Source organism: Vibrio sp. Vb1026, from assembly GCF_033338745.1.
GTDB classification, from domain to species: domain Bacteria; phylum Pseudomonadota; class Gammaproteobacteria; order Enterobacterales; family Vibrionaceae; genus Vibrio; species Vibrio alginolyticus.
Map to the genome: position 1 here is coordinate 1 of NZ_JAWOTH010000009.1, position 115,343 is coordinate 115,343.

Consider the following 115,343-nt stretch of genomic DNA (forward strand, 5'->3'; position numbering starts at 1 on the left):
ATTGGCGCTGGACTAAACAAAGGCCCCCTTTTAGGGGGCTCACACAAAGCCACCTTCTTTAGAAGGTGGTAATTTACATTACTAGCTTTGCTTAGAGTCCTGTTCTATTTGCTTCATAAGCTCGTTGGCTTTCTTCATAGCGCGTCTTGCGCTTGAAGTCCTTCGCTTATTAAGCAATATATCGGAGAAGCGTAAGTATTTATCAGCAGTTTTGAATCTTAAATCGTTAACATCCTGAAAACCAATAGGAAAGTTTTTCGAGAACAGATCCACATCCTTCACCAAGTTATCGAGATGAGTTGTCGTCCTTGCCTTTTCTAGGCGAGAATAAAAGTTTTCAAACTCTTCTTGGAACAGGATTCTAGCGGCATCTTCTGGAAACGGTAGAGGGCTGTTGGAATCTAGCGCTGTCTCATATAATTTCATTTCAAGCACTGCATCTTTCATCGCATTACTTATCTGTAAGTTCTCTTGATGATCTTCTACGTTTGAAAAGAAGGTGTTCCCAACCTTAATAAGAGCAACAAGTGCAGCTGCGTCTTTCTTTTTGAGTGCTTCAGTGAGGTGCTGACCGAAAACATCACTAGATAACGAACTTGGCGTGAAAGGATAACCTTGATGAATCTGATTTAACTCATCCTTGAGCTCATAGATGGATTTACTGCCGTCTTCTTTACTGTACCGAGACTTTTCAAGTTGACTGTTGATTTGCCTTGCTATCGAAAGTAACGTGGAGTGCTTGCTTGACTGAATATCTAAGGCAAGAACTTCTATTTTATGTGAGTCAGGGTAGTAGGTTTTTGCTTTATCAAGTATGGACTCAATTTCATCATAATTCGGGTAGTTGTTGGAATCAGAATTCAAAACCTGATCAATTTCAGATTCAAACTCGCTGAGAATATAGGTCTTGTGTAAGCGTAATAAGCCAGCCTTAACGACTGGATGTAAGCTTTTTTCACTATCAATCAGTGCCAAACTTTTTTCTGCTGGCGTATCAAGCTGCCACTCTTGTCCGGCAATTTGATCATTTTGCTTGCTAATAACGGTTTCCAAAGTGGCGATGGTTTCTTGTTGCTGCTGATAGCCAAATACAATGCCGCTAACTAATAATATACTCGCTGCGGCGCCGCTAGCGATAGGCCAATAGCGCATATTCAATTTGCGTTTCAACTGCTCAGGGGTCAGCTCGTTCGGAATGATGCCAGTTGAAAATACGCTTGAAAATATTGGCCACTTAGATGCAGGCATGTTAGTTGGTTTAGAGACCTTGCTCTTCTTTTTGAGAGCTTCATTAACTGGAGTTCTTGCGTAAGGGTGTTTGCAACTCAATAACTCGTAAGCAATACAAAATAGAGCAAACATATCGTCGCTTAAGTTCGGTTCCTTACCGGATAACAGGTTGAGTGATGCATAGTTGGGAGTATAGCCAAGCGTTTCAACATTTTCGGATTTACGTTTAGCCGCATATTGATCCTGCTTTAATTGATGAGTTTTAGATACACCAAAATCAAGCAGCTTAACGTTACCCTCAGACGTTAAAATCACATTAGCGGGCTTTAGGTCGGCGTGCACTACACCAAGAGAGTGAGCATATGAGAGTGCATCGAGTACCTGATTTAGGATTGATAAAGTTGCATTAAACTTCAGCCCATGGGGCCTAGAACGCTGTATTAAACTCTCTAATGTTTCTCCGTTAATATACTCCATAACTAAAAAGTATATTTCGCCATCAACACCAAAATCAAAAACCCTAATGATATTAGGATGGCTTAACCTTTGAGTTTGTTGAGCTTCACGTATTAACATGCGTGCAGTCTCTGGTTGAGAAGCAAACTCTTTCTGTAATATTTTTAACGCAACGTAGGGTGTTTCTGAACCTGAAGATTCAAGAATCTTATCTTTAGCTAAGTAAACATCGCAAAGCCCACCATGCCCAATAACCGACTCAATTTCATACCGATTTTTAACGGTCGTTCCTATTAAGCTTTCGTTAATAACATCTTTGTTATTATTTAATGAGTCATCTTTATTGTTTTTTTTCTTATTAACTAACGGAGTGTTTTCTTTTTGAGACAGTTTTGTATTTGTTTCATTTTTATTTTTAACGGAGGTTTCATTATTAGTGAGTTTGGTTGATTTAATTGCATTGTCTCGTTTTTGAGTCTTTACAATTTTAGTTTTATCTCCGCTTTCTTCGTTATTTATAGAATTGTTTTTATTACTGTCTTCCATCACAAGAACTCCGTATAAATGATGGGGGAATATATACCTTTCTGCTCAATGAAAAGTCATTATGTTAGAATTTCTCGGCCAAACTAACATTCGTTTTTTTATTGATGAAAGTCTAAGTGTCAAAAATTTGAACTTGGTTGGATAATTAAAATTGTTGAACAATACGTGATTGCTTTGATAAAAAAATGATTCATTATTCCGTGCATGATTTTCAATGGCAGTATTAAGATTTTTATTAATCTTACTGTTAATAAGAAATCAGTTAATAATAAAATTAAAAATAATATCTAGCAGGTCTTTGGCGAGGTTTACATGAAGTTGGTTTTAACCATAACAAGTTTTCACAAATTTACTCCAGAGATTGAGAGTGAGTTCGTGTTTGAATCAAGTGATGAACATGCCAAGGTTACATTTGGTCGGTCTGAACAATGTGATTGGACACTACCAGATCCTGAAAGAGTGGTATCCGGAACCCACGGAGAACTGATTAAGTTTGGTGACAAATACTTGATAAAAGACCTCTCAACTAATGGTACTTTTGTAAATAATGCTGTAACTCCTGTGGGTCAAGGAAATGAAATAGCACTAAGCGATGACGATATGGTTAGCTTAGGGGATTATCAAATTTCAGTTTCTATTCAAACAGGTACAGATGTATTCAGTCTTGAGACAAGTAAAAGTCTTTCTAGCGCACCCCCTGAAGTAGTCTCAAGTCCATCGGAAGCAGAATTTGTTGACCTAGGCCTTAGTGCTAGTGAACTCTTAAACGAAAGTGTTCCTTCTGACTTTCAGCTAGATATTGGTTTAGTCGATGATTTTATTGATATCCCAGAGCCCGAAAAACAGAGCACCGTATCTGAAACTTTACCGAAAGTTAACCGACAATCAGAACACCTATCGACTCCTAACTTTGATACCAATGGGGGTGAACTTGCGGCTTTTGTTAGAGGGGTGGGTATAGATCCAATGATGATTCCCAGCGATAACCGAGAGGAATGGTTTGAGCAACTGGGGGAGTCATTTTCTTTAATGCTAGTTGGTTTAATGGAAACGCTGCATAACAGAGCAGTGTTTAAACAAACAAATCGACTTAGTCATACCGCATTTCGTAAGTCAGAAAATAACCCTTTAAAGTTTTCTGCAAACTTAGAAGATGCGATTCATAACTTATATAACCGTCAAACCGCTAGCTTCTTAAAGCCAAATGCAGCCATTAAAGAAGCATTTAATGACATCGAAAGTCATGAGCAAGCCTTAATGAAAGGTGTTGAAGGTACGGTTTCGAGTGTTATGTCACTTGTTGAACCTACTTCTATATACTCAGATGCTTTAGCGAAAGACACGGTTATTAATAAGGTTATTCCAGCTAGAAAATATGCTCAAAGTTGGAAGAGGTTTGAGGATATTCATGAAAAGTTATCCGATGATATTATCAATAAAGAGTCTCCGTTCTATTTAGAAGACTTCGCTAAGCACTATGAATTAGCATTAAAAAACAAAGGCTAGGAATTAGGGTGATGAAAAAGTTTTACCAATATATTTTGTTATTAATTTCAATGGCTTTATTTGGGTGCTCAGCAGCGAACCTAGTTGTTGATCCATACTCAGATTTAGAAATAGCAGCAAGTCATAACATTAATCCTGATTCAAACGGCAGGCCTTCTCCTGTAGTGGTGTATGTATTTGAATTAACGTCAAATACCATTTTCGAAAGCCAGGACTTTTTTTCTATTTATGAAGAAAGTGAAAAATTCTTAGGACCTGATTTAGTGAATAAATATGAAGTTTCATTAACTCCAGGTCAGAAAGAAACATATCAAGCAAGTATGTCTCCAAAGACAGAATATTTAGGCATTGTCGTAGCTTTTCGAGATATTGAAAACTCAAATTGGCGACAAGTCATTAAAGTGGATAAGACCGGTTACAACACATATCAAGTATTGTTAGAAGATCTGTCTTTGGTCGTTAAATAACGTTTAGTTGGCTAATTATAAATGACGCAATACTCCAAGACGGCTTGGTGCGAAGGAATGTTTTTACGTCCCCAGCACTTCCAACAACAAGAACGCGCAACCTCTCAAGAATTCAAAGGCTTACATCAGTTAGGTGGGGTTTACAATTGGGGAGTTTGCAAATGTCGAGTAAAAAAACACGCGCTAAAAGATGGTCTTATTGAACTTGAGCATCTTGAAGCTGTTTTGCCGGATATGACGTTGGTTAATACGCTAATATCCAACGATTCAGTTTCGCCTCTACTTATTGATAAAAACACTGAAAATACGTTAGTAAAAATAACTCTCCCTCTTTCAAGTGTTACAGGTAAAAACGTTTCGGATGTAAGCGAATCGATCGTCTCTCGTTATGTACTTCAAGATATCGACGTGATAGATAACCTTACAGGACAAGATGAAGAAACCATCCAAGTTGCAGCCCTCAACCTTGAGTTGAAAGCGAGTAATGACAAATTAGCGGGTTATGTGGAGTTACCTATCTTAAGGATCAAAGAGGTAACTCCTGAAGGGGAAGTTATACTAGACGATGAGTACGTTCCTCCGCTTATCAATCTCCTGAGCGATAAAGTTATGTCAGCTTATCTACGTAACGTTATCGCGATGACAAAGATGCGTGCTGACGTTATTGCGCAGCGCTTGATTAAGGGCAAATCTGCATCGGCATCTGCTGTTGATTTCATCATGCTCCAAATGTTGAACCGATATGAGGCGAAGTTAAAGCATTTCAGTGAGTTAGATAGGTTACATCCACTGGAATTAGCGACGACACTTAAAGGTTACATTGGTGAGTTAGCCACTTTTTCTAGTAAAACTAAAAGACTCCCAAGTTTGCTTGCGTATGATCACTTAGATGTATCAAGTGTTTATAGCGAGTTGAATCAGATACTCAGTCAGTACCTCAGTGTTGTTCTTGACCAAACTGCGACCAAACTTCCGTTGGAGCCTCGCCAATACGGTATTCAAGTGACGCCGCTTCCAGATAAACGCTTGCTTGAGTCATGCCAATTTGTGCTAGCAATTAAAGCAGATACCACAACAGATGAAATAAGACGCCTGGTCCCAGCGCAGCTCAAGTTTGGCCCGGCAGAACAGATTCGCGATCTAATTAATAATCAGATCAACGGTATAAACGTAGTGCCGTTGAGTGTCGTCCCGAGACAGATTCCTTACCAAACGGGTTATGTCTATTTCGAAGTTGTCAAGAAAGGGCCATTTTGGATGAGGCTAAAAGATAGTGGCGGTATTGCGCTTCACCTATCAGGGCATTTTCCGAATGCTGAACTTGAGCTTTGGAGTATTAATAAATAGGCGCGCTCTGTATGGAACAAACGATAGTAAAACCAACACCGGGTGGAAGAGCTCCCGCATCGAAACCACAATCAGAAAAGTCTGTGGATAATACCGTAGTTATCTCAAAAAGCCCTGAATTGGTGAACAATGATTCAGTGGTCGCTTATGGGAATAACTCTCTACTAGCAGAGGCGAATGGCCTGTTATCTATTATCGGTCAAATTCGGTCGACAGCGACTCATTCCGATCCGTTGTTTCTAAAAGAGACATTGGCACAAAAGCTTAGAGATTATGAGAACCGATTACGTCAGCATGACGTTGATTTGGATACCATTGATACAGCTCGTTATTGTTTATGCTGTTCACTAGATGAAGTTGTCCTTAACACCAATTGGGGTGGGCATTCATTCTGGAGTCACGATTCATTACTTAGCTCCTTCTATGCTAGCAGTCAAGGTGGGGAAGCGTTTTTTAAGCATCTTGATAAGTGCATGGCGAAACCAGATGCGAACTTAGATTTGCTTGAACTAATGTATGTGTGCTTATCTCTCGGGTTTCTGGGTCAATACCGTTTAGAAAAAAATGGACTGGAATCGCACCGGAAATTGAGAAGACAGGTTATTGCTACTCTTAAGTCTTATGGGAGAGGAGTCCCTCAGGAGCTAAGTAATAGTATCGACCAACACATTTTGAATGGCTCAAAGGCTTCTGATAGAGCCCCTCTTTGGGTTGTATGTTCTGTAACGGCGGCATTATTGGTCTGCATATATATGTATTTTAGCTATGAGCTAAATAAGGCATCCAATCGCACCTTTTCTCAATTAGTCAATTTGATTCAACCGCAACAACTTAACCAAGATGCAACGTCAGAATCAAAATCAGCGCCAATTGCAGAAAAGATTTCAATGTATCTAGCAACTGAGATCGGTAAGGGGCTAATCAATGTTGAGCCGCTGCAAGACAGGGTAAGAATTTCGTTAAAGTCTCAAGATCTATTTGAATCAGGTAGTGCTGATGTTGTCGCTTACATCCAACCCGTTATTTCTAAGCTTGCGAGAACATTGGAGTCGACCCAAGGCAAGATCATTGTTACTGGTCACACCGACGATAGGCCTATTTTCACGAGTAAATATCCCTCGAACTGGCACCTATCATTAGCTCGAGCCACTGCTATGTCTGAACAACTGATCTCGAATAGTGCATTAGAAGGGCGAGTGATACCCGAGGGATTGGGGGATGCAAGACCATTAGTTGAAAACAGTAGTGATGAAAACCGAGCTATTAACCGCCGGATTGAAATCGACCTTCTTGTCGCGAATTAATAATAGGTAGATAGAGATGCGTATTAAAGAAATTGGCAGAATATTTACTCAAAGATGGTTTCTCGGTCTTATAGGTGTCGCTGCTTGTTCTATTTTCATTTGGGTTGTTGGTCCACTTATTGCGATAGCGGGATATGAGCCCCTAAAGAGTGACTTTCAACGGCTAGTCACTATTCTAGTGTTGGTGTTGCTTTGGGCGATATTTAACGTTACCAAGCAGCATAAGCAAAAGGTGAAAGAAGACGAAAGTATTCAAACGTTGCTTGAGGTTGATAGCCTATCAGATAAAGAAGCGGCAAGTGAAATTGACTTAATGCGCGAGCGTATTGAGCAAGCTGTCAAAGTAGTGACGAAAACACACAAAGGCAAGAGAAGCTTGTATGACTTACCGTGGTATGTGTTGATTGGCCCTCCTGGAACGGGGAAAACAACCGTATTAAAGCAGTCGGGGTTAGAGTTTCCATTAGGAGACAGCCTTGGCTCTGACTCTATTGCCGGTGTAGGTGGCACTCGCCACTGTGATTGGTGGTTTGCAAATAAAGCAGTTCTTATAGATACGGCTGGCCGGTATACGACACAAGACAGTCAAGAAAAGGTCGACTCTAAAGCGTGGCATGGTTTCTTAGGATTGTTGAAAAAGTATAGAACGCAAAGACCAATTAATGGTGCGATTGTTACGATAAGTTTAGCCAGCGTGATGTCTCAGACTCGAACCGAGCGAAGTCTTCATGCTCGAGCAATTAAGTCGAGACTTCAAGAACTGAAAAACCAGTTAGGCATGCAGTTTCCGATTTACGTATTGCTCACCAAAATGGATTTAGTTGCCGGTTTCAATGAGTTTTTTGCCGATTTAAGTAAGGAAGAGCGAGAGGAATTATTTGGTTTCATGTTCCCTCGTGAAGTGGATGATGAAAGAGGCGTTATTTCTCTATTCAACAAAGAATTTCATGGCATGTTGGAGCGCCTTGATGCCCGTATGCTTAGAATACTTGAAACAGAGGACGATTTAGATAAACGCGCGCTTATCTTTGAATTTCCAAAGCAATTAAGAGTGCTACAAGCTAATCTTGACGAGTTTTTAGCTGAAATTTTTGCACAAAACAGTTTTGAAGAGCCTGCCTTGATTCGTGGTGTGTTTATGTTGAGTTCGGTTCAAGAAGGCTTACCAGTCGATAAGCTGATGAATGAATCAACCAATGGACTTGGGTTAAATCGTTTAGCTCTAGCAAAGAGTCAGACTGGTTCTCATAGTTATTTCGTAAAGAATCTTTTTGACAAGGTTATTTTCAAAGAGCAACTGTTAGGAACAGTTAATCGTCACTATCAAAAGCAGTCAGGTTGGATGCGTCGAGGTGTTTACATTGGATGTACAACGCTACTGCTAGGAGCTTCTGCGCTTTGGTTTATGAGTTATAAGTGGAACTCACAGTTAATTGTCGATACCAATGAACAAGCGAGCCATATTGATGCAATGATTGGCGCTCAAAGTTTAGATTTTGAAGCGGATATTGTTTCAGCTGTAGAAACATTAGATAGGTTGATGACGCTTCCTCTCGGAAAGCAAAGCGACTACGGTGATGCCGACTCTGTAAAGAGGTTTGGTCTCTATCAAGGAGACAAAGTGTCTCAGGCGGCAAACAATGCATATTCTGATGCTTTGACCCAATATTACGCCCCTCTGCTTCTTGATAGCTTGGTGTCAGAAATGGAGAGCAATCAACAGCATCGTGAGTATTTGTACGAAACGTTAAAAACGTATTTGATGTTATTCAATCCAGACAAATATCAACAAGATGAAGTGTTGGCTTGGTTTAACTTTTATTTCGAACGTCAATATCCGGGTGAGCTAAACGCAGACTTAAGAAGACGTTTGCTACAGCACACTCAATATTTATTAGGCAACGATGGACAAGGCTTTACTTACAACACTGCTGCCGTGACGAGTGCTCGAGAAGTGTTGACTCAAATGTCTCTACCTGAACGTGCTTATCAGCGAATGAAAATACAATTTTCTAAGAGTCATGTACCTTCATTTCGCTTGACTGATGTATTGGGACCTAAAGGGCTTGAGCAGTTCGAGCGAGCTAGTGGAAAACCGCTATCACAAGGCATTTCGGGTTTCTACACGTACAATGGTTTTCATAGCATTTTTCAGATTCAGATCAACCGTACAGTAAAAAGCCTAATGGAAGAGAACTGGGTTTATGGTGACGATCTTAAGGCTCATGAAATTGATCAAGATAGTGCCATCCAAGGCGTTCAGTCTCGATACTATCAAGATTATGTTAATGAATGGAAAACGTTGATCGAAGATATTCAATTGAAGCAGGCTCCGAGCCTAGAACTTGCGACAGAGCAAGCGAGGGTTTTATCTGGAGTTGAAAGACCAATCGAATCTTTGTTGAGAGCAATCCAAAAAGAGGTTGCTCTATCAAAAGTATCATTGTCAGAAAATCAAAAAGCCGCTTCTGAAGTTGCTGGTAAAGTTGCCAAAGTTAAGTTTTCAAATACGGCAGATAGACTAGACATGTATTTACCTGAAGAAAACGGCTTCAATGTTGCTCTGCCAGGTAAAGAAGTCGAATCGCATTTTTCAGAGATCTTACGCCTTGGTGAGCAAGACTTTGATGATATTCAACAAGCAATGGTTAACTTGCGTTCGTATTTAAGTGACTTATCAAGCTCTGGTAACAATCAGAAAATTGCCTACAAAAGTATTTTAGATGGAACCGTTACACAAGATGTCGCAGCTTCCTTCGCTCGTGCTAAAGAACTTTTGCCGAGACCATTTAATCAATGGCTAGGTGAGCTTTCTCAAGAGTCGGTTAAGTTTGCGGAGAGCGGTTCGAAGGATCATCTAAATCAACTTTGGGTAACACAGGTGGTCCGCCCTTATCAGCGGACTATTGCTGGCAGATATCCATTCGAGCCCAACGCGAGCAGAGAAGTTAGATTGAAAGACTTTAAGCGATTCTTTGGTTATGGAGGTACGCTTGACGCATTCTTCCAAGAATACCTCGAACCGTTTGTGGATACTTCGAAAAGTCGTTGGCGATTAGAAAAGGAAATTGGAGTTCGTCCAGAAACACTAATGGTCTTTCAAAGAGCGCAACGTATCAGGCAGTCTTTCTTTGAATCTGATAATTCATTACGCGTAGAGTTTGGGATGAAGCCTGTTTATCTAGACCAGCACATTACTCGATTTGTCTTAGAGTTGGGTGGACAAGATTTGGTTTATAAGCATGGACCAGCAAGAGCTAAATCGTTGAGTTGGCCTGCCGGTCAAGATCAGACTCGAATTGTGTTCACACCACCTGAATCTAAACGCGAAATTGCGCATACCTATGAAGGTGAGTGGGGCATATTCAAGCTTTTGGATCAATCACTTAAAGCAAGGCCAGAATCGCGTAAAGACAATATAGTTATGATTGATTTAAAGGGAAATAAGGTACAGCTAGAGCTTATTGCTTCTAGTGCCATTAATCCGTTTTGGTCAAATGAAATGGAGAGGTTCAGATGTCCACGAACCTTATAACATCAGGCTGGGGCTATATCGGTAAAATGCCTGCAAAAGGGGACTTTGTGAAAGATGGTTTATCACAAGATTTCTCGGAGCGTTGGCATGATTGGCAACAGGCGGTTATTGCAGTCAGCAGGGAACAACTGGGTGAAAGCTGGAATGAGCACTTTTTAACGGCTCCTGTGTGGCACTTTGCTTTGGATATTAGCTATTTAGAAGACTCAACCTACATTGGTAGCATGATTCCTAGTGTTGATGCATGCGGTAGATACTTTTTCTTTACTATAGCTCGTGCCGTAAAAGGTGAAGCTGCGCAATATTGGGGTGACAGAGCTTGGACCGAGGACAGTGCCGCTCTTGCTCTTTCAGTACTTGAGGACGACTTTGTCTTTGATGTTTGGCATAAGAGTACTCAAGAAAAAAATGACCTCGTTGCGAATGTAACAAGTGAAGTGAGGCCTCTAGAGTTTCTTTATCAAAGCCAAATATCTACAGTTTTTCATGATCACGGCAATACTGATCAAAATACGCTTTTGAATTACCTCATTAAAGAAAAATTGAGTAAACCATGTTTTTGGTGGACTGAAGGTTCAACGAAGGTTGAACCATGCATGTTCATTACTAGTGGATTTCCTTCAATTGGTCAGTTTTCAGCCATGCTTGATGGCGGCTGGAAAAAGTGGAATTGGTAGGATAGAAGAATGAATTGGAACTATTTTACCTTTGCTAAATCGCACGCAGGAAAAGTACGCCCTTATAACGAGGATGCTCTGTTGGATATGACAGAGCAGCATATTTGGGTGGTTGCCGATGGAATGGGTGGACACAGTGCTGGCGATATAGCAAGCCAGATGCTAGTGGATAGAGTCGCGCGCCACATGCAGGATGTCTCCAATACTAATATCGATGATATCCGAAGAGTGGTTCAAGAAGCGAACTTAGAAATTTACCAATACGCACAAAATCACTTAGACGGTAAAACGATGGGAACAACACTTGTTTTGTTGTTTATTCAGGATGGGTACTACCACTGCCTTTGGGTGGGGGATAGCCGAATTTACCAGCTTAGAAGTGGTAATTTTGTCCAAAAAACACGTGATCATAGTCAAGTCATGGACTTAGTGGATCAGGGCTTATTGGCATTTGAAGATGCCGAATCTCACCCTCTTGCAAATGTTATTACCAGAGCTGTTGGGGTCGACGAAAGTGTCACTATTGATCAAGTTTCAGGGCAGTTGGCTGACGGCGATCAGTTTCTACTCTGTAGCGATGGACTCTCTAAGGAACTTACGAGTGATGAAATTCATCGGACATTGTATGCAGACTCAGTCAACCAAGCTGGATTAGCGCTCATGCATTCGGCTTTGGTTCGGGGCGCAAGTGATAACGTAACTTGTGCTTTGATCAAAGTTCGCCAAGCGCAAACGGAGTGTGAAACAGTAACTAGAGAAGACGCGACGATACCTGTCTTTCTAAGAGGGAGAGCTTATGAGTAATGAAATGTTTGATTGGTATGAACAAGCGTTGGCTCCTATATCTCAAGAAAATCCTACAGGTGTTGATCCTAGAGAGGATGTATCACCACAGTCTGCTTACTATCGGTTGAAAGATCAGCGTATGGCCGCCCGCAACGCTGAACGTAATGCTCTTATAGAAGAAGAAAGTATCTATACCCACAGTAATTTATGGCGAGTATTTATTGAAGATGTCCCAGAAATACTCACGAATCAGTCTAAAGATTTGGAATTTGTTGCCTGGCTTATAGAAGCCCTAACTCGATTGTATGGTTTTCGTGGTATGGGCGTTGGCTACAAACTCGCAACCAGTTTAATTGAGAACTTTTGGGATGATCTGTACCCAATGCCTGATGAAGATGGTATTGAGACAAGAATATCGGCGATTATTGGCCTCAATGGTATCGATAGTGAAGGAACACTTATTTTTCCAATTGCTTGTATACCATTGACTGACTTAGGCGTGGAGCAAGCTTATGCCTATTGGGAATATCAGCAAGCTATAGAGCTTGAGCGCTTAGACGAAGATAAGCGCCGAAATCGAGTCGAGCTTGGGGCTGTTGAGCTATCTGAAATTACAACTACGGTTAAGTCGACTTCTGATACGTTTTATCGAGAATTAATCACGGATTTGGAGTTCGCTACGGAATCATTTAATGAATTCAGTCAGCGATTAGATGAAGCGGTCGGTGATGTGACTCCTAGCTCTTATATATCAAAAAGACTTGAATCAATACACTCGGCATTAAAGCACCTTCTTGGAGACCGTTTTAATCAACCACAAGCAGTGATTGAAGAGCTAGAGGATCTTGATGAATCTTCTTCTGAACAACCGTTAAGTGCACAAAGTTGTGATGCATTATTAGCGACAAACATGAAATCACGAGAGCAGGCAATTAGACAATTGCAGCAAGTAGCTGATTTCTTCCGAGAGAGTGAACCTCACTCACCAGTTTCTTACTCCATCGAACAGATTATTCGTTGGTGTGGGATGCCTCTGCCGGAGTTACTGGCGGAACTTATCTCCGACGGGGATGCAAAGAAAAGCTACTTCCGTTTGGTTGGCATAGCAGAACAAAATGAAAATTAATAAAGGGAGAATGGTATGACGAGTATCCACTCGAAACTATCACGAGTACGGAAGCCTCGTGTCCACATTACCTATGATGTTGAAACTGAAGGTACGACTCTTAAGAAAGAACTGCCTTTTGTTGTAGGTGTAATGGGTGACTTCGCTGGTCAAAACACAGAAGCGTTGAAGCCATTAAAAGACCGCCGTTTTATTCAGATCGATCGAGATAACTTTGACGATGTACTCAAAAAAATGAATCCATCGGTGAAGTTTAAAGTTGCGAATAAGCTTGCGAATGACGATTCACAGTTTGAGGTCGATTTAAACTTTAAATCAATGCAAGACTTTGAGCCTGCTGCGATCGTAAATCAAGTTGATCCACTACGCCAATTGATGGAAACGCGTAATAAACTGCGTGATTTGATGACAAAAGTTGACCGCTCAGAAGAGCTTGAAAATATCCTAGAGGATGTTTTGAACAATACAGACAACCTGGCAAGACTTGCAGGCGAGTTAGATCTTGGCAAGAAAGCGAAGTCAGACAGTACTGAAGGAGCGGAATAATGACGACTGAAGCTGAAAAACAGTTAGATCCAACTGTTAATGAACAGACAACTTCATTCTTAGATCAAGCTATTGGTGCGACTAAGCAGACCGAAGCTTCTCGTGCTGAGGAGCTGATAAAAACGCTCGCTGAAGAAGCAATGAAAGGGACAGTTACTTGGAACAAAAACCTAACAGTAACTTTTCGTGAAGCGATTAATTTGCTCGATAGGCAGATTTCTGATCAGTTGTCTGAAGTAATGCATCACCCAGAATTACAGAAACTCGAAGGTTCTTGGCGCGGCTTAAATTATCTAGTGATGAATTCAGAGACCAGCTCTACTCTGAAAGTTCGCATGATGAGCATGACCAAGAAAGAGCTACATAAAGACTTGAGCAAAGCTGTTGAGTTTGATCAAAGCCAGATCTTTAAAAAGGTTTACGAGGCTGAGTTTGGTAGTGCTGGTGGTGAACCGTATGGTGCATTGATTGGAGACTATGAGTTTACCAACCACCCAGAAGATATTGAGTCGTTACGCCTAATGTCAAATGTAGCGGCTTCTGGCTTCTCTCCATTCTTGTCCGCGGCTTCACCAGCACTATTCGGCTTTGATGAGTGGACTGAGCTGTCAAAACCACGCGACCTAGATAAGGTATTTGAATCACTAGAATACGCCCAATGGCGTTCGTTCCGCGAGAGTGCCGATTCGCGCTTCGTTAGTCTGACGATGCCAAAAGTCCTTGCTCGTTTGCCATACGGACAAGCTACCGCTCCAGTCGAAGAGTTTGGGTTTGAAGAGTTCGAAGTAGATCCTGTTTCAGGTATTGCTGTTAACGCTGAACATAACGACTACTGTTGGATGAACTCTTCGTATGTTCTTGGTGTTAAGTTAACTGACGCATTTTCAAAATATGGATTTTGTACTGCCATCCGTGGTGCAGAAGGCGGCGGTCGAGTGGATAACTTGCCAACGCATTTCTTCATGAGTGATGATGGCGACCCTGATATGAAGTGCCCAACAGAGATTGGTATTACCGACAGACGTGAGGCGGAGCTTGGTAAGCTTGGTTTCTTACCGCTTTGTCACTACAAAAACACCAACTATGCAGTGTTCTTTGGTGCGCAAACCTGTCAAAAACCAGCGAACCATGAATCCCTTGAAGCAACGGCCAATGCGGCCATTTCTGCCCGCCTACCTTATATGATGGCAACATCTCGTTTTGCGCATTATTTGAAAGTAATGGCTCGAGATAAAATTGGTAGCTTTATGGAAGCAGAAGACGTTGAGTCTTGGCTGAACCGCTGGATCCTAGGTTACGTCAATGCTTCTGAAGGCGGTGGTCAAGAGATCAGAGCGAAATACCCTCTAGCAGACGCTCGTGTTCAGGTTAAGGAAATTCCTGGCGCACCTGGTTCTTACAATGCCGTAGCATGGCTGAAACCTTGGTTGCAAATGGAAGAACTGACGACATCTTTGCGACTTGTGGCCAAGATCCCTCAGTCAGGTGGATAAGAAATGAATTGGCTGGTCGAAAGGCCAGCCATGACCAATCTTTATGTTCTAGATGGAATTAGCAGTGTCACTTAACTTTCGCGACCCTAGCAAGCTAAAACATGAGTTTAGTACCGGAGGCTATGCTGAACTTGATAGCCCGTGGTTGACTCGATTCAATGAATCTTCTGATCTTGTAGCGTCAGCGCGAATTTGGCTAGAAGGTACACGTTCAAGAGATTTGGACAGCTTTCGTCATAGTGTGATGAACACAATTAACCGCATTGATAAGCTATTAGAATCTCAACTAAATGAAATATTACATCATCCTGAGTTTCAACAGCTCGAAAGGGGGTGGGTTGGAGTTAGGTATTTATGTGAACAGGTTGATTCTCATTCATCGGATTCTGTAAAAGTTAAGGTTTTAACGGCGACATGGAATGAAATCAGTAAAGATGCTTTAAAAGCCATCGAGTTTGACCAATCAGCACTATTTAAGTTGCTCTATCAAAATGAATATGGCATGGCAGGGGGAGAACCCTTTGGTGTGGTGGTTGGAGATTATCAGCTTCGCTGTGATCCTAGTAAAAATTATTTTGATAGAGATCTGTCTGTGTTAAGTAAGATCTCTCAGTCTGCAGCTGCAGCATTCAGCCCATTTATCATGTCTGCATCGCCAGAGATGTTTGGTGTTGATAGTTTCGCTCAACTCTCTGCGATAAGAGATATAGCAGCCCAATTTGAACAGGAAGATTATGCAAAGTGGCGTAGTTTGAGAGATAACGATGACGCTAAATTTATTGGTTTGACTGCACCTAACGTCTTGTTCCGTCAGCCATACAAAAGTGATGGCTCGCGGAATGATAAATTCAATTTTCAAGAACACGTCTGCGACTCCAACCGAGATTTGCTATGGGGGAGTAGTGCGTACTGTTTTGCTGCTGTATCAATTAGAGCATTTCAGGAACATGGTTGGTTCACGCATATGCGAGGGATTAAACAAGGCGATTACAGTCAGGGTATTATCGTCGCTCCTACAAGGAGCAAGATGCGTGTTAATGGCAAGAATGATCGTGAAAGATGTCCGTTAAACTTGAAAATCTCTGAGAGAAAAGAACAAGAATTGTCTGAGTGCGGTTTTATTTCTATTTCTCCAATACCTGAGACCGATATGGTAGGGATGACCTCGAATGTATCTCTCTACAAGCCCAAACAATACGCAGAAAAGCATATTTCAACGAATGCAAAACTGACATCGATGTTGCAATACACATTGTGTGTATCGCGAGTCGCACATTATCTCAAGGTTATGGGGCGTGACAAAATTGGTGGGTATCAAGACGCGGAAAGCCTAGAGCGTGACTTTCAACGCTGGTTACATCAGTACACTACCGCATCAGATGAAGCGTCTGATGAGCTTCGGGCTAAATACCCCCTAAATGAAGCAAAAATTACAGTTCGAGAGAAAAGAGAAACTCCTGGACATTATTACTCAGTTATCCATTTGCGACCGCATTTTCAACTCGATCAAATGGTATCTAGCATTAAATTAATTACCGAATTATCACCAGAGCACATGGTGTAAGGAAATAACAATGACTCAATGGAAAAATGCTTTGTCCCAAGGCCTATTGCAACACGCTCTAGAGCAATTAATTGATGAAATTAAAACAACGCCTAAAGATGCGAGCTTGAGAAGTTCCTTCATTGAGCTTCTTTGCATTGATGGGGACTTCGAGCGTGCGGACGCTCAGCTCATGCAATCGATTAAATTGTTTCCTGAGTATCTGCCTGGTGCAAGTCAGCTACGACATTTAGTGAAAGCAGCTCAAGCTAGAAAGGATTTTATCAATGGTGCGGCTAGTGCCAAAGTATTAGGTGATGAGGAATTAACTAAAGAGCTTGTTCGATTTAATCTTGCTCTCGGAAATCAAGAGTACGAAGAAGCGTCACGTCTATCGCATCGCATTGAAGAGCATCGTACTATTAAAGGGTTTAACGTAAACGGCACAAACTACGAAGATGCTAGAGATATTGATGATCGTTTAGGTGGTTACATTGAACTGTTTTCTACAGCAGGTAACTATTTTCTTGTACCCATATCGAGCATCCATACGCTAGAAGTTAAAGCACCTACTTCTTTGTTAGAGAGTATTTGGCGACCTGTCGAGTTTGATATCGATGGACTTGGTGAAGGCGAAGGCCATATGCCGTTGACATATGTTGACTCAGAGACCGATGCGCAAAAGTTAGGTCGAGAAACGGATTGGAAGCAGATTGGTGAGCAAGAATCTTTTGTTGGCTTGGGTCAAAAATGTTGGTTAGTCGGTGACTCAGCGCTTCCAATCTGTGATTTGACTACATTATTAGAACAGAAACAAATAGCGTAGAAATATCATGTCGTTAACCGTTTCTCTGCTCGACAAATTGATAGATAGTGATCCTCTCACTCGAGATGAGAAAGACTTCCCTGCAAGCCAGCAACAGATGTTGAGCAGCTTACTTAGAGATCTAGAGTCGATGCTGAATAGTCGTATTGGATGGAAAAATATTCCTGATGATCTTCTAGAGGTTCGTTATTCAATATTGAACTATGGGCTGCCAGATTTTTCCTCAATGCCCTATAGCAGCCAAGAAGGGCAGAATCAGCTTTGCGACATCGTTCATGATGCAATTAAAGAGTTTGAGCCGAGGTTAAGGAACCCTCATGTCCAGATTTCGGACGAGAAAAACGCTATTGATAGGGTATTGAGGTTACAGATAAATGCCACTTGCTTAATTGATAACAGTATTCATGAAGTGCGATTCAATTCTGAAGTAGAGCCGGTAAATTTAGGTATGAAACTGAGTAGAGCAAAATGAGTGAAGAGTTTCTCAAGTACTATAATCGCGAGTTAGCTTATTTGCGTCACAAAGGGCAAGAATTTGGGGAGCAGTATCCTAAGATCGCTGCGAGACTTCGTATTAGTGAGGAACAGGTTGACGATCCACACGTAGAAAGATTGTTAGAAGGCTGCGCATTTCTAACAGCAAGGATTAGACAAAGCTTAGACAATAGTTACCCTCAGTTTACAGAGTCTTTGATGGGACAGTTATATCCGGATTTTCACGCCCCAATCCCGTCAATGTCAGTCATTAAAATGAGCTGTTCTAACTCCACTTCCTCTTATTTTGATGTAGAAGAAGGCGAGCGAGTTGTTGTCGGTGCTCCTGGATATCATGAGTGCGAGTTTAGAACTTGTTATCCGGTCAGAATGTATCCTGTTGATGTGACCTCTGGCGTTTTTAAAAATGCGCCTTTCAAGCCAGTTGGCTCACGATGGGAAAGCAATGCTCATTCAGTTTTGAAAGTACAGCTCACGGCTCAAGATGAAGAGACTCCTCTTGGTGAAATGGGGGTAGAACGGCTGCGCTTCTATTTAAACGGTCAATCTCAATTGACTTTTAAGCTCTACCAAATGCTGTTTCAAAACCTAATTGGTTTATCTGTTGTTGTGGATGGCAAAGAAGTTCGTCCTTTAACCAAAAGACATCTTTCTGAAGTGGGATTTTCAGAAGATGAGAAAGTTGTGCCATACAGTAAAAGAAGCTTTTCAGGAGCAAGATTACTTGTTGAGTATTTGCACTTTCCTGAGAAGTTTATGTTCTTTGATATCACCGAACTTGGATTATCAGAGCTAGATCTTAGAGAGCAAGTCGAACTGTATTTTTACTTTGATACCAACGATGACTGGCTTCCAAAGCAAGTGGACGAAGAAAGCTTAATGGTAGGCTGTGTGCCTGTGATCAACTTATTTAAAAGTATTATGGAGCCTAAGCGTATTCTACCAACTGAATACGATTACCACTTGTCTCCACAATACCAAGAATCTGAAAGTAATGAGGTTGTCTCAATTTCTGACGTAACGTTGAGAAACTGGAACAAAACGTACCACAATTTGCCATGTTATCACGCTGGTGAGCACACGCATTATACGAACACTAGTGAGATTTATTGGTTGATGAGACGTGAGGATAAGAACTGGGCTGGTGGGTATGATGAGCCCGGTAGAGAAACTTACATTTCTTTTGTTGATAAAAAACATCAATTGTTCAACCCGGATAGCCGGGAAAACTGGTTAATGTACGTGGAAGCTGAGTGCTGTAACCGCAACTTAGCGCAGAAACTTCCATTTGGAGGTGGGCTGCCGCAAGTATCTTTACCGGAGGTAAATGACAATTTCGAATCTGTTCGTTGTTTAGTTTCTTTATCAGAAACTATTCGGCCAGAAATGGATGAAAGCACACGATGGCAGTTAACTAAGCTTTTAACTTTAAACCATTTTACCGAGGAAGATGGTTTAGCAACTTTGAAGCAGACCCTTAATCTCTATGCATTTTCTGGGACAGCAGAAACGAAAGCGGTAATCGATGCTTTAACTAAGTTAGAGTTTGAGCCGACTACAGGAAGAATTAGTCAGAAAGGCAAAGTTGGATTTGCGCACGGTATAAAAATTATTTTGACGGTTTCTGATCAAATTTTACCTAAAGAGCAGATCTTTCTCTTAGGTAGTGTCTTATCTGTTTACTTCTCGCAATATGCTGAAATTAACATTTTTACGCAGTTAGAAATAAGACTTAAGTCCACGGGAAAGTCTTTCCACCTTTGGCCCGCATTAACTGGCGATAAGGTGTTGCTATGAGCGCGGAACAATTTTATCGAGAATTAAAGCAACACCCATTGTTTGAAGCGATTCATCTTATTGAACACGAAGTTCTGCAAGCAGAGGCGCAAATAGGAACAGATGCGTTACCGAAGCATGAAAAGCTAAACTTAAAGGTTAATCCATCATTAGGTTTTGAAAATGCTCAGCTTTGTGAACTGAAAAATATAGATGACAGCAAGTTAGAGATTGAGACCAATTTAATAGGCCTAACGGGTGAGCAAGGTGTGCTTCCCCAGCACTATAGTGAATTAGCTTTACATCGCCAAAAAGAAGGCGATACGGCTATGGTGGACTTCTACGATATTTTCAATCATCGCTTATTATCTCTTTATTATCGATGTTGGCAACTGAGTCAGCTGACTGTTCAGTCTCGTGCGCATGCGCAGGGCGCGCGTTCGCCGTTAGAAAGCTGTAAATCGGCATTAACTGGGAAAGGGAGTTCACTGTCCCAGCACTATGGTGGTGTGTTTGCTTCACCAGTGAGAAGTAAAGGTGGACTAAAAAGTATTCTTGAATGTTTATCTGGATGCCAAGTAAAAGTTCATGAATTTCAAGGACAATGGTTACACCTTACGAAAGAAGAGCAAACACGCCTTGCATCCCGAACTATGCCTGAAGGGCAGTTTGCTCAACTTGGTTTAGGAGCGTCTTTGGGTTCGAAAGCATGGAACATCAACGCGGGGACAACAATAGAATTTCTGCCAAAAGATAAACAGCTAGTTAGTAAATTGCTTCCTAACCAACCCAATATAGCAATCATTAAGAACGCTGCTTATGAGTTGATTGGAAAACATAAACAACTGAAGTGGCAGCTCACCACCAAACATAGTTTGCTACCACAAGCTTGTTTATCGAAACAGCAGGGGCAGTTAGGTATTGGTTCTGTGCTTAAAAAACACGAACGTACAAAAGATCGAACTATAACAATTACTATTTAAAGGAAATGTAATGGCTTCACTCTCACTTTCAGCGTTGGTCGAAAGATTGTCTCCTCAGGCTAAGGAAACACTTGAACAGGCAGCTGCGATGGCAAGCTCCCGAACTCATCACAGTATTGAAATGTCTCACTGGTTAATGATGATTATCCGCCATCCTGACGATATTTACTCTGAAGTTTTTGACGAATTTGATGTCGATAAAATCAAGGTTGAAACCGATATTCAAAAGGCATTAGAAAAATACAAAACAGGATGCCAGTCGGTGCCTGGGCTATCAGCTCATACGGTGACTGTTATGCAAAATGCCTTGTTATCTGCAACCATTGAATTCAATCAAGAACAGTTGGGGTGCATCCATCTTTTATTTGCCTACTTGTCTGATGATACGTTAGTCAACATGGCTGGTTCGATTAGTCCTGAACTAAACAAGATAGAACCATCTCGCTTATTGAACTTTAAAGAAAGTAATGCGCCTCAATCAAGATCGAATGACTTAGCGCAGTCAAACGCGAATTCCGCCTTGAATCAATTTACAACAGACCTTACTGAGCAAGCTAGGGAAGGTAAAATAGATCCGGTGATTGGTAGAGATAATGAAATTCGCCTAATGATCGATATTTTATTAAGACGCCGACAAAACAACCCGATTCTTACGGGAGAAGCTGGTGTTGGAAAAACAGCCGTTGTTGAAGGTTTGGCGCAAAAGATCATTGATGGCGATGTACCTCCCGCTCTGCAAAATGTGGCAATTAAGTCTCTGGATTTGGCGTTACTGCAAGCCGGCGCGGGCATGAAAGGTGAGTTTGAAAACAGGCTTAAGAACCTTGTTAAGGAAGTAAACGACGCTCCACAGCCTATTATATTGTTCATTGATGAAGCTCATGGCCTAATTGGCGGTGGTGGGCAAGCGGGCCAAGGTGATGCGGCGAATATTCTGAAGCCAGCATTAGCGAGAGGTGAACTCAGAACGATCGCAGCAACAACGTGGGCAGAGTATAAAAAGTATTTTGAAAAAGATGCAGCTTTAACTAGGCGTTTTCAAGTCGTAAAGGTTGATGAGCCTGCCCCTGAACTCGCGATCGAAATGTTACGAGGCTTACTTGATGTAATGGCACAACACCACGATGTTCATATCACTAACCAAGCTCTCAATGCAGCGGTCCAACTCTCAGCTCGATACATTAATGGTCGTCAACTGCCAGATAAAGCGGTTTCTGTTTTGGATACGGCCTGCTCTCGAGTTGCGTTAAGTCAGTCATCTACACCGGGAGGCCTAGATGCGAAAAGAAATAAACTTAAAGCAAAGCAAGCTGAGTATGAGCATCTTAGCCAAGAGAATCGGCTAGGAGCATCTCTTGATGTGCAGCTGCAAAGTGTCCGAAAAGAGATTGATGCGCTATCTAATGACATTATTGAATTAGAAGTACTTTGGGAAAAAGAAAAAGAATGGGTAAGTGAAGCTAAGTCACTTAGAACCCAAATAATGCAGGAGGGTTCTGAGACTGCGAGAGACAAGTTACAAGAGCTTGAAAATAACCTCTCCGCTAACTCACAGCCCTTAGTTTTTTCGCATGTAAATGAAGCGCTAATCGCAGAAGTTATTTCGGATTGGACCGGTATACCGCTGGGTAAACTTCAGGATGATGAAATCCAAGCAGTATTGGGTTTGAAAGAAAGTTTGTGCAAGCGAGTTGTCGGGCAGGATCACGCTTTAGAGCTCATGTCTGAAGTGATAAAAACCGCGAGTGCGCAGCTCACGGATGAGACACGACCAAATGGTGTATTTCTCCTAACCGGACCAAGCGGAGTGGGTAAAACCGAATCGGCTTTGGCGATTGCAGAGAAAGTGTATGGTAGTGAAGAAAATGTCACGACTATCAATATGTCGGAATTTAAGGAAGAGCATAAAGTCTCATTGCTATTAGGTTCTCCTCCTGGTTATGTCGGTTATGGAGAAGGAGGTGTACTGACTGAAGCTGTTAGACGTAAACCTTATAGTGTAATTCTCCTCGATGAAATGGAAAAAGCGCACCCTGGTGTTCAAGATATTTTTTATCAGGTATTTGATAAAGGCTCAATTAAAGACGGTGAAGGTCGAGATATAGACTTTAAAAACACTATTATTATTATGACCGCGAACACAGGGACCGAAACGACGATGTCTTTGTATTCTGATCCTGATTTAGCGCCTGAGCCGTCAGCACTAAAAGATGCTTTACGCGATGATTTGTTGGTTGACTTTAAACCAGCATTTTTAGGGCGTGTGAATGTATTACCTTATTTGCCTCTATCAAGAAAAGTATTGATAGAAATAACAAAATTAAAGTTGGATAAAATTACGACTCGTATTCGTAAGCACTATAACGCTGACCTGTTTTTTGATGAGGAACTAATTAATGATATTGTAGACAATAGCAATGAGTCTGGGAGTGGTGCGCGTGTGGTACAAACAACCATAGAAAATACATTGCTTCCGAAGATTTCTCATGAAATATTGCATGCAATTCTTAATGATAAGACGTTTGATGAAATTATTGTTAAAGGTACAACTAGTGGACTTGATGTCTCAATAGTTTAACATCCTTTACACTCTCAATAATAATTGGGAGTTGGTTCATATTAACTATTATTTTTTATAAAAAACGCTTAAATTAAATCTTATTTAAAGATATAACAGGGCGTATTTAAAATGAAGTTTTTGATACATTAATCACTAATTATCACCAAACGTCAGATAATTAAATTATTACGATATATGTCAATTAATAATGCTATAGGAGATTAGCATGCAGTCTAATACGTATCTTAAATACGCAGATATTAAGGGTGAGGCAACAGCCGAGCAATACAAAGATTTGATTACACTACTATCTGTAGATTGGAGTGTAGGTCGTGAGATCTCATCATACACTGGTACAGCGATGGACCGTGAAGCGAGCGCTACTCGTCTATATGATTTGACTATCACTAAACTTCAAGACCGTTCTTCTCCTGACTTATTTAAAGAAGCGACGATTGGTAAAGGTAAACCAGCGGTTTTCCATATTACTAAGCAGGGTGAGAAGGTTGAAGAGATCATGAAGATCGAACTGACTGATGCGATGATTTCTAACTACTCAGTTTCTATCCAAGACGATCGTCCAGTTGAAACTATCACAATTTCTTACACAGAAATGATGATGACAGTGACTCCTACTGACGATAAGAACAACACTTCTGCTCCATTGGTATACGGCTACAGCGGTGTTAAAGGTCAACAAATGTAATTTTCATGCGGGGGAGTATTCCTCCGCATTTTTTTGAAAGAAGTATTTAATGAAAAGAGCAACTCAAGATAACAATTTCATCCGAATTTCTTCGCCATTCGGTAAAGATGCCATCATACTAAACTCGTTTGAGTATAGAGAAGAGATCTCAGAACTTTTTTCATTGCGTGCTAAAGCTTACTTTAATGATCAACGAAGTGAGTTAAACGAAATTATTGGTAAGGAAGTTACCATTACCCTTGAAAATAATGAGGATGTTTCTTCAAATCCTCGTTATATGCATGGTTATGTTTCTGCTGCAAGATTAGAAGGGAAAAGGGTTTCTAATACACATAAAGGCGAAAATTATAAAAACATAGAATTATTAATAGAGCCTAAATTACGTTTCGCTGAATATCGAAAAAATTGCAGAATATTTCAGCATAAAGATATAAAGGAAATTATCTCTGAAGTACTATCGGAGCATAGTGTTGCCTTTAGTTTTGAGTTAACCAAGTCCTATCCTAAATACACATACAAAGTACAATATGAAGAATCAGATCTTGAATTTGTTCGACGTCTGTTATCGGAGGAGGGGCTATCATTTTGTTTTACACATACTAAGTCTGCCCATACGCTCAATATTTTTGATGACATCAGTTTTTATAAGCCGGGTACTGAGTTTTTAGTCGATTTTGATACAGGTACGGCGAAATCTAGCCACATTTCTTCTTGGCATGAAACGCAAATTCTGACTACTAAAGCGAGTCAAAAGTCAGGCTATAACATGCTCAAGCCTTCTTCGAATCCTAAAAATACTGCAAAGGGTGAAAGTGATTTTTTTACAGTACCTGGAAGCGAGTATTTTGAATACATGGGTGAAATGGAGAGCAATGATCAATACGCACTGAGAAACACGCATGCAATAGAAGCACTACAGCAAAATGCATATTTGTGTCGTGGCGAGGCTACGTGCAGAACATTCAGTGTAGGCAAGTGCTTCAAGTTTAAAAAGCATGAAGATAAATCTCGAGTCGGCAAAGAATATGTACTGTCTTCTGTTTTTTTGTCTGCTGCTGTTTATAACCAGACTGGTCAAGGTGGCACCGGTGCGCAAGGTGTCAAAGTCTCGTTTAGTTGTGTTGACTCAAAGACAATCCTTCGTCCTTCAGTTAACTACCCAAAACCTCAGATGAAAGGTTTGCAAACCGCAGTAGTTACGGGGAACAAAGATGGTGAAATTTACATAGACAAACATGGCCGTATCAAAGTTCAGTTTCACTGGGACCGTGTTGGTAAATACGATGTAAATAGTTCATGTTGGATTCGTGTTGCGCAAAATATCGCAGGTAACGGATGGGGGGCGGTGTTTCACCCTAGAGTCGGACAAGAGGTCATCGTCGAGTTTGTCAACGGAGACCCTGATCAACCAATCGTTACGGGGTCACTATATAACGGTAGTCAACTCCCTCCTTACGCTTTACCAGAGCAAAGTTCTCAGAGTGGTTATAAATCACGCTCTGTACAAAAAGGTACATCCAATTTTAATGAGTTGCGCTTCGATGATAAGCCTGGTGAAGAGCACATTTATCTTCATGCTGAAAAACTGTTCCAAATGCTAGTTGAAGACTGTGTTGATATCGCCGTTGAAAACAGTAAAACCGAAAAAGTGACCAATGATGTTAATCAAGAGGTTGGTCAGAACGCGAGCTTGAAAGTAGGTAAAAACTTTTCGAATGAAACGGGTGAAGTGCTGTCTTTTAATGCAGGAAAGAGCGTCGAGATCAAAGTAGGTGGTGCTTCTATTCAGATGTCTAGCTCTGGAGAAATCAATATCAAAGGTAATAAAATATCCATTAACGGCTCAGCTATTGCTCTTAAAGCTGGGCAAATTTCATTGAACTAAGGTGATTTAAAGTGGGTAAACCAGCCGCAATTTTGGGCAGCTTTCATCTTTGCCCTAAAAAAACAGGAAAGATACCGCATGTCGGTGGTCCCGTCGTTGTTGGTTCACCAAACGTAACGATTGGCGGGATACCTGCGGCAAGACAAGGCGACAAGCTTATTTGTATCGGTCCTCCGGATAGTATCTCAGCAGGTTCTTCTAGCGTAACAATCAACGGTAAACCAGCCGCGAGAGTCGGCGATTCAACGTCTCATGGTGGCAAAATTCTATCTGGTATGCCTACGGTTTTAATCGGAGGCTAGATGCCACTCGAATTTCAAACGCATCTTCTATCCTTTAATGGCCGTTCACACACCGTTCGCGAGATAGCTGATGATTCTTTTAGATTGTCCGAGGAAATCCGTCCCCCTGACTTTGCTCAATCAATAGATGAGCATATATTAAGCCTCGTGCGCTCTGAGCGCGAGAGTCTTGAGCAAGCTGATATCAAGGGGAATCTCTGTGTTCTTTTACCATCTTCGGTAGACAAAAGCTTGCTTAAAGCATTGATAAGCGAGCTTTCTATTTTCGTTGGCCAAACTGTCAATACTGAAATTTACTTTTATCCTTATGGCCAAGCTGCATTTTTGATGGCACTAAATCGGATAAATCGTGAAGTTAATGAAACGCAAGCGACTTGGATACTGGCTATAGAGGTTACGAGTGATGTAGAAGGGCATGTCAAACCTCAAAGCTCTATCATTTTAACCAAGTGTTTTTTTCGACATTCAGGTCTTGTGCCTGATGTTGTTCGAATTGATTTAGATGCCAAACAACAACGCATCGCCGTGGACAAGGTGTTTAAGCAATTAGGAGTAAGTTGTGAACATCCACTCAGTCAATTGTATTTATCCGTTAATAAGAAAGAGCCGCAATGGTTAAACTCAATGCAATTCTTGTCTCCGTGGGTGACCGATCAAACTCAGTATCAATTTGTTGATATCAAACTTGGCGGATTGGGTGCATGTGGCGGCGTTTTAAAAGCGTTAGTGATTGATGAGCTTCAAAGAAGCAGCCCCTGCCCAGACTTTCACGTGTTGCAAGCCGACATCGAGCCAGATGGCTATGCGGTAGGAGTAATATACAATTGGCGTAGTGAATAGGTCTGGCTATTGCTTTTCCTTCTAGTAGCTGAGGTTTTAGTGATGCAAATGTTATGGGGGATTGACTCGAAACTGGCCCTTTAATGATGTTTGGACAATGACTAGGCGCAGCTTGCTTGTCAAAATAGCTTTGCTCACCGCGTTTTTACAGTGTTATTCTCGCTTTCTGATTAAATAGCCAGCCATAGAACACAAACCACATGAAAAGCTGTTCGACTCAAGATATCCTTACCGATATAAAATAACTTGAGTTTTGGCTTGTTCGAGATCCCACCCGTGACGCATTCCTTTTTATAAACGGTACATGGACTCTGACAGAAGCAAGCCTACTCATAGAATCGGCGGAAAGTGAATTCGAATGAAGTTTATCCACACCTCAGATTGGCATCTTGGTCGACAATTCCACAACGTATCACTACTCGAAGATCAACAAGCAGTACTCGAACAACTGATTAACTATATTGAACGCAACCCCGTCGATGCAGTTGTAGTGGCGGGAGATATCTATGACCGTTCGGTGCCACCAACGGTTGCAATAGAACTGTTAAATCGAGTCGTGAAACGCATTTGTACCGAGTTAGAAACACCAATGATACTGATATCTGGCAACCATGATGGTGCAGAAAGGTTAGGTTTCGGCTCAGAGCAAATGAAAAATGCAGGTCTTCATATTGTTAGCAACTTTGAAGATATGCTCACTCCCATCATCATAAAAACGGATTCTGGGGATGAGGTCGCGTTTTATGGTATGCCTTATAACGACCCTGAACAGGTCAGGTTTGCCTACAAAGCCTCGGTATCCACTCATGATGAGGCTCATCAATTGCTTGTTGAGCAAATTAAAGAGCGCTTTATCTCTAAGCAAAAGCGCGTACTCGTGAGTCACTGTTTTGTTGATGGGGCCATCGAGTCAGACTCTGAACGACCATTATCTATTGGTGGTTCTGATCGCGTGAGTCATGAACACTTCTTAGATTTTGACTACGTCGCACTTGGTCATTTGCATCAGCCTCAAAAGAAAGGCGCAGAGCATATCCGTTACTCTGGCTCTCCCATGAAGTATAGCTTTGGTGAACAGAACCAGAGAAAAGGTTTCACGTTAGTTGAACTGAACAAGAAAGGATTCGTTTCTGCAAAGCATATTGATCTTACGGCTCCTCATGAAATGCGTATTGTAGAGGGCGAGCTGGATAAAGTTATTGAGCAAGGAAAAACAGACCCTAAGAATGAAGATTATTTGTTAGTTCGTTTGATGGATAAACATGCGATTTTAAACCCAATGGAAAAACTTCGTTCAGTGTATCCAAACGTTTTACACCTTGAGAAACCTGGCATGTTAATTGGGGTAGAGCAGGAAATGGCGCAAGCAAAGTTGGCGCGAAGCGAAATTGATATGTTCCGAGATTTTTTTATTGAGGCGCAAGATAGCCAGTTGTCTAAAGAGCAAGAGCAAGCTGTTACTGACATTATTAAGCAATTATCACAGCAATAGGGACCAAAGATGAAACCAATTAAACTAATCATGCAAGCCTTTGGTCCGTTTGCAAAAACTGAAATCATTGATTTTGAGAAGCTTGGCAGTAACCCTCTATTTTTGATTAATGGTCCTACAGGTTCCGGTAAAACGTCGATCTTAGATGCCATTTGCTTCGCCCTTTATGGTGAAACCACAGGTAATGAGCGACAAGGTATTCAGATGCGGTGTGACTTATCCGCGCAAGATTTACCAACCGAAGTAGTTCTCGAATTTTCGTTACACGGCAAACAATACCGAGTTGTTCGATCCCCTGAGCAGGAAGCGCCCAAGGCCCGTGGTGAAGGGATGACGATTAAAAAGCACACTGCTGCTCTTTATGAACTCGGTGAGACTGAAACGCTTATCACCAGCAAGACGACTCAGGTTAAAACTGAAGTTAGCAATATTATTGGCTTGAATGAAACTCAATTTCGTCAAGTTATGGTGTTGCCTCAAGGAAAATTCCGAGAACTGTTGCTTGCTAGCTCTAAAGAGCGTGAAGAAATTTTTGGCCAACTCTTTCAAACTGACATATATAAAAAAATTGAGTACGCGCTCAAAGATAAAGCGAGTGCAATTAGTAAAGCGAAAGGCGAATTTGATAATCAAATTCGAGGTGCTTTACAAGTTGCAGAAGCGAGTTCTGAACAAGAACTATTACAACAACTGGAACAAGTAACTAAGCAATTAGAGTCTGATAAACAGAATGAGCAAGCAGCGTTAGATAAGCTCAATACTGCTAAATCTGAATTGCAAAAAGCGGAAACCTTGAATGGAGAGTTTTCGAAACGAGAGCAAGCAGAAAGCGCACTCAAGCTGCATCTAGAACACTCAGATTCGATAAAAGCTCGTCAACAGCAATTAGAAAACGCTAAAAATGCCAATAAGATAGAGTTGCCCTACGTCTCATTACAAAATGCAAAAGCTCAAACGCAAGAGCTTAGGCAAAAAATCGTAGCTTTGAAAGAGAGTCTCGAAAAAGCTCATGTCGTTGCGAGAGAACAAGAAAACTTGCAGCAAAGTGCAAAAGAGGCCGCGGCAAAGGTCCCGCAGTTAACGCAACTGCAGTATCAGCTTGAAAGTATGAAAAACAAGTTGGTCGAGAAAGACAATTTGGAAAGTAAAATAACGGCGGGTTATCAACAAAAACAACAATTTGAAGCAACGTTAAAACAGTACATAGAACTAAAAGATAAGTTAACGTTACAGGCCCAGCAGGGACAGAAGGAGCTAGAGAAAGCACGAGTTGATGTTGCGCTTATTGGCAGCATCGATGCGGAAATAAAACAAAAACAACGGCTGCTACAGGATCTAAAAAAGCTGCATGATCTTACTTTAGAGCTCTCTAAACTCAATGCGCTAACTGTAGGTAAGCAGCAGTCACTAAACGAAGCCAGTCAGCGCTATATGCAGTGTCAACAAGACGCTGATACGATAGAGCTTAAGTGGCACAACGCTCAAGCAGCAGTATTAGCGCAGCGACTAAAAGCAGGTGAAGCATGCCCGGTGTGTGGTAGCGAAACGCATCCTAACCCCGCAACGTTTGTTGAAGAAGCCGTTACAAAAGAGCAAGTTCAGGCGGCTAGAGCGAAAGAGCGAGAAGCTCAAACCTTGTTGAACCAACTAAGCAATCAGCTAGAACAACATAACGTTGTCATTAGTCAGTATCAGAATCAGTGTAACCAGTTGAAAGAGGAGTTGGGTGAGTATGCTACATCTGAGATCTCGACGGTTCAAAATGATTTGCAAGCGCTTAATGCTCAACTCCTACGTCTACAAGCTATTGATATTGAAAAACTAGAAAGGAACGTTGAACAGCTTAATCAACGCTGCGTCGTGGGTGAAAATAAAATTTATGAGCTGCAGAATAAAATGGCGGCAAATGAATCAACCGTTAAAGCGAACCAAGAACAATTGGCTCAATTACAAGCTTCTATTGACCCAAAATACAGTTCCGCTGACTTGCTTGAACGTGAAATTTTGCTGACAAAAGAGCAAATTCTGAGTTTGAACACAGGCTTAGAAAAGGCGCAAACCGCTTTGCAGCAAGCGATATTGGAGAAATCAAATGCGGAAAGTCACTTAGCGACGAACAAGCAGTGGTTATCTGAGTCAGAGCAAAAACTTAGCCAAGCAGAATTAGCATGGAATGAGGCACTACAGGCGAGTAAATTTGAGGATGAAAGCCATTATCTAAGTAGTCGAGTGGGAGATGATGAACTTCAAGCCTGGCAGCAAGAAATAGACAGTTTCAAACAGGCACAAACCAAGCTTGAGCAAACACTACATGATTTAAATCATGCATTGAAAGATCTTGAAAGGCCTAATTTGGAGTCGTTTAACGACAGGTTAACCACTCTGCAGGCGCAATATATTGAAGTAAGGAATCAACTTGATACCACACGCTCAATATTTGAACGTCTTGAAAAGGTTCGTAAAGATATTGCCGTGTTGCATGAGAAAAATAGTAAGTTAGAAGAAGAATACAAAGTCTTTGGTACGTTGTACGACGTTGCTAGCGGTAAAACAGGCAGCAGGGTTAGCCTACATCGCTTTGTTCTTGGTGTACTGTTGGATGATGTGCTGATTCAGGCCTCTCAACGCTTAAGCCTTATGAGTAAAGGGCGCTATATTCTTGCTCGAAAAACAGAGGGCTTCAAAGGCGCAGCGGGTCGTGGCTTAGATTTAATGGTTGAAGATGGCTACACAGGAAAAACGCGTGATGTTGCGACACTTTCCGGCGGTGAATCATTTATGGCAGCGCTTGCTCTGGCACTTGGTTTGTCGGATGTTGTGCAATCCTATAGTGGCGGTATCCGTTTAGACACTTTATTTATTGATGAGGGCTTCGGTAGTTTAGACCCAGAGTCTTTAGATCTTGCTATTCAAACGCTAGTGGACTTGCAACAGACTGGGCGCATGATCGGTGTTATTTCTCACGTTTCTGAGCTGAAAGAGCAAATGGCGCAGAGGATTGATGTTGAACCATCAAGACTTGGTTCAACGGTGTCGATTAAATCTCAATGTCGCTTCGCTGTCTAATTCAGTGATTACTGTTAGATCAAAAAGCCCCTATTGTTAGGGGCTTTCTGACTAAGTCGCTACTGTTCGCAAAAGTGGCCTTCTTTTGGCGATTGGGTAATCGCATATTCGCCATCGAGGTTGCGATAAACAATCGTGTTCCAAACAGAGCCATCATCCAATTCAAACTCAATAGCATAGTTGACGCCGCTAACGATTTGCGCGTGAACATTCAGTATTTGTTTAAACGACGCTATTGTGTCCATTTTCTTTAAAACAAAGGCCATTGCCTTTTGTGCATCAGGGGTCGCGTTAAACTCATTCCACCCACCTGGCATGTTTCCTTGTGCATTACATACATCTGCCGAGGTCGTTAATTGTGTCGTTTCGCTCGGCTTTTCCTGCTGACAACCTGCAAGTAACACCAAAAGTGCACAAACTGACACTGTTTTTAATTTCATAACAATAACCTCTGTCTATAACGCAACGTATTATAGGAGGGTGATATGCCTACGAATGTCTATGTTGTGCAAAGTTTCTATATGCATAGGGTTAAATGCTGACAAAATGTACAAGCATGGTCAGCTTGTAAGTCAAAAATAGAGCAATCTTGTTATCGATTTGCTGAGATGACGAGGTTTCGGTGTTCAGCGCGCTATTGATGATGAAGAATTGTGATGTGTACCTATGAGGGCGATGGTGCGGCTTAGTGATCGATTTGTTATCTTCTAGAGTAAAATCAATCACTAATTAAAATTTAGGTGTTGTATGAAATCGATAAAAATATTTTTACTTTTGTCACTTGCAACTTTATTTGGTTGTACTTCGAAGCCGGATGGGGTGGAACCCGTCAATAATTTCGATTTAGAGCCATATCTAGGTAAGTGGTACGAAATTGCACGCCTAGACCATTCATTTGAGCGAGGCTTATCCAACGTTACCGCTGAGTATCAGGTTCGCGAGGATGGTGGGGTTAAGGTGATAAACCGTGGATATTCCGAAGAAGAGCGACAGTGGTCAGAAGCTGAAGGCAAAGCTTATTTTGTTGAAGATAAAACGGTTGGACACTTAAAGGTTTCCTTTTTTGGGCCAATATACTCTTCTTACATTGTTTTTGAGCTAGGTGAAAACTATGACTATGCGTTTGTTTCCGGTTACAACCACGACTATTTGTGGCTATTGTCTAGAACGCCTAACGTTGATGAGAAAGTAGTGGAGCGCTTTAAGTACGTAGCTAAAGAGAAAGGTTTCGCTATCGACGAGCTCATTTTTGTTGAACAAGAGAAACAAAGACAGCTTTAAGTTCATCAGCGTGGCTGAAAAAGCGGACAGAGGGGAAGCTTCCTAATTAAGAGCTCAGTTTGTCATTTCGCTTAACAGTAATTTGTTACGGCGTAACTTAATGTGGTCAAAATGGACATAGCCCCATCATTTGTGATTACTCGTGATGGGGCTTATATAAATTTGAGTGAGCGTCGAAAGGTTGCTCTATCAACAAACGGTTATGGTTTACTTAATCAAACGAACGATCAGGGAACCTGGTGCTCGAATAGATTCAACATTGTGGCTAAGTACTGTGCCGTTTGTTGGGGCGGTGTAGCGTTTAATCTCAGCGCCAAAGCTGTCGTATTGAATCGCAAGAAGTTGGCCTTGCTCGACAAAATTCATCAAACTGACATGAGGCAGTACAAAGCCGCCGTGTGTCGCTTTCACACTGACGATTTCGTTTCCTTCCAAGCATGACGTAATAGGGTCCATATCACCTTCAACAATGCTATGCTTTTTCAGCACATTAAAAATGCCTGTTACAGTTCGACTGATAAGTTCTTGCTCGGTGTATCGCCCCATACCTACTTCAACAGTAATACTTGGGACACCATGGTTATTCCAAACCGTTTCAAGGACGCCAGCATCTCCAGGATCATTTAAAATCGCATCAGGATTAATGAGACGAGCCATTTCTAATGATTGCTCGATTCGGAAATCTGCAAACACGTAAAGTGGATAGGCCGCACCACTGGTTTGAGTGTGAAGGTCAATGGCTAAATCAGCATTTGGCTTGAGCAAATCATTCCACAATGCATATAAGTAACGTTGGGCCTCATTGCCGTTTTGGTCACCAGGAAAAAAGCGGTTTAAGTTTGCAGGAGACGCATCAGGATCTGCGGAATAGAAATCGCGGCTGTGGTTTAGCATACCTGGCATGTTAATGGTTGGAACAATAGTGACAGTACCAGCGACTTCAGTGCCGATGAGCTCTCGAGCAGTTTTCTGCGCTGCTAACACACCATTGTACTCATCACCATGAACCCCTGCGGTAATCATGATCTTCTTGCCAGGTTTTTCACCTTTGAACACTAGCACAGGTAGGTGTTGCCACTGAGAGAGAGCATTCGTTGCGATGCGAAACCAAAACTTATGCTCGCCCGAATTTAGGTCTGCTACATTGAGAGATTGAATCACTTGATGACCTTGAATCACGTCATCGAGAAATTGTGTTGCCATTAAAGTTACCACTCCAAAACCATAAGCTAATCTAAAACCTTAGCGTCGTCATACCATGAATATTAATAAGGCGAGAACATGTCTCGCCTTAATTACCAATTGGCTTCGTTTTACGCAAAACCCATAATATGAGCTGCGATAACGACGATACTTGATAGGGTAAAGAGTAATAGAATAAATCGCCAGCAGAATTTTGCCCAGTCACCCCAGTCGATACGGCAGACACCAAGCGTTGCCATGAGAGATGCCGAAGTAGGGACGATAACGTTAGTAAAGCCATCGCCAAGTTGGAATGACAAAACTGCCACTTGGCGCGTAACTCCTGCAATGTCTGCCAGAGGGGCCAGTAGAGGCATCGTTAGTGCCGCTTGTCCGGATCCTGAAGTGACGAAGAAGTTGAAGATAGATTGGAATACATACATTAACCATGCCGCAGCCACGTCAGGAAGCCCGCTAATTACGCCGCCAGCACTGTTTAGAATTGAATTCAGTACACTCGCTTCATCAGTTGTACCACCACCAAGGATCAACAATACACCTTTTGCACAACCCACTAATAGGGCAGGTGCAAGCATAATAGCTGCACCTTCTTTAAATGCATCAGCTGCGCAGTTTAGCGTCATACCGTTCAGGCGAAAAATCGTACCGATGATCGCGACAACAAAGCCCATAGTGAAAAATTGAGACGCGATTTCTGGGATGTACCATGCGTTAGCGACTACGCCCCAAACGACCCACACCGTGGTCGCAATAACCGTAAGGATAACGAGTGTGTCACCTAGGTTCCAACGAGAATCTTGATTGCCAAGCTCTTGCTGACGGAAATGCTGGTCTGTGCGATGGCTGTAAGAAAGTTTAGGATTTGACTTCACACGAGCGGCGTAGATCATTGTGAAAGCGATACCGATTAACGTAAAGCCAGCCCATAACCCCATGCGTACTGTCATGCCGGATAAAACAGGTACACCCGCAATGCCTTGCGCAATAGCGACGGAGAAAGGGTTCATCCAAGAAGTAGCAAAGCCAATTTGAGTCGCAACATAGGTAACCATTACCGTAGTGATACCATCATAACCAAGGCGAACCATAAGCGGCGCGATAATAATCGCAAACGCTACGGCTTCTTCACCCATACCAAATACCGCACCGCCTAGCGAGAACAGCAAAAATAGCACTGGAATGAATAGCGCTTCGTTACCTTTGGTCTTATCGATAAGGCGCAGGATACCGTTATCGATTGTGCCTGTGCGCATTACAACGCCGAAAGCACCGCCGATAACCAACATGAACATAATCACGCCGATTGCGCTGCCCCATTTAGAGCCAGAAACTAGCCCTTCGAAAGGGAAGTTCATCAAACCAATGCCACCACCAGAAGCAAACAGGCCAACTTTGTTGTAAACCAATTCACCGTTTTCGTCGGTTGCATAAGAGAAAGAAGAAGGATCGATAACTGTGCGAGTTTTTTCTGCACCGTCGACCATGTAGGTCACCTGTTGGCTATCAAAATGACCAGCAGGAATTAAGTAGGTAAGAATCGCAGCAAGAATACCAACAATGAAGATCAAAATGAGGGTATCTGGCATCTGCCACGACTTAGGGGTAGCAACCGAGTCTGCTGGTTGCGCATGTGTGTGAGACATAACTTACTTCACGTCAAATTCAATAAAGCATGAAATATCGATAAAATAGAATAAAAAGTCAATATTAATGCTTATGTTGAACTATAAATTCATCAAATATTTGAAGTGAAGTTAATTTGATTGTTTTGTGGTCAAATGTTGGGTTAATGTTTCAATATGCGTTGAGTTTGGATGATTCACGAGCTTTCATAGTACATCTACAGGTGATCTAATCACTTGATTTCTGTCTGTTCTGCATAAAAAGCAGCGACATCACGAAGGTCTTCATCATTTAACATTTTTAACTGTGCTGCCATCATTTCTGCAAGTGGCCCTTTACGCTCACCGGCTTGATAAGATTTCATTGCATTGTAAAGGTACTGAGCATTTTGACCAGCAAGGCTTGGATAGGTGTTGTTCGTTGCGATGCCTGTAACACCGTGACAATAGACACAGCTAGGTGATTTGATTTTACCTTTATCAGCATCACCAAACGGTTCGGCATAGATAGCGGAAGAGAAAATAAACGAGATTAGAAGTACAAATCTGAGCATGGAGGTTATCTATTCGCTAAAAATCATGCCGATACAATAAAGCTTCCCCTTAGGGGAAGCTCAATGATCAAAATCAAATTAAAGTAGAGATTTTATACTTGATAAGAAAGTGTCGATGTCTTTCGCTGAAATATCTTTATGAGTTACAAAACGAATTGGATTTCCAGGGGTTATCGTGATGTTTTGTTCCTTTAGTTTCGCAGCGATACTTACTATGTCCACTTGAGGATCAAGCTTCGCGAACACGATGTTCGTTTGAACAAATTCAGGGTTGACTGAAAAACCAGGCAGTTCTGCTAAGCCTTCCGCTAAGGTTTTTGCGTTGATGTGATCTTGTTTTAGCTGTTCCACTTGTTCGGTAAGGGCAAGTTTGCCTGCTGCGGCAAGAACACCCGCTTGACGCATACCACCGCCGACCATCTTTCTTAAGCGACGTGCTTTTGCGATGTAGTCTTTGCTACCAAGTAGTAGCGAGCCAACAGGGGCAGCCAGACCTTTCGACAGACAGATCGTCATTGAATCAAAGTACTGACCGATCTCTTTTACCGGAACATCAAGTGCAACGGCTGCGTTAAAAACGCGAGCGCCATCTAGATGCATCTGCAAGTTATGTTTATTCACGAAGTCACGTGCTTCTGCTAAGTAAGACAGAGGTAGTACTTTACCATTAATTGTGTTTTCTAAGCTGAGAAGCTTAGTGCGAGCAAAGTGACAATCATCTGGTTTAATCGCCGCAGCCAGTTTATCAAATGGTAGCGTGCCATCTGGGTTATTTTCGACTGGTTGAGGTTGAATTGATCCCAAAACCGCCGCGCCACCAGCTTCGTATTTGTAGTTATGTGCTTGTTGCCCACATAGATATTCATCTCCCCGCTCGCAATGCGCCATTAAACCGAGCAGATTGGCTTGAGTGCCTGAAGTGGTAAACAAAGCTGCTTCGAAACCAGCAAGCTGCGCAGCAAATTTTTCAAGCTCATTGACCGTAGGGTCATCACCATAAACATCATCCCCAACGGGGGCCTTAAACATGGCTTCTCGCATGGCTTGGGTGGGCTGTGTAACGGTATCTGATCGAAAATCCATGAATGTCTCCTTGGTCAAAGTCCTAAATATATCCGCAAAGGCGCGCTTTGCTTAAGCAAGCGATCGTTTTGGCATCGGTGATCGTGCCATCGACTATCTTTTCTTCGAGTTGCTTGATTGACAAGGTGACGACCTCAATCACTTCGTCTTCATCGCACTCGTAACGGTTTGTTTTGTTGAGCTTTTCGGCAACAAATAGATACTGTATCTCATCACAAAATCCGGCAAGAGGGGTGACTTGGCCGAGAGACGTGAATTTCTCTGCACTAAACCCAGTTTCTTCCTCTAACTCTCTTTTGGCGCAGCAGAGTGGCTCTTCGTTGCCTTCTCTGGTACCAGCAGGAAGTTCCAATAGCCATTTATTAAGTGAAGGCCGAAATTGGTGGACAAGGACAATGTGACCCTCCGCTGTAATAGGGAGAATCACCGCAGCACCCGGATGATGGATTGTGGTGTGCGTAATTGCCTGTCCTGTAGGAAGCACAACGTCTTCTTCAATCAGAGAAATTTGCTTCCATTTATGAATTATCTTGCTCATGCAGTTATAAACCCTAGCTGTTACCGCATTTTTGACGTTTTTCGACATTAACCACAAATGGTGGGAAACAAAAGCAAAAAATACTGCAACACGACGAAAGCGTTTGCACTTTAAGTGAGCAATGTCTCATAAATGGAAACTTTGATTGCTTCGTCAAGAAGGGGAAAAGCATCTGCTATAAGGGGAATTCGACAAAATACATTTGTAACAAAGTTATAACAAGTGTATAAAAATGTTAACGCAATACCACTTCAGCAGCCGGAGAACGTATGACACAAACCTTATTTACCTCAAATGCCGAAAAAGCGCTTCTCTCAGAACGCATCAATAAATTGGCGAAAGCGTTAACGGATGGCGTTTATGAGCGTGAACATACGATCAAGCTCTGCCTTCTTGCTGCACTTGCTGGTGAAAGTGTTTTTCTTTTAGGTCCCCCTGGTATTGCAAAAAGCTTAATTGCCAAACGACTCATCCAAGCGTTCGATAACAGCAGTTACTTCGAATACCTGATGACGCGCTTCTCAACCCCTGAAGAGGTGTTTGGGCCACTGAGTATCCAAGAGCTAAAAGACAACGGCCGTTATGTTCGCTTAACTAAAGGGTATTTGCCAACTGCACAAGTCGTATTTTTGGATGAAATCTGGAAGGCGGGCCCTGCAATTCTTAATACATTGCTGACAGTGGTTAATGAGAAAACATTCAAAAATGGCAGCGATATCGAGCGTGTGCCAATGCGCTTGTTGGTATCGGCTTCCAATGAATTACCCGATGAAGATAGTGGATTGGATGCGCTCTACGACCGCATGTTGGTGCGTGTGTTTGTGAATCGAATTCAGAATAAACAAAACTTTAAGTCGATGTTGACTGTGGGCACATCGCAAGAGGCACAAGTACCAGAAGGCCTAGCGATAACTGATGAAGAATATCATCAATGGCAACAACAGCTCGACAAATTGACGTTAACCGACAATGCATTCGAAAAGCTTTTCCAGCTTAAAACGATGTTAGAAAGCAAAGTTGAAGCTCAGTTTGGTGATGTGGCCAATACCGATATGTATGTCTCTGACCGCCGCTGGAAGAAAGCCGTGAAGTTGTTAAAAGCGAGCGCGTTTTTTAATGGTCGCGATGAAATAAATCCGCTTGACCTTTTACTGCTGCAAGATTGTTTATGGAACAGTCCTGAATCGCGAGATGTGGTACGTGAAGTGGTTCAAGAGTTCGCCTTAAAACATGCATTTGATCAACAAGACGCGGAGCAGGAAATCGAGTACTGCCGTGAGTCTTTGGTTGATGTCCAACATGAACTAGAAGATGCCTACCGCATGACGTTAACGTCTGAAGCGGCCACGGGTATTTTGCGTAAAGAAACCATGCGCTTTGATACCTCTAAAGCCAAGATGTACAAAGTTGGCGCAGCCGTTAACTTAGTTAAATTGGTTGTCTTGCAAAGCAACATGTCGGTTTCAGAATCAGAAAAAGGTGATAGCCGCTGGGTTTATGTACCCAAAGATGAGTTAGATCGAGTCATTAAAGAGGGAAGCGGTGATGTGTATGGTTACGTCAATCAAAACACCAACATGTGCCGTTTACGATTTGATGTTGACGCGGCGAATAACCTAGTTATCCGTGATATCGCGAACCGAGGCATTTTGGTTAGCCTAGTGACTCAAGAGGGCTTGGATGTAGAGCTTTACCAAAAGTGGTTAACGCAGAGCGAAAAAGCCGTAAATCAGCTTAGTGAGGCAGAACACCATATGCGCAAGGTGAAAGCGAACTTTCATGATGCGCTTCCGCATAGCTTTGTTGATCCTGAACTACCCCGCCTTATGGAGTCGAGTCTGCAACAGGTCAGTCAGAGACTTGAATCAATCCAAGCAGAAAGTGAAAAAGTTATCCAACGCTTTAAAAACTTACATCAGTTTTTCTCATAAGGAGACGACATGCTAGGTGCAGACGGACTTAACCTCGCGCTGATGGTGGCCGACTCCGGCATCATCGATAGCGCAGTTAATGATTTGATGGCTCGTTCACAAGTCATGATGATGGCAGAAAACCGAGGTGTTAAATCTTCGGTCAAAGGTCACTTGTTAAAGTGGCGAGGCAGCGTCAAAAAACGGATCACCAAGGTATGTGAGACAGAGCGTTTCCAACAAGAGCTGTCTTTATATCAAGAGGTTATTCATTGGGATGAAGAGGCGTTTTTTGAAAACATCGAAGATGTGATTAAAAAGCTGGAATGGCACTCTGCGTTTTACATGCAAGCTCGCCGAATGATGGAAAAGAACAAAGGGATGAATAACCCTATGTTCCCACATTACTTTTGTGATCAATGGTACCAAAGCCTCACCGATGCAATAAAACAAGCGCAAGTAAGCGAGCTTGAAGCCAATAAAGAAAAGGTGCTGAAAGACCTGTATCAACGTATGGAAACCATGCGTAATATGGATAAAGTCACGGAGTCGGGTGATGCTGAAAGTGTAGGGCGCCTGTGGGATATGGCATCTGCCAAGTTGAGTAAAACAGACTTAACGGTGATGAAACGCCATGCTGAGTTTCTGAAGAAGCACCAAGGCTTGCAAGAAATTGCGGAGCAACTCGGTCGTATGGCGGGGCAAGTAAATGATCCTGAACTAAATCGTGCGCCCACTGAAGAACTTCAATTGGTCGAAGAGAAAAGTGATGAGGCGACGGATGATATTGTTGGTATTCACGAAAGCGATGATCTAAATAAGCTACTTCCCAACGAAACGATGTTTTTGGCGTATCCTGAACTTGAAGTTGTGTTCTATAAACACTTAGTCGATAAACGGCTCATGAACTATCGTACACAAGGCAAATCGCGCACGTTACGTAAAGTTAAAGCTCACCGACCTGACCATAAAGCGGTAGATATCGAAAAAGGCCCCTTCATTGTTTGTGTGGACGCGTCCGGTTCCATGAGTGGCTTTCCTGAGCAATGCGCCAAAGCCATGGCTTATGCTCTGATGCAAATCGCACTAGCGGAGCAACGTGATTGCTATGTCATTATTTTTTCTACGGAACACATTACCTACGAACTAACCAAACAAGATGGTCTGCGCGAGGCGGCGGACTTTCTAACTTATAGCTTCCATGGTGGTACAGACTTAGAGCCAACTTTGATTAAATCTATCGACTTGATGAGCGGTGATAAATATAAAAACGCAGACATGGTAGTCATTTCCGACTTTATCGCGCCAAAACAACAAGACGAGTTACTGGCCAAAGTGGATGCGCTCAAAGCGAAGAAAAACCGTTTTCACGCGATTAGCTTATCGAAATACGGAAATCCTGCATTAATGTCGATGTTTGATCACACTTGGTCTTATCACCCTAATGTTGTGGGAAGATTGCTAAAAAGGGTCAGCAACTATTAAACGCTTTAATGTTTCATGGGACAAAACGAACTGAAAGCGAGATTTATATTGCTTCGTTTTAAGCCAATAAGATCGAACTTTGGTCGAATTGACTTAAAAGAAATCAAACGAACAGAAAATGAAATGTTTTTGTTTGACTATCTTCTCTCAATCCGTAAAGTAGCCACCAACGCTACGGGGTAGAGCCCTGAAGCGTAATAAAAAGGCGCCTTGGCAGAGTGGCTATGCAGCGGATTGCAAATCCGTGGACCTCGGTTCGACTCCGGGAGGCGCCTCCATTATTCTTTTGAGAGCGAATGGCTTTCGAGAATAAATGCGACACTAGCTCAGTTGGTAGAGCGCAACCTTGCCAAGGTTGAGGTCACGAGTTCGAACCTCGTGTGTCGCTCCAAATTATTCAGATATGGCCATGGCGGTATCTCGATGCCAAGTGCATCAACTTAAAACCAGCGAAAGCTGGTTTTTTTGTATCTGAAGACTGATAAATTCACACCATCTCTTTTTCATTACCTGTGAGCTTAGCAACCCCATCTCTGTCACGAGTTTCTGATATTAAGTGTGACCCGATGTTTCGCACCTCAGCCAATTTCAGTTTACAATACGGGCTTCCAAAGGATTTGACGAAGACGCATGAGAAATACCGACGATTACATCATTTTTTATCACTTGATCGAGCAAGGTTCATTCAGTGCTGCCGCGAGACATATGTCACTGACCAAATCGGTCGTCAGTAAACGGATTGCCAAGCTTGAACAAGAGCTTGGTGTACAGCTTCTCTACCGAACAACGCGAACGCTAACGTTGACTGAAGCAGGACGAGCGTTTTTTACTCATGCAAAAGCGGTTTATCAAGCGGTGGCAACGGCGGAAGAATCCATTGTGGGTTTAGGTAAAAACTTATCTGGAAACATTAAAATTTCGGTGCCTACTATCTCTGGTGAATTAATTCTTCCTCAAGTGATTAATGAATTTAATCAGAAATACCCAGACATCAATATCGATATGGATCTAGATAATCGTTTCGTCGATATCGTGAATGAACGTTTTGATTTGGCAATTAGAACGGGTGTGTTGCCAGATTCTAGTCTGATTGCAAGAAAGCTGGTGGATGCAAATTGGATCATTTGCGCGTCACCCCAATACCTAGCTAAACATGGCATACCTAAACAACCTCAAGCCTTGGCTAAACACAATTGTTTAGTCTATTCCTACCAAGAAACCGGAGCGCATGAGTGGGCGTTTAAAGATGGAGACGAGGTATATCAAATCACCGTCGACGGTAACCTCTGTACTAACAATTCTTCTGTATTGAGAAATGTGGCGCTGTTAGGGCAGGGAATCATCTATGTGCCGCGTGTATTGGTTTATGAAGACTTAAAGCAAGGCAGTCTGATTCAGTTATTTAAAGACGAAACAGCCAAATGTTTGGGTATTTATGCGGTGTACCCTTACACTCGTCAGCAACCAGAAAAAATTAAGATCTTTATCGATCATCTATACACAAGCTTTCAAAGTCAAAACCATCGATTTTAAGCCAATAACTCAACACCGATCGTTATGTTGGTGTTGAGCTTATGTTTCCATCTTCATTTCTAAGAGTCCTCTTAAATTTAGGAGCTTACGCTTCTCCTCGTTTTCTTCACTAATATTGATAACAAGATACCCCGCACAACTGTTAACAAATGGTTTTGCTATTGTTTCTTTTAAGAAACGGTCTGTTTCTTACGTTAAATTTCTCAAATGTGAAAGATAAGTAACAGAAAAATAAAGAATTATTTTGTTTGTTGTTTATTGATTACGTATTGTTCGTCCGCCTGACATAGACGCAGAGAAATGGACTGCTTATAGTGGCTCAAACGCCATGCCTGCCGCTAAGCGGTGTTGTGAGCGAAGTACAATAACTAGAGATACGGATATGAAACAAAAGCAGCTGATTGAAGAATTTAAAACCATCGTGGGGGAAGAAAATGTTCTAACCGACGAGGTTAAAACGAAATATTACCGCTCGGGGTTTCGTTCGGGTAGTGGTAATGCGCTTGCTATCGTGTTTCCTAACACTCTTCTAGAACAATGGAAGATTATTAAACAGTGTGTTGAAGCAAACTGCATCATTATCATGCAGGCGGCTAAAACAGGTTTAACAGAGGGCTCAGCTCCGAGTGGTAATGATTATGATCGCGATGTGGTTGTGGTCAATATTACCAAAATCAAGAAGATTCACTTATTAGATGGTGGTAAGCAGGCGGTTTGCTTGCCTGGTGCGAGCTTACACTCTTTGGAGAAAGAGTTGAAGGCAGTGAACCGAGCACCGCATTCTATCATCGGCTCTTCATCCCTAGGTGCCACTGTGGTTGGTGGTATCGCTAATAACTCAGGCGGTGCGCTAGTTAAGCGTGGTCCTGCTTATACGGAACTGGCGATCTACGCGCAGGTCGATAAGCAAGGCCAGTTACATTTGGTGAACCACCTTGGTATTGAAGGATTAGGTGAAACGCCAGAAGAAATTCTAACAAACCTGCAAGAAGAGAACTTTGACCCAGCGAAGATCATTCATGATGAGCGAATGGCGTCAGACAAAGAATACGATGAACGTGTTCGAGACGTGACTTCTGACATTCCTTCTCGCTTTAATGCCGATGAACGCCGATTATTTGAAGCCAGTGGCTGCGCTGGTAAGTTGGGAGTTTTTGCCGTTCGGGTTGACAGCTACCCAGTACCAGAAAAAGAGCAGGTTTTTTACCTCGGCACCAATGACCCTGCGAAACTAACCAAGCTGCGAAAAGACTTCTTATCTACGTTTGATAACTTGCCTGAGATGGGAGAATACTTGCATCGAGATATCTTCAACATGGCAGAGAAGTACGGCAAGGATGTGTTCTTATCCATCGACTTGTTAGGCACAGATAAGCTGCCAAAAATGTTCGCACTTAAAGCTAAGGTAGAAAACTTCTTAGAGCGCATCCCGTTTGTCAGTAAATATCTGCCAGACACCATTCTGTACTACGCGAGCAAGTTGTTCCCACAACATTTACCAGAGCGAATGCTGGATTTCCGTGACAAGTATGAGCATCACCTGGTATTGAAAATGAGTGATGGTGGTATTGCTGAAGCACAAAAATACCTCAAAGAAGTTTGGGCTGTTGAAGACGACTGTGATTTCTTCGAGTGTACGCCGGAAGAAGGTAAAAAAGCTTATTTACATCGCTTTGCAGCCGCTGGTGCAGCAATTCGGTACGAGACGATTCATCGAAAAGACGTAGAAGACATCGTTGCACTTGATATCGCATTGCGACGCAATGATGAAGAGTGGCTAGAAACTTTGCCTGAAGAGGTGAGTAAGAACCTTGTTCAAGCGCTCTATTATGGTCACTTTATGTGTTACGTCTTCCATCAAGATTACATTTTCAAAAAAGGGACTGACACGAAGTTGATGAAAAAACTGATGCTAGAGCACCTCAATAGCCGTGGTGCCAAATACCCAGCAGAACATAATGTGGGTCACTTGTATGAAGCCGAAAACTCGTTGCAGAAGTTTTACCACGAATTAGACCCAACCAATACCTTTAACCCTGGTATTGGTAAAATGGACAAATATAAGCGCAATTGTAACTGCTGTGCGTAATGTGCTGTCTCACTATGATTAATAATCGTTGTTCATCGTTCAAATGATGAGCATAAGATAAGCCCTGATGACACTTGTGACATCAGGGCTTTGTGTTTTGGGTCTTTTATTGATGACTGGTATCGGCGTTGAAACAGCGACTAAAGAGCACGTACCGCGGCGGCGGCGATGATGCCTGCTGCAATTGCTGGTAGAGGCTTTTTCACGATGAACATGACAACAGCAGTAGAAAACAGTGCTGCTCTAGCACCATTATCACCCTCTACTGCTAGCGGAGCTAAAAGGGCAACCAGTACGGAGCCTGACATCGCAGTAATGAAACGTTGAACCCGTTCGCTAATTGGAATGAATGACATAACATACACTCCGCCCCAGCGGGTTATGAGCGTGACTAACGCCATAGCGATAATGATAAGCAGTGTGCCACCTAAGGTTGTTTCGATGTTCATGCTTTCCTCTCCTTCCAACAAGCACCCAAGACTCCGCCAGTAATGGCGCCAACCACTACGTGGCTATTCTCTGGCAAATACCAATACGCCAACATAGAAGAGGCTGCTGCTATGGCCCAAATTGCAAAGATTCTTAAGTCTTTCGGCCCAGCCACCACCATAGACAGCAGGAAGCATCCCATAACCATATCGAGCCCTAGGCCCACCGGATCTTTGATTGCGCTACCAAAATAAATGCCGATCCAGGTTCCCACAATCCAAAAAGACCACATCGCTAAGCCGCCACCAACAAGCAAGCCAAAGCCTGGTTCTTTTCTACCAAATGCATTGAGTGCCATTGCCCAGTTAGCGTCTGATGCTACCAGCATTACACCGTAACGTTTTGTTGGTGGGAGTTGTCGTAACCATGGATAAAGTGTGGCTCCCATCAAGAGGTGACGAGCATTAATAGCAAATACAGTAATAAGAACTGGAATGAGAGGGACTTCTGCTCCCCACATTTCTAACGTGGCAAATTGTGAAGCTCCGGCGAAGACCAGTGTGCTCATCAACATAGTGGGAAATACATCTAGTCCAGTCTGTACCGCAGCAACACCGAAAGCGAGGCCAAATATGACCACGAACATAGAGAGGGGTAAAAGTTGGGTGAATCCGTTCCAGACGTCAAGCCGATTAAATTCGTGCAACTCAGCGGAGGAGCGTTGAAGATGTTGAGTATTTTCTGTCATAGAGATACCTAGCTAGCAGGCAAAGGGGCAGTGCCATACGAGTGTGTTTGTTATTCTTTTGTAAACTTCATGTTTAACATCAATTAGAAGGGCTTTCAAACACTAAGTGCTATATAAAATTGAGCCATCCAAGCGGCTTTAAGAAACAGAGTGTAGAGAGTCGCACTTGGTAGTGCTAAAGGAGAGTAAAACAACAGAAATAGTAAGCTCTGTTTAATTGATAGAATCACGAGCTAGTACAAATTAGTAGATAAGAAAGAAAGCGAGCACCAGGCTCGCTTTTTCGCTCTGTTACGAATAACTGAATAGGTTTATTTTACGTAGACACGAGGGTTCGCGCTTCCCCAAACCGTGTATAGTTCAGGGAAGATGACTTCTGCGTGTTTTTCCATCTCAGCAGCTGAAATCGTTTTGCCTTGTTGGGAGCCAAACAAAACAACTTCAGAACCAGGCTCAACATCTTTGATACCTGTAACATCTACCATTGTAGTGTTCATTGAAGCAACGCCCGCAACTTTTGCACGTTGGCCATTGATCAGAACTTCTGCCGCATTCCCCATTTTTCGTGGGTAACCATCAGAGTAACCAACAGGAATGTTCGCCATTAAGCTTTCTTTGCTTGTTGTGTAGCTACTGTCGTAACCGACTGTGCTATTTTTTGGCAGGTGGTGAACGGATGCCACGCGTGTTTTGAAAGACACGATAGAAGGGTACTCAGGGTTAGTCGGTAGGTCTCCGTATAAAACGCCACCAGGGCGAACCATATCAAGCTGCGCCTCAGGAACATTAAGCGCGGTGTAAGAGTTAGCTACGTGCAGTAAAATGTTGTCGCGTTTTAGATTCGCTTCTTTAATCAGCCATGCAGAACTGTCTTTGAATGAAGCTAACTTTTGGCGCACGTCGTCTGCATTGTAGTTAGGGAAATGAGTCATGATACCAACAATACTAACGCCAGCTTGTTGAGCGATTTCTAGCGCTTCTTTCTTGCCCGCTTCTGTCGTCATATCAACACCATTACGCCCCATACCACCGTCGTTCAGAGCAAGGTGAACTTTGATTTCTTTACCAGATTTCTCGGCTAGTTTAGACAGTGCTTTAGCTTGCTCTGCTGTGCCTATCAACTCTTCGACATTTAGGTCGATTGCGGCTTCAATCTCGCCAATATCCGCTGAGCGTACACGCATAAGTTGGCCTTTAAAGCCACTGTCGCGAACAGTTTGTGCTTCGGCGTTACTTGCAACGGCAACGCAAGGAATTTGTTGCTCGATAATAGTCGGCATCAGGCCTGCGATACCATTGCCGTATGCGTCGGCTTTCATCACGGCGCAGATTTTCGTTTTGCCATCCATGTGCGATTTAAACTGCTCAATATTATCACGGAACTGACCTAAGTTTATTTCTAGCCAAGCGTTAGCACCTTGAACTTGCTCTGCTTTTGCTGCTGTATTGCTAATTTGAAGAGGAGCAGCAGTAGCTTGCATTACAGGAACCGCGATTGCAGCAGCGATAGTCAGTGATAGTAAGGTTTTATTTAAGCGCATAAAGTCTCCGTACGCGTTTTTTGTATTGGTTATGTTATTGAGTACTTGGGGAAAGTACCTGACGAAGTAAAACGCTCCAAGTGGTGCTTTGGAGCGTTTATTAAGATAGTGATTTAATATATACCTAAATATACCTCAGTGATGACATTCAATTTAAGCAAATCGGGATTGATTTGATATCTACTAAGGTACCCACTGAGTTTAACTCAGTTTAAAGCGGCCCATTATATCTTTAAGAGAAATGGATAGCTGGCTTAGTTCGCGGCACGCCTGTGCGGTTTGCTCCGAACCTTGCGAGACCTCTTGAGATGCCAAATGTATGTTTTCAATGCTGCGGTTAAGCTCTTCTGCAACAGAGTCTTGCTGGTTACAAGCCGTGGCGATTTGGGTACCCATGTCTGAGATGTCCGAAATCGAATGCTCAATGTCGCTCATCAGCTGTTTTGATTGAATGCCTTGTTCTGCACATTCTGAAATACTGGTTCTAGAAAGTTCAGTGGCTGATTTTGCGTCTTTTGCAAGTGATTGTAGCTGCTCAATGATCGAAGTGATTTCACTCGTTGAATCTTGCGTACGGCCGGCAAGAGTTCGAACTTCGTCTGCAACGACGGCAAAGCCACGACCAGACTCACCAGCACGCGCCGCTTCAATGGCTGCATTAAGTGCAAGTAGGTTGGTTTGATCGGCGATGTCGCGGATAACATCCACGATCACGTTAATTTTATTCGATTGCTGTTCAAGCTCTGCTACGGTATCGCCTGCAGCGCCAATTACGTTTGAAACTTCTTGAATCGCGTCAACCATACCTTGGGTTTCACGAACACCGTGTTGTGTGCGGCGGTTTGCTTCGTTAGCTTGGTTCGCTGAGTCTTCAGTGTTACGAGCAACATCGGCTACGGCCGCTTTCATTTCTGTCATTGCTGTTGCGATGTGCGTAATTTGCAGCTGTTGATCTTTCATACCAGACGCAGAAATATCGGAGATTTGGTTCATCTCTTCGACAGCGCTGCTTAACTGAGTAACTGCAGCAATCACATTATCGATAACTTGGCGTAAGTCGTCTTGCATCTTAGTGGTCGCGTCTGCCAGTTCACCAAGCTCGTCATTGCCGATTGCTTTACGGTCAATGTCACTTGATAGATCACCTGTCGCGATGGCATTTGCTTGCTCAACAACAAGTTTAAGTGGGCCACAAATTAGGCGAGTCAGCACGTATGTCATGCCTACCATGATCAGTAGAATAATCACGTTACTTGCAATTGAAGAATTACTCAATCCATTTACAGAGGACAGGATATGAGTTTTGTTGCTATCCATAGCTTCTTTAAGGAGACGGATTAGTTCGCCTAACTCTGAGTCAACCGCTTCGAAAGCAGACAAAGAGTTCGCCAAAATAGGGTGGGCCTTGCTTTTGTCGTTAGCTAGCATCGCTTCATTGTACTGGTCCATAGTAACCAAGTACTTTTTCCACTGACGCATAAGACGCTGGTAAGTTTGCTGCTCTTCGCCAGGCCAGATAGTTTCACCGTAAGCGTTGAGCTCTCTAGTGATCTTTTCGCGTTCTCTAATATTGTTAGAAATTTTAGTTTTGACTTGGTCTGCGTCTTCATAAGTGTACGCAGCAAATTGAGCTCGGCGCCAGCGAGACAAGTGATCTCGAATCGAATCGACCCTTTCCATTGCAGGAAGCGTATCGTCGGTATAGTTTAAAAGCTCAGATTTGATGCTTTTGAGCTCTGTAGATAAAAATACGCCAAATGCAATGTTGACGATGGCAATGAGTAAAAACGATAGCGATATCTTTTTCGCTATAGAAAGATTCTTGATAGACATTAGTGATATACCTTGTTTTTCTTATGTTGTGTCGCCAAAGTAAACCACATCCTTATATGTGATATATGTCCATTAAATTACTGCAACTCGTGTAACGTACCATTATTTATTGATATTTTCGATAATGAATTGAGCTTTGTTTGAAAATAAAAAAAGTCAATGATTTTATAAAGGTACGACCACATTCGATATAAAGTTATCGGTAACAAAATATGATGTTCTGTACGCAGTCGTGCCAAGAGTAGGGAATCAAATTGTTACAGATGTTACAGCGGTGAAAAGATCAGCGTTCATAGCTGATAGTCGCGTGTTTACCTCGAAGCAGTTTCGGGCACTAGTATGCGTATGACTTTATAGCTAATGAAAGGGAACGGGTGCTTATTGGTCTAATTGAATGCCAAATATACTAGGCAGATCGCTTTTTAAGCACTTAAATCAAAAAGATAAAATTTATTGTTGACCAGATAAATTAATCCGTTAAAGTACGCCTCGTTCTCACGGCAAAGGTCGCTGAGACAGATGGTGTCTAACCCATCGCATGATTGCGTTGCCCTGGTGGTGGAATTGGTAGACACAAGGGATTTAAAATCCCTCGGCGTTCGCGCTGTGCCGGTTCAAGTCCGGCCCGGGGCACCATCAAAATCTTTGGTGACAGAGATACAAAATCAGAAAGGCGCCTTGGCAGAGTGGCTATGCAGCGGATTGCAAATCCGTGGACCTCGGTTCGACTCCGGGAGGCGCCTCCACTATTTCGAAAGCCAGTCTTAAATGACTGGCTTTTTTCGTTTTTAGTCCGCCTTTTCGTAACCCTTCGCGCTTTCCTAAAGTCTCCCATGTTTTGATCACCATTCAATATTTTTAATGCGCTAATCATTGATTTTATAAATGTTAGACAACTCAATAATTGTATAGTGTGATTGGTGATAGTTTCTCTTCGATTGTAATCCGAACTTTTTGTATTACAGGCAGCAACCTAGCTAGCGTCATAGTTAGTATCGCTTGGTGCGTATATGCAGAAAGGAGGATTCTAGTCCTTAACGTGAGAGAAAAATAATGAAAACATTCAACCTTAAACCTACACTTTTACCCTTAACTTTGCTGCTCAGTTCGCCTGTAATGGCGGCACAAAATGGCACCATGATGCAGTATTTCCATTGGTATGTGCCAAATGACGGTGCACTCTGGACACAAGTTGAAAACAACGCGTCGGCATTATCTGATAACGGCTTTACTGCGTTATGGTTACCACCCGCCTATAAAGGTGCTGGTGGTAGCAACGACGTCGGTTATGGCGTTTATGATATGTACGATTTGGGAGAGTTTGATCAAAAAGGTTCGGTGCGCACCAAGTATGGCACCAAAGATCAGTACCTAAGCGCCATCAATGCTGCCCATAAAAACAATATCCAGATTTATGGCGATGTGGTGTTCAACCATCGCGGTGGTGCGGATGGAAAGTCTTGGGTTGATACCAAGCGAGTAGATTGGAACAACCGAAATATTGAACTTGGTGATAAATGGATTGAAGCGTGGGTAGAGTTTGATTTCCCTGGGCGCAACGACAAGTACTCAAACTTTCATTGGACGTGGTACCACTTTGATGGCGTGGATTGGGACGATGCTGGCGAAGAAAAAGCTATCTTCAAATTCAAAGGTGAGGGTAAGGCATGGGATTGGGAAGTTAGCTCGGAAAAAGGCAACTACGATTACCTTATGTACGCTGATCTAGACATGGATCACCCTGAAGTGAAGCAAGAGCTGAAAGACTGGGGCGAGTGGTATATCAACATGACGGGTGTGGATGGGTTTAGAATGGACGCGGTGAAGCACATCAAATATCAATACCTGCAAGAATGGATTGATCACCTACGTTGGAAAACAGGGAAAGAACTATTCACGGTCGGAGAGTACTGGAACTACGATGTTAATCAGTTGCATAACTTTATCACCAAAACTTCTGGCAGCATGTCTCTATTCGACGCACCGTTACATATGAACTTCTACAATGCGTCTAAATCGGGTGGTAGCTACGATATGCGTCAAATCATGGATGGTACGCTGATGAAGGACAATTCAGTCAAAGCGGTAACCTTAGTAGAAAACCATGACACTCAACCTTTGCAGGCTTTGGAGTCGACGGTTGATTGGTGGTTTAAGCCGCTCGCTTACGCGTTTATCTTATTGCGTGAAGAAGGCTATCCATCCGTGTTTTATGCAGATTACTACGGCGCGCAGTACAGTGATAAAGGGCATGACATCAATATGGTCAAAGTGCCTTACATTGAAGAGCTAGTAACACTGCGTAAAGATTATGCGTATGGCAAACAACATTCTTATCTCGACCACTGGGACGTAATTGGTTGGACTCGAGAAGGTGATGCAAAGCATCCACATTCAATGGCCGTGATCATGAGTGATGGATCTGGCGGCTCGAAGTGGATGTATACGGGTAAACCAAGTGCTCGCTACGTAGACAAGTTGGGTCTCCGAACTGAAGAAGTTTGGACTGATGCGAATGGTTGGGCTGAGTTCCCAGTAAACGGCGGATCTGTCTCGGTTTGGGTTGGCGTTGAATAATCCATTCCTGTGATTTTGATACAGAGTAGGCAATTCTTGATAAAACTCTTCAATGAATCAATGTGTTATTTGATATTCATTCGACAAATGAGTAACTTATAGTTGAGCATAATCTAGAGGAAGATAAAGAATGGAATCTATTGCTGATGTATTGGTTGTGGCTATTGTGTTCGGTGCCATATTTGGGGGCGGGATAATAAAGTTAATCTTGAACCATCGTAAAGAAGTAAGAGCGTTGGAGATATCTGAACGTAATACGATGAGCCGAGAAGAACAAGATAACCTTAACAAGCAAATTGGTGACTTGAAGCGACGTGTTGAAGTGTTAGAGCGAATTGTCACAGATAACAAATATCAACTTGAAAAAGAAATCGCCTCTCTGTAGATCACCACTTAATCGTAAAGCCGGCGAAGTCCGGCTTTTTGGTGTCTGTACGTCATACCTTTCGGATGTTTAACTCAGCGTTCATCAAAAAAGTCTTTGTCGCGAATGTATTTACTCATAAAGTGATAAGAGAACGGTCGCATTAACCAACTAAATAAGGAGCGCCCAAGCCGTATGAGCGTTGGGGTGTTCTCGTATATTCTCCCGTTATATAACCATAGCATTTTGCCTACATGCCAATACAAAAAAGGTACGGGCGGCATAAAGGTCACGATGTCGATGTCGCAACAAATCCTGTATGTTTTGTGCCCCAAACGGTAGCGTTTCTTAAACGTCCAATCTCCGACAGCGGGCTGTCCGAAAGTGACCACGCGTTTAATGCTTTTGGGGTATTTTTTCTCAATATAGTCAGCAAAAACACTGCCAATCGCGCCACCTGAAGAGTGGCCAGTAATAGTGATTCTTTTTCCCCTGAGAATAAGTGGTACAACGATACCTTCGAGGCGTTCGATCACGGTCAACCCTAACCGATCTTCATTCCGGCTCGGTAAACTTTCTTGGAACAACAGATGATAGAAACCCGCGTGAATGCGATAGTTTAGTCCCAACCTTCGACAGCTTCTCGTCCACATCGCGAAGTTCAACAACCAATCACTGATACTGTGTGAGCCTTTAATCACTACGACCACTTCACTCTGTTTTTTACTCCAGAGCACGCGAATCATAATCTTACCGTGTTCATTTCTAATGACTCGTTGCCCATTAGGATCGAATCCATATTGAGTTTGTCTGAAGACGCGAGGGTAGGCGAGATTACAAAGCACCGCATAGCGCTCGTATTGGTATCGTTTTAATGGTTTCACGTTATCTTTCTTAATGGAGCCCAACGATTGACTGTAATTAATGAATATTAAGAATACGTGAACCTTGATTTAGGGTCGGTAGAGATTTTGTGTATTGGAATCGCGAATGAAAGACTCAAACTGGCTTAAATGCGTCAAGATGGTTTGGCGAGAGAGTTCATGATGTTCGCTAAGCACGTTAATTAGCTTTTTCAAAGCCTTACGATCTTGTTTATTGAGATTTGCTGTTTCTTTGAGTTGTGCGAAAAATTCAATTTGACTTGAAGTGTCGTTAAAGTCACCGAGCTTGTCTTGCAATAGTTTTAGTTGTTTCACGTTGTTTTTGTGCTGTTGGGAAGGATAGAGCGTGGAAAATCCTTCTAACAAATAACGAAGCGCTTTGCACTTTATCCGCATCGAATGAATCACGCTGTCACGACTTTTGTCCGAGATTTTGCGTCGTGCTTTATCAACTTTTTTAAATTGAACGGAGATTTTTTGGCTTGCGAAAAGTAACGCAGGTACGTTGCTATCCACTGGTTCGTGTTGCGTACTTCGCAACATACTATTCCTGATCAAAGTGCAGTGCGTTGTGTATTCTTGTGTATCTAGCCAACGCGTAACTTTTGCTTGTTCGTAAGCACGTTCAGATTCTATAAAGCAAAAAAGTTGCTCAAGAGACGATTTGTGATTTGGGAGCATTTCAATGTATTGGTTTTTGTCCAAGATAAATACGTCCAAATCACGCAGCTTATTTGTTTTCTTCATCATTATTCTTAAATGAGGTTTCAAAATACGCTGTTCAAAAGGAGGGATCAGTTCGCGAAGTAGTGAGCATAGTGAGCGTATGCGCCTCAGTGTGACGCGATATTGGTGTGTATATTCAGGATCCAAGTCGTCGATGACTCCCTGCTCCAGAGAGCGTGCATAATCAAATTCAGTAAGGAAGAAGTGGGGCACTACGAAGTCGAGTTCGGAGTCGGCATGTAAGGGTAAGTGAAATGATGGTTTTCGAAACATGATGAGCGCTATTTTGTTCTCTGAAATACACGTTAAGTTTATACCCATACTGTTAACTTGCGCGATTTGTTGGCTCTTCATTGATATAAAATGAGAAGGTTAAAAGGCACGAAAGCAAAGCGTATTGATGATCAAATAAGCAAAATGATCGCCCTTTGTTCGTTAGAGTCGTCTTTTTAACCATTTGAATAAAAAAGACTAATTTTTTGTTGACCAGATAAATTAATCCGTTAAAGTACGCCTCGTTCTCACGGCAAAGGTCGCGAGATAGATGGTGTCTAACCCATCGCATGATTGCGTTGCCCTGGTGGTGGAATTGGTAGACACAAGGGATTTAAAATCCCTCGGCGTTCGCGCTGTGCCGGTTCAAGTCCGGCCCGGGGCACCATCAAAATCTTTGGTGACAGAGATACAAAATCAGAAAGGCGCCTTGGCAGAGTGGCTATGCAGCGGATTGCAAATCCGTGGACCTCGGTTCGACTCCGGGAGGCGCCTCCATTCTTTTACTTGTCCATGAGTTCCGATAGTAACCTGTAGGATCTCAACTTCTCAGATTGTTCAAACACCATCGTGTTTACCATAATTTCATCTGCCCCAGTGCGTTCCAAAAGTTTCTCAATTTTCTGTCTTACATATGTTTGATCACCATGGATAGATTCACGTAATTGAGTTTCAACGTGAAGCTTTTCCTGTGCTGACCATAGTGGTGCCATACTTTTCACTGGTGCGCGAAGTTTTTCGCGATTGCCGCGAATCATTTTTAAGAATTTTTGCTTCTCTGTTGTCGCGAGAAAATCTGCATGTGACTGAGTATCCGCTACGATAACGTTGGCACAAATCATCACATAGGGTTGAGCTAAATGCTCGGATGGGACAAACTCATCTCGATAAAAGTTTAGAGCACGAGACATTGCATCTGGAGCAAAGTGTGCAGCAAATGCGAAAGGTAAGCCTCTCTTAGCTGCTAAACGTGCGCTGTATGTACTCGACCCCAGAAGCCAAATCGGCAGAGATGTGTTGTTACCTGGATAAGCCGCGACTGGTTGATTTCGAGATACGGGACCAAGAAAGAAATTAAGTTCCTCCAACAGCTCTTCAAAGTCAGGATCCATATGCTCTGGTTCCCGCCTTAATGCATGCATTGTTTGGTAGTCGGTGCCTGGTGCGCGTCCTAATCCGAGGTCAATACGACCAGGGTATAATGCCTCTAACGTTCCGAATTGCTCTGCAATAACTAGTGGTGCATGGTTAGGTAACATGATTCCACCTGATCCTAAACGGATCGAGTTCGTGTGCGCTCCAATATGACTGAGTAATACACTGGTTGCGGCACTGGCGATGTCGGGCATGTTATGGTGTTCAGCCATCCAAAACCGATGATAGTCCCAGGACTCGATTGATTGAGCTAATTCAACGGAGCGTTCGAACGTTTCGGTGAAGTTTGTTCCGTCGGACACGGGTGCCAAATCCAGAACAGATAAACGAGGAAAAGACATAGGATAGTTATAACCTGTTAATGAATCTTAACTATCATATGGTGGTGAAAGTTGACGTTTAAAAGGGGAGGATTAACCATTCACAATGGATTATTTTTCTTCAATGCCTGGAGAGCGTTTAGCTTACGAGTTTAGCTTTTGCTATGTGATAAAAGCGGCTTTATTACTGTAAGTGGCCACAGTGGTCGATGTCGTTGAATATTCGCATGTAGAACGTTTCCACAGCTACTTTAGATTAAAACATAGGCCTCTTTAACAGCGAACTGCTGTTGTCGACAATAGTGAACGAGCTAGCTTTAGAACGTTTTGACTGATACATAGACTTGTCTGCCGCTGTTAATAATTCATGTACATTCGACCCATGCTCAGGATAGAGTGCAATACCAATGCTAGCTCCGACGCATAACTCTTTACCTTTAAAATGAATTACTTTTTCTATTTCTTGGATATAGCGTAGTGCACATGCAGACAGAGACGTACCTGTTGTGTGTGAACGATGAATAATAATAAATTCATCTCCACCAAAGCGGCCTACCATGTCTGATTCGTCGATAATACTTGATAATCTACTAGCTACAGATTTTAACACTGCATCACCTGCCTCATGGCCATGGCTATCGTTAATATCCTTAAATAAATTTAAATCTATAAAAAACAAACTAAAACTATTCTCACTGCCTCTGAAATTACGCGTAAGCTGGATCAAATGTTTTTCTATTGCTCGACGATTGTAGATATTAGTTAAGGAGTCGTGCTCAGACAAAAATACCAAACTTTCTTTTTGACGATTTAGAACTGAAGTTTGATTCTCTACTTCTTCTTTAAGTTTTGATTTTGATATTGTTGTGTGGTTTAACAATGCCGCCATTTTATTGAAGTAACAAGACAGATTTTCAAATTCCGTGAATTGATTTTCTGAAGGGATTTTATAGTCAAAATTTGACCTGCTTAATTGTTTTATTCCATTTATAAACCTTTGAAAGCTTCTCTTGAACTTTATTTTTATATAAAAGCATAATAGCATAACAACCAGAGAGATAAAAATAATACCTGCTTGAGTGTAATAATTTAAATTTTGTAGTTTTGTAGACTTATTATTAAGTATTTTTTTATAAATATATATTATTTCATTATTCATATCCTGGGATACAATGTTTATTCTGGATTGTATGACAGGATTTGATTTATTATAATTTACGACTGAATCATAATGGCGATCTTTGTCTAGTAAATGATTATTTTCGTATTGAACTAAAAAATACAGTTCGAGATTCATTTTTTTTAGGTCTTTAGTAAGGTATAAAACATCTTCATTTTGAGATAATAATTCGTTTAATTTGTTATGAGAAATCATGAATTGTGTGAAATTGTTTTTTCCCCTATTTTGAGTGTAAGCCCAAAGATAACTACTTAATGACTCTAATGATATTTGTATGTCCATTATTTGGTTTAATTGTTTCTTGGCTTTATAATCTTCTATTTTTATGAAGCTTATGTATACTATAACGCTGATACATAGTATTACGCTTAGACTGAATAGTGATGCTAAATAGTGGTTTAACGAACGATGCATTTTAATCTAGACCATCAAAATATGAATTGATATAGTTTTCTTTAAATATTTTTCTGTAATTTGGAATCTGTCCTTCTACATAGTTTTGTTTTAATGCCCAATTAGCTTCTGATTGTAATGTAAATAATAAAGAATTCGTTAAATTTAATCGAAAGTTATAATCATCCCAACTCCAAGATATTTCTTCAACTGTTGTGTTAAGTTTTTGTGATAGTATTTTCATTGTTAAATGAGGGTTTTTATCCATCCAGTTAATTGAGTGATGAAGTGACTTTATTATTTTCATTACTTCTTGATCTGATTTTTCAATGTGTATTTCTTTTGATACAAGCAAAAAGTAAAGTTTATACACGCCAATAATTCCTATGTTCTTTACTTCTTCATTTATTCTATTCTTGGCCATAAATCCGTATGGCTCCCAAGTAGATATTGCATCGACGTTTCCTTGCATTAACTGATTTATAATAACCTGCGTTGTTGATGATATTTTTTCTACTTTTTCTAAATCAATGTCATTTACCTGTAGCAACAAGTCTAAGTAATATTCGCTAGCGCTCTTTTTTATTACACCAACCTTTTTTCCTGGTAATTTATCTATACTTTCTATGCCAGACCGCTTTTTAGTTAGCAGCTTAATATCATTCGTAGAAGATGCAAAAGAAGTGATTAATGCTAAATCTTTGTATTCAAAGCTTTTAAACATCAGTACGCTTTCAGAAAAAGTGGCGTAATTAACATGGTTTTCTAGAAGTAGGTTTGAACATTCGACCCCTCCAAAGCACATGATAAGTTCGACGTTTAAATCGTTTTCTTCAAACGCACCTATGTGCTCTGCAATGATAAAAGGGGCTGACAGAGGCGTCTTAGATATACCGATTGTTGTAGGTTTGTGGATAGCATTTGATACCGTTGTTAACTTTAAATAAGCAACTACTAATGCAGAAAGAACTAAAATTATGATAACTGTAGAAATCTGTTTTGTATCCATCAAAAACAACTCCCTTCATAATAGTAGTAATTAATCTATCAGTTAAATGAGTGTAGTTGCTTATTGGGTTGATGCTAGGAGAGGAGGGGATTTATTTGTATCGTGCCAAATTTATGAGTACCTAGGGGTAATTTCGGTAACTGGCTTAGATATAAAGAATTTATCTTTAGTTAGTTCAAGTTGTAGCAAATGACTGATTTCATAACATGATGATTTATGGAGAGATATCAACTTTTTAAGTTGAAAAATTGTACTCCATTTTTGCCATTTTTCTTTATCTCATACATTGCGTGATCGGCTTTTTGATACACTTCATTAAACGGTTGCTTTCCTTTGTTAAAGAGACAAACACCGATACTCATTCCTATCGTTACTTTATGTAAGTCTTGATTTATCGCTGGAATGATTGAATCTAAGAGTTGATTGCAAAGTTGGGATATTTCCTCTCGACTTGAATGCCAGTTTAAGATAACAAATTCATCGCCTCCTATGCGTCCAACTTGAGACTTGCTTGACGCAAGCTCTGTTAAGCTATTGGCGATATTGATGAGGAGGGTGTCGCCAGTATGATGGCCTAGCTGGTCGTTAACTGCTTTAAAATTATCTATATCAACAAACACTAAAGCAGACTGCTGAGACGGTTCGGTTTGAGGTTGATGATTAAAGTTTTCCTCAATTGCTTTTCTATTTAACAATCCAGTCAATGGATCACTCGAAGCCAACTTGGCCAGTTGCTGCTCATAACGCTTTTCTTTTGTAATATCGATATGAGTACCCATCATCCGTAGTGGTTCGCCATCAGAACCATACTCGACGATGCGCCCTCGATCGTAGACCCAGCTATCACTGCCGTCTTTATGAATCATGCGATGCACTACCTCATAAAGGTCGGTCTTGCCTGCTAGGTGATCTTCAAATGCACCCACCGCAAGATCATAATCTTCAGGGTGGAGATTGTTTTTCCACGTTTCAACCGTCGCGGTTAACTCATGGGGCTGATAACCTAGCATTTTTCCCCACTGCATATTGAATATCGTCAAAGTACCTGAAGGAATATGCTGCTCCCACAAACACAGTCCATTACTGTCGAGTGCAGCATTCAACTTTTCTTGTAGTCGCGCATTCTTCCGCTTCAGCTCTTCATTTTCTTTTTCTAAGCAGGCAATTCGAGTTAGATATTCTTCCATTTTGCGCATAATTTACGTCGTTTTCGGAGCGACAATATACGAAAAATACTTTGCAATTTCTATGATTGAGCTTGGAGATATAAATATTGAATATGCGGTAAATAATAAAGAATCGGTGATGTTACTTAAGAGCAGTAAAGTAAATGCTTGGAAAACAAAGAAGGGAATAGGGGGTAAGCGAGGGGCTCTCCTGGTGCAAAGTCTTAAATGGAGGCCTTTGCACCGGGACTACTGAGGGTTAGCGGTTTAGTGCACCACAACGCTCAGGTTGGTATGTGATATCGACAATTTCAATTGTCTTCACTTGATTATTTGGCATTGGCCAGTCAAGTTTTTGGCCGACAGACAAACCGATCAGTGCGCTGCCTACGGGTGCAAAAATAGAGATATCATCACTGCTTTTCAGTTCAGAAGGGTAAACCAGTGTCTTTGTCATGGTTCTATCTTCACCTGAAAATTTAAACTCTACAGTCGAGTTCATCGTGACCACGTTATCTGGCATTTGTTCTGGCTCAAGAACTGTTGCTCGGTCGAGCTCTGCTTCTAATTCCACAAGCTCCGCTGCGATGTTTGGCATTTTATCCAACAAGGCCGTGATTCGGTTCATATCTAAGCTTGAGATGTAGATAGAATTGTTTTCTGACATTTTATGACTCCCAAATAAAAGGCCGCCTCACAAAAATGGGACGGCACTCTATATGTCAATTACGGTATCAATCATATGGACGCTATTCCATATGAACTAAACCTGATTTTAGTCTTTATAGTGCGACTTAGCTAGTAAAAAATTTTTGTTGTGAAGCTTGATTTTTCTAAATCTTTCAATCACTTCAGATATTGTTCTCTGATCACCTTGAAACGGTGAAGTCAAGTGAGTGCGTCGTTTAGAAGCAAAGCAGGATTTATCGTAGGTGTGCTCGGTTTCGATGGTCAGCCTAACTTCATAAAAGCAAAACGGTATAGTCCGTTGCTAGCATGGCTTCGGTTATCTCAGTTTGTTAAAACTACCAATATCCGTTAATAAATTACTTTTTATTTCGCAATAGTCAGATAAATACGTTCATCTACCCCTTTAGGGTAGTTTGAAATTGTAATTGATTTACATCATGTATTAATTTTCTTTCACAATTAACAATGAGCTCAGTGATAAGAACCTAACCCTTAGGAATTATAATGAGCAAGTTGAAGCTAGTAGTCATCGGTAACGGTATGGTAGGGCACCGTTATATTGAAGACTTAGTCGAGAAAGCTGATATGTCTAATATAGACATTACGGTTTTCTGTGAAGAACCTCGTGTCGCATACGACCGTGTGCACCTTTCCTCTTACTTTTCTCACCATACTGCAGATGAACTTTCTTTAGTAAAAGAAGGCTTCTACGAGAAACACGGTATTAACATGCTGATCGGCGAACGCGCGATTAACATCAACCGTGAAAACCGCATTGTTTACTCAAGCACTGGTCGCGAAGTTCAATACGACAAGCTGATTCTTGCTACTGGCTCATTCCCATTTGTTCCACCTATCAAAGGTCACGAAAGCAAAGACTGTTTTGTTTACCGTACTATCGAAGATCTTAAAGCGATCGAAGCGTGTGCGAAGAAGAGCAAATCAGGCGTTGTTGTCGGTGGTGGTCTGCTAGGTCTTGAAGCTGCGGGCGCATTGAAAGCTCTGGGTGTAGAAACGCACGTTGTTGAGTTCGCACCGAAGCTAATGGCTGAGCAACTTGACCTTGCTGGTGGTAACCAACTTCGTCAAAAAATCGAGCGTATGGGCGTGAACGTTCACACCAGCAAAAACACGCTTGAGATTGCGGCAGAAGGCACAAACGCACGCAACGTTATGCGTTTTGCTGACGGTTCAGAGCTAGAAACAGACTTCATCGTATTCTCTGCAGGTATTCGCCCACAAGACAAACTAGCACGCCAAATGGAGCTAGAAGTGGCACCTCGTGGCGGTGTTGCTATCAACGACCATTGTCAGACTTCTGATGAGAACATCTACGCTATCGGTGAGTGTGCGTCTTGGAACGAAATGTTCTACGGCCTTGTTGCTCCTGGCTACAAGATGGCGACCGTTGCTGTTGACCACCTACTAGGTAACACAGAAAGCAAATTCGAAGGCGCTGACATGTCTGCGAAGCTGAAACTTCTTGGCGTGAAAGTAGGCTCTATCGGTGACGCGAACGGTCGTACTGAAGGGTGTAAGAGTTACGTTTACCAGAACGAAGAGCAAGAAGTTTACAAACGTCTTGTCGTTTCTGAAGACAATAAGAAATTGCTTGGCGCGGTAATGGTTGGCGATACCTCTGACTACGGCGATCTGCTTCAACTTATGTTGAACGAAATCGACCTACCAGAACACCCAGATGCGTTGATCCTTCCTGCACACGCAGGCGCTGAGAAACCAGCACTAGGTGCAGATGCTCTACCAGAAAGCGCAGTGATCTGTTCTTGTTTCGACGTAACCAAAGGCAAGATCGCACAAGCGGTGGCTAATGGTCACCACACATTGGGCGACATCAAAGCAGTGACTGGCGCAGGTACAGGCTGTGGTGGTTGTATTCCTCTAGTGACGTCTGTTCTAAATGCTGAGCTTGCTAAATCTGGTATCGAAGTGAAGAACGACGTGTGTGAGCACTTTGCATACTCACGCCAAGAGCTGTTCCACCTAATCCGTATTGAAGAGATCAAAACGTTTGATGAGCTTCTAGAGAAATACGGTAAAGGTTACGGCTGTGAAGTTTGTAAACCACTGGCTGGTTCTATCTTGGCTTCTTGCTGGGGTGAGCACATTCTTAAGCCACAACTGGTTAAGCTGCACGACACGAACGATAACTTCCTAGGTAACATCCAAAAAGACGGTACTTACTCTGTTATCCCACGTATGGCGGGTGGTGAAGTAACACCTCAAGCACTGGGTGCGTTAGCGAACGTTGCAGCAGAATACAACCTATACACCAAAGTAACCGGTGCTCAACGTATTGGTCTGTTTGGTGCTCAAAAAGACGATCTTCCAGAGATTTGGCGCAAGCTTATCGACGCTGGGTTCGAAACAGGTCAAGCGTACGCAAAAGCACTTCGTATGGCGAAGACATGTGTTGGCTCAACGTGGTGCCGCTACGGCGTTCAAGATTCTGTTGGTCTAGGTTCTTACATCGAGAACCGTTACAAAGGCATTCGTACACCTCATAAGATGAAGTTCGGTGTTTCTGGTTGTACTCGTGAGTGTGCGGAAGCACAAGGTAAAGACCTTGGCATTATCGCGACTGATGCAGGTTGGAACATGTACGTATGTGGTAACGGTGGTATGAAGCCTCGTCACGCAGACCTACTTGCAAGTGACCTAGATAAAGAAACGCTGATTAAGTACATCGACCGCTTCATGATGTTCTACATCCGTACTGCTGCGCCACTACAACGCACATCAGTTTGGATGGAAAACATGGAAGGTGGCGTTGACTACCTACGCGAAGTGATTGTTAACGACAAGCTTGGTATCAACGCTCAACTAGAGGCAGACGTAGCGAAGCTTGTAGACGAGTACGAGTGTGAGTGGACTGCGACCATCAACGACGAATCACAACTGACTCGTTTCGCGCACTTCATCAACTCTGACAAGCGCGATGAAAACGTCGTGTTTGTACAAGAGCGTGAACAGCACCGCCCAGCAACCTTCACGGAAAAACACCCTGAAGCGAAAGGCGACATCCTACACGTAGCGATCACTGAAGCATAAGGGAAGGTTGATTATGTCATTTGAAAAGATTTGCCAAATCAGCGACATCGTACCGGGCACTGGCGTTTGTGCTTTGGTTAATGGTCAGCAAGTTGCGGTATTTCGCCCAACACAAGCAGAAGAAGTGCTGGCGATCAGCAACACAGACCCGTTCTTCCAATCAAACGTGCTTTCTCGCGGTTTGATCTGTGAGCACCAAGGCGAGCTTTGGGTGGCTAGCCCACTTAAGAAGCAGCGCTTTAACCTGACAACAGGTGCGTGCATGGAAGACGAACGTTTTAGCGTGAAAGCGTACAAAACGCGTGTAACCAACGGCGAAGTAGAAATCTCTGCGTAAGCTTGGTTTTCATTCCCTCCTCTTAGGGGGAGGGAATGAACTGAAACCTAGATTTAATAGACAAAGGCTTTCCACGCATCAACTCAGGGGAACAGGGAAGCGAGGTGTTGTAGACAGCGTTCAGGTGTCAACGGGAAGCCTTTCTCTATTCAATCTTTAACTTTTTAACTTTCAATTTTGGATAAGGACACATTCATGTCTACTGATTTTAAGCCTGCAGAATTCGTGCAAACCATGATCAATGTTGGTGAAGCGAAAACCAATACAAGCACGCGAGATCTTCTGCTTCGCGGTACGATGGCTGGCGTTATTCTTTCGCTTGCGGTGGTGGTTGCTATTACCGCGATTGTACAAACGGGTATTGGCATCGTTGGTGCGCTTGTCTTCCCAGTTGGTTTCGTGATTCTAAGTGTGATGGGGTATGACCTAGTAACCGGTGTTTTTGGTCTAGCGCCTCTGGCTAAGTTTGCAAACCGTCCTGGTATCACTTGGGGTCGTATCTTCCGTTGTTGGGGTCTTGTGGGCTTGGGTAACCTTATCGGTTCTCTAATCGTTGCTTACCTAGTGGCTATCTCACTAACAGGTAACTTCTCTCTAGAACTGAACGCAGTAGCGAAGAAATTTGTGGCTGTTTCTACCGCGCGTAGCCTTGGTTTTGAAAACATGGGTATGGACGGATGGATCACGTGTTTCGTACGTGGCATCTTCTGTAACCTAATGGTATGTCTAGGCGTTATCGGCAACATGACTGCACGTTCAGTGTCTGGTCGCGTAGCAATGATGTGGTTCCCAATCTTCATCTTCTTCGCACTAGTATTCGAGCACACAGTAGTAAACATGTTCCTATTCCCATTAGGTATGATTCTAGGTGCTGATTTTGGTATCGCGACTTGGTTGAACTTCAACCTTATCCCAACCATCCTAGGTAACATTGTTGGTGGTCTAGTAATGACTTGTATTCCACTGTACCTAACTCACGCTAAAACTGCGCCTTCTATCAATGCTGAAGAAGAAGTAAAAGCACAACCTGCAATGGCTAAATAACCATTAACGGGTAATTCGCTTAATATGGTCCCGCTTCTGGATGGGCGGGACTGTTCTCTAACTTGGATTTCAATTTTTAACTTTCACTTTCGAGACATATTTTATTGGTTTAGCTATAAAAAGTAATAACTCCTTAGAGTGGTTTTAGCCCTAAGTGCATAACGCGAGTGTTACTCTTTATATCTAAATTTTTCGATAGGCGTTGATATGACTACTGCTCACTCATCTTTAAACAGCGGCTTAGTTTCTCTTGTTGGTGCAGGTCCAGGTGATCCTGATTTGCTCACAGTAAAAGGCTTAAAAGCCATTCAAGCGGCTGAAGTTGTGGTGTACGACCGATTGGTGTCGAAAGATATTCTTGAATTGGCTCATGCATCAGCAGAGATGATTTACGTTGGCAAAAAATTGGACTTTCACTGCGTGCCTCAAGATCAAATCAATCAAATCTTGGTGCAGAAAGCGCAAGAAGGTAAGCGTGTTGTACGTCTGAAGGGCGGTGACTCATTTATATTTGGCCGTGGTGGTGAAGAACTAGAAGAACTAGCGGAATTTGGTATTAAATACGAAGTGGTTCCGGGTATCACAGCAGCAGCGGGTGCAACGGCTTATGCTGGTATTCCATTAACACACCGCGACCATGCGCAAAGCGTTCAATTTATCACTGGTCACGTACAAAAAGATGGTCGTGAGATTGAATGGCATTCACTGGCGCAATCCAACAACACGCTTGTGTTCTACATGGGTTTAAAGCAAAGCGGCCACATTATGGATAAGCTGATCACTCACGGCTTAGACCCTGAGATGTCATGCGCCATTATTGAAAACGGAACGCGCCCGGAGCAGCGCGTGTTCCAAGGAAAGTTGAACGAGCTATCCAGCATGGCAGAGGAAGCCGTGAGCCCAGCATTGATTGTGGTTGGTAGCGTTACTCAGCTGCACAACAAATTGGATTGGTTCGCAAAGTAATACTGCCCAGAAGTGACTATATTTTACAGGGGCTTTGTTGCCTCTGCATTTCTTGCTTACGCATAGGCATTTGATCAATGAGGTTGTTGATAAACGGCCAGTCTGTTTCTGCGCCCCAACGGTGCTTTTCTAGACCATCTTTACCAAGCAAAATAGCAGTATGAGAACCTTTTTCGACCTCATAAAGACGAGCTAGCATTTTTAGGTCGAACTCTTCTTTAAGCCAAGCAGGAAAAGTATAACCTTGTTCTGTAATGACCAGTGTGACGACATCTCTGTCTTCCAACTCACACTCATTCATAAGTGTTTCTAGCAAGAATTGTTTGACGTATTCATCATTTTCCGGCGCAAAGTAGAGCACACTTCTATGTGGCCAGTATTTGGAGTGCGCTGGATAACCAAATGCTGTCGATGACAAGATACAAGAAAGTAGTATCACTAGTAACTTTCCGCCCATGACAGTTCCCCTAGAAACCCAAATAACTTTTTATACGTTAAGTTTAGTGGAATTGGCTCATTGTGCTTTTTCCAAAACTGGCATAGGGTAGGCAGCAAATAAATTGAGCGTAGAAATAGATGAGTTCGGAAAGCAAACAAAAAATCGCCATTTTGGTTGATGTACAGAATGTGTATTACACCTGTCGCGAAGCGTATCGAAGCAATTTTGATTACAACCAGTTTTGGTATGTTGCCACACAAGGGAAAGAGGTGGTAAGTGCTCGTGCTTATGCCATTGCGAGTAACGACCCTAAGCAGCGTCAGTTCCACCATATTCTTCGTGGTGTTGGATTTGAGGTGATGCTTAAACCCTACATCCAGCGTCGTGATGGCAGCTCGAAAGGCGATTGGGATGTGGGTATTACTCTCGATGCAATTGAAATTGCACCCGAAGTTGAGGAAGTGATTCTAGTTTCGGGAGATGGAGACTTTAGTCTGCTAGTAGAGAGAATTCAGCAGCGCTTCAATAAAACGGTGACCGTTTATGGTGTACCTAAACTTACATCTCAAACTCTGATTGATTGTGCCGACAATTTTGTCGCGATTGATGACGATTTCTTGCTGTAGTTAATAGTGCAATAAAGAAAGGCGAGTCACTCAGGCTGTACGAAAACGTACAATGACTCGCCTCTAATTTATCGTTGATTTGGCTAGCTACGAAGGAATGATCATTTGCCCTAGCAAGTAACCCAAGCAACACGCACCAATCACGCCGATTAAGCCCACAGACATGAATGAGTGGTTGAAGTACCACTTACCAATCTTAGTTGTGCCCGAGGTATCGAAGTTCACAGTCGCGATATCTGAAGGGTAGTTTGGAATAAAGAAGTAGCCGTATACCGCTGGCATCAAGCCGATAAGCAGCGCAGGTTCCAAACCTAAGCCGAGACCAACAGGCAGCATCATGCGAGCCGTTGCAGCTTGAGAGTTCACCACAACCGACACAATGAATAACGCAAGCGCAAATGTCCAAGGGTAGTTGGTTACCATCTCAACGATGCCAGATTTAAATTGAGGCATAGCGTACTGGAAGTAGGTATCTGACATCCATGCAATACCGAAGATAGCAATCGCCGCCACCATACCAGATTTAAATACCACCCCATTTGGTACGTCACGCGGGTCAGTTTTGGTCGCAAGCAAAATGATACCGCCGAAGCAGAGCATCATCATTTGAATCACAACCGCCATGCTGATTGGCTTCGAGCCATCTACGATGGTACGAATGTCTGGCCACATCGCGATAACGACGATAACCAAGATAGAAGCAATGAACAGCAATACAGAGTTACGAGCACTTGTTGGTAGTACTTCATCAAGAGACGTTGCAGTTGTGTTGAGGATTTTTTCTCTCCACACAGGATCTTTCAAACGCTCTTGGTATTCTTCATCGTCGTCTAGTTCTTTACCACGCTTTAGGCTGTAAAGTGACATCAACAACGTACCGAATAAGGTTGCAGGTACAGAAACGAGCAGAATTGAGAGCAGAGTGATCTCGTGTTGAATATCAGAGAGTTGCGCCAAGTAGTAAACTACGGCCGCTGAAATTGGTGATGCCGTGATTGCGATTTGAGAGGCGACAGAAGCGGCAGCCATGGGACGCTCAGGACGAATGCCGTTTTTAAGTGCAACGTCGCCAATGATTGGCATGATAGAGTAAACCGCGTGACCTGTACCAAGTAGGAAGGTCATAAAGTAAGTCACGAACGGAGCAATAAGGGTGACGCGTTTTGGGTTCTTACGAAGCACACGCTCGGCAACTTGCAGCATGTATTTCAAACCGCCAGCGGCTTCAAGAATGGAAGCACATGTTACCACCGCTAAAATGATCAACATGACGGTGACAGGAGGAGAGGTTGGCGGCATCTTAAAGATGAATACTTCAATCACCAAGCCAATTCCGGATACGACCCCAAGGCCTATACCACCATAACGTGAGCCGATATACAGCATCACGAGCAAAAATAGAAACTCAAGATACAACATGTGGATTTCCTTATTCAAAACAGAGGGCTACATAGCCAAATTACCTCTTTGTATTGTCTCGATATTCAGAAAGAAAATACTTCATGTTGTTCACAATCCGCTGGATAAGAAACAGCAATATTCAATTATTGGCAATAACTCACGCTACACAGGGAAACTGTTAACACAGTTTTATCAGGGTGTTTTTATGCTGTGTATTTTTGCGATCATGTGAGCGTTAAATGCGAAGAGGTTTAAGAGTTTGTTGCTATTCATCGCATACGTAACCAGACCTTACAGCTTCACAGAACTCGGAAATACATTCATAACTAACCCTAAGAGTGCTTCTTTGTTATGAAAACGCAAAGGATAATAGTTTGCATTGCGATTGGTGCTTGGGTATAAAGGTGTCAGAATGACTACACCAACAATAAGCCATCATGTCTGAGCAATTTTTCCCGCAACTGTTTCAAACTTCGAGTGAGATTACACCTTACCTACACGGTGATATCGGCGAGATAGGGCAAGAAGCTATCCATATCGAAAATGATATCAACCCGATCATCCAAGGCCTTTACCAGCAAATCTCGGAGGCTCATCCGGAAGCGGGAAAAGCATATTGGTTGACAAGAACGTGGGATTTACTTTGTTGGCAGCCAGTTTATGTCGCATTCATCTCTATTTACGGTTACCACACGTTGCCAAACATTCGCGAGATAGCGCAGCACCTCAAACCTTGTTTTGTTTCTGGGTACCGATTCGCCGACGAAGCGCATATACATGGCGAGCCAGAGGCGTTGATAAAAGAGGCGGGGCGTCAAATCCGAGAACTGTTCGACTTCTATCAAAAGGAGATGAGTCAATGGACACGCATTCGTCCTGGCTTCACCCATCAATTGATGTCGGACGGAATCATGGCTTGTTTAATTCGTCTCCAACAGCGCTTTCCGCAAATGACTAACTCGACACTTCAGGAGCATGCGGTCTTGTGGCTAAGCGCAATGGGTTTGGATGTTGATAATAGCCGCTCACTTCATGAGACGGAATCTGATCAGCCGCTAAAGTTAGTAAGAAAAAGTTGTTGTTTAGTCTATAAGTGTGAAGGCAGAAAGCTTTGTGCAGATTGTCCTCGTTTAGAGGAAAATCGACAGCTTATGAGCAAGAAGGTTCTTAATTAACATTTATTTAACTTGTGTAACAGTGCTCGATTTGAGAGTGAGAATAAGTATCATTGCATGCTCTTGTTGACAACAAAAAGATAAATACAATGATGAAAAGGACGTTTTCTTTCAATCTCATCGTACTTGCGATGAGCAGTGGATACGCAGTTAGCTCAATAGCAGCAGAAGATCTTCAACAAACATCGACTCCGAGCGATGAGCAATTGGTTGTCGTAGGCAGTGTGATGCCGAAATCGATCTCCGATATTCCAGGAACGGTTTGGTTTGTTGGCCAAGAAGAGATTGCTCAGCAATATCGTGCGGGCAAGACACTGGGTGATATTCTTTCTGCAACCATCCCTTCTTTAGACGTCGGCACCGGTGGTCGAACTAATTATGGTCAGAACCTTCGCGGTAGAGCAATGTTGGTAATGATTGATGGTGTCTCGTTACAGTCTTCTCGCCCGATTAGTCGTCAGTTAGACGCAATAGACCCATTCAACATCGAGCGAATTGAAGTACTATCTGGTGCAACCTCCATTTATGGTGCAGGCGCTACTGGTGGTGTTATTAACATTATCACCAAGAAAGCGTACTCGGATGACTTGTCGTTTGAATCCTACGTGAGTGGCACTACAGGTTTTAATAGCAGCGATGACTTTGATTACAAACTCGCTCAGTCTATCTCGGGTGGTAATGAGCGAATTACCGCTAGAGGTTCGGTTGTGTACACCGAGACACAAGGTGCATTTGACGCAAATGGCGACATTGTCACCCCAGACATTTCACAGGGCTCTTTGCAGTATAATTCAACGCTCGATGTTATCGGATCGACCGAGATTCAAATCTCCGATGCCAGCAAGTTAAACCTTGTCGCACAATACTATGACAGCCAGCAAGATTCGCCATACGGTTTGTACATTGTTAACAATAAATTTGTTGATGTACGAGAGGGGTTCGATTCCGACCGTGAACATGGTACAGAGCGAGTTCTCTTAAGTGCGAACTACGCTCACGACAGCGTATTCGGTCATCAACTGATAGGCGAGTTATCTTACCGTAGTGAAGACCAAACCTTTACTCCTTATTACCAAAGTGCCTCTCAACAAAAAACAGAAGTTTTTGCTGGGCGCTTAGCGTTAGCTAAAAGCTGGGAGTCATTCAAACTTGTTTATGGTGTCAATGCGTACTTAGACCGTTTTGAAAGTAACCAGGCTCTGTTCGATCCAACCATTGCGAACAGCTCTGGGAACTTAATTAATCGAACCTATGCCGAAGTGGGGCGTTACCCAGATGTTGATGTGGCGTCTTACGCAATGTTTGTCCAAGGGGATTACCAAATCAATCAAGATTGGTCAGTACAAGCAGGCTACCGCTACCAATACATGGACAATAAGATTGATGATTTTGTTGCCTATAGTATACAAAAGAAGATCGCATCGGGTAATGGTGTATCAGCGGATGCGGTACCAGGTGGCAGCACTGACTACTCTGTGAGCTTATTTAATTTGGGCACCATTTATCAGCTCAACGATGAATCTCAGCTTTGGGCGAACTTCTCTCAAGGTTTCGAACTCGCTGATCCTGCAAAGTACTACGGCCAAGGTAGCTACGATGCCGCGGATGCAAATGGTCACTACGCGTTGAACAATAGCATTAATGTATCTGACTCAAAAATGTCGGGCATCAAAACGGACAGCTATGAAATTGGTTACCGATTAGATACGGATACTGTCGCACTGCAAGCGGCGGGTTACTACTCGGTGTCGGATAACTCAATCAAGTATGACAAGAAGACGCTCCTAATCACCAATGTTGATGACGAGCAACGTGTATACGGTGCCGAAGCAAACATTAACTACTGGGTAAACCGTGATATTTTGTTAGGTGCATCAGGTCACTATGTGGTTTCTGAGCTGAAAACCAACGGTAAGTGGGAAGATCTAAGTGCGGGTAAAGCAAGTACATCAAAAGCGAACGCGTGGGCGGCTTACTATCAGGATGGCTATTCAGTACGTTTACAAAGCCAGACGATGTTTGATTACGAAGATGACGCAAACAATAAACTAGATGGATACACTACGTTTGATCTTCTTGGTAACGTAACACTACCTATCGGGCAGTTAGGTTTTGGTATTCAAAACCTATTTGACGAAGACTACACAACCGCTTGGGGACAACGTGCGCAGATTCTTTATGCAGCACACTACGATGCAGCAGCGTACGACTACAAAGGAAGAGGTCGCACATTCACACTGAACTACAGTGTCGAATACTAAAGCTAACTATCTCCGAATATCAAAAAAGCCGCTTGAAGCGGCTTTTCTTTTAGGCTTGATCTGTCTTCGCTGTGTCTACAACGTTTTCCGTGTGTTCTGAAGCTTGGTTTTGTTCTTCAGCTTCCATTTTCGCGCGTTCAGCTTTGGAGATATAACGCGGCTTATTGCTCTTATGTAGCTTAGCGTTATGCTTCTTCTGCTTCGCTTTCAAGATCTGATTGATTTTCTTCTTGCGGTTCATGGTGGTGGTCCTTTAATTTAGCGAGGCAGGATAGTTACTTTTTTATCAAGTTACAACTAAATAAGCGCCGGTATCGGTCGCAAAATTCAAGTACGTTCCTATGTCCAATCATCTATCGCGTTTTAATGGAGCCCAAATGAAAACACTGTACACCGAACGTTTGATACTGCGTCTTGTGAGTGTAGATGATGCACCATTTATACTAGAACTTTATAACCACCCAGACTTCTACCGTTTTGTCGGAGACAAACAAATTCGTACCGAATATGAAGCGGCGCGTTACATAAAAGAAAACATGCTACGCATGCAACAAATTAAAGGCGTGAGTTTACTCGTTGTAGAGAAGAAAGAAGATGGGCAACCCATCGGGATTTGTGGGTTGGTTAAACGTGACACATTACAACACTATGATCTCGGATATGGATTTTTACCTTCCGCTTATGGCTACGGCTACGGAACGGAGTCTGCAACCGCAGTGCTGGAATACGCTAGAGAGGAAATGAAACTCGATAATTTGGTTGCCATCACCAACAATGACAATATTCGTAGTATAAGTTTGCTCAAAAAACTGGGCTTTGAGTTTGAACGAGTTGAGCAGCAATATGATAATGGCCGCACGTTAGAACTTTACACAATGATGTTGTGATTTTTGGATAGCGCATGAGCGATATTTTACTTGGCAAACTCGCCACTGAATTTAAGACAGTAAAAGCCATGGTAGAGGTTTACTGTCATGACCATCATGGAACAAAACGTGACTTATGCTCAGAATGTCGTGAGCTGCTTGAATACACAGAAGTGCGCCTCGACCGCTGTCCTTATGGAGAGAATAAACCGACGTGTAATAAATGTCCGATTCACTGCTACAAACCAGAGCCGAAAGAACAAATGCGTTTGGTCATGCGTTACTCTGGCCCCAGAATGTTACTGAAACATCCCATCTTGGCGGTTCGTCATTTGCTTCATGAAAAGCGCATGGTACCGGAAAAGCCTGCAGCGAACGCGTCAAACCGTCACAAGCGTTTATCTAAACAAAAATGCGAAGAATAAAAAAACGAGGGCAACATGCCCTCGTTTTCGTTGAGTTCGTTGAGTAGAAGCGGCGTGGTTAGAGGCCAGCGGCCATACGCTGCTTGGTTTTGCTCGCAGCAAGTAGCATGTATACGCCAGTCGCAACCAAAGCGGCAAACAAGTAGCCTAGCAAGCCGTGTTCTTGGCCCATGAATTTATCAGCGACAACAGGACCAGCAACAGAGCCGATGCTGTAGCTAAACAGCATGACTTGTGTCGCAGAGACAATAAAGCGTTCATCAAGTCCTTTGCAACCTAAGTTGATTGCTATCGGGTACAAGGCAAAAGTAGCTGCACCTAAAAAGAATAATGCAGCAGCCAATACCACGGCTGACGAGGAAATAAAGGTCATACCGATCGAAAAAATACCCAAAATACAGAAAAACGCCATTAGCACTGTGCGGCTCATGTATTTGTTTAACGCGGTCACCATTGGTTGAACTAGCATGCCACCTAGAATCACTAGCGCCATCAATGTACCAATGTCTTGATGGCTAATTTTACGGTTAGTTAACTCAACTGGCATTAATCCGTAGATCGCGCCTAAGGTCAAACCTGAAACAACACAACCAATAATTGCTGCATGGTTTAGTTTGGCAATTTGCTTAAATGATAAAGCGGTTGATTCATGGCTGTTTGGCTGCTCACACTCAATGAACATTAGCACCAGCATCGCCATTAGGATCAACGTCGTGATCGCAATAAACGGAACGCCGCCACTTACGCCAAGCACGCCAATACCAAACTGGCCTAATGCTGAACCACCATAAAGCGATAGCATGTACAAGCTTAAACGTTTCGCACGCGATGCTTCGTCTCCAGACATTAGCCAAGACTCAACAATGACAAAAACACCAGCAACCGCGATACCCGCAATAAAGCGAGCGGCAAGCCACATCAATCCGTTAGCAAACACGGGTAGTGTGACGATAGTTAGCGAAAATACGGCCAAGCAACCAATAAACGCGTTACGGTGACCAACTTGACGTACGATACGTTCAATAAAAATAGCACCGGTTAATAAGCCGCCATAAAACACACTCGCCAACCAACTCGCGTAATCTGCTGAGATGTTGTATTCACCGAGCATGAGAGGGATCAAGCTCATTAAATAGCCCGAAGCCACCGCATAAAGAGACAGTGCGACGACTGGAACTGTAACTCGTGGTGATGCTGCAGGAACGACTGTGTTTTCCACTGTTTTGCGCCTATAAGTTAAATGAAATCTAAGGGTTATTCGGCGCGAATATGAGGCTAATAGTTAGGCAAGTAAAATGATAAATTTAAGTCGTTTCGACAAATAATATTTATTAACTAGATAGGTTGATAAGTTGCATAAAAACGCCAACCTACAAACAAGGTTGGCGTGGAAGGTTATTTAGTAAGTGCTTGATTTAACCATTGATCAAATTGAGTTTTAGGTAACGCACCATTGATCATATCAACACGTTGACCATTTTTGAAAACCATAATGGTAGGAATGCTGCGAATACCAAATTGCGCCGCAAGTTGTTGTTGAGCTTCGGTATCAATCTTAACAAAACGAGCCGTTCCGGCTTGCTCATGAGCAACATCAGAGAAAACAGGAGCAAAACCAACGCACGGGTTGCACCATGGGGCCCAAAAATCTACTACAACAGGCATATCACTTTGTAATAGAGCAGAAAAGTTATCTTGTGTACCTTCGATAGGCGAGCCGTCTAAAAGTGCACTTTTACATTTACCGCAAGTTGCAGATTCGGCAACGCGCTCATTAGGGACACGATTTAGACCGCCGCACGAAGGGCAGCGAGTTTTAAACGATGACATGACTTCTTCCTTTATTACGTATTGATGAAAACATGACTTACCAGTCAGCCTCATTATTTGTATACTTATTTTTTAACCTGCCGAAATAACGCAGCGCAGGTTTGTATTTGAGCCTAAGGTTCTAAGAAATTTTATTAAAATACAACAATAAATAGGTCTGCGATGACAAATTACTACGCTGAAATTACAGGTTGGGGGAAATGTGTTCCGCCAGCCGTGCTCTCTAACGATGATCTTAGCACTTTTCTCGATACTTCCGATGAGTGGATTCGTACCCGCACTGGTATCGAAAACCGCCGTATTAGTCATGTAAACACGTCAGACATGGCGACCGTTGCTGCTAAACATGCATTAGCTCGAGCAGGCGTCGATGCAACAGACGTGGATTTAATCATTGTGGCGACTTGTTCACCAGATTCATTGATTCCAAATATCGCGTCTAAGGTACAGCAGAACCTAGGTATTCGTGCAGCCGCTGCCTTTGACTTAAATGCCGCATGTACGGGATTTGTCTATGGCCTAGAAACGGGCACACGTTTGATTCAATCAGGTAACTATCGTAACGCGATCATTATTGGTGCGGAAAGATTGTCTTTCTACATCGATTGGGCAATGCGAGATACCGCTGTTCTATTTGGTGATGGTGCGGGCGCCGTTGTGTTATCAAGAACGGAAAAAGAAACGGGTTTACTACAGTCTCAAATCGGTTGTGACGCAAAAGGCCGCGATATTCTGTCCGTACCAAAGTTTGGTACTTGTATGGATCGCTTTGCGGAAGACAACGGTTACTGGGATTTCAACTTTGTAGGACAAGAAATTTTCAAACGTGCAGTAAAAGGCATGGGGCTAGCTGCGAAAACCGTACTGAAAGCATCACAGTTAACGACGGAACAAATCGATGTTGTGATTCCGCATCAAGCGAATATTCGTATTATTCAAACCTTGTGTGACCTGTCTGGAATTCCACACGACAAAGCGTTTGTTAACATTCAAAACTATGGCAATACTTCAGCTGCGACGGTGCCAATTGCATTGTGTGAAGCGGTAGAGCAAGGTCGAGTTAACCCTGGTGATAACATGCTTCTTGCTGCGTTTGGTGCAGGTTTGACATGGGGGGCGGCAGTATTGAAATGGGGTGACCGTGTAACGCCAATTTCTGAGAGTGATGCTGCATTACCTGAATGTAAGCAATCGGCACTTGAGTTGTTAGAGCGCGCAATTAAGCTGTGCAACGAACGCCGTCGAGACGAGGTGTAACGGACACTCTGCAAACATAAGATGGGTAAGGGAGCGCGAGGCTCCCTTATTTAATGATGCGTTCTACAGCTAACCTGTAAAATATCTTACGACATAAAACCCAGGTTTGAATGAGTAAAATTACGGATGTTCGGGAACACGTATTCCAGTGCAGCGTTATCACTCACGCCCATCCACTGCGCTAGTGTTGAACCAACTTGATCAGCGGCAATTTTGGGTATGAGTCGGCCTTGAGAGTAATCATCGTTTCCGCCCAGTATTAGTTCCGGCCATGTACCGATAGGTTGTTTCCCATTTACCGCGCCTCCAATTAATAGTTGATGGCCACCCCAGCCATGATCGGTACCATTTCCGTTGCTCATCATCCGTCGACCGAAGTCAGACATAGTGAAGGAGGTGACTTGCTTGTTTAGCCCTAACCGTTCGACCGCACGATACATTGCTAAAAGGTTTGTCGCGAGATCCTCAAGTAACACTGGATGACGTGCCAGTTGCGAATCGTGTAGGTCATACCCAGAGTGTTTAACGAAAAAGACTTGTCGTTGCTGCTTCAGGACATCTTGGCTTGCTATCAATTTGTACACGGTTTGCATCTGCTTGCCGAGCGTCGACGACGTAAACAGCGGCTCGTCAGCAATGTGGTTGAGTTGCTCGCTCAGTACACTGCTCATTACCATCGACTCATCAACCATCAAATTAAAATGACCATTAAATGGATTGTCAGTTTGATGAGAGAGAAGGCGATCATAGATACCTTTGTATAAAGGGTTATCAATCGCGGTAAGCTGAACCGCGCGATCTTTTTTCAGGACGGTTTGGCGGTGTTCCATTGCCCGTAACCAAAGCGAGTTGCCATGCACACTGTATAGCGGTGTTATTTCTGATTCAGAGTTTAATACATCCAACATTCTGCCAGCCCAACCAAGATTTTTAGACTCGCTCATTCCACCAAGTAACCAAGCGTCTGTTTGAGAATTATGAGAAAACAGTTGCTCGGGAAGTGATGCTTCACCTTGCTCAATAGCTTGTTTGGTGACGGGATGGTTGAGAATGCCACTATTGAGCACGATGCTGGCATCGCCTTGTTCGAAAACGGAAGTTAACGCATTTAACTTGGGGTGTAAGCCGAGCTTCACTGGGTGATTTGAGCTATCGACAGCACTCAAATTGATAGGGAGTATGTCTTCTTTGGCGACAGAGAGTGGCCCTCTGACTTTGGAATATTGATGATAGTGCGTCTCCGATAATGGTAGTACGGTGTTGAATGCATCGTTTCCGCCAGCTAAATAAACACATATTAATGCTCGAAAGTCATTAGATGGCGCTGCGAGAGAATAACCTGGCAGACTAAGAGAGGCTAGTGCGCCCATCGATAGCGTGCTTTGTATAAAATGTCGTCGTGAAATATCCATAATTCACTCCTAATCCTGAATATAGAATTCGTCGCCAGAAATGGCGGTAAATATCACTAGAGCGAGTTTTGTTGTTGGCACATAGTCCCCACGATAATCATTCAGGGCGGTGAGCATGAGCTCTTTCAATTCAGCAGAAGCCGTTCCAGCAAAGAAACGCTCGTTAACCAATTCGACTAAGGCACGGTGATCGTCCAGAAGAAGATAAAACTCGTTAAGATCGAAGTGGTAGGAATCACCACCTCCTCTACGAGTGCTGGTTAACATATAGTTGACCAAATCGGTATAAACAGACCAATTGAGAAGTTCATACTCTGGCGAGTTAATACCAGACTCCGTAAACTCGTTAGACGGCTGATAGTCTGGAGAGTAAAAATTAAACACGGAAGGAGAACGAAGCGGCCCTTGATTAGCGATGTTCATCATCGTTGTTGCGTCTTCGTAACGTGATCCTTTAATCGTAAAACCTGATGCTCGATGAAAATTAGTCAGGACCAGTATCGGTTCTTTCACTTTTATAGGCGGGGTATCCGTCATCCCTAATGCTTCAGGGTCGAGCAATATGGCTCGAACAACGGCGGTTAGATCGCCTTTTTCTCCTTCCCCATTGTTGTTAAATATCGTAGCAACACGCGCGACGTACTCTGGGCTTGGATTTGAACTGACCAAACGTTGGATAAGTAACTTTGAAACAAATGGAGCAACATTTGGGTGAGACATCAACATATCAATCACTTTTGAAAGCTCTTCTTGTGCGGTTAGACCCGATGGGATCACGTTCCCTAGAAATCGCTTCTCGCCGGTGTCGTGTCGCTGACTGATAACTCGCATCGGTTTCACGAATGCGATGTCGGAATTTTTCCATCCAGTTAATGCTCGCGCGAGCTCTTGAATATCAGTTTGATTGTACGTGGGGATAGGTTTGCCTGTTTCGTGGTTTAGCTTTTTACTGCCATCTAAATTGAGTTCATACAAACCGATAGTGAATAACTGCATTAACTCTCGAGCAAAGTTCTCATCGGGAAGCGTTCCTGTCGCACTATTTTCTTTTGCACTACCGAGCATAGACAAATAGCTCCCCATGACTGGATGGATGGAAACGTCATACAACAGGTCTCGGTAGTTGCCAAACGCATGCTCAACCAACAGATCGTAGTAATTCACTAACCCTGTAGGTTTGCTGGAAAGAACGCCGCCATAACGAGAAACGACTACGATCTGACTCAATGCATAAGCCGTTCGCTGTCTGAGCTGATCTTCAGCAGTAACAACAATCTGATACCAAGCATTTTCTCGGTTTGACTGTAGGCCTTTAGAAAAAGGCGTTTGATAAAGTGGTTGATGGTAGGTTGCTGGCAGGTTGATTTGTTTCTGTATCCAGTCCTCTAACCCGTTTTCCCTAACCTCATTAATTAACGCAGGAGTTGGTCCAAAAGAGGTTTGATAGAGAAAACGCGCAACGGTTTGATCGGATGGGGATTGCTGTATTTGTGCTGATACATTAGGCACATGGCTCAGCAATAAGATAGCCAATCCTAGTACCCAAGCAGAGATTTTATTTAGCTTCTGACGTCTCATAGTTAACTCGCTTACCCGAAGTAACGATTTAAGTCCATTTAACGGGAGTTATTAAGCTCTTTTGAGCTGTTTAGTAAATTTATGAAAATCAAGCAGCTGCATAGGCGAGTATAGTAGCTATAAGTGGTGAACAAAAAACTCAAACGATGAATTTGGTACTATAGTGCTAGAAGTTTTTGATGCTATTTTTTCTAAGATACTGATATTAAATATGGCCAATGAAGAGTAACAAGCAGAGATATCGCAATGGATATAGAAGGGGGACAGCTAAAGTACTGTTAACAAGAGATTGGTATGTTTGTTAAGGCTTAAGTTAGTTTCAAGAAATTATTGAGCCAATAAATAAAGCCCATTGGTTTGCACAAGAGAAAACCACACGGATGTTCTCTTGTACAAAGCAACAAAGGTTATTTTCGGGCAAGCTTATGGTGAGCACGAGAAAAGTGATCGGCACAAAATGCGCCCACGATCGAGAGTTCGCCAGCCAGACAAAGCGCAGCTGCGACTTCGGCTAACGCTTTCGCATTGCCGTTGCCGTGCAAACCCAAAATATCCAAACATGCTTTTTGCGTTGGAAGGCCAGTACCACCACCAACCGTCCCCACCATGATGTTTGGCAAGGTCACGCACGCGTACAAGTTGCCTTGAGCGTCTACATCCATACGAGTGATTCCAATGGCAGACTCTGCAACACAAGCTGCATCTTGACCACAAGCAATGTACAGCGCGGCAAGGGCATTTGCGTAATGCGCGTTGACGCCAATTGTCCCGCTGAGTAAACCACCCACCGTGGTCATTTTGCCAAATTGAACCATAGACTCCGGCGTCGTATGCAGATATTTTTCCACCAACTCAGCAGGAATGGTCACTTCGGCGGATACTTTCTTACCGCGTACCGAGCGCAGTGTGTGCGCGTTTGGTTTTTTGTCGCCTGATAAGTTGCCATCCAAGAATGCTTGAGTTGGTTTGATTGGGCTGGTCGCCAAAATATGATGGAACACTTCGTTTGTTGCGATGGTCACCATGTTTTGTCCGGAAGCGTCACCAGTCACGTATTCAAAGACCAAATAAACATGGTTTCCTTCGATATTTACATTGATGTCTTTGAGTTTGCCATGTGAGGTGGTGGAGTCCGCAATTTGACGAAATACGTCAAACTGGGTCACAACCCAACTGACGAACTGGCCGGCGTCAGCAAGGTGATTAAAGGCGAATACTGGTGTTCGGCTCACCCCTTCACTTAGTAACAATGCGCTCGCGCCACCAGCGGCGGTGATAAGATTTGCGCCACGGTTGTAGGAAGCGACTAACGCGGCTTCTGTCGTTGCAAGCGGAACCAAAAAGTCATCGTTCGCATACAAGCCGTTGACGCGCAAAGGGCCTGCAATGCCGACCGGCACATTAACAGTACCAATGAAGTGCTCGATGTTGTTGGAGTAAGCATCGCAATGTGACTGCGTGAAAGGATCAAGGAGATGATCTTTATTGGTCACGTGTTCCAATACTTGCCAACGGCGCGCCAAATGCTTATCCGACAGGCCAGGGCTTAAGCAGAGACGTTTCTCTGGCTTGTGAAACTTCGGTTCTAATGCCGATTGAATCTTACTGCTGGTTTCGATATCGGAAAGGGCGGAGCTTTGAACAGGGTTATCTTGGTTTAACTTCGGCATACAAACGTTAACTGAAAAATCGAACCAGAGATTGTAGTGATTGAGGCTTTGATTACAACGTTGATTATACGTTTTGCAACAAATACCACTGTGCAAGCGCCTTTATTATCCAAGTGATTTGATATTGGAGCGACGAATTTATCGGACATAAATGGGTTTTGACAATGAATGTTGAGTAAATGGTAGATCCGGGAGGTTATGGTTTTTAGAGAAACTGGTCTGTAGGTGTTTGGATTCGACAAGGTGTAAGCATGAGTGCCTTAAGAGCGGAATGGTTCAATCTATGAAAGGAATAAATTGTCTAACCCAGTCCCTTGGGTCAGACGCTAGCTTGAATCTGTTATTCAGAAGTTAGTTAAATGCGCGAGCCACACGTCCCGCACTTTTAATACGGTAATGGCCAACGTAAGCAGGAACAAATACCGATTGTCCTTTCGCGGCGGTTAACGTCTCACCGTTATCACTGATGAGTGTCAGGTCGGCATCAATCGCCATCAAAATCTCTGCGCTGTTTGCCTCAACCACTTCATTGTTCGGTTGGTTAAGAATGCTGAAGCTAAAGTCTGCCACTGGAACGGGATAAAGGCTCTGGCAACCATTTGCATTGGGTTTTAGGACAAGGCTGTGAAACGGCTTAGGCACAAAGTCTGTGCATTTAACCAGTTCTTCAACATCCATATGTTTCGGCGTGAGTCCTGCACGCAAAACGTTATCTGAGTTCGCCATGATCTCTAATCCCGTACCTTTAATGTAAGCGTGTGGCGTTCTTGCGCTCAGGAACATCGCTTCGCCAGGTTGCAGCGTGATGACATTCAACAGTAATGGCGCAAACAAGCCGACATCGCCAGGGTATTGAGTGGATAGATCCAAGATGAGCTGGAAAACGTCGCTGTCAGTGCCTTGCTCCGATTGACGTGAAGCGTGGGCAAGAAGCTGTTTCAGTGCACGCTCTTTTGTTTCTCCTTCCATGGTCAGAATGTGCACAAAGAAATCGCGTAAACCTTGTGAGTTGATTTCGCGTTTGAATGCATCTAGCGGTGTGCGTAGCTCATCGATATCGCAAAGGCTAAATGCCTCAATAATCTCGGCATACGAGCGAAAACCGTTCATGGCTTGGTAACTTGTCAGCGCGTACACCAACTCAGGTTTGTGGTTTGGATCCTTGTAGTTACGATGGCTTGCGTTTAGTGGGATCCCGGCACTTTGTTCTTTTTCGAAGCCTATTTCGGCATCTTGTTTGCTTGGGTGAACTTGAATCGACAGTGCGTGTTCGGCCGCTAAGATTTTAAACAGAAAGGGCAGGTCGCCAAATTTTGCTGCGGTTTCTGCTGATAAATAAGCGGGTTGGTTTTGTTTGATCAGTTCAGACAAAGGCAGCGTGTTTTGCTCAACCTGAACTTCAGAGCAGCCGTTTGGGTGAGTACCCATCCATACTTCTGCTTGAGGCTCATTCGTTTCGTTAGAAAATCCAAACAAATCGTGAATAGAAGAGGTGCTTCCCCAAGCGTAGTTTTGGATTTTGTTGTTCATTTGAAAGAAGCTATGCGATGAAATAGTGTTCAAATTCATGTTTTTTTCCCATAGTTAACCCTCCGAACTGAATCGGAAGAAAAATTGAGCAGAGATACGTTAAATAAGGAGGGCGAGCGCGGTTAGGTCACTCGCCAATTTGCCCTAAGGGCGATAAGTCGATTTACAACCGAGGCTTTGGTTCGAGAGGTTTTCGTGATGGCTGCGCTTGCAAAAATGGCAGCAACAAAAGGCCAATGACGGCTGCACAAACTGAAATAGTGATGAAGAAACCCGTCCAATGATATTCTTCAAGAATTAACGCCAGTGGGTAACCTGACAATGCTGCGCCCATGTAGGCGAACAAGCCCACGAATCCTGTTGCCGCGCCGGCAGAATCTTTGTGAGAGCACTCAGCCGCTGCCATACCGAGCAGCATTTGTGGCCCAAAGACAAAGAAGCCGATGGAGAACAATCCCGCCGCTTGGAATGCAAAGTTGGTCAGAGGCATCAGCCAAAGCGCAGAGACAGATAAGAAAATCCCAATCGCGAACAGCAAGTTCATTGGCCCACGGTTACCGCCAAAGAGTTTGTCTGAGCCCCAACCCGCAACCAATGAACCAACAAAACCTCCGATTTCAAACATCGACAGAGCAGCGTTGGCGTTAATCAGGCTATAGTGATGCTGCTCGGTCAAGTACAGGTTTCCCCAGTCATTGATTGCGGTTCGGACGATGTAAACCAACACATAACTGAACGCGAGCAGCCAGATGTATTTGTTGTTAAATACGTACGATTTCAGAATTTCGCGGTAGGTGAGGCCACGTCCGTAATTTTCTTGCGCAAGTTCTAGTGCGTCGTTGCGCCATTGGCCGACACTTGGTAAACCCATTGTTGTGGGTTTGTCGCGCAATCGCCAACAAACGAATAGACCGAGCAACACCCCGATGATGCCGGGTAGAATAAAACCTTCACGCCAGCTGTAGTGCAACGTTAAATAGCCCACCAAAATAGGGATCAGCGCGCCACCAACGTTGTGTGCGGTGTTCCAAATCGCCCATAAGAAGCCACGCTCGGAACGTGAATACCAAGTGGTTAACAGCTTGGAGCATGAAGGCCAGCCCCAGCCTTGGAACCACGCGTTTAAGATCCACAGAGTAATGAAAGCCGCGAGTGAGCTAGAAAAGCCGAACGCGATGTTGACCAGACCTGTCGCAATCAATCCTAATCCCATGAAATAACGAGGGTTAGAGCGATCCGAAATCGTGCCAGAAATAAACTTCGAACAGCCGTAGGTGATGTAGAAAAGTGTACCGATAAGACCCAAATCGCCTTTATCTAAGCCAAGGTTGGTAATCATCGCTGGTGCGGCGTAGTTAAAGGTCTTACGGGTAAAGTAGAAACCTGCGTAGCCGATGTACATCCCCAACATAATGTGCAAACGCCAATGGCGGTAACGCTGGTCGATTTGCTCGTTGCTCAGACTCGGTTGAGTAAATTTAGGTGAACGTAAAAATCCAAACATCTTGAGTTACACCTTAGGTAGAGTAATGCTGATTTGTGTGCCAGTCACTTGATTGCTGGTGGAGTAGATAACCATTTTTCCACCTAACGCGTGCACACGCTCTTGCATGCCGCGAACGCCCATGCCTTTCATACCGTCCTGAACTTTGAAACCGACACCATCATCGTGAATCATCAGTGACAGTGCCGTTTCTCCAATTGTCAGCTCAATATTGATCAACTGCGCTCCTGCGTACTTGGCGGCGTTATTCAATGACTCTTGGCATAAACGGAATAGGGTGACTTTGAGTGTGTCACTCAGGCTGGTGTAATCGCCTTGCCAGTTCAATTGAACAGTTGTTCCGTGATTGGCGAATTCCATCTCTCGCGTCAGTTGCTCGACGGATTCTTTCAAGTCCAAATCATCCAGCATTTTGGGTCTTAGCTTGCTCAACAGTCGCTTAGTGGTGTCGTACACGTTGAGCGAAAGTCTTTCAATCATGTCTGCGCAACCTACGCGTGTTTCTGTGTTATTTACCCGCTTAATGATGTTGGCTTGTGTGCGGATTGCCGTGATGTTCTGGCCGATTTCGTCATGTAGCTCGCGCGCAATATCGCGTCTTACCGATTCTTCCGCTTTGATAAGCTGGCGAGACAAATTCTGATTGCGTGCAAGTTCGCCGCGCAGTTTGTGATTGAGGTCTTTTTGTTTCTGAACCCCTAAGCCGAGCATAATGCCGGTGATGGTTTGCGCCGAGAGAGATAATAACAAATCGGTGATTTCTAGATTTGATACGCCGCTGCGAGCCGCAATCAGCGCAATGCTGTTGAGCATGGTGGCGAGCAGGGCTCCTTGCCAGCCGTAACGAAGTGCCAACACGATGATTGGGATAGCCATACAAAATGGCGCAAATCGTTTTAGCTCTTCAGGCAAGCTGGTTTGCACCAAAATACTGCCGATCAAAAGCAGCGCATAAAGCACGATATGGCGCACCTGAAATACAACGGCATTACTAAGTAGGAGAGAGCTAAGCGGAGACCAACGACTTTGGAACAAATAGCTCCACAACAGGTAGCACATAGGCACCACGAGCAAGCCTCCAGAAATGCTAGCCAGCCATACCATGTAAACAGAAGGCACGTGAAATCCGACCGCCATTACGTTGATGAAGGCGGTAATGATGATCACAATGCCCATGACGGCTAAGTGGCGGTTTTGGTCACCGTAGTAGTATTTTTTCGCAATCAGTGTGACCGGGATACTGGCAATGCTCGCAATCAGCACGGTAAGCCACTGCGGTTGACCCAGTAACATCGCAAGTGCGATGGAAAGTCCCCACTCCGAAAGGTAAATCGTCGGCCAATAAGCGGTGCGAGTGTGTAGGGTGACACCTAATCGTAAAGCGAAAGGAAACAATAAGATCGCCAACTCGGGATCATTGACAAAGTAATAGGCAATCACCCACAAGCAAAACCAGGCGCAAGCCATAACAAATAGTCCGCAAATGGTGGTAACAGCGTAAGCTCGCATTAAAAGGACTCTTGAGAAAATAGTTTGGCGAGCTCAACGTTGTTTTTCACGCCGAGTTTGTCGATGGCATTCGCACGATGCACATGCACGGTCTTGTGGCTCAAGCCAAGCTCTGCCGCGACAGACTTTACATCCAACCCGGTCGCAAGTAGCTGACATACCTCGTTTTCACGTTTTGTCAGTTGGCATAGAGAGGTGGTGTTGTCGCTAGGCGTTGCAAGTTTAAGTGCAATATCTGATGTGAGGTAACAGCCGCCAGAAGCACTGGTTCTCACGGCTTGAATAAGTTCGTCTGGGCTACAGCGTTTACTAAGATAGCCTTTTGCACCTAGCTTTAGTGATTTTTCCACCATCGCAGGGGAGTCATGCACGCTAAGCATCACGCAGGCAATGCCAGTTGGTATTTCGCTGAGAAAGTTTAAGCCGCTTTCATCTGGCATGGAGATATCTAGTATGACGACATGAGGGTGTACCGCAGGCAAGCCTTTTCGCGCTTCGGCGACAGAGCCGAATTCACCAACAACGGTAATATCACTTTCTAAATTTAATAATTGTGCGAAACCTGAACGCACGATGACGTGATCATCAACTAGAGCAACATGAATCATTATTACAACCAAATAGAGCAGACGACTAACAACAATAAGCTCCAACAGGAGCCAATAGAAAAATCTTTAATGATACTGAATTGAGCCATGCTTTTTAATGATCTTGCGCGCTTTACCGAAGTAAAGCGCGCAGAGAAGCTAGGCTTGGTTTTGTGCAAGTTGAAGCTTCTTCGCGTGTCGAATCTTCTTCTCTTCCGCGATAGCGACGAAAGCAAGCAAAACAATACAAATCATGGCGGAGGTATCTAGGGCTGCGAAGGTACCTTTCCAACCTGTTAAGCCGAAGATAGGTGTACCGTCGGCAATCATACCGAGACCAAGTTTCGCGAAGCTGTCACCGATTAGGTAAGCGAATGTACCTTTTACTCCGTCAGCTACACTGATTGCTTTTTTAGGGACAAAACCAACCGCGGCAACACCGATAAGAAGTTGCGGACCAAACACCAAGAAGCCCAATACAAATAGAGAGGCTAAGTACATGAACTCGCTAGTGGCGTGTTGGTAGAACTCAAGCGATACGATGATCAAACCAAGAGACACACAAGCAACCAATGCGCGGCGACCGTTTGCTAAGTCAGATAAGTAACCCCACATCAAAGTACCGACAAGCGCACCGACTTCGAACAGAGTAAAGCCAGAGATTGCCGTTTCTTTTGACAGACCAAGCTCTTGGTACGCGTATACCGTTGACCATTGGTCGATACCAATACGCACGATGTAAAGGAAGATGTTGGCAAAGCAAAGTAGCCAGATAACTTTGTTTTTAAGAACGTATTCAACAAAGATTTCTTTTTTGGTCATCTGGTTTTCTTCAGCGGCGGTGTCTTCTTCACTCACTGCTTCATCGAAAAGTTCTTCTACTTTACCTAGACCGTAAGCTTCTGGTGAGTCGCTACCAAAGCGCATACCGATAAAGCCAACGATGATCGCGATGATAGAAGGGAACACGAACATGCCGATTACGTGGCCGTCGAATAGGTAGTTGGCACCGAAAAGAGCAACACCCGCTGCGCCCGCACCACCAACGTTGTGTGACATGTTCCACAAGCCTAGGTAAGAGCCGCGCTTGTTACGAGGTGTCCATTTTGTAATGGTTGAGTAACTAGAAGGGCCACCAGTACTTTGGAAGAAACCACTTAGAGCGTAGAAAGCCACCATCAAGAACAGGCTTGCACTACCGCCGCCCATGCTGAAGCTGAAACCAAGCATTGCAAGACCAGAAAGGATCAGCATAAAAGGGAGGAATTGCTTGGTGTTCTTACCGTCAGCGTAGTAAGACACAACGGTTTTACCGATGCCGTATGTGATGGAGAAGCCAAGACCAATAAGACCTAGGTCTGTCATGCTCAAACCGTAAGTTGAGATCATGTCGTTTTGCGCGACATTGAAGTTCTTACGAATCAAGTACATGGTTAGGTAGCCGATGAATACGACCAAGTAAGATTGGATGAACGGTTTAAACCACATCTTTCTTCTAACTTCGACAGGAAGATCGAGTGTCGGCTTCCGCACTTGTTCGAGGAATTTTAACATGATGAACTCTCTTGTAATTGTTTTAGAAACACAACGGAGACCGTTATGCGCTCTTGTTACCTTTGACTGAGCGGAATTCTAGAGAGTGGTTTTGTGAGGCACATGAGATGGTTGCCTAGATCGGCTAGGAAAAATTCCTAGAAATGCCTAGGAAGGTAGAAAAGCGTGAAAAGAGTCACACAAAATCCTTACTAATTTATGGGTTTTTTACTGGTTTCTTATCGGATTAGAAAGTGTTCAAATGCAAGCGGATTAATATGCTTAAGCGTAGTGCTGACAAGGGGTGAGTACGTTTGGTTGGAAGAGTAGTGTCTCGTTGCTAGCTATCAATCGCGAACGAGAAGCAAACAACAGAGACCCAGAGGTCTCTGTTAGAAATATTAGGAATTCGGCTAGGTTGACGTGTTAAGGGGCAGGGCTGTATAGACGCGGCGAGCCGTGTTTTGGTAAGTGAATTAGGTTCAAATGGTTTCTTCTTGCCCATTCGACAGTTAACGCTGTCGGCGCAGATAAGCAAACCAGAGTGGGGATACGCGCGCGAACGGCTTTGTGGATCAACTCTAAGCTGCAACGGCTTGTCATGATTGCGAAGCCACTTTTAGGTTCGATGTGATTGTTGGCCAATGCGCCAATCAACTTATCTAGCGCGTTGTGACGGCCGATGTCCTCTCGGCACAACTTGATGTTGCCTTGTAAATCTGAAAATAAAGCGGCGTGTAGCGCGCCAGATTCACGTGCGGCTTCTTGATGCAGTGCGACTTTGTCTCGCAGCCCTTCGAATACATCGGAGCGCGGAGGAAGAGACGGTGTTAGCGGTGCTAAATCAGGCAAAGCTTGTTCCAGAGCCTCGACACCACAAATGCCGCATCCAGTTGTGCCGGCAAGATTCCGGCGTTGTGTTTTTAACGCCCAGAAAGCGCGGTTGCTGATTTCCACTTCCGCATAGTGAGATTCGTGATCGCCACCAACTTCAATGTCTTTGATCTCTTTGAAGTCGTGGACGATGCCTGTGCTTAGGCTAAACCCTTTCACAAAGTCTTCCAGATGGCCTGGCGTCACCATCATGACCGCTTGGCTAATGCCGTTATAGCTGATAGCTAAAGCTGACTCACTCGCCAGCGACATTTGTTGCACTGGGCGGCCATCAATCAATTCTCGGTAATTGAACGCACTTGGTTGAGGTGGTGCTTGATTGAAATCGGACAGTTCAAAATAAGATTGAGTAGTACATCTCATGAAATCACCTCATAAGCCGTTATGTATGCCAAACATTGACGTGTGGGTTGTTGTTATCGATTGAATATGTTTTTTGCTTCTGCGAAGCACTGATCGGTTAGCGCGGAGAAGGGTTCTTGTTTTCGCTTTAACAAACCTAGCGGGGCGTGAACGGCGGCTTCTTCGATAGGGATAATGCGAAGCGTATCGTTCAACTCTTCTAATCCACAGTTCAGCGGCATAATGGCGCAACAAAGGCCACTGGTTACTGCTTGGATCAAGTGAAAGGTGGAGTTACTTTCAATGACGGTTTGCGGAACTAGCCCTTTACTCACAAAGCTAAGATCAATTGAGTGGCGATAGTGCATACCCTTCGAAAGCAGCCCTAGCGGAATGTTATTGAGTGACTCCCACAACACTTCAGATTCGGCAAAATCAAAATGACGCTCATCGAATAAAACGCCAAGTTTGGTCGAGTCGAGCTCGATAACATCGAAGTAAGCGGTGTTAACTTGATCGACATAACACATCCCCAAATCTAGTTGATTGCGATTGAGTTGGTCTATGATCTGTTCGGTCGTCATGGAGAGTATTTGAAAGCGTAACTCAGGGAACTGGTGAGCTAATGGTTTGAGCAATTGCATCGGGTTTTGGCTGGCGAGTGGCACCATTCCAAGCCGAAGAGAGCCGACCAACTGACCACGGCAGTTGGCGGCTTCAGCTTGCAATCCATCATGAGCTGCTAAGACGGTTTTTGCCCAAGCTAAAATGCGTTCTCCTGCTTCAGTAAACCCTTCAAATCGTTGACTTCTTTGGATTAATTCGAGATCGAGTTCTTCCTCTAAGCTTCGGATTCTCATGGACAAGGTAGGCTGCGTAATGTGGCACAATGCGGCGGCTTGACCAAAGTGTTTGGTCTGTTCAAGTGCGATGAGATATTTAAGTTGTTTGATATCCATAATGGCTTGTTAACCTTGCGTTGTGAGTCACATGTACGGGGGGAACTCCCTAAAAAGGGCACGGCACTACCGTACTTTTTAAGCGCTGGAGCGTTTTAACTGGGAAATGGAAAACCAAAACCAAGTCAAGAATAAAACCACACTCAAAATTGATCTGAATCAAGGCTATTTCTGATATTAATTAGGGTCAAATTTAAAGTATCTATAGTGTGATAGATATTATCTATTATCAAGAGTACCGATTTTATTGAGCTCGTTAAGCGAACTAGGTGGAATCGGATGGGAAAACGATTAACCTCATAAGTTGTATTGATTAAAAATGTTATGACCGTCAGTGGAAAAATTCGTCATAGATTTTGTTTATCACTCGGTCAGGATTATCAATTGGACGCATATTGAATAACGACTTAATCTTTGATTTAGATCAAGACGCAACAATGCGAATTGAATCTACCAGTCTTAGAAACAGTAGGCGGGTATCCGATATCAAGAATCTAGATATCTAGATAAGTAAACGCTCGGACAAGCGAGAGCATGTTGAGTGGTTACTTATTTGGATTAAAAAATACATGGATTAGAAACTAAGCCCTTCAATACTTCCGCATTATCTCAATAAATAACGCGCTTGTTTTCACGGGCACCCTGCTTGCTGGTATATCTGCGAGGAGTAAAGTCGTGAGCCAAAAAGAACAAATAAAAACATACAAAGGTCCAGCTGGTGGTTGGGGTGCACTGAAAGCCGTAACCAGAAGTTGGTGGGGCAGTGAAAATGCAGTTAAAAACATTCGCACTATGCTCAAAACCAACCAAAATGGCGGTTTCGACTGTCCGGGATGTGCATGGGGCGAGTCGCCAGATAGTGGTAAAGTCAATTTCTGTGAGAATGGCGCGAAAGCGGTAAACTGGGAGGCGACCAATCGTCTGGTTGATCCTGAGTTTTTTGCCAATCACAGCGTTTCTTCTCTCTCAACTCAAACCGATTACTGGTTGGAATACCAAGGCCGTATCACGCACCCAATGCGATACGATGCTGAATCCGACCACTATTTGCCTGTCTCTTGGGATGAGGCTTTTACACTTGTCGCGAAGCATCTCAATCAATTGGATTCACCGCACCAAGCGGAGTTTTATACCTCTGGTCGTGCAAGCAACGAAGCGGCGTTTTTATATCAGCTATTTGTGCGCGCATTCGGTACCAACAACTTCCCAGATTGTTCCAACATGTGTCACGAAGCCAGTGCAATCGGGATGAAAGACACCATTGGCGTTGGTAAAGGCACAGTGATCTTTGATGATTTTGAAGAAGCCGACGCGATTTTCGTGATTGGTCAAAACCCAGGCACGAATCACCCACGAATGCTTGAACCTCTGCGCGAAGCGGTAAAACGTGGTGCACAGGTTATCTGTCTAAACCCGCTGAAAGAGCGCGGATTAGAGCGTTTCCAAAACCCACAAATGCCGATTGAGATGTTGAGTAACGGCTCAGAACCTACCAACACGGCGTACCTGCGTCCTGCTTTAGGCGGAGACATGGCAGTGTTTCGTGGCATCGCGAAATTCTTGTTGCAATGGGAACGCGAGGCATTGCAAAACGGTGGCAAAGCGGTATTTGATCGTGAATTCATCAAACAACACACGATAGGTATAGATGACTATTTGGCTGAAGTGGACGCAACCGCTTGGGAACACATCACGGAACAATCGGGTCTTGATTTAAGTGAAATCGAGATGGTGGCGAGCATGTATCGACGTGCAGAACGTGTGATCATGTGTTGGGCGATGGGGTTGACTCAGCATCGTCACTCTGTGCCTACCATTAAAGAAGTCGCAAACGTGCAAATGTTACGAGGTAACGTTGGTAAGCCGGGCGCGGGTCTTTCACCTGTGCGAGGTCACAGTAACGTTCAGGGCGACCGTACGATGGGCATTGATGAAAAACCTTCAGATCTGTTGTTGGATCGCATTGAAAGTCGATTTAACTTTGCCGTCCCGCGCGGTGAAGGCCACAACACTGTGCAAGCCATTAAAGCGATGGAAGAAGGGCAAGCGAAAGTATTTATCGGTTTGGGCGGTAACTTTGCACAAGCAACGCCAGACACAGAACGTACGCACAACGCGATGCGAAACTGTAATTTAACCGTGCACATTTCGACGAAGTTAAATCGTTCTCACCTTGTCACAGGTAAAGATGCGCTTATTCTTCCATGCTTAGGCCGTACTGAGATTGATCAGCAAGCGACTGGCCCACAAGGCGTGACGGTTGAAGATACCTTCAGCATGGTACATATCTCATTTGGTCAGCTAAAACCACGTTCGGAGCATTTGCGTTCAGAACCAGCGATTATTGCCGGTATTGCCAATGCTACACTCGGGGCAAAACCAATTGATTGGTTGTGGGCGATTGAAGATTACGACCGTATTCGCGATTTGATTGCCGACACGATTCCGGGCTTTACCGACTTTAACCATAAGCTTAAACACCCGGGTGGATTCCACTTGGTAAACCTTGCTGCTGAGCGTCGATGGAATACACCAAGCGGCAAAGCACAGTTCAGCTCTAGCGAGTTGCCGAAACAGTTGATCAGCGAAGCGATACTCGAAAAAGGCCAAAAGCCAGATTTGATCTTGCAAACCATGCGCTCACACGACCAATACAATACGACACTTTACGGCTTGAATGACCGTTATCGTGGAGTATTTGGTATGCGCGAAGTGCTGTTTATCAATGAAGCGGATATTCGTAAACTCGGTTTTGAACCGGGCGACAAAGTGGACATGGTGTCATTGTGGGAAGATGGCGTTGAGCGCCGTGTGAGCGGATTTACGCTTGTTGCCTATGATGTACCAGCAGGTCAGGCGGCGGCTTACTATCCAGAAACAAACCCATTAGTTCCTTTGGACAGTTATGGGGATAGAACGTTTACGCCAACCTCTAAGTTTATTGCGATAAAATTGGAAAAATCGACATCCGATAAGATCGCTTTGGTGGACGCGGAATAGTGACCAAACCGGCACAACGACATTTCCGATAAGCAAACGGCTGATATTAATTATCAGCCGTTTTTAATTGCGCTCAGTCTGCATTTAGTGCGCATAGCTTGTGTATAATGTTAATGACATTATGCTGCTCGATAGTAGACAGATAAGGCCGATTTGAATCTAATTTCAAGTAGTAAAACTAATAAGAAGATGCTTATGACCTTGAAAAATATAATTAAATTAACAATCAGTCACTTAGTGGCAGTTTCTATTGGCATTGCGATAGGTATCTATACTTTACCGATCCTTATTGCACCACCTGCGCCGACCGATGAACAAGTTGCTAAGAGCAAGCAAGGTGCAGAATACAGCGCAGTGTTTAAGAGGGAACTCAAAGGTAGCGATGCTTTTCATTGGGGAGAGGGAGAGATTCATTTGAGCTCTGAAGTCATTACGTTGGTAGGAAAACTCGCTCCCGGGCCAGACTATAAACTCTATCTATCTCCTACGTTTGTCGAAACGGAACAAGAGTTTAATGACCTTAAATCTGAAATGAGCTTAATTGGTGATGTAAAAACGTTCGATAACTTCGTTATTGAGGTTCCTCAAAGCACTTCAATTTCTGAATACAATACGGTTGTTGTATGGTGCGAGACATTCGGTGAGTTCATTACTTCGGCAAAGTATCAATAAACCTTAGCAGTAGAGTAAAAGGCTTTTCTTTTCACTTTACGCTAGGATGTTGTTTCGCATCATTAGAAGGCAAAGACTCTTAAACATTCTAAATTTAAGAGTCTTTGTTTAGAGTTATTGACAGAACCATTCGACTTGTAAGTCGTTTGCATCTTTCAGGCTACGTTCTGGAAAAACAAGATTTCGAACTATTTAGAGTTATTCTCTGTTTGGCTTGTTTCGTTCGATGACGCTAATCGCAATGGCTAAAAATAGAATATCTTTTACTAAAAAGAAGTTTGTCACCAAAACCCCATCAGACACTTTCCATGTATTCGGTGTCGTAATTAGAAAGCTGAGTGTCGCAAGAAAAATAATTGCGGCGGCTATGCCAGAAAAATAAGCGACTCGTGTGTTTTTAAGGCCAACGATTAATCCAATAGCGACAATGATTTCTGTTGCGCCAATGATGTTTGATACGGCTTGAACTGACATCACATCATACAACCAACTCATCAGAAAATGATTTTCAACGAGCGGTTGTATAAGCTTGGCCTCTGTAGGTGTGAATTTATAAATACCAATCCATATTAGAACTAAAGAAACGCCGAAAACTCCGATAAGATATCCAATTGAGTCACGTTGATGATGGCTTTTTACGTTTTGCATAATTAACTACATTCTCCTGTTTGTTAGCGCTTCCAACAAGACCTATAAGGTTGGTAGAAAATTTCATAGGTTTTTTCGCTCAAACAACAGATATTAAAAATCACGTGATACAGAATTACGTGTTTGATAGAACTTAAGGATATTTCGTGGAAGTTAAAATTTTTCAGGTTGACTCGTTTACATCAGAGGTTTTCAAAGGTAATCCCGCGGGTGTTTGTATCACAGAGTCAAGCCTTGATGAGGAAACGATGTTGGCCATCGCGGCCGAGATGTCGTTATCTGAAACGGCATTTCTGTCACTCAGTACAATGCAACTTCGTTGGTTTACACCGAGGACGGAAGTTGCTTTGTGTGGACACGGCACACTTGCAACGGCGCACGTTCTGAAAGAGCAGGGGTTATATAATACTGGAGATACGATTGAGTTCGTTACGCTATCTGGGGTTTTAACTACACAACTCGATCATGAAGAAATTCATTTGGTGTTTCCTGCTCCAACTTTAGATATGCGAGCTAGTATTAACAAAGACTTACTTCATGGTTTGGGGCTAGATGCCGCCAATGTAGTCGCCTACGGTCAGTTTGATAATAAGCAGTTGGTCGTCATTAATGATGAATTTGTGCTTGAACAGCTCGACCCTGATTTTGGTGCGCTGCTTAAACAAAAAGGCCGTGGCGTCGTCATCACTGCTCAATCAAGCACTGACGCCGATTTTGTCTCTCGATACTTCGCGCCTTGGGTAGGTGTTAATGAGGACCCAGTTACAGGCTCTGCACATTGCGCTTTATGTGTTTACTGGGCTAAAGAGCTCAACAAAAAGCAACTGAAAGGCTTCCAAGCCTCCAAGAGAAGTGGGGTCGTCCATACAGAGTTGTTAAGCACTGAGCACGTTAAGCTTTCTGGAAATGCAGTAACGATATTGCGAGGATATATGAGAATCGCGTAGCGGTCCTTGTGGGAATGATTTTATTTTCGTGTTACCCAATGCTCAATAGTGAAGACGCTTGAATGCTGCTTATTTAAGTGGCTGATTTTTTTTGTAAAAACACCCCTGGCACGGTGGTGTATAACGATTGGAGAGTTATATGAAAACTATCGGTCTTCTAGGTGGTATGAGCTGGGAGTCGACGCTTAGTTATTACAAATTGATCAACGAAGGAGTCAAAGAGGCGTTAGGCGGCCTAAATTCCGCAAAAATTTGTATGTATAGCGTGAATTTTTCGGAGATAGAGAAACTTCAACATCAAGGTAAATGGGAAGAAACGGCAAGCATTCTATCTGATGCTGCATCTTTAATAGAAAAAGGGGGCGCTGACTTCATTCTTATTTGTACTAACACAATGCACAAAGTTGCGCCTCAAATTGAAGCCAGTATTAATATCCCCATACTACATATCGCAGACGCGACTGCTGAGTTACTTCGTGAGAAAGGGGTTCAAAAGGTCGGACTCCTTGGTACTCAATTCACAATGGAGCAAGACTTTTATAAAGGAAGGCTTTCCGACCGTTATGGGCTTGATGTCGTCATTCCCGATCAAGACGACCGCTCTAAAGTACATAACATTATTTATAAAGAGTTATGCCAAGGTGAAATCAAAGAGGAGTCAAGGACGATATACTTGCAAATTATTGAAAAACTAAAAGAGCACGGAGCTGAAGCTGTGATTCTCGGGTGTACTGAAATTGCCTTACTTGTAAACCAAAGTCACACCGATGTTACACTACTCGATACCACTTCTATCCATGCTCAAGCAGCAGTCCGTTTGGCAATTGAAGGTGAATGATCTACGCTTTCTTTCCTGCAAAAAAAGAGAAAACCAAGCACGTGGTTTTCTCTTTTTTATTATCAAGTTATAAGCGAGCAAATTTGAGAGTTCTGTATCCACCAATCAAGTTGCGGGCTTTGTAACCATTGTTGACCAGCTGACGGTATGCTACGTTACCGCGTAACCCAACTTGACAGTAAATCACGATCTCTTTGTCTTTAGGAAGTTCGTGCATGCGACGACGTAGTTGATCGACAGGAATATTAATTGCACCTTCAAGATAACCAACGGACTCCAATTCACCAGGATTACGAACATCAAGTAACAGTTGGTCTTCTGTCAGTGAATCCATTTCATCATAATGAATCGCGGTCGCATCGCCTTTGATGATGTTATTTGCCACAAACGCCGCTTGGTTAATTACATCTTTAGCAGAGCCATAAGGTGGCGCGTAAGTGAGCTCGAGGTGTTGCAGTTGCTCTACCGTCATACCAGCACGCTGAGCAACTGCCATTACGTCGATACGTTTATCAACACCGTCTTTACCTACTGCTTGCGCACCTAATATTTTACCTGTTACTGGATCAAACAGCATTTTGAATGACACGGTTTCTGCACCTGGGTAGTAACTCGCGTGACTTGCTGTATGCACATACACTTTTTCATAAGCGATGTTTTCACGTTTCAGCTGTTTCTCGTTTTTACCAGTAGAAGCGACGGCTAAATCAAAAATCTTACAGATCGCCGTGCCTTGCGTACCTTGGTAAGTTTCTTGGCGGCCAAGCATGTTGTCTGCTGCCATTCGGCCTTGACGGTTTGCCGGGCCCGCAAGTGGCACTAGAGTTTGCTCGCCAGTCACAAAGTCTTTCTCTTCTACCGCGTCGCCGACAGCGTAGATCGAAGGATCGCTGGTTTGCATGTATTCATTGGTATAAATACCACCAAGAGCGCCGATTTCTAAGCCAGCTTCTTTCGCTAATTTGGTCTCGGGGCGAACACCAATTGCCATAATCAAAATATCGGTGGTGAGTCTTTCACCGTTGTTTAGTGTTAATTCCAATTCACCTTCTAGATGTTGGTGTTTTTCGCTCTCACCAGAGTCGAAACTTGCCACGTGCTCGTTAGGTACGAATTTCACCGACTCAAGTGCGACGCCAAGTTTAAGGTCGATGCCTTTCTCACGAATTTCAGCATGTGCGAAGCCAGCCATTTCACGGTCAACGGGCGTCATCACTTGATCCGCCATTTCAACTAATGTGGTTTTTATGCCTAGCTGGTGGAAGGCTTCCATCATTTCCAAACCGATAAAACCACCACCAACGACCGTAGCGTGTTCAACTTTGTTGGTTTCGATCGTTTTAATGATGCGATCCATATCTGGAATATTGCGCAGCGAGTGCGTTAACGGGTTATCAATACCCGGAATAGGCGGCACAACTGGACCTGCGCCAGGGCTGAGTAGAAGAAAGTCGTAGCTCTCTTGGTATTCCGAGCCATCAAGCAAATTCTTAACCGTAACCGTTTTGTCTTGACGGTTAATAGAAACCACTTCGTTCATCACACGGACATCAACATTGAAACGCGCTAAAAAGCTCTCAGGCGTTTGAAGAAGCAGTTTGCTGCGCTCTTGGATATCACCACCAATGTGATAGGGTAAGCCACAGTTTGCAAATGACACAAATGGACCGCGTTCAAACATAATGATTTCTGCATCTTCACTTAAACGACGAGCGCGAGCTGCTGCAGATGCACCTCCAGCAACCCCACCAATAATCACGATTTTGCTCATGGATTTCTCCTGCTGAATGATCGAAAACGCCTACACCTTACTTAAATAAATTAGCTGAGTCTAATGTTATTTAATCTACATTAGCATTGACTTAATAATATTAATTAGTAATATCTAATGAAATGTAATGTAGTAATGAAGAGGCATAAGAATGGGCGACAGTATGCTACAAAGTGCGACCGAAGCGAGTGAGCTGCTTAAAATTATGGCTCATCCAGAGCGCCTAATCGTGATGTGTAAGCTGATTGAAGGCGAGAAAGGGGTCGGTGAACTGTTTGAAGGTTCATCATTAAGCCAATCTGCTTTTTCACAACATCTCACCGTATTGAGAAAGCACGACATCATTAAAGCTAGGAAGGTTTCTCAGCAGGTATTTTATTCAATTTCTGATGAAAGAGTTGGTCCGCTGGTTGAAGCGTTTAAGCAAGTTTTCTGTAAGTAATTAGTTTGGCGGATGCTATGTTTGAAGTTCCTTGGATGTCGCTTTTGGGCGGCATAATAGTTGGCGTATCAGCGATAACACTGATGCTATTTACTGGCAAGACTGCTGGGATCAGTGGGATCTTAAACGGTGCCGTTGAGAGCGCAGACCGCGTTTGGCGAATTGTTTTTTTAATTGCGATGGTATTAGGTGGCTTGTTTGCTGTTTATGTTCTTGGCGGGCATGTACCAGATCAGTACAGCGGTTCTGTTGTTTTAGTTATCGTTGCTGGCTTGTTAGTCGGTGTCGGTACGCGTATCGGCAATGGTTGTACTAGTGGTCATGGCATTTGTGGGATAGGGCGTTTCTCAATCCGTTCTGTGGTCGCGACGTGTACTTTTATGGCCACAGCCATGTTAACCGTCTTGCTAGTATCGTGAGGAATAGTGCCGTTATGAAAACTCATGTAATGAAAAGTATTAAGCAAATGTCCGTTGTTGCATTTTCTGGTGTGCTCTTTGGTATTGGTATGGTGGTCTCTGGTATGGCTGAACCGGCAAAAGTGATTGGCTTTCTCGATATTACTGGAGCATGGGATCCAAGCTTAGCCTTTGTAATGGGCGGAGCACTTGCGGTGTTCGTTCCAGCTTATCTTTTATTAATAAAGCCAAGAAGCGAATCTGTGTTTGGTGATGAGATTGTATGCCCAACTTCTAAAGCGATAGACAAAAAGTTAGTCGGTGGTGCTGTACTGTTTGGTATTGGTTGGGGGTTACTGGGTGTGTGTCCTGGTCCTGCGGTTGCCAGCCTTTTCACTGGCAACACACAAGTTCTGCTCTTTATAGTGGCAATGTTGGCTGGGTCATTCACCGCTAAAAGAGTGGTTCGTCAATAAAGAAAGTACTTCAACGTTAAAAATAGTACTTAAACGCTAAAAAGTGAGTGTCGTAGAAACCGGGCAATGGTCACTCAGTTTATAGTCGAGTACATCTTGTGTTTTGAAAACGGTTTGAACACCAGACGACGCCTTTAAATCACCACTCACAATAATGTGGTCTATCACCGAGCGGAATTGGTGGGTTTTATTCGGATTACGATTAGAACGCACTTTACATTCCGCTTTAGTGTCTTTAGTCACTAGCTTTGCACTAGTATTGTCCGATATCACGTCCCACAACCAATCTCCTTGATAACCCAAGTTGTGGTTAAAGTCGCCAAGCACGACATAATGTTGTTTGTTGTCCTCGCGCGCCTTTATCCACTTAGCTAGTGCCTGTCCTTGTTGTTTCACTATCTTACAATCGCGGTTATTACGATACGCGCCACTGCAACCCGCTTTCAGATGTACAGAGAGTAGATGAGTCTCGTTTTCTTGGTTTGGATTTAAAACAAGGTAGCTCGCGAAGCGCAGCTTGCTGTTGCCTCGTGTGATAGAGAAGTCTGGCTTGTCTAATATGCTTACGCCATTGCGCACGGCAAAGCCTGTGTATTGGTTGGTGTCGTTAAACTGAAGGTGTCGGTTGGAGGCGTTTGAACGATCGGAAAGATAGATAGTGAAGTCATTGCCAACAGCTTTTTGCATTGCAGCGACGCTTTCGACTTCTTGAAAAGCAAGAATGTCGGCTTGTGTTTTATCCACATAGTGGGTCAGTTTTTCAAAATCTTGTGGTGTTCTCGACACTTTTCCACCATCTATAGATAACCATTCTATGTTCCAACTGGTTAGATTGATGGAGTTTTGAGCAAATGAAAGAGAACTAAAAAGTAATATTAACGTAACAAAAAGTGATCGCATTTTGGCCTGTTGCACTCCTATCTTTTAGCGTATTCCTTTCCATCCTTTATCCTACAAGACCTCCAAAAATAGCAAGTAGATTTAGTACCAATTTTGCAATTTTCATGGTTTTCTTCGCAACTGAGATCAACGCCAATAAGATCGATTTCTTCTTGTTCGCTAGCCAATCTTTATTGATCAAAATCAATGTTTTCGAGTGGTGCTTCTCGTTAAATACGCCACAATATATTGTGTTGCCAGAATAAAAAATAACCCCATATAGTGTGTTTGTGGATAACTCTGTGAGTATGCTCGGGTAAGGAGAACAAAGTGAAACCAATCGTAATCAAACGCGACGGATCAAGAGCTCCGTTCAACAGGGATCGTATCCAAGCAGCAGTTGAAGCAGCAGCGGAAAACAAAGATAAGGATGTCGCTATTTATGCTCTTAATGTGGCTCTTGCTGTCGAGTTACAGTTAAGAGAACACGATGAAGTTCACATCCATGAGATTCAAGACTTAGTCGAAAATGAACTCATGCAAGGTCCTTACAAAGCCCTAGCGCGTTCTTACATTGAATATCGCCACGATCGCGACATCGCTCGTGAGAAGCAAAGTGCACTAACTCGCGAAATCGAAGGTTTGATTGAAGAAAGTAATCTGGATCTAATAAACGAGAACGCGAACAAAGACGGCAAAGTAATTCCGACTCAACGTGACTTGTTGGCTGGTATCGTAGCGAAACACTACGCGAAGACGCACATCCTTCCTCGCGATGTGGTTCAAGCGCACGAAGTGGGTGACATTCACTACCACGATTTAGACTACGCACCGTTCTTCCCAATGTTTAACTGTATGCTTATCGATCTTAAAGGCATGCTGACGCATGGTTTTAAAATGGGTAACGCTGAGATTGATACGCCAAAATCAATTTCGACTGCAACAGCGGTAACAGCACAAATCATTGCTCAAGTCGCGAGCCACATTTACGGCGGTACAACCATCAACCGTATTGATGAAGTTCTAGAGCCGTACGTAATCACAAGCTACGAGAAACACCTAGAGATCGCAAAAGAGTGGAACATTGCTGAGCCAGAAGAGTTCGCAAAAGCACGCACAGAGAAAGAGTGTTACGACGCGTTCCAATCTCTAGAATACGAAGTAAACACGCTACACACGGCGAACGGTCAAACACCATTCGTTACGTTTGGTTTTGGTCTTGGTACTAGCTGGGCATCACGCCTTATCCAGAAATCGATTCTGAAGAACCGAATTGCAGGTCTAGGTAAGAACCGTAAAACAGCGGTATTCCCTAAACTGGTATTCGGCATCAAAGATGGCTTGAACCACAAATCAGAAGATCCAAACTACGACATCAAGCAACTTGCGCTTGAGTGTGCGTCTAAGCGTATGTACCCAGACATTCTTAACTACGACAAAGTAGTGGAAGTAACGGGTTCATTCAAAACCCCAATGGGTTGCCGTAGCTTCCTTGGTACTTACGAAGAAAACGGTGAGCTGATTCACGAAGGTCGTAACAACCTTGGCGTCGTGAGCTTGAACCTTCCTCGTATCGCTATCCGTGCAAACGGAAGCGAAGAGAAATTCTACGAGCTTCTAAATGACCGCCTACGTCTTGCTCGTAAAGCACTAGAGACACGTATCTCTCGCCTTGAAAACGTGAAAGCACGTGTGGCCCCAATCCTATACATGGAAGGCGCATGTGGTGTTCGCTTGAAAGCAGACGACTCAATCGCAGATATCTTCAAGAACGGTCGTGCGTCTATTTCTCTTGGTTACATCGGTGTACACGAGACAATTAACGCGCTATTCGGTACAGAAGCGCACGTTTATGATGACGCTGTTTTGCGTGAAAAAGCGGTCGCGATCATCAAGCATCTAAAAGATGCTGTGAATCAATGGGCTGACGAAACAGGTTATGGTTTCAGCTTATATGCAACGCCAAGTGAAAACCTATGTAGCCGTTTCTGCCGCATCGATGCGAAAGAGTTCGGCGTAATTGAAGGCGTAACAGACAAAGGTTACTACACCAACAGCTTCCACCTAGATGTTGAGAAGAAGGTGAACCCATACGACAAGATCGACTTTGAGATGCCTTACCCAGAAATCTCAAGCGGCGGCTTTATCTGTTACGGCGAGTTCCCGAACATGCAACGTAACGTTGAAGCACTAGAAAACGTATGGGACTACAGTTACACCCGAGTGCCTTACTACGGAACTAACACGCCAATTGATGAGTGTTACGAGTGTGGTTACAACGGTGAGTTTGACTGTACAAGTAAAGGCTTCACTTGCCCAAGCTGTGGCAACCATGATTCAACCAAAGTGTCAGTGACACGTCGTGTTTGTGGCTACCTAGGCAGCCCAGATGCACGCCCGTTTAACTTCGGTAAGCAAGAAGAAGTGAAGCGCCGAGTTAAACACCTGTAAGGTTAACTACCACTCGTTTTACACTTTGAAAATCAACTTTAAACAGGTTGATTTTCTCTTTCGCGATAACACAGAGACGCATTATGAATTACCACCAATACTATCCAATTGACGTTGTTAACGGACCGGGTACGCGCTGTACGCTGTTTGTGTCGGGTTGTGTGCATCAGTGCCGTGGCTGTTATAACCAGTCGACGCAACGTTTGGATTCTGGTGTACTTTTCACGCAAGAAGCGGAAGACAAAATCATCGCTGACTTAAACGACACGCGTATCAAACGCCGTGGCTTGTCGTTGTCGGGTGGAGATCCGCTTCACCCTGCTAATGTGCCTCATATTTTGAAGATAGTGAAAAGGGTGAGAGAGGAGTGCCCAGGTAAAGACATTTGGGTTTGGACTGGCTACACGCTGACGGAACTGAATGACGCGCAAAGGGAAGTGGTGCAATACATCGATGTTTTGATTGATGGTAAGTTTGAACAAGACAAGAAAGACCTCAATCTCGAATGGCGTGGCAGTTCAAACCAAATCATTCATCGATTTACGGACATCTAATCAAGCATTCTCCGCACATAAAAAGAGCTCACGCGTGCAGAACGGGTGAGCCCTTTTGGTGTGAGTTCGTTAATGTCTTTTTGGTTACGCTGTCACTGATTGGTCATCTTCAACCATATTATTTATCCAACGTTTAGATTGAATACGGTAAGTCGTCAGTACGCCTTTCACTAACTCTTCCGCGAGCAGAGACATCAAGACAAAATGCAAAGGCAGCCCTAACACCATGCCTGTGTAATAAGTAAGGGGGATGCCAATAGCCCACTGACCGAACGTGTCGATGAAAATGCTATAGCGAATATCAGCGCCACTCTTTAGTACGCCGCCAATCCCAACCATGTTAAACACCCTCAAAATCATACCTAGCGCCATGACTAAACATACGTTAAGTGCCATGTCTGCATCGGTTAACGGGCTCAGTACCAATAGGTGATGAATCATGGGCGAGCTCAACCATACTAGGAAAAACAGCAAGGTGGCTAAGATTGCGCTGGTTAACACATACCACCACGCCGTTTTCTCGACTCGGTCATAATGTTTTGCACCAATATCATTCCCAAGAAGAACGGATGCAGCGACCGCAAATCCCATAAAGGTTGAAATCAGTACCCCTTCAATCGGTGATAAGAATGAGATGATCGCCAGTTCTGAAACGCCCAATTGACCATAGATGATGCTGTAAACGATCAATCCACCAGTCCAAAGCGCATCGTGGACCAACATGGGTAAAGAAACCTTAAAGTACTTTTTTCGATACTGTTTTAAGCGGCCTTGTACCCAATCGAACTTAGTCGGAATTAGGTAAGCATATCGTTTGTAGAAAAAATAAATCAAGACGGCCGTTTGGAAAAATCGAGAAACAAAACTACCTACGGCTGCACCAAATACGCCCCATTGAGGGAAACCAAGTAAACCAAAAATCAATACATAATTAAGCGCGACGTTAACGACAATGGCGGAGATACTAACGTTGGTTGCCAGTTTGGTTCGGCCCACGGAGCGCAATACCGCTTCAATCGGTACTACTATCGCCGTAGCAATGAGGCTAAAGCCCGTAACCACAAGATAATCACGTGCATAAGTGACGTATTCAGGATCGTCTGACATAAAAGAGACGAGCTCTTCATCAAAAATCGCATAAAGAACGATAAACGGCAGCGTCACCAAAATGGAAATAAACCAAGATTGCGCCAACGTTCTGCGAATTCCGGCTAGGTTTCCTGAGCCGTAGTATTGAGAAGCAAGTACGGTAACTGCACCGCACAGGCCAAAGACAACCGCTAGGTTGAAGAAAAAGATACGATTTCCAACTCCAACTGCTGCCGTTGCAGATTCTCCGAGTAGGCTTACCATGAAAATATCCACGACGCCGAGCAAAGCAAAAAGCATGGACTGAAGTGAAACAGGTAGGCCAATCGTAATCAGCTTTTGCCAAAATGCTTTATCGATGTATTCGCGTGTTAAGAGCATCGCATTTCTCCTTAAAGATTAATGCGAGTAGTTTATCCTCATGATTTGGCGGTGTATTTTTCAAAGGAATCCAAAACCTTTGTAAAACTCTCTACTAACGCACATGTGAGCCAATAAATCATGGAAGATAAACAAGAACGCTACGCGATTTCAGAAAAAACTTATCAAGAGTTTATTGATCACAGTCGAGTATTAGCACTTGAGGAGAGAGGCATTGTGCAGTGCGGCATTGCCACTTGTCGTGACTTCTTCTCTGTTTATCGTAAAAACCAAAAGAAACACATGCTGCTCTATACGGTGCGTGGTAAAGGGTGGCTAGAGAGTGGGGCTTGTCGATACGATTTGGAACCGGGCTCGTTGATTACAGTACCCGCAGGTGTTGAAAACGGTTTTGGTATAGAAGAAGAACCTTGGCAGATCGCGTGGCTTTTTCTTGCTCCTGATAGAGAGTGGCCGATATTAGAATGCGATGTTCGCTACCAGCTTTCATCTACACCTGAAGTGATGTATGCATGTATCCAAACACTACTACGCAGCATTCACCTTCCAATCGATTATGGTGGTGCGGTAGGTGAGCATAGTGTGGCTCAGTTAGAGCTGATGTTAAACATGCCGCCCTCAGAGTCGATATCACGCAGCCAATTGAGGCTTCGGCGTGTATTTGACCTTGTCCAACGTCAGCTCCATAAGGATTGGAGCGTTGAGCAGGTGGCGGCTCTATATCCATGTTCGGAGCCTCATTTGCATCGACTGACTCAAAAGCAGTTTGGTCGAAGCCCAATGGTACATTTAACGCGTATGCGCATGGAATATGCTGCTAGGTTACTTCGTTCAACAGAATGGCCAATTCAGCATATTGGAGAAATAGTCGGATATCCGACCAGCGCAAACTTTAGTACACGTTTTAAAGCGTGGTCGACCATGACACCAAGAGAGTTTAGAAAAAACGGTAGAGTGGATTGGTACGACGAGGAGTGAATCGTTCTTTTTCTGAACGATAGAGCGCACAAAACTCACCGCAATCCAGAATTTTGTTCTCTAATTGATGAAATAAGTGAAAAATCATTTCGTCATTTTTTGCGATGGTGTTAACGTGAGGTTCGGTACTTGAATTTCAAAGGGTTATGACTTTCATGTTTTCTAATCTCCCAACTCCCGTATTAGATCCTATTTTATCTCTATCCGTTGCATACCGTAACGATGAACGTCCAAACAAGGTTGACCTTGGCATTGGCGTATACAAAAACAGCGCAGGCGAAACGCCGATTATGAAAGCCATTCAAATGGCGCAGGATGTCGTTGTTGAAACTCAAAAAACCAAGTCTTATGTTGGTCTTGCGGGTTGCGAAGAATTTAATAAAAGCATGATCGATTTGCTGCTGACGGGAACGTCTGCAATGGATCGTGTTGCAGCTATTCAAACGCCAGGTGCAAGTGGTGCGCTGCGTATGCTCGGTGATCTAATGAAGATCGCACAGCCAGATACGACGGTTTGGATTTCCAACCCAAGCTACGTAAACCACAAGCCAGTGATGGAAGCAGCAGGCCTTAAAGTTAAGTTCTACCACTATTTCTCTTCTGAAACGAAACAAGTAGACACCGCAAAAATGATGGATGATCTTGCGAAAGCTGGGCCTTCAGATGTGGTACTTCTTCATGGTTGTTGCCACAATCCAACTGGTGCGGATATTGACTTCTCTGCTTGGCAAGCCATTACAGAATTGTCGCAGAAGAACGGTTTCATCCCATTTGTGGACATTGCTTACCAAGGCTTCGGTGATGGCCTAGAAGAAGACGCAAAAGGTCTTCGTTTTATGGCAGATAACGTTGAAGAGATGTTGATTACTACTTCATGTTCGAAGAACTTTGGTCTGTACCGTGAACGAACTGGTGCAGCGATTGTGGTTGGTAAGAACATGCATGATGTAACCAATGCAAAAGGTAAACTCCTCACTCTAGCTCGCTCTACTTACACGATGCCACCCGACCATGGTGCAGCTTTAGTTAAGACCATTCTGCAAGATGACAATCTCACTTCCGTTTGGAAGCAAGAATTGAGTGAAATGCAACATCGTTTGGTTAGCCTTCGTCAAAGTTTGTGTAACGAGTTGAGAAACAACCATAATACAGATCAATTTGATTTCATTGAGGGTCACAAAGGCATGTTTACTGTGCTAGGCTTTAGTGGAAACCAAATGGCGCAACTGCGTGAAGATTATGGCATTTATGGTGTTGGCGATGGTCGAATTAACATTGCCGGACTTACCGAAACTCATATTCCATACGTAGCGGACGCAATTAAGAAAGTATCTCAAGCTTAATTGGAGTGTGGATGAAAAACTGGAAACTGATTCTGCCGCTTATGATGAGCGGCAGTTTAATTGCTTGTACGTCAACTCAAACGACGCAGGAACCTGTTGAGCCAGAGTCGCCAAAGGTCGAAGAGCCCGTTAAAGTCGAGCCAGAAGTGAAACCTGATGTAGATCCAAAGCCAGAGGTGGAGCCCAAACCAGAAGCGAAACCTGAGAAAAAGCCGGAACCAAAGCCTAAGAAGCCAGTCAAGGTCACAAAAACACCCGATGGCATGTTAATTCTTGGTTCTGAAGAATGGGTTTATGTTCCTGAAATTGACCAGACTTTCAAGGCTAGAGTCGATACAGGTGCGACAACATCATCAATTAGTGCGACTGACATTGTTCCGTTTGAGCGTGATGGTAAAGACTGGGTTAAATTTAAGATAGATTTAGGTGACAAAGACACCAAAGAATTTAAAGTACCCGTTGAGCGCTGGGCTAAAGTTAAGCAGTCTTCGTCAGAAGAGGTGGATAAACGAGCGGTGGTAAAAGCCTACATTACCGTTGGGGATCACAAAGAAAAGACAGAGTTTACGTTAGCGGATCGCGGACATATGACGTTTCCAATTTTGCTTGGTCGAAGCTTTTTTAGAGATATTGCCGTTGTGGATGTATCGAAAAAATATGTGCAAGATAAACCTAAAAAAACCGCTAAAAACTGATGTATTAAAGCTAGTTTCTGCTACAAGCTAATAATTCTTGATTAGCAAAAAATGGCCTCCAAAATCGGAGGCTATTTTTATTGAATCATATGCTTGCTTGTGATGCCTGGTAGTCATATCCACTAAAATGCAAAACGAGCAGACATTACAATTTGCTGGCCATAGACACCATTATTTTTGAAATCTGCACCAAGCGATAGTTGTTGAGTTGAGTGGAATCGTGCGCCCAGATTGTAAATGGTGTTCGAATCGTCATTATCTATGATTTGGCCGATACGGCCATGTAGCTCAACATTTTGCATAAACCAAATACGAGTGCCAATATTCACTTCCGTGCGCCACTCGTCACCCACTTTATCACTGCCGTTCTCTTTAATGTTGTGTACCAACATTTGGCCATAAATATCTGCAAATTGGCCTGCTGGCCCATTAAAGCCTATACCACCAGCAATGTCCCAGTCTCCGCTGAATTCACTGTCTGCGCGAGCAATGAAATGGGTATTCTCTGTAAAGTAGGTATTGAACTCGCCACCAAATGTACCAGGGCTAGTGCCCATGCGAAATTCCATCGTGTTGTAGTTGAAATTATTTGCGTGTGCGGAAAGTGGCAAAATAGCACACAAACCAAAGGCTGCAACCTTTAGAGCTTTACCTAGCATGGTGTCTCCGGGCAAGATGATTAAAATGAACAAAAAAATGGTCTGCAAAAAGCAGACCAAGATTGATAAAGCTATCATTTTAAGTGCTTGCCGTCACTATTTAGCTGTAATCGTCACTACATCATGTTGATATGTACAGCAATCGTGGTTTGTTTTACATGACCACGAGTTGTTCGACTTCAATCTCTGGTTTGTTCCCGCCTTCAAATTTGCCAAACAGACGGACTTTAGTCGTGTGATCAATCGGAGTATTTAGCTGAATATCGTCATCGAGTTCGACCATCACTTCACCGGAACCATCGCTAAAGACAAACTTATCCGCGCGAACTTGACGCAATAAGTTACCTTCAACGACCACATCTTTTTCAGTAAACATATTGGAGTCGTTTAGCAAGGCATCCAATTTTTCCACAGTGACAGGACCGTTAAACTGCAAGTTTGATTGGTTTTGAGCGTTATCTTTCGCGAACGCGATAGAAGGAGCAATAGCTAAGGCGGCGATTGTTGCGATAATTGTATTCTTTTTCATGTTACATCCTCATCGGTTTGTTTTGATGGGTTCATTAAAACAGGGCTTGTTTGAACCAATGATGATTTCAACATTCATATTCTATTCATTTGCTTGAGTAAGTGGGGACGATGACGTTATGATTGTTCATCTTCCTCTATTCCTTACAAATGTTCATGAAATCAGCGATCCCATCTTTAATGGTTCAAGGCACCACTTCGGATGCCGGAAAAAGTGTCCTTGTGGCAGGTTTATGCCGTGTATTAGTAAGAAAAGGGATAAATGTTGCCCCATTTAAGCCACAAAACATGGCACTAAATAGTGCGGTAACCAAAGATGGCGGTGAAATAGGTCGAGCACAGGCCGTTCAGGCACAGGCGTGTAATATTGAGCCAACCGTACATATGAATCCGGTTTTGATTAAACCTAACAGTGATACAGGTGCTCAGATCATTTTGCAGGGTAAGGCGATTTCCAATATGGATGCGGCTGGCTTTCATGATTACAAGAAAGTGGCGATGGACACGGTGTTAGATTCCTTCTCTCGTCTGACTCAAGAATTTGATTCGATCATTATCGAGGGCGCGGGGAGTCCTGCTGAAATCAATTTACGAGAAGGCGATATTGCAAACATGGGTTTTGCTGAGGCCGCTGATGTACCAGTGATCATTGTTGCTGATATTGATCGTGGTGGAGTGTTTGCACATTTGTACGGAACACTTGCGTTACTTTCTGAATCTGAACAAGCGCGAGTAAAAGGATTTGTTATCAACCGTTTTCGAGGTGATATTCGTTTATTGCAATCGGGCCTCGATTGGCTAGAAGAAAAAACAGGTAAACCTGTACTTGGTGTACTTCCTTTTCTCCATGGTTTGAATTTAGAAGCAGAAGACGCGATCACTGCGCAGCAAGAGTTGCACTCTGAGGTAAAACTGAATGTTGTTGTGCCTGTTTTAACCCGGATTAGTAATCATACTGATTTTGATGTGCTGCGATTGAATCCAGATATCAATTTACGTTATGTGGGTAAAGGCGAAAAAATAGATAAAGCCGACCTGGTTATTTTGCCTGGGACCAAATCAGTGAGAGACGACTTAGAGTATCTAAGAAGCCAAGAGTGGGATAAAGATATCTTGCGTCATATTCGTCTTGGTGGAAAAGTGATTGGTATCTGTGGCGGCTACCAGATGCTTGGAAACTTGATTGATGATCCAAACGGCGTCGAAGGCCAACCAGGTCAAAGTGAAGGACTTGGCTTGCTTGATATCACTACGACGCTAACTAACAGCAAACAGCTTACAAACACACAAGCACAGCTTTCTCTTAACGGCAAAACAGCCAATGTAAAGGGTTATGAAATCCACGTAGGGCGAAGTGAAGTACGGGGCCTGCAACCTCTTACATTCAGTTCCGGTGAAGCGGAGGGGGCGATCAGCGAGTGTGGCCAAATCATGGGAACCTACCTTCACGGGTTCTTTGACGAGGCAGATGTCTTAAGCCTGGTATCAGAATGGGTAAACGGCACCCAAATCAAACAACAAGACTTTGAAGAGTTAAAGGAGCAAGGCATTAATCGCATCGCAGATGCGATAGAACAACATGTGCGCCTTGATTTTTTGTTTAAATAGCCCATTAACTGATTGAACTTTATATTTAAATAACCTGTTCTTTCGCTTGCCTTGTATTGGAGTATCTCTATGAAAGCATGGAAACAGTATGCTTGCCTTACGGTAGTATTAAGCATTTCATTTTCAGCAAACGCATCAACGAACCTAAAAGTGTATGCAGCCTCTTCTATGACGAATGCGATTAACGAGATCGCGCAAAACTTTGAAGAAAAGTATGACGTTTCTATCACTCCCGTTTATGGTGGTTCTTCTTCTATCGCTCGACAAATTATCAATGGCGCACCAGCGGATGTATTCATTTCTGCGAACACGAAATGGATGGATTATTTGGTCGATAAAGACGTCATTCATCGTGACAATGTCACAAATCTAGTGCGCAATAGCTTAGTGTTGATTGCTCCTCAGTCTTCAGAATTAACCTCAATTAACTTTTCTGATGCAAAGGCATGGGAGAAGGCATTGCATGGAAATCGTCTTGCTTTAGGCAATCCGACGTCAGTACCTGCTGGTATGTACGCGAAAGAGTCATTGACTACACTGGGTGTATGGAAAGCGGTTCAAACTCACGTCGCACCAGCAAAGAATGTGCGCTTAGCTTTGGCGTTGGTTGAACGTGGAGAAGCGCCTTTAGGTGTGGTCTACAAAACCGATGCTCAGTTAACTGATAAAGTCAAAATTGTCGGCGAATTTGCGAGTGATACGCATGCGGCTATTGTTTACCCGGCTGCAATTGTGAATGATTCTACTGAGTCGGAGCAGTTCTTCCAGTACCTAAAATCGGACGAAGCCGCACGCGTTTTTGCTCAATATGGCTTTCAGCAATAAACCGGCCTTCAATTATAGGAACGAAGCGTGACAGAACTGGAATACCAAGCCTTAATGTTAAGCCTCAAAGTAGGCGCGTACGCAGTACTTTGGCTGATTCCTCTCGGCGTTTTTCTTGCTTGGCTACTTTCTCGAAAAACGTTCTTTGGTAAATCGATTCTCGATAGCTTAATTCATTTACCACTGGTATTGCCGCCAGTGGTAATCGGCTATTTGTTGTTGATTTCTTTAGGACGACAAGGGTTCCTTGGAAAGTGGCTCTATGAAAACTTAGGGGTAGTCTTTAGCTTTAATTGGAAAGGGGCAGTAGTCGCTTGTCTTGTCGTGGCTTTGCCTTTGATGGTTCGTTCAGTACGCTTAAGCTTAGATAGCGTCGACCCTAAATTGGAGCACGCAGCCTCTACGTTAGGCGCTTCTCCTTTAAAAGTGTTTCTCACCATCACGTTACCACTGACCATTCCCGGAATTATTACGGGCACGATGCTGTCATTTGCTCGTAGTCTTGGCGAATTCGGGGCGACGATCAGTTTTGTCTCTAACATTCCGGGTGAGACCCAAACGATTCCGCTGGCAATGTACAACTTTATTGAAACGCCAGGTGCAGAAATGCAGGCGGCTCGTCTGTGTATCATTTCTATCGCGTTAGCCTTGTCTACATTAATGATCTCTGAATGGCTAAATCGTAAAGCGGCAAGCAGATTGGGTGCGAAGCAATGACGATTAAAGTCCAATTTAAACAAATGCTTGGTGAGACTGACTTCGACATCAAACTTAAGTTACCCTGTAACGGAATTAGTGCCTTGTTTGGACGATCTGGTGCTGGTAAAACGACGTTGATTAACATCATCAGCGGATTGGTCACTCCAAGGCAAGGGTATGTTGCGGTTGGTGAGCATGTTTTGTTTGACAGTGAACAGGGAATAAACCTACCAACGCACAAGCGTGGCATTGGTTATGTGTTTCAGGATTCACGTTTGTTTCCTCACTATTCGGTTCAAGGCAATTTGTTGTATGGCGTTAAAGAAAAAGATGACGAGTATTTTGATGCAGTCACCGAACTCTTGTCTATCAAACCGTTACTAAAGCGCTTTCCGGTATCACTTTCTGGTGGTGAAAAGCAACGTGTTGCGATTGCGCGCGCATTGCTATCTAAACCCAATTTGCTTTTGATGGATGAGCCACTTGCCTCACTCGATATGCCTAGAAAGCGTGAGGTAATGCCTTTTCTTGAGGAGTTGTCGGAGAAGGTAAATATTCCTATTATCTATGTCACACACAGTCTCCAGGAAATTTTAAGGCTTGCTCAGCACCTTGCAATTATTGACCAAGGTAAAATTTCGAGTTCAGGTAAGCTTGAGGAAGTGTGGGCTTCTCATGCTATGCGCCCATGGCAATCTTTCTCAGAGCAAAGCAGCTTATTTGAAGGCCGGATTGCTGAACATCATGAACGTTATGCACTGACTTGTATCAGCCTTGCACCTAATGTATTCCTGTGGGTGCAAAAGATTGACGGAACACCAGACACGCCAATACGCTTGCAAGTGCGTGCCAACGACGTTTCTATCACGCTCGAGCAGTCCAAGGCGACGTCGATTCGAAATATTTTGCCTGCTATTGTCGATTCCATCGAGGTGTTTAATGCAGCCGATGACAAGCAGAGTATTAATGTATCACTCAAGCTAGACGAGAAATGTTATTTGTGGGCAACGATCACACCGTGGGCCCTTGATGATCTCAACCTAAAAGTTGGTAGCCGTGTTTTTGCACAAATTAAAGGTGTCAGTGTGACACAAAAAGATATGGCACTAGCGCCTCATTAACCGTTTAGACTGATTTACGCTTCATGATCAAAAAAGGCCGCAAAGTGCGGCCTTTGTTACTAGAAGAATGTCGGAATTACTTCGCGAATACTTCTTTGAATTCACGCTTAAGAAGTGGGTCACGACGTGCTTTCTTAAGTTGCTTAACCATGTCTTTCACACAGTTGTGAAGCACATTATCAAGTAGTTGAGCACGGTATTCTTCTTTATCTTCATCTGTCATGTTTTCAGGCAGATTAAGAGTAGGAAACTCTTCCATCACATTAATACCAGCGAATGCTTGGCCTACAGAAACTAGAGCATGAAACTGTTCAAAGTTGTCTAGAATGTTCTGTGCGCTTGCTGGCATTTCGTCCCATGATTCACGTACCGCTTCTTCAGACACTTCATGGATAGAGGTAACCATTTCGAACATTTGCTCTGGAACTTCGTCAAATTCGATAACTTTACGTAGCTCTGGAGAAATGCTGGCTAGATCGATTTTTTTGCTTTCGCTGTTAGTTGCTTCTGACATGGTGTGTCTCTCATTACAAAAAGGCGGGAATATTAATACCAAATGCATCAAATAGCTATACCCATTAGTCCGCAAGATGACCAAAGTGAATGAGTTTGTTGAACTTCTGCTCACAGGCCATGATTAGATAGGGTAACGTCCAGTCTAACTGCTTTATGCAATGGATTCCGTGATATTCAAACAAAAATATAGCACTTAATTATTAGTCGAATGCAACAACTCTATGAGTATGGTATATGTTTAATAAAGACATAATTAAAAATGGAACGCGTTATGCAACCGACAGGGACATCGATGCGAATCCTTCTGGTTGACGATGTTCAGCTAGACAGGATGCAGTTGGCTATTCGTCTAAAGCAACTTGGACATATTGTAAAAGCCGTAGGTAGTGGACTAGAGGCGTTAAATACCTACGAGAGTTTTGATCCGGAACTGGTGTTACTCGATATATCAATGCCAGATATGAACGGTTTTGAAGTCTCTCTTCATATAAGAGAAACGTTTCCGGATTGGATCCCAATTATTTTCTTGAGTAGTCACGAAGAGCCAGAAATGATTGCTAAAGCCATAGACGCGGGCGGTGATGACTATTTAATTAAGCCGGTAGATAAACTGGTACTGAACTCTAAACTTATCGCAATGCAGCGTATTGCTCATATGAGACGAGAGCTTAAGCAAGCGACAGCTCAATTAGAGCAAGTTAATCAACTTTTGACTCAGCAAGCGAATGAAGATGGCCTAACCAAACTCTATAACCGCCGTTATATCGACCATAAGTTGGAATCGATGGTTGCATGGCATGGCCGTCACAATATGCCAATGGCTTTGATTCTATTGGACGTCGATTTTTTTAAACCGTTTAATGATAATTACGGTCATATTGAAGGCGACCGTTGCTTGCAAGCGATTGCGAATCAACTAAAGGCGACGTTTTGTCGCTCTGGGGAATATGTAGGTCGATATGGTGGAGAAGAGTTTGTTGTGTTGCTAGGGTGTACCGACACTCAAACAGCAGAAAGAGAAGCCGAGCGTATACAAGAGGCTATGTATTTTCTCGATTACCCACATGAGTATTCTAGTGTGTCAAATAGAGTGACGGTGTCACAGGGTGTTTTTGTTTTTCAACCGACAGGGAAAGAAGTGCAATCAGACTTGTATGCAACCGTTGATAAAGCGCTATATACCTCGAAGTCTTTGGGAAGAAACACACATACTGTAGTTAATTCTTTTTAAAAACAAAATCTTATGAATGCCACTCTTTTTGTTGCGTTGTCACTTTTTGGTGGTTATTTTAAAGCTAACTCAAAGTAAGATAGGCAAACAGTGCGAACGGAATGTCGCAATCGGGCGTATACCTTATACCTATGATTAGATAGATAACATCGGGATAGTGGCAACGATGAGTGCAGTTGTTATGCTGATGGGGAAGTTCGGTTTTGTTTTAAACCCAGACAAGCTTGTTAACTTTCACGATTGGTTAGGGCCTAACGAAGCTTTATGCAGTTACGTCCGGCCTTTTTCGCTTTGTAAAGTGCTTCGTCCGCTGATTTAATGACGTCCAGAGGAGCTTGCCCATTCCGGCTATCAGCAACTCCGAAACTTGCGGTAACAAAAACCGACTTTCTTTTCGAACTGTTGCTACCACGACGTTTTTGTCCTTGTTTATGGTTCTCAGGGCGAGATTCTTCATCGCGTAATATCATCTCGTATTCTGCAATCGATTTGCGAGCTTCTTCCAAAAAGTTCTTACATTCGTCAGCGTATTTGCCTTTAAAAACGATGGTAAATTCTTCTCCGCCAAATCGATAAACTTTTGCGCCGCCTGGGGTTTTAGTGAGGCGCGAAGCGACCATTTTTAGAACGTCATCACCAGTATCGTGACCGTAGGTGTCGTTAAACTTTTTAAAATGGTCAACATCAAGCATTGCGATCGTGAACTTCTTACCCATGTGTTTTAGATCGAGATCAAGTGCACGTCTGCTCGGAATCAGCGTTAGGCTATCGGTGAAAGCCAGTTGATGGCTAGCGGAAGCGGCATAAATAATGATAAGCAGCCCTGTTAGCGTAAACATGGTGCTTGATATGTACTGCACATCAAAGAAAATGAACGTCGCAGACGCCAATACCATGGCAGAGTAGGTCATCGCATGGATAATTTCATTCTTCTTTAAAACAAGGATTCCAAGAAAACAGACAATACCCACGCAATATAAAACAAGAATTAAAGGCAGTTTAGAGACCGTAGGTACAATAAATAAAATACCGCTTGTCCATTGTTCAAACCCTCCTTCAACGTAATATGCTAGCGTTAGATAAGACCAAAGAACGAACATTGCTAACATCAAGATGTAAGTCAACATGGCTCTAGAGTCAAAACCTTCTTTACTAAACAAAAATACCGTAAGAAACGAGACAGGAAGTAACGTGGCTAAAATGGTTAGCTCAAGTAAAGCGGTACCACTTTGAAGCGGGACTTGTAGGCGGTGCTGTATCACGAAGTAGGCTAGCAACATTGCCAAGCACACCATGGACTC

General features: G+C 43.3%; 97 protein-coding genes and 6 tRNA genes (1 of these 103 running past the window's edge). 62 read left to right on the forward strand and 41 right to left on the reverse strand.

The window, feature by feature from the left end:
* Positions 1-81 precede the first annotated feature (81 nt).
* On the reverse strand, positions 82-2,232 hold the full coding sequence (locus R7E47_RS14320; protein ID WP_318084462.1) for a serine/threonine-protein kinase: 2,151 nt from the start codon (positions 2,230-2,232) through the stop codon (positions 82-84).
* A gap of 312 nt (positions 2,233-2,544) precedes the next feature.
* On the opposite strand from R7E47_RS14320, the gene tagH reads away from it, so the two are divergent.
* The 22 genes from tagH (at position 2,545) to R7E47_RS14430 (ending at position 31,493) form a co-directional block, all read left to right on the forward strand.
* Positions 2,545-3,738 carry a type VI secretion system-associated FHA domain protein TagH gene (gene tagH / locus R7E47_RS14325; RefSeq protein WP_318084464.1) on the forward strand — a complete coding sequence of 398 codons (1,194 nt, stop codon included), beginning with the start codon at positions 2,545-2,547 and terminating at the stop codon, positions 3,736-3,738.
* A gap of 11 nt (positions 3,739-3,749) precedes the next feature.
* The gene (tssJ, locus tag R7E47_RS14330) at positions 3,750-4,205 is read left to right on the forward strand and encodes a type VI secretion system lipoprotein TssJ (RefSeq protein ID WP_318084466.1); all 456 of its coding nucleotides are present in this window, start codon (positions 3,750-3,752) and stop codon (positions 4,203-4,205) included.
* Between the two features lie 21 nt (positions 4,206-4,226).
* Positions 4,227-5,552 carry a type VI secretion system baseplate subunit TssK gene (gene tssK / locus R7E47_RS14335; protein ID WP_318084468.1) on the forward strand — a complete coding sequence of 442 codons (1,326 nt, stop codon included), beginning with the start codon at positions 4,227-4,229 and terminating at the stop codon, positions 5,550-5,552.
* Positions 5,553-5,563: 11 nt separating this feature from the next.
* On the forward strand, positions 5,564-6,856 hold the full coding sequence (tssL, locus tag R7E47_RS14340; protein ID WP_033907010.1) for a type VI secretion system protein TssL, long form: 1,293 nt from the start codon (positions 5,564-5,566) through the stop codon (positions 6,854-6,856).
* Positions 6,857-6,872: 16 nt separating this feature from the next.
* Entirely contained in the window at positions 6,873-10,391 is a 3,519-nt protein-coding gene (tssM, locus tag R7E47_RS14345; RefSeq protein WP_318084470.1) for a type VI secretion system membrane subunit TssM, read from the forward strand.
* On the forward strand, positions 10,373-11,068 hold the full coding sequence (gene tagF / locus R7E47_RS14350; RefSeq protein WP_005387528.1) for a type VI secretion system-associated protein TagF: 696 nt from the start codon (positions 10,373-10,375) through the stop codon (positions 11,066-11,068). Before tssM ends, tagF begins: the two co-directional genes overlap by 19 nt.
* Before the next feature lie 9 nt (positions 11,069-11,077).
* Complete coding sequence (locus R7E47_RS14355; protein WP_005375947.1) at positions 11,078-11,872, forward strand: PP2C family protein-serine/threonine phosphatase; 795 nt, start codon at positions 11,078-11,080, stop codon at positions 11,870-11,872.
* The gene (gene tssA, locus R7E47_RS14360) at positions 11,865-12,980 is read left to right on the forward strand and encodes a type VI secretion system protein TssA (RefSeq protein ID WP_017635624.1); all 1,116 of its coding nucleotides are present in this window, start codon (positions 11,865-11,867) and stop codon (positions 12,978-12,980) included. Before R7E47_RS14355 ends, tssA begins: the two co-directional genes overlap by 8 nt.
* 15 nt (positions 12,981-12,995) lie before the next feature.
* Positions 12,996-13,526, forward strand: a complete 531-nt coding sequence (gene tssB / locus R7E47_RS14365) for a type VI secretion system contractile sheath small subunit (protein WP_005375949.1) — start codon at positions 12,996-12,998, stop codon at positions 13,524-13,526.
* Positions 13,526-15,019 (forward strand): type VI secretion system contractile sheath large subunit, encoded by a 1,494-nt coding sequence (gene tssC / locus R7E47_RS14370; RefSeq protein ID WP_318084472.1) that lies wholly within the window; start codon positions 13,526-13,528, stop codon positions 15,017-15,019. The genes tssB and tssC (R7E47_RS14370) overlap by 1 nt, the downstream gene beginning before the upstream one ends.
* 52 nt (positions 15,020-15,071) lie before the next feature.
* Positions 15,072-16,583, forward strand: coding sequence for a type VI secretion system contractile sheath large subunit (gene tssC / locus R7E47_RS14375; protein ID WP_318084474.1), 1,512 nt, complete (start codon positions 15,072-15,074; stop codon positions 16,581-16,583).
* Positions 16,584-16,593: 10 nt separating this feature from the next.
* Complete coding sequence (locus R7E47_RS14380) at positions 16,594-17,388, forward strand: type VI secretion system accessory protein TagJ (RefSeq protein WP_318084477.1); 795 nt, start codon at positions 16,594-16,596, stop codon at positions 17,386-17,388.
* Between the two features lie 7 nt (positions 17,389-17,395).
* Positions 17,396-17,860: a type VI secretion system baseplate subunit TssE gene (gene tssE, locus R7E47_RS14385; protein WP_017635621.1), complete on the forward strand. Its 465-nt coding sequence runs from the start codon at positions 17,396-17,398 to the stop codon at positions 17,858-17,860.
* Complete coding sequence (gene tssF, locus R7E47_RS14390; protein ID WP_318084479.1) at positions 17,857-19,680, forward strand: type VI secretion system baseplate subunit TssF; 1,824 nt, start codon at positions 17,857-17,859, stop codon at positions 19,678-19,680. The genes tssE and tssF overlap by 4 nt, the downstream gene beginning before the upstream one ends.
* The gene (gene tssG / locus R7E47_RS14395; protein ID WP_318084481.1) at positions 19,677-20,642 is read left to right on the forward strand and encodes a type VI secretion system baseplate subunit TssG; all 966 of its coding nucleotides are present in this window, start codon (positions 19,677-19,679) and stop codon (positions 20,640-20,642) included. Before tssF ends, tssG begins: the two co-directional genes overlap by 4 nt.
* A 10-nt stretch (positions 20,643-20,652) precedes the next feature.
* Complete coding sequence (gene tssH / locus R7E47_RS14400; protein WP_318084483.1) at positions 20,653-23,220, forward strand: type VI secretion system ATPase TssH; 2,568 nt, start codon at positions 20,653-20,655, stop codon at positions 23,218-23,220.
* Between the two features lie 208 nt (positions 23,221-23,428).
* Positions 23,429-23,908 carry an Hcp family type VI secretion system effector gene (locus R7E47_RS14405; RefSeq protein ID WP_005375967.1) on the forward strand — a complete coding sequence of 160 codons (480 nt, stop codon included), beginning with the start codon at positions 23,429-23,431 and terminating at the stop codon, positions 23,906-23,908.
* A 49-nt stretch (positions 23,909-23,957) separates the two neighbouring features.
* Positions 23,958-25,793 carry a type VI secretion system tip protein TssI/VgrG gene (gene tssI / locus R7E47_RS14410; RefSeq protein ID WP_205460990.1) on the forward strand — a complete coding sequence of 612 codons (1,836 nt, stop codon included), beginning with the start codon at positions 23,958-23,960 and terminating at the stop codon, positions 25,791-25,793.
* An 11-nt stretch (positions 25,794-25,804) separates the two neighbouring features.
* Positions 25,805-26,095 (forward strand): PAAR domain-containing protein, encoded by a 291-nt coding sequence (locus R7E47_RS14415; protein WP_005375969.1) that lies wholly within the window; start codon positions 25,805-25,807, stop codon positions 26,093-26,095.
* The gene (locus R7E47_RS14420) at positions 26,096-26,935 is read left to right on the forward strand and encodes an NAD/NADP transhydrogenase subunit beta (RefSeq protein WP_318084484.1); all 840 of its coding nucleotides are present in this window, start codon (positions 26,096-26,098) and stop codon (positions 26,933-26,935) included.
* Positions 26,936-27,293: 358 nt separating this feature from the next.
* Complete coding sequence (locus tag R7E47_RS14425) at positions 27,294-28,427, forward strand: exonuclease SbcCD subunit D (protein WP_213970842.1); 1,134 nt, start codon at positions 27,294-27,296, stop codon at positions 28,425-28,427.
* 9 nt (positions 28,428-28,436) lie between these two features.
* Entirely contained in the window at positions 28,437-31,493 is a 3,057-nt protein-coding gene (locus R7E47_RS14430) for an AAA family ATPase (RefSeq protein ID WP_238843907.1), read from the forward strand.
* A gap of 59 nt (positions 31,494-31,552) precedes the next feature.
* Here R7E47_RS14430 and R7E47_RS14435 read toward each other — a convergent pair whose 3' ends face one another.
* The gene (locus R7E47_RS14435) at positions 31,553-31,933 is read right to left on the reverse strand and encodes a cystatin domain-containing protein (protein WP_005387498.1); all 381 of its coding nucleotides are present in this window, start codon (positions 31,931-31,933) and stop codon (positions 31,553-31,555) included.
* Positions 31,934-32,240: 307 nt separating this feature from the next.
* Between R7E47_RS14435 and R7E47_RS14440 the strand changes: the two genes are divergently transcribed.
* Positions 32,241-32,774 (forward strand): lipocalin family protein, encoded by a 534-nt coding sequence (locus R7E47_RS14440; RefSeq protein WP_017820207.1) that lies wholly within the window; start codon positions 32,241-32,243, stop codon positions 32,772-32,774.
* A 207-nt stretch (positions 32,775-32,981) separates the two neighbouring features.
* On the opposite strand, the gene R7E47_RS14445 is transcribed toward R7E47_RS14440, so the two are convergent.
* From R7E47_RS14445 to R7E47_RS14465, 5 genes are all read right to left on the reverse strand, one after another.
* A complete protein-coding gene (locus R7E47_RS14445) occupies positions 32,982-33,977 on the reverse strand; it encodes a succinylglutamate desuccinylase/aspartoacylase family protein (protein WP_017820206.1) in 996 nt (331 codons plus the stop codon).
* A 110-nt stretch (positions 33,978-34,087) separates the two neighbouring features.
* The gene (gene yfcC, locus R7E47_RS14450; protein WP_318084488.1) at positions 34,088-35,620 is read right to left on the reverse strand and encodes a putative basic amino acid antiporter YfcC; all 1,533 of its coding nucleotides are present in this window, start codon (positions 35,618-35,620) and stop codon (positions 34,088-34,090) included.
* A gap of 212 nt (positions 35,621-35,832) precedes the next feature.
* A complete protein-coding gene (locus R7E47_RS14455) occupies positions 35,833-36,153 on the reverse strand; it encodes a c-type cytochrome (protein ID WP_149192240.1) in 321 nt (106 codons plus the stop codon).
* Between the two features lie 78 nt (positions 36,154-36,231).
* A complete protein-coding gene (gene ltaE, locus R7E47_RS14460; protein ID WP_205391156.1) occupies positions 36,232-37,236 on the reverse strand; it encodes a low-specificity L-threonine aldolase in 1,005 nt (334 codons plus the stop codon).
* 22 nt (positions 37,237-37,258) lie between these two features.
* The gene (locus R7E47_RS14465; protein ID WP_005375979.1) at positions 37,259-37,774 is read right to left on the reverse strand and encodes an NUDIX hydrolase; all 516 of its coding nucleotides are present in this window, start codon (positions 37,772-37,774) and stop codon (positions 37,259-37,261) included.
* A 269-nt stretch (positions 37,775-38,043) separates the two neighbouring features.
* Between R7E47_RS14465 and R7E47_RS14470 the strand changes: the two genes are divergently transcribed.
* The 6 genes from R7E47_RS14470 to dld all read left to right on the forward strand — a co-directional run bounded on the left by R7E47_RS14470 (position 38,044) and on the right by dld (position 44,791).
* Complete coding sequence (locus R7E47_RS14470) at positions 38,044-39,705, forward strand: ATPase RavA domain-containing protein (RefSeq protein WP_158155193.1); 1,662 nt, start codon at positions 38,044-38,046, stop codon at positions 39,703-39,705.
* Between the two features lie 9 nt (positions 39,706-39,714).
* Positions 39,715-41,169, forward strand: coding sequence for an ATPase RavA stimulator ViaA (gene viaA / locus R7E47_RS14475; RefSeq protein ID WP_017820201.1), 1,455 nt, complete (start codon positions 39,715-39,717; stop codon positions 41,167-41,169).
* Between the two features lie 204 nt (positions 41,170-41,373).
* Positions 41,374-41,447 (forward strand) — tRNA-Cys (locus R7E47_RS14480).
* A gap of 37 nt (positions 41,448-41,484) precedes the next feature.
* Positions 41,485-41,560 (forward strand) — tRNA-Gly (locus R7E47_RS14485).
* A 239-nt stretch (positions 41,561-41,799) separates the two neighbouring features.
* Positions 41,800-42,702, forward strand: coding sequence for a LysR family transcriptional regulator (locus R7E47_RS14490; protein ID WP_017633645.1), 903 nt, complete (start codon positions 41,800-41,802; stop codon positions 42,700-42,702).
* A gap of 382 nt (positions 42,703-43,084) precedes the next feature.
* Positions 43,085-44,791, forward strand: coding sequence for a D-lactate dehydrogenase (gene dld / locus R7E47_RS14495; RefSeq protein ID WP_318084491.1), 1,707 nt, complete (start codon positions 43,085-43,087; stop codon positions 44,789-44,791).
* A 140-nt stretch (positions 44,792-44,931) separates the two neighbouring features.
* Here dld and R7E47_RS14500 read toward each other — a convergent pair whose 3' ends face one another.
* The 4 genes from R7E47_RS14500 to R7E47_RS14515 form a co-directional block, all read right to left on the reverse strand.
* Positions 44,932-45,240 (reverse strand): AzlD family protein, encoded by a 309-nt coding sequence (locus R7E47_RS14500; protein ID WP_017820198.1) that lies wholly within the window; start codon positions 45,238-45,240, stop codon positions 44,932-44,934.
* Entirely contained in the window at positions 45,237-45,968 is a 732-nt protein-coding gene (locus R7E47_RS14505) for an AzlC family ABC transporter permease (protein ID WP_318084493.1), read from the reverse strand. The genes R7E47_RS14500 and R7E47_RS14505 overlap by 4 nt, the downstream gene beginning before the upstream one ends.
* A gap of 311 nt (positions 45,969-46,279) precedes the next feature.
* Positions 46,280-47,509: an alanine racemase gene (gene alr / locus R7E47_RS14510; RefSeq protein WP_158155191.1), complete on the reverse strand. Its 1,230-nt coding sequence runs from the start codon at positions 47,507-47,509 to the stop codon at positions 46,280-46,282.
* 201 nt (positions 47,510-47,710) lie between these two features.
* On the reverse strand, positions 47,711-49,342 hold the full coding sequence (locus R7E47_RS14515) for a methyl-accepting chemotaxis protein (protein WP_318084494.1): 1,632 nt from the start codon (positions 49,340-49,342) through the stop codon (positions 47,711-47,713).
* Between the two features lie 549 nt (positions 49,343-49,891).
* On the opposite strand from R7E47_RS14515, the gene R7E47_RS14520 reads away from it, so the two are divergent.
* The 4 genes from R7E47_RS14520 to R7E47_RS14535 all read left to right on the forward strand — a co-directional run bounded on the left by R7E47_RS14520 (position 49,892) and on the right by R7E47_RS14535 (position 52,304).
* A tRNA-Leu gene (locus R7E47_RS14520) sits at positions 49,892-49,978 on the forward strand.
* Between the two features lie 36 nt (positions 49,979-50,014).
* Positions 50,015-50,088: transfer RNA gene (locus R7E47_RS14525), tRNA-Cys, on the forward strand.
* 307 nt (positions 50,089-50,395) lie between these two features.
* Positions 50,396-51,919 carry an alpha-amylase gene (amyS, locus tag R7E47_RS14530; RefSeq protein WP_258615804.1) on the forward strand — a complete coding sequence of 508 codons (1,524 nt, stop codon included), beginning with the start codon at positions 50,396-50,398 and terminating at the stop codon, positions 51,917-51,919.
* Positions 51,920-52,049: 130 nt separating this feature from the next.
* Positions 52,050-52,304, forward strand: a complete 255-nt coding sequence (locus R7E47_RS14535) for a hypothetical protein (RefSeq protein WP_005375990.1) — start codon at positions 52,050-52,052, stop codon at positions 52,302-52,304.
* 74 nt (positions 52,305-52,378) lie between these two features.
* Here the strand turns inward: R7E47_RS14535 and R7E47_RS14540 are convergent, their stop codons facing one another.
* Together R7E47_RS14540 and R7E47_RS14545 are read right to left on the reverse strand one after the other, a co-directional pair.
* Positions 52,379-53,167, reverse strand: a complete 789-nt coding sequence (locus R7E47_RS14540) for a lipase family protein (protein ID WP_005375991.1) — start codon at positions 53,165-53,167, stop codon at positions 52,379-52,381.
* Positions 53,168-53,236: 69 nt separating this feature from the next.
* Positions 53,237-54,166, reverse strand: coding sequence for a CHAD domain-containing protein (locus tag R7E47_RS14545; RefSeq protein ID WP_021707732.1), 930 nt, complete (start codon positions 54,164-54,166; stop codon positions 53,237-53,239).
* Between the two features lie 301 nt (positions 54,167-54,467).
* Between R7E47_RS14545 and R7E47_RS14550 the strand changes: the two genes are divergently transcribed.
* Together R7E47_RS14550 and R7E47_RS14555 are read left to right on the forward strand one after the other, a co-directional pair.
* Positions 54,468-54,554 (forward strand) — tRNA-Leu (locus R7E47_RS14550).
* A 36-nt stretch (positions 54,555-54,590) separates the two neighbouring features.
* Positions 54,591-54,664, forward strand: a tRNA-Cys gene (locus tag R7E47_RS14555).
* A gap of 5 nt (positions 54,665-54,669) precedes the next feature.
* Here R7E47_RS14555 and R7E47_RS14560 read toward each other — a convergent pair.
* The 5 genes from R7E47_RS14560 to rnk form a co-directional block, all read right to left on the reverse strand.
* Positions 54,670-55,662 (reverse strand): LLM class flavin-dependent oxidoreductase, encoded by a 993-nt coding sequence (locus R7E47_RS14560; RefSeq protein ID WP_318084500.1) that lies wholly within the window; start codon positions 55,660-55,662, stop codon positions 54,670-54,672.
* Between the two features lie 235 nt (positions 55,663-55,897).
* On the reverse strand, positions 55,898-56,938 hold the full coding sequence (locus R7E47_RS14565; RefSeq protein WP_225455651.1) for a GGDEF domain-containing protein: 1,041 nt from the start codon (positions 56,936-56,938) through the stop codon (positions 55,898-55,900).
* A 298-nt stretch (positions 56,939-57,236) separates the two neighbouring features.
* Positions 57,237-58,223 carry an ABC transporter substrate-binding protein gene (locus tag R7E47_RS14570; protein ID WP_258483483.1) on the reverse strand — a complete coding sequence of 329 codons (987 nt, stop codon included), beginning with the start codon at positions 58,221-58,223 and terminating at the stop codon, positions 57,237-57,239.
* A gap of 227 nt (positions 58,224-58,450) precedes the next feature.
* Complete coding sequence (locus tag R7E47_RS14575; protein ID WP_025767735.1) at positions 58,451-59,410, reverse strand: GGDEF domain-containing protein; 960 nt, start codon at positions 59,408-59,410, stop codon at positions 58,451-58,453.
* Between the two features lie 238 nt (positions 59,411-59,648).
* Positions 59,649-60,056 carry a nucleoside diphosphate kinase regulator gene (gene rnk, locus R7E47_RS14580; protein ID WP_005390213.1) on the reverse strand — a complete coding sequence of 136 codons (408 nt, stop codon included), beginning with the start codon at positions 60,054-60,056 and terminating at the stop codon, positions 59,649-59,651.
* 527 nt (positions 60,057-60,583) lie between these two features.
* On the opposite strand from rnk, the gene nirB reads away from it, so the two are divergent.
* The 4 genes from nirB to cobA all read left to right on the forward strand — a co-directional run bounded on the left by nirB (position 60,584) and on the right by cobA (position 65,495).
* Positions 60,584-63,148 (forward strand): nitrite reductase large subunit NirB, encoded by a 2,565-nt coding sequence (gene nirB / locus R7E47_RS14585; RefSeq protein WP_258483484.1) that lies wholly within the window; start codon positions 60,584-60,586, stop codon positions 63,146-63,148.
* A 13-nt stretch (positions 63,149-63,161) separates the two neighbouring features.
* Positions 63,162-63,485, forward strand: coding sequence for a nitrite reductase small subunit NirD (gene nirD / locus R7E47_RS14590; protein ID WP_054575426.1), 324 nt, complete (start codon positions 63,162-63,164; stop codon positions 63,483-63,485).
* A gap of 195 nt (positions 63,486-63,680) precedes the next feature.
* A complete protein-coding gene (locus R7E47_RS14595; protein WP_258473753.1) occupies positions 63,681-64,529 on the forward strand; it encodes a formate/nitrite transporter family protein in 849 nt (282 codons plus the stop codon).
* Positions 64,530-64,736: 207 nt separating this feature from the next.
* Positions 64,737-65,495 carry a uroporphyrinogen-III C-methyltransferase gene (gene cobA / locus R7E47_RS14600; protein WP_158155181.1) on the forward strand — a complete coding sequence of 253 codons (759 nt, stop codon included), beginning with the start codon at positions 64,737-64,739 and terminating at the stop codon, positions 65,493-65,495.
* Positions 65,496-65,511: 16 nt separating this feature from the next.
* On the opposite strand, the gene R7E47_RS14605 is transcribed toward cobA, so the two are convergent.
* Positions 65,512-65,952: a DUF4174 domain-containing protein gene (locus R7E47_RS14605; protein ID WP_005376058.1), complete on the reverse strand. Its 441-nt coding sequence runs from the start codon at positions 65,950-65,952 to the stop codon at positions 65,512-65,514.
* A gap of 119 nt (positions 65,953-66,071) precedes the next feature.
* On the opposite strand from R7E47_RS14605, the gene R7E47_RS14610 reads away from it, so the two are divergent.
* A complete protein-coding gene (locus R7E47_RS14610) occupies positions 66,072-66,560 on the forward strand; it encodes an NYN domain-containing protein (protein ID WP_005387978.1) in 489 nt (162 codons plus the stop codon).
* A gap of 87 nt (positions 66,561-66,647) precedes the next feature.
* Here the strand turns inward: R7E47_RS14610 and R7E47_RS14615 are convergent, their stop codons facing one another.
* A complete protein-coding gene (locus tag R7E47_RS14615; RefSeq protein WP_318084505.1) occupies positions 66,648-67,979 on the reverse strand; it encodes an anaerobic C4-dicarboxylate transporter in 1,332 nt (443 codons plus the stop codon).
* A 419-nt stretch (positions 67,980-68,398) separates the two neighbouring features.
* Here R7E47_RS14615 and R7E47_RS14620 point away from each other — a divergent pair, with 419 nt between their 5' ends.
* Both R7E47_RS14620 and R7E47_RS14625 read left to right on the forward strand, forming a co-directional pair.
* Complete coding sequence (locus R7E47_RS14620) at positions 68,399-69,136, forward strand: siderophore ferric iron reductase (protein ID WP_005387980.1); 738 nt, start codon at positions 68,399-68,401, stop codon at positions 69,134-69,136.
* An 89-nt stretch (positions 69,137-69,225) separates the two neighbouring features.
* Entirely contained in the window at positions 69,226-71,397 is a 2,172-nt protein-coding gene (locus tag R7E47_RS14625; RefSeq protein WP_258483487.1) for a TonB-dependent receptor, read from the forward strand.
* Between the two features lie 49 nt (positions 71,398-71,446).
* Here R7E47_RS14625 and R7E47_RS14630 read toward each other — a convergent pair whose 3' ends face one another.
* Positions 71,447-71,638 (reverse strand): DUF2986 domain-containing protein, encoded by a 192-nt coding sequence (locus R7E47_RS14630; protein WP_171342947.1) that lies wholly within the window; start codon positions 71,636-71,638, stop codon positions 71,447-71,449.
* Positions 71,639-71,774: 136 nt separating this feature from the next.
* Here R7E47_RS14630 and R7E47_RS14635 point away from each other — a divergent pair, with 136 nt between their 5' ends.
* A complete protein-coding gene (locus R7E47_RS14635; RefSeq protein WP_005387984.1) occupies positions 71,775-72,284 on the forward strand; it encodes a GNAT family N-acetyltransferase in 510 nt (169 codons plus the stop codon).
* A gap of 14 nt (positions 72,285-72,298) precedes the next feature.
* Positions 72,299-72,688 (forward strand): nitrous oxide-stimulated promoter family protein, encoded by a 390-nt coding sequence (locus tag R7E47_RS14640; protein WP_258483489.1) that lies wholly within the window; start codon positions 72,299-72,301, stop codon positions 72,686-72,688.
* Between the two features lie 58 nt (positions 72,689-72,746).
* Here R7E47_RS14640 and R7E47_RS14645 read toward each other — a convergent pair whose 3' ends face one another.
* Both R7E47_RS14645 and trxC read right to left on the reverse strand, forming a co-directional pair.
* Positions 72,747-73,907 (reverse strand): MFS transporter, encoded by a 1,161-nt coding sequence (locus tag R7E47_RS14645; protein WP_318084510.1) that lies wholly within the window; start codon positions 73,905-73,907, stop codon positions 72,747-72,749.
* A gap of 176 nt (positions 73,908-74,083) precedes the next feature.
* Positions 74,084-74,518: a thioredoxin TrxC gene (gene trxC / locus R7E47_RS14650; protein ID WP_005376074.1), complete on the reverse strand. Its 435-nt coding sequence runs from the start codon at positions 74,516-74,518 to the stop codon at positions 74,084-74,086.
* A gap of 162 nt (positions 74,519-74,680) precedes the next feature.
* Here trxC and R7E47_RS14655 point away from each other — a divergent pair, with 162 nt between their 5' ends.
* On the forward strand, positions 74,681-75,775 hold the full coding sequence (locus R7E47_RS14655) for a ketoacyl-ACP synthase III (RefSeq protein ID WP_086047382.1): 1,095 nt from the start codon (positions 74,681-74,683) through the stop codon (positions 75,773-75,775).
* Between the two features lie 86 nt (positions 75,776-75,861).
* Here R7E47_RS14655 and R7E47_RS14660 read toward each other — a convergent pair whose 3' ends face one another.
* The 10 genes from R7E47_RS14660 to R7E47_RS14705 form a co-directional block, all read right to left on the reverse strand.
* Positions 75,862-77,187 (reverse strand): DUF1501 domain-containing protein, encoded by a 1,326-nt coding sequence (locus R7E47_RS14660; RefSeq protein ID WP_053303656.1) that lies wholly within the window; start codon positions 77,185-77,187, stop codon positions 75,862-75,864.
* 9 nt (positions 77,188-77,196) lie between these two features.
* Positions 77,197-78,765 (reverse strand): DUF1800 family protein, encoded by a 1,569-nt coding sequence (locus tag R7E47_RS14665; RefSeq protein WP_054575966.1) that lies wholly within the window; start codon positions 78,763-78,765, stop codon positions 77,197-77,199.
* Between the two features lie 407 nt (positions 78,766-79,172).
* A complete protein-coding gene (locus R7E47_RS14670; protein ID WP_213970856.1) occupies positions 79,173-80,435 on the reverse strand; it encodes a hydroxymethylglutaryl-CoA reductase in 1,263 nt (420 codons plus the stop codon).
* 351 nt (positions 80,436-80,786) lie between these two features.
* Positions 80,787-82,004 (reverse strand): mannose-6-phosphate isomerase, class I, encoded by a 1,218-nt coding sequence (manA, locus tag R7E47_RS14675; protein WP_256900957.1) that lies wholly within the window; start codon positions 82,002-82,004, stop codon positions 80,787-80,789.
* 124 nt (positions 82,005-82,128) lie between these two features.
* On the reverse strand, positions 82,129-83,469 hold the full coding sequence (locus R7E47_RS14680) for an MFS transporter (protein ID WP_318071781.1): 1,341 nt from the start codon (positions 83,467-83,469) through the stop codon (positions 82,129-82,131).
* 6 nt (positions 83,470-83,475) lie between these two features.
* The gene (gene uhpB, locus R7E47_RS14685) at positions 83,476-84,978 is read right to left on the reverse strand and encodes a signal transduction histidine-protein kinase/phosphatase UhpB (protein WP_318084515.1); all 1,503 of its coding nucleotides are present in this window, start codon (positions 84,976-84,978) and stop codon (positions 83,476-83,478) included.
* On the reverse strand, positions 84,978-85,586 hold the full coding sequence (gene uhpA, locus R7E47_RS14690; protein WP_005376090.1) for a transcriptional regulator UhpA: 609 nt from the start codon (positions 85,584-85,586) through the stop codon (positions 84,978-84,980). Before uhpA ends, uhpB begins: the two co-directional genes overlap by 1 nt.
* 138 nt (positions 85,587-85,724) lie before the next feature.
* Entirely contained in the window at positions 85,725-87,119 is a 1,395-nt protein-coding gene (gene uhpT / locus R7E47_RS14695; protein WP_021707729.1) for a hexose-6-phosphate:phosphate antiporter, read from the reverse strand.
* A gap of 405 nt (positions 87,120-87,524) precedes the next feature.
* On the reverse strand, positions 87,525-88,355 hold the full coding sequence (fdhD, locus tag R7E47_RS14700; protein ID WP_064369243.1) for a formate dehydrogenase accessory sulfurtransferase FdhD: 831 nt from the start codon (positions 88,353-88,355) through the stop codon (positions 87,525-87,527).
* A 53-nt stretch (positions 88,356-88,408) separates the two neighbouring features.
* Positions 88,409-89,293: a LysR family transcriptional regulator gene (locus R7E47_RS14705; RefSeq protein ID WP_005376096.1), complete on the reverse strand. Its 885-nt coding sequence runs from the start codon at positions 89,291-89,293 to the stop codon at positions 88,409-88,411.
* Positions 89,294-89,968: 675 nt separating this feature from the next.
* Between R7E47_RS14705 and R7E47_RS14710 the strand changes: the two genes are divergently transcribed.
* Together R7E47_RS14710 and R7E47_RS14715 are read left to right on the forward strand one after the other, a co-directional pair.
* Positions 89,969-92,293 (forward strand): FdhF/YdeP family oxidoreductase, encoded by a 2,325-nt coding sequence (locus R7E47_RS14710; protein WP_213899879.1) that lies wholly within the window; start codon positions 89,969-89,971, stop codon positions 92,291-92,293.
* 195 nt (positions 92,294-92,488) lie between these two features.
* Positions 92,489-92,965 (forward strand): DM13 domain-containing protein, encoded by a 477-nt coding sequence (locus R7E47_RS14715; protein ID WP_213899878.1) that lies wholly within the window; start codon positions 92,489-92,491, stop codon positions 92,963-92,965.
* 198 nt (positions 92,966-93,163) lie between these two features.
* Here R7E47_RS14715 and R7E47_RS14720 read toward each other — a convergent pair whose 3' ends face one another.
* Entirely contained in the window at positions 93,164-93,613 is a 450-nt protein-coding gene (locus R7E47_RS14720) for a YkgB family protein (RefSeq protein WP_213899877.1), read from the reverse strand.
* A 146-nt stretch (positions 93,614-93,759) separates the two neighbouring features.
* Here R7E47_RS14720 and R7E47_RS14725 point away from each other — a divergent pair, with 146 nt between their 5' ends.
* Both R7E47_RS14725 and R7E47_RS14730 read left to right on the forward strand, forming a co-directional pair.
* Positions 93,760-94,560, forward strand: coding sequence for a PhzF family phenazine biosynthesis isomerase (locus R7E47_RS14725; protein ID WP_318084518.1), 801 nt, complete (start codon positions 93,760-93,762; stop codon positions 94,558-94,560).
* A 139-nt stretch (positions 94,561-94,699) separates the two neighbouring features.
* Positions 94,700-95,398, forward strand: a complete 699-nt coding sequence (locus tag R7E47_RS14730; RefSeq protein ID WP_053349909.1) for an aspartate/glutamate racemase family protein — start codon at positions 94,700-94,702, stop codon at positions 95,396-95,398.
* A 67-nt stretch (positions 95,399-95,465) separates the two neighbouring features.
* Here the strand turns inward: R7E47_RS14730 and R7E47_RS14735 are convergent, their stop codons facing one another.
* On the reverse strand, positions 95,466-97,169 hold the full coding sequence (locus R7E47_RS14735; protein ID WP_104976080.1) for an FAD-dependent oxidoreductase: 1,704 nt from the start codon (positions 97,167-97,169) through the stop codon (positions 95,466-95,468).
* Positions 97,170-97,320: 151 nt separating this feature from the next.
* Between R7E47_RS14735 and R7E47_RS14740 the strand changes: the two genes are divergently transcribed.
* The 3 genes from R7E47_RS14740 to R7E47_RS14750 are packed head-to-tail and all read left to right on the forward strand — an operon-like array spanning position 97,321 to position 98,485.
* A complete protein-coding gene (locus R7E47_RS14740) occupies positions 97,321-97,611 on the forward strand; it encodes an ArsR/SmtB family transcription factor (protein ID WP_005376206.1) in 291 nt (96 codons plus the stop codon).
* 5 nt (positions 97,612-97,616) lie between these two features.
* Positions 97,617-98,030 (forward strand): YeeE/YedE family protein, encoded by a 414-nt coding sequence (locus R7E47_RS14745; protein ID WP_318084522.1) that lies wholly within the window; start codon positions 97,617-97,619, stop codon positions 98,028-98,030.
* Between the two features lie 14 nt (positions 98,031-98,044).
* On the forward strand, positions 98,045-98,485 hold the full coding sequence (locus R7E47_RS14750; RefSeq protein WP_031781165.1) for a YeeE/YedE family protein: 441 nt from the start codon (positions 98,045-98,047) through the stop codon (positions 98,483-98,485).
* 36 nt (positions 98,486-98,521) lie between these two features.
* Here R7E47_RS14750 and R7E47_RS14755 read toward each other — a convergent pair whose 3' ends face one another.
* Positions 98,522-99,385 carry an endonuclease/exonuclease/phosphatase family protein gene (locus R7E47_RS14755; protein ID WP_213885566.1) on the reverse strand — a complete coding sequence of 288 codons (864 nt, stop codon included), beginning with the start codon at positions 99,383-99,385 and terminating at the stop codon, positions 98,522-98,524.
* Positions 99,386-99,694: 309 nt separating this feature from the next.
* On the opposite strand from R7E47_RS14755, the gene nrdD reads away from it, so the two are divergent.
* Together nrdD and nrdG are read left to right on the forward strand one after the other, a co-directional pair.
* Positions 99,695-101,815 carry an anaerobic ribonucleoside-triphosphate reductase gene (gene nrdD / locus R7E47_RS14760; RefSeq protein ID WP_005388026.1) on the forward strand — a complete coding sequence of 707 codons (2,121 nt, stop codon included), beginning with the start codon at positions 99,695-99,697 and terminating at the stop codon, positions 101,813-101,815.
* A gap of 83 nt (positions 101,816-101,898) precedes the next feature.
* Complete coding sequence (gene nrdG, locus R7E47_RS14765) at positions 101,899-102,369, forward strand: anaerobic ribonucleoside-triphosphate reductase-activating protein (RefSeq protein ID WP_005376213.1); 471 nt, start codon at positions 101,899-101,901, stop codon at positions 102,367-102,369.
* 84 nt (positions 102,370-102,453) lie between these two features.
* On the opposite strand, the gene R7E47_RS14770 is transcribed toward nrdG, so the two are convergent.
* On the reverse strand, positions 102,454-103,839 hold the full coding sequence (locus R7E47_RS14770) for an MATE family efflux transporter (protein WP_258483506.1): 1,386 nt from the start codon (positions 103,837-103,839) through the stop codon (positions 102,454-102,456).
* A gap of 120 nt (positions 103,840-103,959) precedes the next feature.
* On the opposite strand from R7E47_RS14770, the gene R7E47_RS14775 reads away from it, so the two are divergent.
* The 3 genes from R7E47_RS14775 (at position 103,960) to R7E47_RS14785 (ending at position 106,855) form a co-directional block, all read left to right on the forward strand.
* Positions 103,960-104,817: an AraC family transcriptional regulator gene (locus tag R7E47_RS14775; protein WP_151515559.1), complete on the forward strand. Its 858-nt coding sequence runs from the start codon at positions 103,960-103,962 to the stop codon at positions 104,815-104,817.
* Positions 104,818-104,972: 155 nt separating this feature from the next.
* Entirely contained in the window at positions 104,973-106,160 is a 1,188-nt protein-coding gene (locus R7E47_RS14780; RefSeq protein WP_017634625.1) for an aromatic amino acid transaminase, read from the forward strand.
* Positions 106,161-106,171: 11 nt separating this feature from the next.
* Entirely contained in the window at positions 106,172-106,855 is a 684-nt protein-coding gene (locus tag R7E47_RS14785) for an ATP-dependent zinc protease (protein WP_005388032.1), read from the forward strand.
* 122 nt (positions 106,856-106,977) lie between these two features.
* Here R7E47_RS14785 and R7E47_RS14790 read toward each other — a convergent pair whose 3' ends face one another.
* Together R7E47_RS14790 and R7E47_RS14795 are read right to left on the reverse strand one after the other, a co-directional pair.
* The gene (locus R7E47_RS14790) at positions 106,978-107,514 is read right to left on the reverse strand and encodes a hypothetical protein (protein ID WP_017634623.1); all 537 of its coding nucleotides are present in this window, start codon (positions 107,512-107,514) and stop codon (positions 106,978-106,980) included.
* Between the two features lie 154 nt (positions 107,515-107,668).
* Positions 107,669-108,043: a NirD/YgiW/YdeI family stress tolerance protein gene (locus R7E47_RS14795; RefSeq protein ID WP_318084527.1), complete on the reverse strand. Its 375-nt coding sequence runs from the start codon at positions 108,041-108,043 to the stop codon at positions 107,669-107,671.
* Positions 108,044-108,198: 155 nt separating this feature from the next.
* Here R7E47_RS14795 and R7E47_RS14800 point away from each other — a divergent pair, with 155 nt between their 5' ends.
* The 4 genes from R7E47_RS14800 to modC all read left to right on the forward strand — a co-directional run bounded on the left by R7E47_RS14800 (position 108,199) and on the right by modC (position 112,295).
* On the forward strand, positions 108,199-109,650 hold the full coding sequence (locus R7E47_RS14800; protein WP_318084529.1) for a cobyric acid synthase: 1,452 nt from the start codon (positions 108,199-108,201) through the stop codon (positions 109,648-109,650).
* A gap of 69 nt (positions 109,651-109,719) precedes the next feature.
* Positions 109,720-110,475: a molybdate ABC transporter substrate-binding protein gene (gene modA / locus R7E47_RS14805; RefSeq protein WP_258474457.1), complete on the forward strand. Its 756-nt coding sequence runs from the start codon at positions 109,720-109,722 to the stop codon at positions 110,473-110,475.
* A gap of 27 nt (positions 110,476-110,502) precedes the next feature.
* Positions 110,503-111,192, forward strand: a complete 690-nt coding sequence (gene modB, locus R7E47_RS14810) for a molybdate ABC transporter permease subunit (protein ID WP_138940294.1) — start codon at positions 110,503-110,505, stop codon at positions 111,190-111,192.
* A complete protein-coding gene (modC, locus tag R7E47_RS14815; protein ID WP_017634620.1) occupies positions 111,189-112,295 on the forward strand; it encodes a molybdenum ABC transporter ATP-binding protein ModC in 1,107 nt (368 codons plus the stop codon). The genes modB and modC overlap by 4 nt, the downstream gene beginning before the upstream one ends.
* Before the next feature lie 76 nt (positions 112,296-112,371).
* Here modC and R7E47_RS14820 read toward each other — a convergent pair whose 3' ends face one another.
* Complete coding sequence (locus R7E47_RS14820; RefSeq protein ID WP_005376232.1) at positions 112,372-112,809, reverse strand: DUF3069 domain-containing protein; 438 nt, start codon at positions 112,807-112,809, stop codon at positions 112,372-112,374.
* Positions 112,810-113,082: 273 nt separating this feature from the next.
* Here R7E47_RS14820 and R7E47_RS14825 point away from each other — a divergent pair, with 273 nt between their 5' ends.
* Positions 113,083-114,042: a diguanylate cyclase gene (locus R7E47_RS14825; protein WP_017634619.1), complete on the forward strand. Its 960-nt coding sequence runs from the start codon at positions 113,083-113,085 to the stop codon at positions 114,040-114,042.
* Between the two features lie 251 nt (positions 114,043-114,293).
* On the opposite strand, the gene R7E47_RS14830 is transcribed toward R7E47_RS14825, so the two are convergent.
* A protein-coding gene (locus R7E47_RS14830) for a sensor domain-containing diguanylate cyclase (protein WP_025998618.1) crosses the window boundary here: on the reverse strand, positions 114,294-115,343 show its 3' portion. It continues 189 nt past the right edge of the window; 1,050 of the gene's 1,239 nt are visible here — the last part of the coding sequence; its start codon lies beyond the right edge, outside the window; the stop codon is at positions 114,294-114,296.

What these genes read in the sequence shown, in the direction of transcription:
- nirB (WP_258483484.1), top strand. Translation starts at nt 60,584, where the DNA reads ATGAGCAAGTTGAAGCTAGTAGTCATCGGTAACGGTATGGTAGGGCAC.
- R7E47_RS14320 (WP_318084462.1), bottom strand. Translation starts at nt 2,232, where the DNA reads ATGGAAGACAGTAATAAAAACAATTCTATAAATAACGAAGAAAGCGGA.
- nirD (WP_054575426.1), top strand. Translation starts at nt 63,162, where the DNA reads ATGTCATTTGAAAAGATTTGCCAAATCAGCGACATCGTACCGGGCACT.
- uhpB (WP_318084515.1), bottom strand. Translation starts at nt 84,978, where the DNA reads ATGCGAGCTTACGCTGTTACCACCATTTGCGGACTATTTGTTATGGCT.
- R7E47_RS14575 (WP_025767735.1), bottom strand. Translation starts at nt 59,410, where the DNA reads ATGGAAGAATATCTAACTCGAATTGCCTGCTTAGAAAAAGAAAATGAA.
- rnk (WP_005390213.1), bottom strand. Translation starts at nt 60,056, where the DNA reads ATGTCAGAAAACAATTCTATCTACATCTCAAGCTTAGATATGAACCGA.
- R7E47_RS14405 (WP_005375967.1), top strand. Translation starts at nt 23,429, where the DNA reads ATGCAGTCTAATACGTATCTTAAATACGCAGATATTAAGGGTGAGGCA.
- R7E47_RS14820 (WP_005376232.1), bottom strand. Translation starts at nt 112,809, where the DNA reads ATGTCAGAAGCAACTAACAGCGAAAGCAAAAAAATCGATCTAGCCAGC.
- R7E47_RS14455 (WP_149192240.1), bottom strand. Translation starts at nt 36,153, where the DNA reads ATGCTCAGATTTGTACTTCTAATCTCGTTTATTTTCTCTTCCGCTATC.
- R7E47_RS14800 (WP_318084529.1), top strand. Translation starts at nt 108,199, where the DNA reads ATGAAATCAGCGATCCCATCTTTAATGGTTCAAGGCACCACTTCGGAT.
- R7E47_RS14665 (WP_054575966.1), bottom strand. Translation starts at nt 78,765, where the DNA reads ATGAGACGTCAGAAGCTAAATAAAATCTCTGCTTGGGTACTAGGATTG.
- tssM (WP_318084470.1), top strand. Translation starts at nt 6,873, where the DNA reads ATGCGTATTAAAGAAATTGGCAGAATATTTACTCAAAGATGGTTTCTC.
- R7E47_RS14440 (WP_017820207.1), top strand. Translation starts at nt 32,241, where the DNA reads ATGAAATCGATAAAAATATTTTTACTTTTGTCACTTGCAACTTTATTT.
- R7E47_RS14605 (WP_005376058.1), bottom strand. Translation starts at nt 65,952, where the DNA reads ATGGGCGGAAAGTTACTAGTGATACTACTTTCTTGTATCTTGTCATCG.
- R7E47_RS14610 (WP_005387978.1), top strand. Translation starts at nt 66,072, where the DNA reads ATGAGTTCGGAAAGCAAACAAAAAATCGCCATTTTGGTTGATGTACAG.
- R7E47_RS14570 (WP_258483483.1), bottom strand. Translation starts at nt 58,223, where the DNA reads ATGGATACAAAACAGATTTCTACAGTTATCATAATTTTAGTTCTTTCT.
- R7E47_RS14825 (WP_017634619.1), top strand. Translation starts at nt 113,083, where the DNA reads ATGCAACCGACAGGGACATCGATGCGAATCCTTCTGGTTGACGATGTT.
- R7E47_RS14730 (WP_053349909.1), top strand. Translation starts at nt 94,700, where the DNA reads ATGAAAACTATCGGTCTTCTAGGTGGTATGAGCTGGGAGTCGACGCTT.
- R7E47_RS14465 (WP_005375979.1), bottom strand. Translation starts at nt 37,774, where the DNA reads ATGAGCAAGATAATTCATAAATGGAAGCAAATTTCTCTGATTGAAGAA.
- R7E47_RS14750 (WP_031781165.1), top strand. Translation starts at nt 98,045, where the DNA reads ATGAAAACTCATGTAATGAAAAGTATTAAGCAAATGTCCGTTGTTGCA.
- R7E47_RS14790 (WP_017634623.1), bottom strand. Translation starts at nt 107,514, where the DNA reads ATGCTAGGTAAAGCTCTAAAGGTTGCAGCCTTTGGTTTGTGTGCTATT.
- R7E47_RS14655 (WP_086047382.1), top strand. Translation starts at nt 74,681, where the DNA reads ATGACAAATTACTACGCTGAAATTACAGGTTGGGGGAAATGTGTTCCG.
- R7E47_RS14680 (WP_318071781.1), bottom strand. Translation starts at nt 83,469, where the DNA reads ATGTTTGGATTTTTACGTTCACCTAAATTTACTCAACCGAGTCTGAGC.
- fdhD (WP_064369243.1), bottom strand. Translation starts at nt 88,355, where the DNA reads ATGAGATGTACTACTCAATCTTATTTTGAACTGTCCGATTTCAATCAA.
- R7E47_RS14380 (WP_318084477.1), top strand. Translation starts at nt 16,594, where the DNA reads ATGACTCAATGGAAAAATGCTTTGTCCCAAGGCCTATTGCAACACGCT.
- tssC (WP_318084472.1), top strand. Translation starts at nt 13,526, where the DNA reads ATGACGACTGAAGCTGAAAAACAGTTAGATCCAACTGTTAATGAACAG.
- R7E47_RS14705 (WP_005376096.1), bottom strand. Translation starts at nt 89,293, where the DNA reads ATGGATATCAAACAACTTAAATATCTCATCGCACTTGAACAGACCAAA.
- R7E47_RS14515 (WP_318084494.1), bottom strand. Translation starts at nt 49,342, where the DNA reads ATGTCTATCAAGAATCTTTCTATAGCGAAAAAGATATCGCTATCGTTT.
- tssE (WP_017635621.1), top strand. Translation starts at nt 17,396, where the DNA reads ATGTCGTTAACCGTTTCTCTGCTCGACAAATTGATAGATAGTGATCCT.
- R7E47_RS14780 (WP_017634625.1), top strand. Translation starts at nt 104,973, where the DNA reads ATGTTTTCTAATCTCCCAACTCCCGTATTAGATCCTATTTTATCTCTA.
- tagF (WP_005387528.1), top strand. Translation starts at nt 10,373, where the DNA reads ATGTCCACGAACCTTATAACATCAGGCTGGGGCTATATCGGTAAAATG.
- R7E47_RS14490 (WP_017633645.1), top strand. Translation starts at nt 41,800, where the DNA reads ATGAGAAATACCGACGATTACATCATTTTTTATCACTTGATCGAGCAA.
- R7E47_RS14355 (WP_005375947.1), top strand. Translation starts at nt 11,078, where the DNA reads ATGAATTGGAACTATTTTACCTTTGCTAAATCGCACGCAGGAAAAGTA.
- R7E47_RS14470 (WP_158155193.1), top strand. Translation starts at nt 38,044, where the DNA reads ATGACACAAACCTTATTTACCTCAAATGCCGAAAAAGCGCTTCTCTCA.
- tssB (WP_005375949.1), top strand. Translation starts at nt 12,996, where the DNA reads ATGACGAGTATCCACTCGAAACTATCACGAGTACGGAAGCCTCGTGTC.
- R7E47_RS14670 (WP_213970856.1), bottom strand. Translation starts at nt 80,435, where the DNA reads ATGCCGAAGTTAAACCAAGATAACCCTGTTCAAAGCTCCGCCCTTTCC.
- R7E47_RS14615 (WP_318084505.1), bottom strand. Translation starts at nt 67,979, where the DNA reads ATGTTGTATCTTGAGTTTCTATTTTTGCTCGTGATGCTGTATATCGGC.
- alr (WP_158155191.1), bottom strand. Translation starts at nt 47,509, where the DNA reads ATGCGCTTAAATAAAACCTTACTATCACTGACTATCGCTGCTGCAATC.
- R7E47_RS14720 (WP_213899877.1), bottom strand. Translation starts at nt 93,613, where the DNA reads ATGCAAAACGTAAAAAGCCATCATCAACGTGACTCAATTGGATATCTT.
- yfcC (WP_318084488.1), bottom strand. Translation starts at nt 35,620, where the DNA reads ATGTCTCACACACATGCGCAACCAGCAGACTCGGTTGCTACCCCTAAG.
- R7E47_RS14640 (WP_258483489.1), top strand. Translation starts at nt 72,299, where the DNA reads ATGAGCGATATTTTACTTGGCAAACTCGCCACTGAATTTAAGACAGTA.
- R7E47_RS14420 (WP_318084484.1), top strand. Translation starts at nt 26,096, where the DNA reads ATGCCACTCGAATTTCAAACGCATCTTCTATCCTTTAATGGCCGTTCA.
- R7E47_RS14660 (WP_053303656.1), bottom strand. Translation starts at nt 77,187, where the DNA reads ATGGATATTTCACGACGACATTTTATACAAAGCACGCTATCGATGGGC.
- R7E47_RS14435 (WP_005387498.1), bottom strand. Translation starts at nt 31,933, where the DNA reads ATGAAATTAAAAACAGTGTCAGTTTGTGCACTTTTGGTGTTACTTGCA.
- tssH (WP_318084483.1), top strand. Translation starts at nt 20,653, where the DNA reads ATGGCTTCACTCTCACTTTCAGCGTTGGTCGAAAGATTGTCTCCTCAG.
- R7E47_RS14595 (WP_258473753.1), top strand. Translation starts at nt 63,681, where the DNA reads ATGTCTACTGATTTTAAGCCTGCAGAATTCGTGCAAACCATGATCAAT.
- R7E47_RS14565 (WP_225455651.1), bottom strand. Translation starts at nt 56,938, where the DNA reads ATGAATCTCGAACTGTATTTTTTAGTTCAATACGAAAATAATCATTTA.
- R7E47_RS14500 (WP_017820198.1), bottom strand. Translation starts at nt 45,240, where the DNA reads ATGAACATCGAAACAACCTTAGGTGGCACACTGCTTATCATTATCGCT.
- R7E47_RS14635 (WP_005387984.1), top strand. Translation starts at nt 71,775, where the DNA reads ATGAAAACACTGTACACCGAACGTTTGATACTGCGTCTTGTGAGTGTA.
- tssF (WP_318084479.1), top strand. Translation starts at nt 17,857, where the DNA reads ATGAGTGAAGAGTTTCTCAAGTACTATAATCGCGAGTTAGCTTATTTG.
- tssG (WP_318084481.1), top strand. Translation starts at nt 19,677, where the DNA reads ATGAGCGCGGAACAATTTTATCGAGAATTAAAGCAACACCCATTGTTT.
- R7E47_RS14795 (WP_318084527.1), bottom strand. Translation starts at nt 108,043, where the DNA reads ATGAAAAAGAATACAATTATCGCAACAATCGCCGCCTTAGCTATTGCT.
- trxC (WP_005376074.1), bottom strand. Translation starts at nt 74,518, where the DNA reads ATGTCATCGTTTAAAACTCGCTGCCCTTCGTGCGGCGGTCTAAATCGT.
- tssI (WP_205460990.1), top strand. Translation starts at nt 23,958, where the DNA reads ATGAAAAGAGCAACTCAAGATAACAATTTCATCCGAATTTCTTCGCCA.
- R7E47_RS14770 (WP_258483506.1), bottom strand. Translation starts at nt 103,839, where the DNA reads ATGCTCTTAACACGCGAATACATCGATAAAGCATTTTGGCAAAAGCTG.
- R7E47_RS14775 (WP_151515559.1), top strand. Translation starts at nt 103,960, where the DNA reads ATGGAAGATAAACAAGAACGCTACGCGATTTCAGAAAAAACTTATCAA.
- tssK (WP_318084468.1), top strand. Translation starts at nt 4,227, where the DNA reads ATGACGCAATACTCCAAGACGGCTTGGTGCGAAGGAATGTTTTTACGT.
- R7E47_RS14735 (WP_104976080.1), bottom strand. Translation starts at nt 97,169, where the DNA reads ATGAGCAAAATCGTGATTATTGGTGGGGTTGCTGGAGGTGCATCTGCA.
- uhpA (WP_005376090.1), bottom strand. Translation starts at nt 85,586, where the DNA reads ATGATTCATGTTGCTCTAGTTGATGATCACGTCATCGTGCGTTCAGGT.
- uhpT (WP_021707729.1), bottom strand. Translation starts at nt 87,119, where the DNA reads ATGTTAAAATTCCTCGAACAAGTGCGGAAGCCGACACTCGATCTTCCT.
- manA (WP_256900957.1), bottom strand. Translation starts at nt 82,004, where the DNA reads ATGAATTTGAACACTATTTCATCGCATAGCTTCTTTCAAATGAACAAC.
- tssL (WP_033907010.1), top strand. Translation starts at nt 5,564, where the DNA reads ATGGAACAAACGATAGTAAAACCAACACCGGGTGGAAGAGCTCCCGCA.
- R7E47_RS14740 (WP_005376206.1), top strand. Translation starts at nt 97,321, where the DNA reads ATGGGCGACAGTATGCTACAAAGTGCGACCGAAGCGAGTGAGCTGCTT.
- R7E47_RS14545 (WP_021707732.1), bottom strand. Translation starts at nt 54,166, where the DNA reads ATGTTTCGAAAACCATCATTTCACTTACCCTTACATGCCGACTCCGAA.
- tagH (WP_318084464.1), top strand. Translation starts at nt 2,545, where the DNA reads ATGAAGTTGGTTTTAACCATAACAAGTTTTCACAAATTTACTCCAGAG.
- R7E47_RS14755 (WP_213885566.1), bottom strand. Translation starts at nt 99,385, where the DNA reads ATGCGATCACTTTTTGTTACGTTAATATTACTTTTTAGTTCTCTTTCA.
- R7E47_RS14785 (WP_005388032.1), top strand. Translation starts at nt 106,172, where the DNA reads ATGAAAAACTGGAAACTGATTCTGCCGCTTATGATGAGCGGCAGTTTA.
- amyS (WP_258615804.1), top strand. Translation starts at nt 50,396, where the DNA reads ATGAAAACATTCAACCTTAAACCTACACTTTTACCCTTAACTTTGCTG.
- R7E47_RS14445 (WP_017820206.1), bottom strand. Translation starts at nt 33,977, where the DNA reads ATGGCAACACAATTTCTCGATGACGTGATTCAAGGTCATCAAGTGATT.
- tssJ (WP_318084466.1), top strand. Translation starts at nt 3,750, where the DNA reads ATGAAAAAGTTTTACCAATATATTTTGTTATTAATTTCAATGGCTTTA.
- R7E47_RS14425 (WP_213970842.1), top strand. Translation starts at nt 27,294, where the DNA reads ATGAAGTTTATCCACACCTCAGATTGGCATCTTGGTCGACAATTCCAC.
- R7E47_RS14715 (WP_213899878.1), top strand. Translation starts at nt 92,489, where the DNA reads ATGACCTTGAAAAATATAATTAAATTAACAATCAGTCACTTAGTGGCA.
- R7E47_RS14535 (WP_005375990.1), top strand. Translation starts at nt 52,050, where the DNA reads ATGGAATCTATTGCTGATGTATTGGTTGTGGCTATTGTGTTCGGTGCC.
- R7E47_RS14505 (WP_318084493.1), bottom strand. Translation starts at nt 45,968, where the DNA reads ATGACAGAAAATACTCAACATCTTCAACGCTCCTCCGCTGAGTTGCAC.
- tssC (WP_318084474.1), top strand. Translation starts at nt 15,072, where the DNA reads ATGGAATTAGCAGTGTCACTTAACTTTCGCGACCCTAGCAAGCTAAAA.
- modC (WP_017634620.1), top strand. Translation starts at nt 111,189, where the DNA reads ATGACGATTAAAGTCCAATTTAAACAAATGCTTGGTGAGACTGACTTC.
- R7E47_RS14620 (WP_005387980.1), top strand. Translation starts at nt 68,399, where the DNA reads ATGTCTGAGCAATTTTTCCCGCAACTGTTTCAAACTTCGAGTGAGATT.
- dld (WP_318084491.1), top strand. Translation starts at nt 43,085, where the DNA reads ATGAAACAAAAGCAGCTGATTGAAGAATTTAAAACCATCGTGGGGGAA.
- modA (WP_258474457.1), top strand. Translation starts at nt 109,720, where the DNA reads ATGAAAGCATGGAAACAGTATGCTTGCCTTACGGTAGTATTAAGCATT.
- ltaE (WP_205391156.1), bottom strand. Translation starts at nt 37,236, where the DNA reads ATGGATTTTCGATCAGATACCGTTACACAGCCCACCCAAGCCATGCGA.
- viaA (WP_017820201.1), top strand. Translation starts at nt 39,715, where the DNA reads ATGCTAGGTGCAGACGGACTTAACCTCGCGCTGATGGTGGCCGACTCC.
- R7E47_RS14430 (WP_238843907.1), top strand. Translation starts at nt 28,437, where the DNA reads ATGAAACCAATTAAACTAATCATGCAAGCCTTTGGTCCGTTTGCAAAA.
- cobA (WP_158155181.1), top strand. Translation starts at nt 64,737, where the DNA reads ATGACTACTGCTCACTCATCTTTAAACAGCGGCTTAGTTTCTCTTGTT.
- R7E47_RS14560 (WP_318084500.1), bottom strand. Translation starts at nt 55,662, where the DNA reads ATGTCTTTTCCTCGTTTATCTGTTCTGGATTTGGCACCCGTGTCCGAC.
- tssA (WP_017635624.1), top strand. Translation starts at nt 11,865, where the DNA reads ATGAGTAATGAAATGTTTGATTGGTATGAACAAGCGTTGGCTCCTATA.
- nrdG (WP_005376213.1), top strand. Translation starts at nt 101,899, where the DNA reads ATGAATTACCACCAATACTATCCAATTGACGTTGTTAACGGACCGGGT.
- R7E47_RS14625 (WP_258483487.1), top strand. Translation starts at nt 69,226, where the DNA reads ATGATGAAAAGGACGTTTTCTTTCAATCTCATCGTACTTGCGATGAGC.
- R7E47_RS14630 (WP_171342947.1), bottom strand. Translation starts at nt 71,638, where the DNA reads ATGAACCGCAAGAAGAAAATCAATCAGATCTTGAAAGCGAAGCAGAAG.